Raw genomic sequence first — 84,998 nt, 5'->3', positions numbered from 1 at the left:
AAAGTGATGACCGACAATCCGACGAGGAAAAACCCGCCACCACAAAAAGTTGAGTATTAAATGCTTACACAGACCCCTCCGGGCCTGCCGGCACCAACACACAACCAAAAAATCAAAAGATACAAAAGTATCAAAATAAGTACTTGGCACACTATTGAGTTCTCAAACAACACACGCACACTCGACTCCGGTTAACAGCAGGTTAACCCTCGTTGAGCGACTCGGTTGACTGTAGTTGATCTTGACATGGAAGTCAAAATCCAGTCCGTCTAGCTGCTGAGCAGGTAACTTTTTGGTTACACTGTCGCGCTGACCTGGATTAATATACGCACGTTGAAATTGTTTAACAAATCGCCAGGTCAACTGGGATTTTTAGTGATAACACGCAAGTGGACCATCCGGACCATCGATAACTGTCACCGGTGTTTCGAAGATGCTGGATAACAGGTCATCTTGCATGATGTCCGTCGGAGTACCGAATTCCACCACGTGGCCATCTTTCGTGCAGCAAATGTAATCGGCGTATTTTGCAGCGAAGTTGATGTCGTGCAGGACTACCACCACTGTCTTGCCAAACTGCTGCGCGGCGTTTCGCAGGTGGCGCATCATCTGTACTGAATGCGCCATGTCGAGGTTGTTCAGTGGTTCGTCGAGAAGCACGTACTGCGTTTCCTGCGCCAAGACCATCGCTACGTAGGCACGCTGACGCTGCCCACCGGAGAGCTGGTCGAGGTAGCGCGCTTCTAACTCAGTGAGTCCGAGAAAGTCGATATAGCGCGAAATGATTTGTTCATCCTCGCGCGTCAGGCGTCCATTAGAATGTGGAAAGCGGCCAAAACCAACCAGCTGCCGAACTGTGAGGCGCGTAATGAAGTGGTTTTCCTGCCGCAAGATGGAGACAATTTTGGCCAAATCCTTAGATTTTGTAGCGGCCACATCGTAAGAGCCAATCTCGATGGCACCGTCGTCAATGTCGAGCAGCCGCCCAATCATGGTGAGCAGCGTAGATTTGCCTGCGCCGTTTGGTCCCACCAGCGCCGTCACTCCCCCGGCGGGTATCTTAAGGGACACTGGACCAATGGTTACCGAGTCCGAATATTGTTTGCGGACATCTACCAGCTCAATCACAGTCGACCCTTTCGAAGCAAGACAAAGAGGAAAACGGAACCACCGACGAGCTCGATAATGATCGAGACCACGCCCTGGGCGTAGAAGATGTGGTTCATGATGAAATACGCGGACGTTAGTACAAGGAACCCGGCCGCGATGGACATCGGCAACACCGCACGGTGGTCATAGGTTTCTGCTAGCTGATAAGCCAAAGTGGCCACGAGAAACCCGAGGAAAGTCATCGGCCCGACCAATGCAGTAGATACCGAAATCAAGATCGACACCATGCACAGAAAATAGATGCTGGCGTGCCTATGGTGGATACCCAGATTCTGGGCCAGCGCAGGCCCCAGCGCCACCACGTTGAGTGTCTTCGCCCGCACACAAATAGCCACCGTAGCAATCGCTACCAGGCCGATGGCAAGTGGCAGATATTCGGTCTTCGCATTGTTCACCGAGCCGAACATACGCGCTGTTAGTACATCAAACTCACTCGGACTCAGTAAGCGACGCATGAACGCTGACAGGGATCCCAGGCCACCACCGATGATGATGCCCACGAGGAGCATCACTTGAATGTTGGCGAAGCGCCCAGTAAGCAGCCAACCGTAGAGTGCCATACTCAGCGCCATCATCAATAGGACCTGCAGAATGAACTGGCTAGTACCCGAGAATGCAACGAGGCCGGCAACTCCGAAGAAGAAGACAACGCCGGTTTGAATGACCATGTACAACGCTTCAAACCCCATGATCGACGGGGTAACGATGCGGTTATTCGTCACCGTCTGAAACGTCACAGTGGCAATAGCCTGTGCCACCGCCACAATGGCCATCACCACGATGGCGACGGCGCGACGCTCTGCGATCAGCCAAAACCCGGGTGAACCGACCGGCATCGGGTTCTTCCAGGCCAACAGTCCAAAGGCGAAGAGCGCGCACAGCACGATCATGCCGACGAGGATGGTCCAATAACGCTTGCGCAGTTTGGACGTCGCAAAGCTGCCGGAGGTGCGGTCCGTGGAGAACCCCAGGTAACTAGATTCCGACACCGGCTTTTCGACGGCGACGGCAATCGGCGGGGTACGACGAGTTTTGAAAAGTAGCGGAAGGTTAGCCATGACGCTGCTGCCTAATAATCAAAGTAATAAAGACGACGGCTCCGAGCACGCCGAGGACGAGGGAAACCGGGACTTCAAAAGGCGCGATGACGGTGCGCCCTACGAGGTCACAGACCGTTACGATGCCAATTCCGAGTACACACACCCACGGCAAGTTGGAGCGGAGGTCATCGCCGCGGAACATCGACACCACGTTCGGCACGATGAGTCCAACAAAGGGCAGATTGCCGACGACAACGGTGACCACTCCAGTTGCCACCGATACCAAAGCTGTACCGATCAAAATCATGCGGTCGTAGTCAAGACCCACATTCTTGGCGATATCCTCGCCAAGTCCCGCAACCGTGAGCCGATCCGCGAAGTAAAACACCAACGCAACGACGACCGCGACTATCCAGAGCACTTCATATTGTCCCCGCAGCACGGCAGTGAATGACCCCGCAAACCAGGTGCCCAAGCTCTGCAGCAGATCTAATTCCAGCGCAATGAAGGTGGAAACTGAACTGACTACCGCCCCCAGCATGATGCCCACGATGGGAACGATCAGGGAAGATCGCAAAGTGACCCGTCGCAGGAAGGCGAAGAACACCATAGTTCCAACGAACGCGAAGACGATAGCGCAGGTCATTCGACCCAGCAGGCTCGATTCGGGAAGAAATACCATAGAAAAGACGAGTCCAAGACCGGCCCATTCGGTGGTTCCGGTAGTGGTGGGCTCCACGAAACGATTCTGCGTGAGCAGCTGCATGACCAACCCGCTCATCGCCATTGCGGCGCCCGCCAGAATCAACGCCAGGGTACGTGGGATTCGGGTGATCGCAAAGATCTCACCACCGTTTTCTCCCCCAAAGATGTCATAGGCCCCCACCAATAAGGAAAGAAACAGCAATAGCAGCACGCCGAGGATGCCGAGCAGCAATGGCCACTCCAGCAGCCGCCCACGAGTGGTCATCTCTCTGGTTGCTGTCACAGGACTGTCCTTTCCTTAAAGTAGCGTCTTATCCCTTGAACGCCTTGGCGAGGGAGTTGAAGATCTCGATGTGGGTTTGAATGCCGTCATTGGTGTAGGTGTCGGCTGGCAAGAAGATGACCTTGCCGTTCTTCACCGCGTCCACGTTTTGCAGCACCTGATTCTCCTTCAGTACTGTTTCTGCTGGCTTGAAGTCGGGGCGCTGTGACTCTGACGTGCCGGCATCGCGGTCAAGTACGACGATCCAGTCTGGGTTTGACTGCGCAATTGCTTCTACAGAAACTTCATCTCCCTTGTGATTTCCGGAGCTGTTTTCGATCTCAAGAGCTGGAGTCCATCCGAATAGGTCAAACATCGGGCCAACAGTGCGCCCCTTGCTTGGTGCGATGTAGCCGAAGTTGCCACCGGAAACGTTCACCGCCATGACCTTGTCTCCTGGCTTGTAGGAATCCTTGACCGCCTTGACCGAGGCATCGAGGTCATCGTTCAGCTTCTTCGCTTCAGTTTCCTTGGCAAAGATCTTGCCCAACTCGGTAGTTTCGCGCTTCAGCTCTTCATCGATTGGTTTGTCAGGGCGGACGTTAAAGTTGAGGTACTTGGCGTCTGGGGCAAGCTTCTTCATCTCTTCTTCATGGTCGTTGAAGCGCTGACCTCCCAGGATGACGTCAGGCTGCGCAGCGACGAGGTTCTCCAGGTTCGGTTCGCGGTGAGAGCCGAGGTCGAGCGCCCTATCGTCGGTACGGTACGAAAGAGTCGTTGGAACGATTCCCTTTGACACTGCTTTGAGCTCTACGCCCCAATCCTGCAGCGTTTCAAAGGAGCGATTGACCACGGAAACTACTGACTTTGGTGGCGAAGGCACTTCCTGCGTGCCGTAGTTATCCGTAATGGCGACGGTCTTAGCAGACGCTTGGTCTTGGTCGGAGGAGGTGGCGGACCCACAGGCGGTCAGTGCCATTGCTGCAGCGGAAACGACGGCTGCTACACGAAAACGGGAAGACAACATTACTTCCTTCAACGAGATCACGGAGCGAAAGCTAGTCGCCCCTGGGAAACGGTAATTAGCTTAGCCTAAGCTGCAATTAGGTTAGCATTGCCTCGTCATGGGCAGGAAACCCGGTTGTGGACTTTTCCACAATGTTTCTATCTCCAGGGTACAAAAGGTGCCGCAAGGTGCGGTTTCTTGCCCAATTTCGCCCCAATTCCACCCGGCCACTTACAGTCACAGCCAATCAAAATCACCCCCAGGCTAGCCACTTGCAGCTTCCAGCGGGTTGCCACCAGATCGCTCCCACCAGCCCAGCTGAAAAGTGCACCTCCCGAAACGCTTCAGCCCCAAGGACATGCCTAAAACGAAGTAGAGGGCGCTTCGGATCTTGCCCGAAACACCCTCTACTTTGCGATCAGCTGCGCAAATACTACTTGCGGAAGAACTCCGCTGCAGACTCGAACAACTTCATGTCATACTCGCCCGGCACGTTCTTATACGTCGAGGCGGAGATGCGCTCAGCATGACCCATCTTGCCCAAAACTCGACCGTCCTCGGACATGATGCCCTCGAGCGCAAACAGCGCGCCGTTCGGGTTGACCGAGATGTCCATTAACGGTTCCCCGGCAGCATCGACATACTGCGTAATGGCAGCAGCCTTGAGACGCTTCCACTCGGACTCCCCGGCAGTGATGCGCCCCTCGCCGTGCGAAATTGGCACGTTGAAGACATCGCCCACATTGACCTTTGACAACCACGGAGAGTCGTTGTTGACCACGCGTACGCGAGAAATGCGCGACTGGTGGCGGCCGATGGTATTGAAGGTCAGGGTCGGAGTCTCGGCACCCGGTTCGGCGATAGCACCAAAAGGTACGAGCCCCAGCTTAATCAGGGCCTGGAAGCCGTTGCAGATGCCGAGGATGAGGCCACCACGGTCGTCGAGAAGCCCCTGCACGCCCGCAGTAAGCGCTGGGTTGCGCAGGAAGGAGGTCATGAACTTGGCAGAACCGTCCGGCTCATCACCACCAGAGAAACCGCCTGGTAGGAACAGCATCTGGGAGCGATCCAGCGCCGCAGCCATACGCTCAACAGACTCGGCAATATCCTCCGGGGTACGGTTGCGCACGACGAGGATCTCTGAGTCGATGCCCGCGCGACGTAGTGCCCGCGCGGAGTCGTATTCACAGTTGGTACCTGGGAATACGGGGATCAGAGCCGTTGGCTTAGCTCCCCCGAAGGTTGCGGTAGAGGCAGGCTTGTCGACGGCACTGGCGCCCGCTAGTTCGGTGGTACCAGTTTGCTCCACAGCGGTCGGATAAACCGGCTCGAGTGTCCCTAAGTAAGCAGCCACAGCGTCTTCGAAAGAGACGGTGGTACCGCGGAAAGTGAATCCACCGGTCGTGGTCTTACCGAGAACCTCGCCTGCAGTCGGCTCAACGCCGTCTGCCCATTCAAGGACGAAGGCGCCGTAGGCATAGTCGTAGAGTGGCGCATCCTCCGTGAAGGAGAAGCCGATAGCCTCGCCTAGCCCCATCTTGAGCACAGACTCGGCGGGACCGCCGAAGCCTGGTGTGTAAGCGGAAAGGACCTTGCCGGAGCGGAGGAGATCGTTAACCGTGCGGTAGTTAGCCAGGAGGGACTCGGGCGTCGGCAAGCCTGCCAAAGCTACGTCCGCTACTGAAGCAAGCTCAGGCGACAGCAGCGTTACGGTGTGGCCTGCATCCTTGAAGTGGTTCGGCACAACGTTGCGGGCGTCGTCATGGCTGACGGCAATGGAGATGACCGTCGGCGGAACGTGTAGTTCCTCGAAGGTACCGGACATGGAATCCTTGCCGCCGATTGCGGCCACACCTAGACCGAGCTGGGCCTTGATGGTGCCGAGCAGCGCGGCGGCGGGCTTACCCCAGGCTGCGGAAGAATCCATGCGCTCGAAGTATTCCTGGAAGGAAAGGTAGGTCTCGTCGATAGAAGCGCCCGTCGCGATCAGCTTGGACACGGACTCAACAACTGCGAGGTAAGCGCCGTGATATGGGCTGGCCTCGGTCAGATAAGGGTTGTAGCCCCAAGACATGACGGAGCAGTTAGTAGTCTCCCCCAACGCTGGCAAGGTGTTGGCCATCGCCTGGATCGGAGTTGCCTGACGGCTGCCACCGAAAGGCATGAGTACTGTACCCGCACCAACGGTGGAGTCGAATCGCTCAGAAAGCCCTTGCTTGGAGGCGATATTCAGATCAGATGCCATGTCAAGGAAGGACTCTGCGAAGTCATTCTTGGTAGCCCATTCGCGGCCAGCCGCACGCCAATCGGCAGCAGGCGCAATCTCAGCGCTTACATGCTTATCGGCACCGTTGGTGTTGAGGAAGTCACGGGAAAGGTCAACGATGGTGTTGCCACGCCAGTTCATGCGCATGCGGCCAGAATCGGTGACCTCAGCGACGATAACTGCGGTGAGGTTTTCCTCGTTGGCCAGCTCGATGAGCTTTTCTGCGTCCTTAGCCTCAACCACGATGGCCATGCGCTCCTGTGACTCGGACAGCGCCAGCTCAGTGCCATCGAGCCCCTCGTACTTCTTCGGCACAGCGTCGAGGTTGATCTCGAGGGAATCAGCGAGTTCGCCAACAGCAACCGCTACACCGCCAGCACCGAAGTCGTTGCATCGTTTGATCAGCTTGGTGAATTCCGGATTACGGTAAAGGCGCTGCAACTTGCGCTCTTCTGGGGCATTACCCTTTTGTACTTCTGCGCCTGCGGTGGCCAAAGATTCAACGGTGAGTGATTTTGATGATCCAGTCGCTCCACCGATGCCATCGCGCCCGGTGGCTCCGCCGACCAGCACAACAATGTCACCAGCGGCGGGTACCTCGCGACGCACGTTGGCTGCAGGTACACCGGCGACCACGGCGCCCATTTCCAGGTGCTTGGCTACATAACCTGGATGGTAGAGCTCGTCGACAAGCCCCGTTGCCAAGCCGATTTGATTGCCGTAAGAGGAGTTACCTGAAGCAGCCACCCGCGCGATAGTTTTCTGTGGCAGCTTGCCAGCGCGGGTAGAAGTTTCAAGCGGATCGCCAGAGCCAGAAATGCGCATCGCGCCGTAGACATAGCCGCGGCCAGAAAGCGGATCTCGAATCGCGCCACCGATACACGTTGCTGCGCCACCAAAAGGCTCGATCTCGGTCGGGTGGTTATGAGTCTCGTTCTTGAACAGCAACAGCCACGGCTCTTCTTTGCCGTCGACGGTGATGTTGACGTGGACGGTGCAGGCGTTGATTTCTTCGGAGACATCCAAAGCGTCGAGCTTACCCGTGGCACGCAGCACCTTTGCTGCGATCGTGCCCATGTCCATCAGAGTGACTGGCTTAGTGCGACCGATGGACTCACGTGCGGCCAAGTAGTCCTGGTAGGCGGCTTCAGCAGCCGGCTCGTTGAACGTGATGTTGTCCAATACCGTCTCGAACGTGGTGTGACGGCAGTGATCCGACCAGTAGGTGTCGATGACTTTGAGTTCAGTGATGGTCGGATCGCGATCCTCGGAAGCGAAATAGTTGCGGATGAGAGTCGCATCGTCAGCGTCCATTGCGAGGCCGTGGTCAGCAACGAAGGCAGGCAGGGCGTCGTCGGAAAGCGCGGTGAACCCGGTGAGCTTCTCGACGTCCGCAGGCTTGTCGACGGTCATCGAAAGCGTCTCCGGCAGCTCCAGATTCGCTTCTCGCGCTTCGACTGGATTGATGAGGTCAGTGCGCATTTTTTCGGGGATCGTCCCCTCCACCACGTAAAGCACCGCGGTACGGACCTGCGGGCGCTGCTTTTCAAAGAGGAACTGGATGCACTGCGCCGCGGAATCAGCACGCTGGTCAAACTGGCCTGGAAGTGGCTCAACTGCCAAGATCTGGCCGGTAACCCCGGCCTCCTCGAGCGTTGCATAGGCGTTGTCTACTTGAGGTTCGGAAAGTACGAGCTTGACGGCCTTTTCAAACTCCTCGTTCGTCGTACCTTCGACATCATAACGATTGAGCATGCGCACTTTGACGCCGTACTCCTTCGAGAGGGCCGCAGCATGCCCACCCTCGCGATTTTCCACGTACACACGCTGAACCATCGTGCCTCCAGTTTTTCCTTAGCTCCACTTGGACAGTAGTCTCCACCAGCGTATTGCTCGCCGGTGCCCGACACCAATTCTAGAGTGTAAGAGTTCCGTTCCAAGCAGCCACTCGCTTCAGAAATCCCGTCCTGCCGTTGCACACTAGGAGACCTGCGAATATTGACAGCCGCCCGGCAATCGACGCACTTGTGCCGGCCTAACAGGTACTCCCGAGGGCGCTTAAAATGAAAACCCCCTTCAACCGTTGCGGTCAAAGGGGGTCATCGTGGAGCTGCCGAGAATTGAACTCGGGTCCTACGTCACCTCGCCAGGGCTTCTCCGTGCGCAGTTCGCGCAACATCTCTACTCGGCTCTCCGGCTCGGTCGAACACGTCCGGATGATGAGCCCAGTTAGCAGTAAAAGTCCCCATCCGCCCTGCCAACGCAGCGGACGAGCAAGTCCCTTAATCGGTGCCGGCTACCAGGTCAGGGACAGCCCTGGGCCGACAGACACGCTAGTCGCTTAGGCAGCGAGAGCGTAGTCGCGCTGAGTATTCTCGGCGCTTATCATTTTGCTACGACGCTTACGGTGGTCTCTAGCCTGCACCGGCACGCTTCCCCTGGCTCAATATACGCAGTCGAAACCAAAATCAGCCCCGCGTGCGCCCTCACCGGCGGGTTATGCATTCTCCGGGAGGATGATTCACTATAGCGCTTTCATTGGCTGTATGTCTAGCCCCAAAACAAGCGACAGCAACGCTAAGAACTCAGAGGTTGCACCACCCGCACGTGGCTCGGCCGTCACACCACCAACTCGCCACGCTTGCGCGCATCCAAGGCAGTGCTCAACACGATGACAACCCAAACCAGGTAGCAACACAATCCGAGGGAAATGAAGCCAATACCTAGCTTTTGTGAAAGATCAATAGCTTGCTCTTTCGGAAGCGCATCGAACAGCCGGTGCGCTACGGCAGAGTCGGGGGCATCACCAAAATCAGGAAGAATCGACATCCCCACGGTGGCGGTGATGGCACCCGACCACCAAGAAGGACCGAGCCAACGACTTTCCCGCTGTTCCTCCGGTATGAGGGCGGAAAACAGCAATAGCACCACATAAAACACGGCTGTAACAAATGCGCCAGCTAGGAGAAACAGGATGAACATCCAGCCAACCACGCCCCCGGCAACTCGCCCCACAACCACGACGAAGGGAACGAGGAAGATGGCAAGGCCGTTGGCCCAGAGGAAATAAGAGCGGGTCATGCAGCCGACCTTAGCGCACGCTTGACACTGCAGGCGCTTAAAAGCGACTACACGTTGATCCCCTTGATACGGCGCCCGAGCTCGCGGGTTACCTCACGCTCTTCAGTGCGCCGTTTAATGGACTGACGCTTGTCATAGTCTTGCTTGCCTTGAGCGAGGCCGAGTTCGACCTTCAATTTGCCGTCTTTGAAATATAAGGAAAGCGGCACCAGGGTCTTATTTCCATCGCGCACCTTGCCCATGAGGGAATCAATTTCCCGCCGGTGCAGCAACAATTTTCGGTTTCTACGCGGCGAGTGATTGGTCCAGGACCCCATCGAGTACTCCGGAATGTACAGGGCCCGCAGCCATACTTCTCCGTTGTCGATGGTGGCGAAGGCGTCGACAAGCGATGCTTTGCCCTCGCGCAGCGACTTCACCTCGGTGCCAACGAGCTGAATACCAGCTTCAAAGGTCTCGAGGATCGCATAGTCGTGCCGGGCCTTGCGGTTCGTCGCGATGACCGGGTTAGTTTTCGCCTTCTTCTTTTTCGCCATAACGAATAAGAGCCTACCGTCAGCGGTAGGCTCTTGGACAATTTATTTGCGGACGTACATTCGCAGCGTAGCCCACGCGGTGATTGCCGCGAAGAGCAAACCGATCACTGCAACTACTGGAATCACAACCCAAATGTCAGAGGTAGTCACTGGGGCGATCAGCTGCGCCTCGTACAAGCCCCTCAGAGCGCGGTCGAGGACGAATTCCTTGCCCAACAATAGGCCAACAACAGAGGCGCAAGCGCCTAGGAAGGTGGCAAATACCGCCTCCAACACGAATGGAGCCTGGGTGAACCAGCGGGATGCACCCACCATGCGCATGATCTGAATCTCTTCCCGACGACTGTATGCCGCGATTTGCACCATGTTGGCAATCAAGAAGATGGCCGCGATAGCTTGAATGGCCGCCAGCAAGAAGGTGGCGTTACGGATTGCGTTGAGGTTCTCTGTGGCTCCACGCAGATCATCTACTTGGTCAAGGACTCCATCCACCTGTGGCAGCTCTCGTACCGCGTCGATTGCTTGATTCTCCAGTGGATCCTTGAGTCGCACATGTAGTGCTGCAGGCAGAGCATCCGCGGAGGTCTCCTGGACAAGTACTGGATCGGTCTCCTCAAAGAGCTTCACAAACCGCTCGTAGGACTGTTCCCTATTGCGGAAGGTGACTGATTCGACTTCATCGTCGGCTTCGAGCTTGTCTTTAATCTCTTTGCACTCTTTGCTGGAGCAGTCTTTGTCACCTGCGGAGGTTTTCTCGTCCAGCTGAACGATGACTTCCACGCGGTCCAGGTAGATTTCCTTTGTGCGCTCTGTCATGCCCGTAACCAAGAAGCCGGTGGCCAGCAGCGCAAGGGAGATCGCGGTGGTGATGACCAGCGCGATGGTCATCGTGAAGTTGCGGCCGAGGCCTTGCATGGCCTCGCGGAATACTAGTCCAAGTCGCATGTTCTTAACGTCCCTCTCCGTAGACACCGTGGGCTTCATCGCGAACTAATTTGCCCATGTGCAGTTCGATCACACGACGGCGCATGTTGTTCACTGCTTGTGCGTTGTGTGTAGACATAATCACAGTGGTTCCCAACTTGTTGATCCGGTTGAGTAACACCATGATGTCCTGGGAGGTATCAGGGTCGAGGTTGCCGGTCGGCTCATCAGCAAGCAACACTAGCGGGCGATTGACAAAGGCGCGGGCGATAGCAACGCGTTGTTGCTCGCCTCCCGACAACTCGCTTGGCATGCGGTTGGCTTTAGCATCCAGCCCCACCATTTCGAGGGTTTCCATCACAGATTTCTCGATGGTCCGTTTCGGACGCCCGATTACCTCGAGGGCAAACGCCACGTTGTCATAAACGTTCTTTTTCTGCAGCAAACGGAAATCTTGGAATACGTAACCGATGTGCTGGCGTAGCTTATTGATTTGTCCGCCGCGCAGCTTATTGACGTGGAAGTCCGAAACATAAACGTCGCCTGAGGTCGGGGCTTCCTCCTTCAGCATCAGCTGCAAAAAGGTCGACTTTCCTGACCCGGAAGGTCCGATCAGGAAGACGAATTCCCCCTTCTCAATTTCCAGCGAGACATTATCCAGCGCCGGCCGAGTCGAGGTCTTGTAGGACTTTGTCACACGGTCGAATTTAATCACGACAGTAACAGTAGTTGACTTTAATCCCGTTGGAAACTTCTGTGAGGGTTTTCGCAGCTTTTCGACGGCCATTCTTACGCTCCCCGGCGCGCAGGCACCCCAGTATGGCTGGCATTGCCGAATTTCTCATCCCGGAAGGTCGAAAACTGCTCTCAAATTTCCAGTGGAAGTGGGAAATTCGACGCAAACCCCAGCCCGGAGCTATTCCGTTTCAGATTGCTGTGCCATCCTCCAGCGGATTCCCGCCTCCAGGAAGCCGTCAATGTCACCATCAAGCACCTTCGATGGGTCATTGACCTCAAAGTTCATCCGCAGGTCCTTGACCATTTGGTACGGATGCAGCACGTAAGAACGCATCTGGTTACCCCAGGAAGCGTTGCCGCCTGCGCCAAGCGCATCCATTTCAGCCCGCTCCTCCTGGCGCTTACGCTCCAGCAGCTTGGCTTGCAGCACACGCATGGCGGAGGCCTTGTTCTGAATCTGAGATTTCTCGTTCTGGCAGGTAACTACAATGCCCGTCGGAATGTGGGTGAGTCGCACCGCGGAATCTGTGGTGTTAACTGACTGCCCGCCAGGGCCGGAGGAGCGGTAAACGTCCACACGCACTTCAGAATCCGGGATGTCAATAGAGTCGGTTTGCTCCACTACCGGGAGGACTTCTACCTCAGCAAAGGAGGTTTGGCGGCGCCCCTGGTTATCAAAGGGCGAGATTCGCACCAGTCGGTGTGCGCCCTGCTCAACGGACAGCGTGCCGTACATGTACTCGCCATGCACCACGAATGTCGCAGACTTGATGCCAGCTTCTTCCGCGTAAGAGATGTCATAGACATCTACCTTGTGATCGTTCTTCTCCGCCCACCGGACGTACATCCGCATGAGCATCTCCGCCCAGTCCGCCGCATCAACGCCACCAGCACCGGAACGAATACTGATCACGGCCTCACGGGAATCATATTCGCCCGAGAGCATTGTCTTTACTTCCAGGGAATCGATTTCAGCGCGGAGTGCGGCGATCTCGTCGTCGACAAGCTCAATGCTCTCCCCTTCGGCTTCCGTGAGCTCGTACATGACGGGAACATCTTCCAGACGCTGCCGCAAAGACTGCACCTTGCGCAGTGATGCCTGCACGGCCGAAAGCTCGGAAGTCACCTGCTGCGCATTGTCGGGGTCATCCCACAGTGAAGGATCAGATGCTTTCTGCTCGAGCTCGCGCACGCGATCGACCATCTCTGCCGGATCCATGACCTTTTCAATACTGGTGAGGGTGGAATCCAAGCTGGCAAGTTCTGTAGCAATCTCCGGGCGCATAGTCCACCACTTTACTGCAGGCGATCCGAACGTCGAGAACGGGCCAACCGCCGCTCAGAGAGGTTTAACATCAACACGGAAAGTATGAGCACCACCACTGCCGCCAGACAGCCCGCTGACATGATTACCGTCAACAGTGCTCCCATCCCCTCATCCCCGGGCCCCTCTTCCCAAATACCGTAAACACTAAGGAAGCTCATGGCCTCGGACCACCACAAAATCACCAGTTCGGAGTGGCGGGGCTTCAACAAGCAACCTCCAATAGCGAAAGCTGACAGCCCGAGGATCCACGGCATGTTGTATTCCCAGTTTCCCCATTGGCCAATTTCAGCGAAGGCAATCGCTAGTCCAGCCGCAACAGCTCCCAGCGCCAGGCTTGCCAGGACAAGGAGAATGTTCCGCCATGCACTGGGACGTGGCTCTTCCAAGGCCTGCAGAACTGCCACCAATCCGGCGATCACCAAGGACACCAAAAGCCCAAGTCCTAACATCCGGCACCTCCTGTCTTCTTTCCACCACAATTGCCAGGCAAACTCACTGCACGTTTGGCAGCACTTGCCTCGAGCACTGCAAGTGCTCCGAGCAGCAATACAACACCTGTTGCCCCACAGATGAACATCACGATCCCTACCCCGGATTGACCGGTCTCATCCCAATGGAATAACCATATCGATTCTGCGCAAATGAAACCGCAGAAAGTGAACCAAAAGGCCAGTGCAACACCGGAATAGCGGTGCTTAGCATTACGGGCAAGGAACACAAAGAACACCATGCTCAATAGCGGCGATAACAAAGATGACACGTTGCCGCGGAATCCGAATACATTCGGCAGCAATCCGATGAGGACGCTAATCACGCCCAGTATTAAACCGAGGAAGATCAAAATAAAAGAACCTAGCGGCTTCGGGCTCGGAGCGGCCTTGGCATCGAGCCATCGCAGCAGCACGATAGCGACGGACACCACGAGTGCCGATGGCCAACCGACGTAGCCCACGAACTGCAAAGCTGACCACGCTTGATCCAAATCCATAACATCACCTTTTCAAACGCCCAGTTTTCCCCATTGTGCACCAAGAACAGGCAGAATAGGAGCCATGACTGTTCCCCCTACGCCTTCCACACCTCAAAACCTCAACGACATGATCGATGCCCTGACCAAGACTTTCGTCATCGCGCACGATCAAGACACTGACGAACACCTCGCGCAAGCATTAGTCTTCAATGCCGGCCGCCTTGCTTGGCGGATGCGCGAAACTGGTGTGTCCTCCGAGCAAAAAACCAACTTCTCTGATGTCGTCACTGAGGCGGACAAGGCCGCGGAACGATTCGTAGCCGGTGCATTGGAGGCGTTGCGCCCCGAAGACGGCATTCTTGGCGAAGAAGGAGCCGCCCGCGAGACAAAGTCCGGCCGCACCTGGGTAATTGATCCCGTTGACGGCACGTTTAATTTCGTCTCGGGCTCTGACTACTGGTGCTCGGCACTCGCCCTGGTCACTGGCGATCCAGAAGACCCCGAGAAGCTGCATTTCGGTGCAGTTCACCGCCCTGCGATGGGATACACCTGGTTTGGAGGCCCGGAAATTCCGACAAGCAGGGACGGCAAAGACGTCGATAAGCTCGCCGACCGCCCGCTGCATCAAGCCGCTTTGGGCACCTATCTACACCCCAACTACCTGCAACAGGATGCGGTACGCGACGCATGGCTCAACGTTGCCCAGCGCGCTGCGAGCCTGCGCATGCTTGGCGCCGGCTCAGTAGATCTTGGCGGCGTTTCAGATGGCACCCTGCATCTTTGGATGCAGCACTCCGTGAAGTCTTGGGATTGGCTCCCCGGACGGGCTTTAGTCGAGGGCGCTGGTGGGAAAGCGCTGAAAGTCGAAGGCGGGGGCGTCACCTGGTGCCTAGCTGGAAATCCAGAATCCGTGAGCGAAGCACTCGCACTGTTCTAAGCTGGAAACATGTATGTAGAAGATCTCGCTCTTGCCATCGAGCTGGCTGACATCGCCGATCGCATCACCCTCGACCGCTTCGAGGCCTCCGATCTACGAGTCGATTCCAAGCCAGATCTCACCCCGGTGTCCGACGCCGATCTCGCAGTCGAAGAGGCACTGCGCGAGCGGCTGGCGGCAGACCGTCCCGCAGACAGCATTATCGGTGAGGAATTCGGCGGCGACGCAACCTTCGCAGGGCGACAGTGGGTTATCGATCCAATCGACGGCACTAAGAACTTCGTCCGTGGTGTTCCCGTCTACGCCACACTCATCGCGCTGCTTGTCGACGGCCGTCCAGTCGTCGGCGTCGTCTCCGCCCCCGCATTGTGCCGGCGGTGGTGGGCTTCAGAAGGTTCTGGCGCTTGGAAAACCTTCAACGGCGGCTCGCCGAAGAAGCTATCCGTATCTGGTGTGAATTCGCTGGCTGATGCCTCGGTCTCCTTCTCTTCCCTAGCGGGGTGGCGCGATCGAGAACTGCGCGAACAATTTGTTTCCTTAAGTGATGACACCTGGCGCCTCCGCGGATTCGGCGATTTCTTCTCCTATTGCCTCGTTGCAGAAGGTGCAGTGGACATTGCCGCCGAACCAGAGGTGAGCCTGTGGGATCTAGCTCCGCTGGCAGTACTCGTCACCGAGGCGGGTGGCCGCTTTACTTCACTCTCGGGAGCCGAAGGCCCACACGGTGGAGATGCTGTCGCAACAAACGGACGCCTACACGATGAAGTACTCCGGCGCCTTTCCTGATTAACGCGCGAAAATGGCCGCCAGCCCTGTCTACCAGGTTGGCGGCCATCAGCTACTGCGCTAAGCGAGCTGGAATCCAGCGCCTACCCCGCCTTGGGCATCCAGGTCTGCCAGGATGGCATCGATCGAAGACGAAACAGTTGGCATGTGCAGCGGCCCTTGCCATGGCGTTGAACAGGTGCCCGCAGGAACTACGGGGTTACCACCCGAGATAACTCCGATGAGGCGATCCCCCATAAACATTGGGGCTCCGGAGTCGCCCTGCATGGCGCACACCTGCGCGTTGTAGGCATCCCACGCGATACCGCAGGTGTATCCGGTAGCAACGCCCTTCTTGCACAGCTGCTGGCCGAGCGCCGCCTGGCCGCCGACGGCGTTGATGGTGACGCCAGAGTAGGAGCGAGTCAGCTCTGCTCTGTCGTTGAACTGGACGAGGGCATAGTCCAGCTCTGGAGAAACCTGCACGATGTTGCCGGCCGCGCCTACTTGTGGCGCATCGGCGGAGAATACTTCGTCCCCTGGATTTCCACAGTGTCCTGCGGTGATACCGACCTTATTTCCGTGTTGGTCATAGCCCGCAACAGCTAAGGTGCACATCTTGTTTGAGCCAACAAAAATGGGAGTGGACGGACCAAATAGTGCCTTACCTGTTGCTTGAACGTCGCGGGATTCACCTGGAATGTCCGGGGCGTTGAACCAGCTGCCTGGTACGCGGTGTAATACCGGGCCGAGGTGTTGAGCCATAATTTGAGCTTCGGGGTCGTTGCGCCAATGATAGTTAGGGCCATCGACAAGCCCCTCGAAGGTGGCTGGCGCAGGTTCTACGGCCGCCGCCGGTTGCGCTCCGAGCACTAACGTCAGCGCCGCCGCTGAACTACCTAGAAATGTGCGGACACGACGGGAGAAGTGCATAAGACTCACTGTGCTTTCAATCGACAACAGGTGCACGGTTCACAATACAGAAAATGTTAAAGAAGTGACACATGTGGTTTCGGGGCTTTTTCATTACCACGCCATAGTGGCATGCCACTGTCGACACCGCGGCTTCTCACCCCCGAACGTGCAAAGGCCGCCGAGGATCCCTGAAGTTCCTCGGCAGCCTACTTTAAACGCTTACTCGATCTCCACCAATGCTTGACCACCCTGCACGGGGTCGCCCGGGGAGACGTGAATTTGGGTCACAGTACCCGCGTTCGGAGCAGTAATCTCAGTTTCCATCTTCATGGCCTCGAGCACGAGCAGTACTTGGCCAGCTTCAATGGCCTCGCCTTCCTCGACAAGAACCTTGAAGACCGAACCAGCCAACGGAGCAACAACGGCATTGAGCGAGGTGCCCGACACCTTTGCATTTGATGGCTCAAGATTCTTTGCGGCGCTACCAAACACAATCGAGCCCAGCTGACGCTGTTCTTCCTCTACCTCGACATCGACACTGTAGGCGATACCGTTTACGGTCACTTTGAGTTTCATGATTTTCCTTTAAACACCTATCAGAAGTGCGGTTTACGAGTCTGGACAGCCTGACGGCCCTGCGCAGCCCACGTCCGGTGTCGGGAGAACTTGACTGCCTTAACCCGACCTCGGTTACCCAGGTAGGCAGACACCGCAGCACTGATGGCCATCAGGACATCTTCTGGGATCTCCACATCGGAACGCAGCTTGAGCTCTGCAAGTTCTGATTCCATGGAATCGAGGCGCGCAGTGAGTTTTTCTACAAGCTCCTGCAGCTCTTTGTTTGAAAGTTCGCTCATTGGATTCATCCCCTATGTTGGCCCAAGGCCGTGCTTCTTGGCGGGTCGGAAGACTCGCTTGTTTGCGAGCACTTCCAGCGCCATCGCGATCTCAGAACGAGTGTCAGCTGGGTCAATGATGTCATCCACGAGGCCGCGAGAGGCAGCCATAAACGGTGTGGAGAACGTATCTTTGTAGAGCTGTATCAGTTCTTCGCGCTTTGCATCTGAGTCCTCAGCAGCCTCAATTTCCTTGCGGAAGACTACATTGACGGCTCCATCGGCGCCCATCACTGCGATCTCAGCAGTCGGCCATGCGAAAACTCGATCGGCCCCAAGATCCTTCGAGCACATCGCCAAGTGCGCGCCACCATAGGACTTACGCATGACCACGGTGATCTTTGGAACGGTGGCAGAAGAGTATGCGTACAGCATCTTCGCGCCGTGGCGAATGATTCCGCCATGTTCTTGGGCCACACCTGGCATGAACCCAGGGACGTCGACAAACGTGACGAGCGGAATGTTGAAGGCGTTGCAGAAGCGAATGAACTTCGAGGCCTTGTCGGAGGAATCGATGTCCAATACACCCGACATGACGTTCGGCTGATTGGCGACGATACCCACGGTGCGTCCGACAACGCGACCGAAACCAACAACAATGTTCGGCGCGAAACCAGCTTGCGACTCAAGGAAATCACCACGGTCAACAATGCGTGTGATCACCTCGCGTACGTCATAGCCTTTCTTGCCTTCCACTGGGACGATGCCACGCAAGGTCTCATCTGGTTCAACGAGCAGGTCGGGATCGACCACTGGTGGCTCTTCAGTGTTGTTCTGTGGCAGGAAGCTGAGCAGCTTCTGCGCAATCAGAATTGCCTGCTCATCATTGTCAGCAATGAAGTCAATATTTCCGGCCTTAGCCATGTGGGCATCAGGGCCGCCCAGCTGCTCGGCGGTAACTACCTCACCGGTAACGGATTTGATAACGCCCGGGCCGGTGATGAACATGTTGGCGTTGCGGGTCTGAATGATGAAGTCCGTCAAAGCTGGCGAATAAGCAGCACCGCCTGCACAAGGGCCAGCAATAATAGACACCTGAGGCACAAGGCCGGAGAGTAGGACGTTCTGGTAAAACACCTTGCCGTAGCCAGAGAGAGAATCAATACCCTCCTGGACGCGCGCTCCGCCGGAATCATTGATGAATACGAACGGAGTACCCGTTGTCGCGGAGGCTTCCATCATGGCAGCGACTTTGTTGGACTGAGTTTCACCAGCCGAGCCGCCCATCACCGTGAAGTCCTGGGAGGCGACGTGGACAGGCCGTCCGAACACGGCGCCTACGCCAGTGACGACGCCATCAGCCGGGGCCTCGGCCTTGTCCATGCCGAATTCGGTGGTGCGGTGCTTGGCAAACATTCCGGTTTCCCGGAAGGTGTCCTCATCAATGAGCAAGTTGATGCGCTCGCGGGCAGTCAGCTTGCCCCGCTCATGTTGCTTTTCTAGTTTAGATTCGCCGCCACCGAGGGCGACAATTTTCCGGGCCTCTTCGAGTTTGTCGAGGCGCTCCTGCATGGAAGGTTCTTGAATAGTCATTTAGGTTTTTCCTTCTTACGCTGGCTCGACCTTGACGGTCTGGCTGCGGCCACCCACGGTGACCTTGTACTGGATCGGCTCACGGACGGCATTTGCTTCGCCCGAGGCCTGTGCCTTTTCCTTTTCGATCTGCTCAGCCGTCTTGCCAACATTCTTTGGCCCGTCTGGGCGCGACTTGAAGAATCCTGGCGCGACCCCTGGGAACAGCGCGTTAGTCAAGACATCCTCGTCGGTGCCATCAAAGCCCTCGAGCGCAGCCGCCTCAGCGGAAAGCTTGTCCCATTCCGGAGCCAGCAGATCTGCTGGCCGGACGGTGATTGCCTCCTTCTTGGTCTGCTCCTGAGCATGCTTGATGAGCTCAGGGTTGCGCTCGCCGATGCACTCGCCGTAGTAGCCGAGCATCAGGTCAGCGAACTCTGCAGTCATGACCTTGTAGCGACCCATGAGGACGTTAAACACGGCCTGAGTACCCACAATTTGCGAGGACGGAGTTACCAGCGGTGGGTAGCCAGCATCCTTGCGGACGATCGGAACCTCGCGCATCACTTCGTCGATACGATCGCCTGCTCCCTGAGCACGCAGCTGAGACTCCATGTTGGAGAGCATTCCGCCCGGGATCTGAGAGAGGAAGATGTTCGTATCCACCAAAGTCTTAGACTCGAACTCCTTGTACTTAGGGCGAATGCCCTTGAAGTGGTCACGAATCTTGATCAGGCGATCCATGTCTAGGCCCGTGTCATACTCGGTGCCCTCGAGCATTTCTACGAAGGATTCGGTCGGATTGTGGCCAGGCCCCAGGGACATCGATGAAATTGCAGTATCGACGACGTCAGCCCCCGCCTCAATGGCTTTCATCAGGGTCACCAGCGTGACACCAGTGGTGGAGTGGCAGTGGACGTTGATCTGAGTATCTTCGCCATAAGTGTCCTTGATGCCCTTGACGATGTCGTAGGCAGGCTGTGGCTTGAGTAGCGCGGCCATATCTTTCAGGGCGATGGACTGCGCGCCCATGTCCAATAGGCGACCAGCCTGCTCGATGTATCCCTCCACAGTGTGTAAAGGAGAAACCGTGTAGCAAATGGTTCCCTGTGCGTGCTTGCCTACCTTTGTCACTGCGTTCATGGCACGTTCAAGATTGCGCGGGTCATTGAGGGCGTCGAAGACGCGGAAGACATCCATGCCGTTTTCGGCGGACTTCTCCACGAATTTATCTACGACCATGTCCTCGTAGTGGCGGTAGCCGAGCAGGTTCTGGCCACGCAGGAGCATCTGCAGGCGTGAATTGGGCATCAACTTCCGGAAGGTACGCAAGCGCTCCCACGGGTCTTCGTTCAAGAAGCGGATGCAGGAGTCGAAGGTCGCTCCGCCCCAGCACTCGACAGACCAAAAGCCTGCCTGATCAACTTCTTCGCAGATTCCAACCATGTCTTCCATGGCCATTCGAGTAGCCATGAGGCTCTGGTGGGCATCGCGTAGGGCAACTTCGGTGACACCAATTGTTTTTGGACTCATGAGTTCTAGGGTAGGCCAACTCAAAGTGGTGCGCAGAGGTCCGACCACTCCTGCACAGGTCAGAAGGGCTTTGTTGAGAGTTGTTACCAAGGTGAGCTGCCACTTTGTGACTTACCCTCATGGCGGGAGTCACAGTGACATTTACCATAATTGACTGGAATTGTGTGAAATTCCCCAATTGGATGTAGCTTTATGCCCGATCCTGTGGTTTTACGAGTTTGAGCAGCACCGGCCCACGCACTCCAGCAGCACCACTGCAGCCCGTGGATTGACCACAAGAACCACACCCCGAAGCAGAACAGGAAGAGAGGGTTTCTCGCACTAATCCCCCACTACGCTCTAGGTTCTCCATGACCAGCTCCACAGTTCCGGCGCCGAGTCCGCTTCGCCGAGAGATTTCCTCTCGGGAAGCACAACCGGCCAGAATCGCGTTTCGCACCAACTCAGTCGGGGTCACAAGAACACCTTGAGAATTTGGAATGCCAACACCGCCAGCGCCCACGAGCCGAACAACTGCACTGCAAAACCGAACAACGTCCACTTGGTACCAATTTCTCTACGCTGCGCAGCGATGGTGGCCACACACGGCGTATACGCCAACATAAAGATCATGAAAGCCCACACAGCAGCCAGGGGATGTCCACCGGAAGACTGTTCAAAGTCGGCTCGGATCTGCTGCGACAGCTCGCTCTCTGCTTGCTCCGCTGGAGCAGCATCGGTGACATCTTCAACCGAGTAGACCTGCGACCAAGTGGAAATGACAGCTTCTTTGGCAACGAACCCAGTGATCAGCGGACCCGTAAGGCTCCACGAGCCGAAGCCAGCAGGCTGGAACACTGGAGCGACTACTTCGGAAACGACTCCATATGCGGAATCCTGCGGTGGTACGTCCTCGCCCAGTGTGTGTCCACCCCGCACGGGGATAGCCATCATGAGCCAAACGATGATCACAGTGGTGACGATAATGCCGCCAGCAGTCTGCAAGAAGCCCTTGAGCCGGAGCCAAGTCACCGAGCTGGCCATACGAACAGTAGGAAGCTGATACGTGGGCAGATCAATGACAAGCGGCTCGCTTGGCATCGCCCGCCACAGCGTAGCCCGCAGCGCCAAGCCGGTGAGAACGATCAACCCGATGGAGAGCAAATACATACTGAAGACCGCGGTGCCAGCGTGCTCTGGGAAAAAGACCGTAGCCAGCATGAGGAACACGATCAACCGCGCTGAACAGGAGGTAAACGGAATGAGGAGTGCAGTCAGGATGCGATGCCGCGGGCTGCCCAATACACGTGTTGCGGAAATCGCCGGCACGTTACAACCAAAACCAACGACGATCGGGATGAACGCCTTACCTGGCAAACCGATTGAGCGCATGACCCGATCGGTGACAACCGCCGCACGAGCCATGTATCCGGAATCCTCCAGCACTGCCAAGCACAAGAACATGAGCGCGAGCAACGGGGCGAAGGTGAGGACCATACCGACGCCGCCAATAAGGCCGTCGATAAGCAGGCCTACCAGCAACGGATTATCCCAGCCCATTGCCGTTAGTGCATTTTCAACCATCCCGCCAAACCAGCCGGTGATCAAAGTCTCCAGGCCGCTCTGCAACGGCGCTGCGACCACGGTTGTGATCTTAAAGACCACCCACATCACACCCAAGAAGAGAATTGGGCCGAAGAATGGGTGCAGTGCAAATTGGTCGATACGCTGCGTCAAGGTGTCCCGGGGGTCCCCCTCCACCACGGCTGCCTTCACCGCGGCGTCGAGATCAGCAAAACGCTTATCGACGTCAGCAACCTTTCGGATCCGCAACTTCGGCCGTCCCAGCTGCGCTAACACCACGCTTTCCAGTTCTTTCAAACCCGTGAACTTGCGACCGTTGACGGCCACGGCAGGAATGCCTGTGGCTTCACCCAATTTGTCCACATCAACTTGGATGCCCTGAGCTTCAGCGACATCCAACTTGGTAACAGCAAGAACGACGCGATAAGGGTGCTCGGAGATCTGCATCGCAAGGTTGAGTCCACGCGCTGGTGCGGTGGCATCAACTAACACCACTGCCAAGTCGGGCTGTTCCGATTCAGGCCGCTCAATGAGCATCTCGCGGGTTAGTTCCTCGTCGGGGCTCAGCGGATCAAGTGAATAGGTGCCAGGAAAATCGATGAGATCGAGCGGCTGGCTATTTTCCGCTTTCCATACGCCACGACTCACCTCGACAGTGGTGCCAGGCCAGTTGCCGGTCTTGACCTTTGCGCCCGTCAAGGCATTGAAGACAGTGGACTTTCCCGAGTTGGGAGCACCTACTAGCGCGACGATCGGCGACCCCTTTGGGGCGACAACAGTGGCAGCGGCCGAATGGCAACTCGGTGCACTTGCAATGGCGTTCACAGCTGAACGTCCAGTTGACGAAGGGTCTCTCGATCAAAAGCGTAGCGAGCGGTGCCCACCGTCACGATACGTCCGCCACCAGATACTCGTTGGCCAAGCTTTACCCTCCCGCCTGGACGTATGCCCAATTCACGCAAACGCATTGCGAGGGGCGGGTTGTCAGCTGTCGCTCGTTCAAGACAACAATCCGGCAGGCTTGCCAAGCAACCAATAGGTGCTTGGTCTGCGGAAATACAATCTTTACGAACACAGGTGGTGTCAGCAGAACGCTTGAACATATTTTTGCCTTTGCAACTGAAACTGCAGGCAGGCCCCTTAGGTCCGCCTACCCAAATCTTGGTAAGCCTTACCTTAACATCTTTGGGACGAGTTGTTCAATTGGCTATAGACACTTACAAGCTATCCTTATTTGTAGCTCTGACGTGCAATAGGCGTTCAAAAATAGGCCTCGAGAAGCCCCCTAAAGCTACTGGGATCAGCCAGCTCAGGATTGAGCTTCCGTCCACCGTTTCAGGTCCACCAAGTATTGCAGTGTCGCCTCTGCCTCCCACCTCTCCGGAGTTGAATCCGTGGCCAGATCGTCGATATGGTGCTGTTGCAAAGTTGAGCATCTCCTTGTGGCCGCAGCCGGAGGAAGTGGTTTCTTCAAAACCAATCGAAAAGCTTGCACGCTCACCCAAAACCCAAAACGACACTTAAGCGACAAAATCGACTCGCTAAAGCGACATCTAAAGCGACATTTCGAGATTCGAGTGAGAAAAACAAAACTCCCTACCAACATTTCTGCTGGTAGGGAGTTTATCTAGTAGCGGGGGCAGGATTCGAACCTACGACCTCTGGGTTATGAGCCCAGCGAGCTACCGAGCTGCTCCACCCCGCGACGGGCGTAAATCATTTCTGATTTCACCTCACCGTAACTTGATGTTTAACATCATGTCTCGGCGACAGGTGATTACTATACATACCCCCGCCACAATTGACCAATCCGCTGGTCACAGGCCTAACCGCGCGCCCATGCCCCGATCGGCCCCGGTACCACTGGAGGCAGATCACCAAGCAAAGCCGATAGGTTGCCGTCTTCCTCGACTGCTGAGGTCACTGTCTTCACTTTGCCACGCTTATTGTCCTGCTGTGGGGCGAACGGCATGCCGCCCATCGGCATCATCGATCGGCCCATTCCTCCCGCCATAGCCCCAGCTGCACCACTGCCACCAGCGGCAGGAGCAGTAGCAAATCCAGGGGCCGTCACAGAAGAACTCCCCTTGTTTCCTACCCGTCCTGCGGCACCTCCTAGTGGACCAGCACCAACCGGGGCGATACCGGCGCCAGCACCTCCAACTCCGCTACCTCCAGCGCCCGTGCCAACACCCGCAACCGTTGTCGAGGCCGCGCCGAGATCCGGGTTGAAATTGGCCCCCAGTCCTGCAGGTAGTCCTTGCCCCGCAGCGAGCTTGCCGACGCCACCAGTGCCAAACCCACCGGCCGCATGCTTGCCGACGCCACCAGCAATCCCAGGAACACCAAACTGTCCCACGGGACCCGCATGCCCTCCTCCGACTGGCATCGTGCCAACCCCACCGATGGGATCGACTCCCCCGAACGCGCTAGCTGCTTGAGTTCCAAATTCTCCAAGATTTCCGATACCACCCATACCCAGCTCACCCAACTGATCCAGCTGCTGCATATTTTCAGAAATCTGCCCGAAACTACCTGGCCCAATATCCTTTGGAGAATTCACCAACTCTTGCATCTGCGCAGTTCCGGCGTTGATTTTCGCGACGGGACCGGGGCGCCCATTGCCGTCGATAAGTCCCATTGCAGCTTGGACCTCACCGCCGCCCGCACCGCCCTGCTCCAGCTTCATCAAATTGCGAATCTGAGGCATTGCACTTTCAATTGCAGCTGGGAAAGTGCCGCCCATAAACTCCTGCAAGAACGCCTGTTCGGCCGCCTCACGTTCGACAGGATCCTGAATGAACGCAATTGCCAGTTCCGCCATCGAAACATGCATAGCGCTGGCCTCCGCCACCTGCCCCATGTAATTCACGGATGTTGACATTAGACCGGCATTTGTGGAAAATACGTCTGCTGCATCCGCCACTTGAAGAGCCTTCTCCACAGCCGAATTGATGCTGTCAGCTTTGTTGATCTCAGCGATGTCCCAGGCAGTGGTACGAATACTCTCCGCCAACACCGACGCATTCCGGGCCATACTTGACCACGATTCTGCCGAGGCAGCAACCGCTCCCGAATCCGTTCCCGCAAACGCAGCGCTCAACTCCGACAAACTAGCCGGGATCGAAACCGCAGGATGCGGAAAATCGAAGTCCTCGAAGATTTGGTCCGGTCGAGCGGGAAACAGCGTCGACTCCGCACCAACATTTCCGCCCTCATCCGCAATTTGCATGGCGCGCTCCGCCAAATCATCTTGGCTGGTTAGCGACTTTTCCGTGGCCCGCAGACCATCACGCAACCAGGCGACCTGATCTGCATACTTCTGCAAAGTCTGCACAGCCGAACCAACACCACCCTGCACTACAAAGCCATGAGCTGCGCCCATCTGATCGAGGCCAGATACATCGGAATAGGCGGCGGACAGGCCACCTTGATTGCCTGCCTTGTAGATTCCTCGGGCATCACTTGCCAAAGTATCTACGTCATCAACTTGGCGACTCAGCATCTCGGAATCTATCTGAATGTGTGCCATTATTTAACCTTTGCTCTACTTCTGGGTAAATGAACTGAAGATAGGCCAACGACTGATCACACACTTCTGAACTGCTCAGTTTCTTATCTAGGTCTGTAACAGTTACTTCCAACTGGCCTCCAGAAGATTGCGCTACTGAAGAACAATCGTGAATTTGGTCTTCTGCTTCTCGATACTGGTAAACACCAGGCATATTGGCGTTTACCGTGCCTCGTATGACATGCATTTTCCTTTGGATAGTGTCAAAGTCAATAGCATTCATAATCACGGAAACCGACCCAAAAAATCCAGCATCAGGAGCTGTTTGAAAAGTACAAATCTTGTAATCAGCCCCAGGCTCGTTCCCAAATCGCGATCTTTTCCCCAACCCGGCTTCCTTAAATACTTCGTCGGGCAGCTCAGTGCACGGGTCGAAGAGTTTAAAGTTCGGGTCTTTTGGGTCGAAGGTTGCTGGTGTTTGGACGTCGATAGTTGCGGTGTCTGCGCCGCCTGTTTCAGGCTCCCCTGTTGATGAAGACGCAGTGTCCGCAGTTGTTGTGGCGCAACTGGCGAGTGTGAAGCATGTGATTGCGATGGCAGTTGAGAGCTTCTGCTTTGAACGCGCGCGAAGTCGGCGCATGATCCCCCCTAGGAAAATTTGGCTTGTGTCAGGCGTCACTTAGTTCGCATTCTAAATGCAGATGCCCTCATTGTCTTTAGACTGCTGAAGCACCCCAAAAGGTTGCATTGTTTTCAAAATTTTCTCGGCACGAATAGTTCACTTGGACAAAGACGACACAGCACATGGAAAACCCCCGCCGAAGACCGGACCATAATGGTCGAAGGTCTATTGCGGGGGATCTACCGGAACTAGGAGTTACTGCTGTAGTTTTTGGACTTCAGCAACTGCCTTATCCAGCTCGTCAAGGGCCTTGCCGTATTCCTCGTGCGACTTGTCCTTCGCAGCGTTGAGGTTATCGAGTGCCTTGCGGAGGTTCTCCGTTGCTGCAGCGGTATCTGCTGGGGCAGGTGCCGGAGCATTCCCCTCGGCAGGCGCTGGGGCTTCACCTTCGGCTGGCTTCGGATCCTTTGCTTCAAGGTCTTTGGCCTCAGAAAGGTCGCTGGCAGCCCGTGGGTCAATACCTACCTGAGACAGCGCCTCGGCAATCGTCGGGGCATAGCCAACCTTGCCGTCATAGGACACCAGCACTCGCAACAGCTTAGGGAATGCAGACTCTTGGTCCTTGCGCTGCGAATACACCGGCTCAACGTAAAGGATCTTGCCGTTGCCAACTGGAAGCGTCAAGAGGTTGCCGTTGGTAAGCGTGTTGGTTCGCTCCCACAAGGCGCGGTCGCGAGCAATCTGGTCGGAGGACATCATGGTGTCCTGAGCCTGCTTCGGCCCCTGGGTCTGCGTATTCGTTGGCAAGACGCGCACCGTGATCTTGCCGTAACTGTCCGGATTGGAAGACACAGACATGTGCGCCGCCAAGAACTCACGATTCAGCCCTGGGAATGGGGTGATGAGTTGGAAAGACGGCTTACCTGTTTGCGGGTCCGCGGCAATTACGTAGTACGGAGGCTGCTTGAGGTCCTTGCGGTCATCAGGAGCGGTCGGGTCAGAAGGGACGGACCAGAAAGCATCATTGGTGAAGAAGACGCCAGGGTCATCCACGTGGTACTTGGCGATGAGTTCTCGCTGCACCTTGAACATATCCTCTGGGTACCGAAGGTGCTCCATGAGCTCTGGAGAGATCGCGGACTTTGGCTTCACGGTGTTCGGGAAAACGCCCTTCCAGGCTTTAAGCACTGGGTCCTCGGTGTCGAATTCATAAAGCTCCACGGTGCCGTCGTAGGCATCCACGGTAGCCTTAACTGAATTTCGCAGATACGCAGCCTTTTCATCCTGCAACGCTGGTGTCCCATCAGGATTCAAAGCGTCCTTAGTGAGCTGACCAAGCGAAGTGCGCTGGGAGTAAGGCAAGTTCTTCAAGGTGGTGTAGCCATCCACGACCCACTTGATACGGCCGTCGACAACTGTGGGGTACGTGGCGGAGTCAACCTTGAGCCACGGCGCCACCTTTTCCACACGGGTGCGGGGGTCGCGCTCGAAAATAATCTTGGAGTTGTCCCCAATGCGTTCGGACAACACTAGGTTCATTTCTTGGTATCGCAGTGCGAACATGGCGCGGTTGAACATATTGGACACGTCCACCCCGCCTTTGCCGTCGTAGGTGAAGTTGACGCCGTCGGCATCGTATTCCACCGGGTTGCCGGCGGTGCCAACAATGGCGTAATCCATGCTCTGGTGAACATCAGAGATCACTGGACCGTAATAGGTGCGCGGCTGCTCCACCTTGATGCCCATGTCGTTCTTGGCCTCGCGTTGCTGTGCCTGCAAATCAGAGACAGAGTAAAGCGGATAGCCACCACGAGTGGATCCGACATCACGGGCCACTTCATCAACCTGGTTCGCGGGTGCGCCAATAAAACCGTTGCCGTGGGTGTACACGGTATGCCGGTTCAACCAGTCTTTCTGGTTGCCTGAAAGTGCATTCGGGTCAAGCTCTCGAACTGCTACTACGTAGTCGCGCAGCTCACCATCTACCTTGTAGCGGTCAATCGCGAGGGTGTCTGGGAAGCCATAGAAGTTTTTCAGCTGCTGCTGCTGGGTGAACGTGTCAGAGAGCACTTCCGGGTCGAGCAGTCGGATGTTGGACACGGTGGCTTCATCGTCTGCTACCGACTCAGTGTTGCCGCCTTCAACGCCCCAGTTCTCTTGGTAGGTGACCTTGTCATCGGTGAGCCCGTAGGCGTAGCGGGTGGCCTCGATATTGCGGCTGATGGATTCCGATTCCTTTTGGGCACGGTTCGGTCCGACGGAGAATTGCTCCATCATGAGAGGCCATGCGACACCAATCACTATCGACGACAGCAGCATCAACACTGCTGCAAGGACCGGAATGCGCAGGTCCTTGAGAAATACTGCAGAGAAGAACGCCACAGCTACCACAGCTGCGATGATCATCAGGAGGATCTTCGCGGGCAGATAAGCGTGAAGGTCAGTATAGGAACCGCCGGTAAAAGTTCCGTGTTCGTTACCAAGCAGGTCATAGCGATCCAGCCAATAGCCCGCTACTTTCACCAGCATCCACAGGCCGGCAGTGATCGCTAGTTGAGTGCGAGCAGCGTGGGAGACATAGCTCTTCTGCCCCGGCCCACCTGCACGAATACTGCCCAATAGGTAGTGTCCCACCAAGGCGATGAAGAAGCTGATCACAAGCAGGATCGACCATGTGTCCGCGATGATCCGCAGCACGGGAAGGACGAAGGCATAAAAGCCGTAATCCATGCCGAATTCGGGGTCCTTGATGCCAAAGGATTCCCGGTTGAGGAACAGCGAAACCGAACGCCATGCCCCCTGACCCGCGATGCCTGCCAACAGGCCAATGATGAGTGGCAGACCGATCAGGACCTTCTTTAAGGAATCTTCAACCATCTTCCGGTAGCCGTGAATCGGACTGTCCAGATCAAAAGCATCCAACGTGTCTGGGCGGTTTCGAAATGCTAAGAAACCAGCCGTCCACACGAATAACGCCGCAAAAATGAAGAAAATAAAAAACAGCACAACGCGTGTTATTAATACGGTGCTAAAGACCCCTCGATAGTTCACCTCCTGGAACCACATCCAGTCAGTAAGGTACGTAACCACAGCTGGGGCTGCCATGATCAGCACTGTCAGGAGGGCCAAAGCAATGCTGAGTCTCCGGACCGATCGTCTCGCTGGAGGTTGTAGGCTGGTCGCCAATTCCAACTCCTTCTTCCGTTGCAGGTATTCTCCTATACTCTACGGATTTTAAGATGGAATGGAATTCCTCCACTCCCCCACCGCGAAGGCAGCTCATGTACCCAGATGCAGCACTGAACAAGGCCATGCTCGAGGCAGTTGAATTCATCCACGCCGAAGGCTGGGATGCTAACCCCACTTTGTTTGCCCTCGTCCCCGTCGAAAAGCTCGGCTTGCCGGAGGAGGAAGGACCGCTCGCGCTCGTGGTACAAGATGACCTTCCCGGTGCTGTAGAAGATGTGCTCCCCACCATCGTGTGGCCGGAAGAGGTTGAGGGGGTGATCTTGGCCCAAGAAATCAAATTCAGTGATGCTGGCGCCCCGGCGCGTCCAGCACGGCTGTATTCTGGCGTGCTTCGCGGAGAACAAGAACTCACGCTGCTGCAACTGCGCCCCACCGAAGCAGAGCTCGCGGAACCGTTTGCAGAGGACAAGATCGACCTCAGAGGTGGCCCAGACGTAGCGCCAGGTGTGATCGAAGCGCTACGCTACACACTGGACGCTACGTCTGAAGACTACTAATAGGGAAAGTTTGGTTACCGTGCTTGGTCGTAAAGAGCTGGGGCAGCTAACAGCGCATCGTCGCGCGCTCGGAACATTAGGGCTGCTCGTACCGTTGGCGTTGGCCGGCGCGACCGCCTGCGGCAAAGACGAACCCGCCCCTAATCCGGAGACAACGCAACAGGCACCTACCGAGCTCCCGCGCACGAGCACGCCAGCCAGCACCTCAGCTGCCACGTCCACTGCCACGAATGCGGCAACGACGAGTCCAAGTGAAAAGCCGGAAGTATCCTCTGTTGCCAAAGAAGCTTCCAGCGTCCGAAAGGTCGCCGAAATGTACGGATCGCTGGCTCCCGAAGAGTTCTTCAAGATGTTCGAAAACTGCGCACCTAACGGTATTCCAGATTCCAGTGCCTGCACCGGCCCGGACGTTGGACAGTTCCAGTTTTTCAAGGGTGACGCGAAAGCCGCTTCCACCACTCAGCTGCTCACCGAGTTGCGGAGCTCCCGCGTAGTCGAGGACTCTGGGGATCGCATTGTTGGCTGGTCAACCCTGGGCACCACCGCAGTTATCACGGTGGTGGACAACAAGAAGGGGCTGACCATGCAGCAGATGGTCTCTTCCGACAAACAGGATCCGTTGAAAAGAATCTACGAATTAGGCTTGGCAACCCCGGCCGAGACTTCGACGCCTACGCCCACTGCCGAAAACCTCTAATTCGAGCAGGTAGTTACTTCTCCTCCGGAGTTGTATGCCTCAAGCTGTCGGATTGCGTCATCAATCGTCGCAACTTTCAGGACAGTTAAGCCCTCAGCCTGCGACCGCATTGCCTCAGCACAATTGTCCTGCGGGGCTAAGAACACCTCCGCACCAGCCTCTTTCGCGGCGCGGACTTTGTGCTGGATTCCGCCGATGGGGCCGACTTTGCCGGCGGCGTCAATCGTTCCAGTACCTGCGATGAACTTGCCGCCAGTGAGTTCGCCCGGACTGAGCTTATCGACGACAGCAAGCGAAAACATCAGGCCTGCGCTGGGCCCGCCAATATCCTCGAGGTTGTACTCAACCTTGGTGTCATCTGCTGGAACAGAACCCATGGTGATGCCCAGGAAACCAGTCCCTGTGTGCGGGTTCTCCCCCAACTCGATTTCCTTAGTGCCGCCGTCGACAAGCGTGACGCTTACTTTCTCGCCCGGTTTTTTAGCAGACACTAAGCCTCGCAGCTGATCTGGGGAGTGAATTGCGATGCCGTCGATGGCAGCGATGCGTTCGCCTGCGGCCAAGTGGTCTTTGGCGGGCCCATCTGGTGTGACCTCTTTGATTTCTACTACCGTTGGGCGTCCAAGATAGTTGAAGGCGGCGAGCGTCGCGGAGGATTCAGAATCGACGAAGGCCAGCTGGTTTTGCTGGTTGATCTCTTCTTCGGTCATGTCCTGAGGGAAAACTGACTCGATGGGGACAATGGTGTCCTCGCTGAACAGCCATCGGGCTACTGCCTGGCTCAGCGTCATTTGCGTTCTTACGGAAACCGTCGTCATGTTGAGATTGCCGGTAGTTTTATCCACCTCGGCACCAGCGATGTTGACGATCTGTTTTCCGTCGTAATCTGCGAGCGTATTGTATGTGGGCCCTGGACCTTCTGCCGCATATGGCACCGTCAGCGGAATATCCGTAAACGGCACTGTGGGTGCGGAGATGAGATAGGTAAACGCCAGCACAGGGATGGCGCCCCAAATTACGGTCTTGGATCGACGATTCACGCCTTGCAACCTTACCTGCTTCTGGGCTGTTCGCTAACAGCGTCCCGCGGAGAGGGTTTTTTCTCCCAGCTACTGCGGTAGTTTGGTGATTATGAGCGACAATAACAACTTCTTTTTCGGCTTTAACGGCGGCAATTCTGGTGACTCCGGTGGCAACTTCGGAGACTTTTTTAACCAACTTGGACAGATGTTTAGCGGTGGCTTTAACTCGCAGTCTGACGAGCCGGTCAATTATGAATTAGCGCAACGCATAGCTAAGCAGCAGATCGGCAAGGTCGCGGCGGTGAGCCAAAGCGATCTCACAGCCGTACGTGAATCCGTGCGACTGGCGGATATGTGGCTCGACGATGCTACGGTCCTCCCAACTGCGGAAGGCACGGTTACCGCGTGGAATGCCGAGCAGTGGCTGGAGGCCACTTTGCCAACTTGGAAGCGTTTTGTGTCGCCCGTGGCAGCTCGGATGAATGAAGCACAGCTCGAGCAGCTTCCAGAAGAGGCCCGGCAAATGGTGGGCCCGATGCTCCAGATGATGAATTCAATGTCTGGCATGAACTTTGGCATGCAACTCGGGCATGCTTTAGGTGACCTGGCTAAACAAGCTCTCACGGGTTCTGATTTCGGTCTCCCCGTGGTGCCGAGCGGCACGCTTGCGGTTCTACCACTGCAGCTCACCGCAATGGCTAAGGATCTGGAAGTCCCGTCACAGGAAGTGATGGTTTATGTCTGTGCCCGCGAGGCCGCCCGCCAGCGCCTGTTTAAGCATGTGCCGTGGCTGGTGGAGCGCCTGGTTTCCTCAGTTGAGGAATACGCAGCGGGTTTGGTGATAGATACCTCCCACATCGAGGAAGCAATGCGGGAACTGAACCTGGAATCCGGGGATCCTTCCCAGATTCAGGATGCAATGCAGCGTCTACAGAACCTTGACCTTTCGCCTCGCATTACTTCCCGAAATAGCGGCGCCACCAGCCGACTTGAGACGATGCTGGCGTTGGTTGAAGGCTGGGTGGAGCTGGTTGTCACCGAGGCTATGGGCGATCGGGTGCCGAGCACTCGCGCTATGAATGAGGCTTGGCGACGCCGCCGCGCAACCGGAGGCTCCGCCGAGAAGGCCTTCGCCAAGGTGGTAGGCATCGAGTTTTCCGCACCTAAGGTTGCCGAAGCCATGGAGTTGTGGCGACGCGTAGGGATCGCAGTGGGAACTCAGCGCCGCGATGCGATCTGGGATCACCCCGATTTCCTCCCAGTCGCCGAGGATCTAGAAAACTCCGCCGGTTTTATCGACGCCTTGCTTGATGAAGACGAAAACGGCGAGTTCGATCCAATCGCCGAGATCAACGCACTAGAAGAAATGCTGCGGAACCAGTCCAAGCAGGAGGACTCTGACGATGCTGACGGAGAAGGGTCAGATAAATAGCTAGATCTGCCGCGCGAGCGCCTCAAGGTAGCCTTTGGCGCGCTCCGCATGGCGGGCTTTGTCTGCCCACTGCCAAAATTCAGCCGAGTGCCCCGTGCGGATGAACGTGTGCACAAGCTCGTGCACTAGCACCGCATCCAGTACATACGCAGGAACATCTTGTAAGCGGTGCGAAACTCGAATCTCCCCTGTCGCTGCGGTGCACGAAGCCCAGCGACTGTTTTGGTTGGTCACCCAGCGGATCTTGGTGAATCTTGCCTGACCATTCAGGATCTCCTCATTGAGGTGGTGTGCCCGTGTCTCCAGCTCGGAATCTGTCATTGCTGCCGCGGCAAGTTGCAGCTTGTTTTGCAGCTTTGCCACCAGTTGCGCTACTTCATTCTTCTCCTGCTGTGGTGGCATCCCGGCGGGTACTCGCACGACGATCTTGTCACCGACGAGCTTCGCGCTGATCGTGCGTTTACGTTTCGGGGAACGTATTACCTCCACCTCATGTGCCATAACGGGCTATTGTATGGCACATGGGGGGAATGCTAAAGCTATCTTGTGCTGCTCGGATCGTGATTCGCCCCGGGCCGGCACTACAGTTTGGGGTCGACGCGACGAGGTCTGGGATCATTGATTCGATTGCACCGCAACATATCGGGGCCGTGGTGAAGACGCTCAATGCCACTCGAGCACCAGTGAGTAGGGATGAACTACAGACGAGGTTGGTGTCCAGCGGGCTGGATGCTACCGCTGCGAGTTCGCTTATTGCGGACTTACTCGCTTTCGGAATCCTTTTGCGCTGCAGCACGGTCGAGCCTCGGGTCGGTGTTCTTGGTCGTGGTGCGCTGGCCTCAGAAATATCAGAGCTGTTGGCACGCAGCGGTTGTACAGTCCGACGTCCGCTCAGAGGCGAGACGGATACCCGCTTCTTGCGAATGTTGCCTCCAGAGGTGCCGCTAGTGGCTGCGGATAAACTAGCGCATTCGCGGGCGTTGGCGCCGGCGGTTCGCAACGGTCACCGGGAGTTCTTTTTGCCTGTTGCGCTTGTCGACGGCATTGGCCTCGTCGGCCCCGTCGCTTCCCATGATTCGGGCCCTTGTCCGCTGTGCGTTGATTTGCATCGAGTTGCAGTAGACCCTTACTGGACACAGCTGCTCACCCAGCTGTCGGTATCTGCGGCAGCACCGTCGCTGGTACTGGTTGCAGCCACCGCGGCACAAGCTGTCGCGCTGGTATTGCAGCACTTAGGACTGCATGCACCTGCCGTCGGCAGTCCGGTAGCGCCACTTGCTCCCGGCCGAACGTTGCAAGTAGATCCGTACCGGACGCACCGAGAGTTCTTTTTGCGCAGTCATGCTGGGTGCCCGTTATGCTTCGAGACGCAGCACCTCAAGCAAGGATTCGCCGAAATTCGCGACCTTGACCGGGCCAATTCCTGAAATGTCTAACAGTTCTTCCTCCGTCTGTGGCTGGGCTTCGGCGATCGCCATCAGGGTGGCATCAGTAAAGACGATATATGCCGGTACCTGTAGCTCTTTCGCGATGTCCAACCGCCACGCACGAAGCTTCTCAAAAAGTCCCTCATCTGCATCGCTCGGGCAGTCTTCGCAGCGACCGAGAACCTTAGCCTGTGGTGTGCTGAGTGGTGTGCCGCAAACGCGGCACCGCTTAGGACGGACGCTGCGGGGCGGGACATCTACGGCTTCGGCGACGATTCCGTCTAGGAACCGGCTTCGTTTACGCGATTGCCGACCGCCTTCCTGTCGCGCCAACGCCCAGGAGCAGTTCAAATGCTCCCGCGCGCGCGTAATCCCGACATAAAACAGCCTGCGTTCTTCTTCGATTTCTGCGTCCCCAGCCTTGATCGCAAAAGAAATCGGCAGCGTGTTTTCCACCAAGCCAACCAGGAATACAGCATCCCATTCCAGTCCCTTCGCCGCGTGGAGAGAGGCTAGCGTAACCCCATCTACCTGCGGTGGAGCTTTGGCTTCCGCGCGGTTCTTCAGCTGAATGAGGATAGCCTGGAGATCGCTATCAGGGGTGGCTGTTCCGAGCTCCTCGATCAGTTCTACGAGCGCAGTGAGCATTTGCCAGCGTTCCCGAGCCTGTGCGCCTTCCGGCTCAGTGGGAGTGAGTCCCAAAGGAGCTAGCGCTGCACGGGCTAGCACAGCCACCCGTGGCCCGATAGCTTCTTCTGGCAGGTCGTCTCGCTGCGCGTTACGAACCAAAGTGGAGATAGCCTGCTTGATCTCTGCGCGCTGGAAGAAGCCATCTCCGCCGCGGACTTGGAATACAATCCCGGCATCTGCCAGTGCGGTTTCAAATACTGCCGACTGCGCATTTATTCGATAGAGCACTGCGATCTCTCGCGCTGGGGTCCCGGCCGCGATGAGCTCCTTGATGCGCTTAGCAACCGCGCGGGCCTCGGCGGTTTCATCTGGATAGGACTTAAATGTCGGCTCGGGGCCGCCCGGACGCATGCCCACGAGCTCGAGCCGTGTCCCCGCTACCCGCCCTTTAGCTTGCCCAATAACTGTGTTGGCTAGTCGCGTTACTTCCGGAGTGGATCGGTAGTCACGCTGCAAGCGCGCCACTGTGGCGTGCGGATACGTCCGCGAAAAGTCCAGCAAGTAGTTCGGAGTTGCCCCGGTAAACGAGTAAATGGTCTGGTTAGCATCACCGACCACGGTGAGATCGTCTCGGTCTCCCAACCAAGCCTGCAGTACCCTTTGTTGGAGCGGGGTCACGTCCTGATACTCATCCACCACGAAGCTGCGGTATTGTGCGCGGAATTCTTCCGCTACCGCCGGCGAATTCTCGATGGCCCCCGCGGTGTGCAGCAGCAGGTCATCAAAGTCCAGCAGCATGCCATTTTCAGTGGCTTTGGCCGCTTCATAGCGCCGATAGACTTCCGCCACTTGTTCCGCGGCGACCGGCGGGGTGCGATGGTGCTGTGGCGCAAGTTCCGCATACTGAGCTGGCGTGATCAAACTGGCCTTCGCCCACTCGATCTCGCCGAGAATATCGCGAACTTGGTCCGTGCTGGATTCGAGCCCCACCGAGCGCACTGCCCGCCCAACCAGTGGAAACTTATTGTCGATCAAAGTCCAACGCAGGGAGCCTGCCACTTGTGGCCAGAAGTATTGCAGTTGCTTCCGCGCTGCTGCGTGAAAGGTGCGCGCTTGGACTGCCCCAATTCCCATCAACGCCAAGCGGTGCCTCATTTCAGTGGCCGCACGGCTGGTAAATGTCACCGCAAGCACCCGATTTTGGCTAACAAAACCTTGGTCGATTAGGTGCGCTATGCGATAGGTAATTGTGCGAGTTTTACCGGTACCTGCACCAGCCAGAATGCACACCGGCCCCCGCGGTGCTGTGGCAGCAGCGCGTTGATCTTCATCGAGCTTGCTCAAATCAATCATGCTTGTTCCTTCTGTGCGCTGATCCAGTTGTCAATAAGCGTTCGGGCGATGGAACCGGGTGGTGAAATCGGCAAGGCGTCAAGATCCTGCAATCCAGCCCACCGCGATTCCGCTAGTTCTTCATCTGGGTCTTGAATCGGTGCTTCGTCTTCCGTGAAGGCATGAAAACCTACCATCAATGACCCGGTCATCGGCCACGATTGTGAACTCAGATATGTCGGTGTTTCTACCCTCCGACCGGTTTCTTCCAGTACCTCACGGGCGAACGCCGCCTCTAGGGTTTCCCCTGGAGAAACATACCCGGCGATCAGGGAAAAGTAGGCGGGTCGCAGCCGGTTTCGCCCGAGTAGAATCTGGTTTCTTCCGCGCAGCTCCACTATGCCAATCACGGCGGGATCGATGCGCGGAAACACCATGCTTCCCTCAGGAGTCGTCGCATGCGTTTCATGCTGATGTAGTGGCCCACCTGTGCGGGGATCGAAGTGGAAGTCCTCACGATGCCGCAGCAGGGCGACGGCGCGCATTACGCGGGCATCGTCAGTGAGGTCGCGTATCGACGCCACTCGAGCATCATGCTGGTCGCGCAGGGCTTCTAGTTCTTCTTCACTGACTCGAACAGCGTGGTGTGGCCAGTCAAGGTTGCTGGAGAGATGCGCGAGGGCGGCTGCTGGCAGCCAGAGCGCGGAACCATTGTCGTCGACAAGCGTGCGATAGCGTGGCGTGACAATCAAGGAGGACACGAACTGTCAGGCCGCCTTAGAATACTCGTCGGACGTAGAGCAGGCGGTCGCCTGGCTCCACGATTTCAGCTTCTGGGGCATCGATGCGGTACAGCTCGCCAGAGCGCACCACACCGAGAACGATGTCTGCTAGGTGACGAGGATTGGCACCAACTTCGTCCTCCCCCACCAGGCGCTCGGCGATGGAGAATCCTTCGTCTGGGGAGAGCAAGTCCTCCATCATTTCCACCACTGAAGGGGTCACGGTGGCTAGCCCGAGGAGGCGGCCGGCTGTCTCAGAGGAAATCACCACGGAATCCGCACCGGACTGCCGCAGGAGGTGCATATTTTCTGACTCTCGCACACTCGCGACAATCATGGCGCTCGGTGCGATCTCACGCACGGACAAGGTGACCAGAACAGCGGTGTCGTCCAGGTTTGGTGCAACTACCACGGCTTTGGCCCTAGTAACACCTGCAAGTTTCAGCACATCAGACTTGGTGGCCGAACCTTGAACGGTGGCTAGGCCCTGGTTGGAGGCAAGTTCGAGCGCATGCAGATCATTGTCGATTACCACGATCTGACTAGCCGGGGTGCCGTCAGCGAGCAAGGCTGCGACGGCGGAGCGACCCTTGGTGCCGAATCCGATGACTACAGTGTGATTGCGCAAGCGCTTCCTCCAGCGTTGAATTTGCAAGGCCCGTCGAGATTCCTCGGTGAGCACGGACAAGGTCGTGCCGACCAAGAGGATCAGGAAGGCGATCCGAAGTGGGGTGATAATGATGATATTGATGAGACGAGCGTGCTGCGTCACCGGCGTAATGTCACCGTATCCCGTGGTGGACATTGATACCGCTGAGTAATACACGGCATCGATGAACGTCAGATGCTCTGTATAGCCACCTTCATCAAAGTACGCGAGTAGCGCAACAAGAGTCATGAGCAATGTGGCGTAGACGAACCGACGGATGATCAACGCCCACGGACTGGCATAACTACCGCCCGGAATCCGGACAATGTTAGTCAGGGCGTGATCCGGAAGATCGTTGAGTTCCATGTCACCGCGGAACTGTTCTCCGATCCGTTTTCGCATCCCTTGCTCCCGCCTTCTCATCTTCGTTGGTGACGTGCTCAGCTCATCGGCTGCAATAGCTGCGCCAATTCACTAGCGTCAGGTAGTCTACCTGGCTCATAAGAAAATCCTGCCCCTACGTAGTAAAAGGCTGCGCGAATTTCCGATGGGTCCACTTGCCTACCGAGTCGCATAGAAAGCAGTTCGGCCCACGCAAGGCGGTACACAGCAAGCTGGATACTGGCCGAACGTAGTTCCGCCCCAGCGGGAGGCTTGCCGGTCTTCCAGTCAACGACCATCCAGCCAGAATCTTCTTCTTCGCCTTCGTGAAAAATCGCGTCCATCCGTCCCCGCACTACGTGAGCACCGATACTGACTTCAAATGGTTGCTCAACATATGCTGGTGTCCGGTCGGCCCATTCGGAGGCAAGGAACGCCTCTTTGAGTTTGATTACAGCTGCGTCGCTGACTAGCTCCTCGCCCATCCCCGGCAACTGTTCCTCATCCAGGAGTGAAGTAGCGCCGAAGCGCTGCTCGAGCCATTCGTGGAATGCCGTGCCTCGCTTGGCAAAGGAATTTGGTTTGAATGGAACTGGACGGATGCTGCGACGTGCAAAAAACTCAGGGTTCGCGGAAAGCGCCACCATGTCGGTTGCCGTCAATTCCGCAAGTACGGGGACCTCGATGCATGTAGCGCTGAGTCTGTCTTGCTCTTGGATGAGCGCCGTGACATCGGTTTCCCATTGTTTACTAAGCTCACTGTCTGCGCTGCGATCCGGCAGCCCGGTTTCGATTGCGGCCCTGACGCGGGCAGCGCCATCGGCCACTGCTTGTCGACGCCCGCCGAGCGCATCCACCGGGAAGATCCCGGATTCGGGAGCTACTGCCTCTTGGGATTCACTGAAGTCTTCCTCCCAATAGTCGACGGATTCTGGCAGTGCTTCCTTAATGTTGAGCAGATGCTGATAGGGGGCATTTTGGTTGTATTCCTTACTTGCCCAGTTATAGGACGCAGACACATAGAGGTTCTGCTGACTGCGTGTGATCGCCACATAGAACAGCCGCGTCGCTTCGGCTTCTTCGTTGCGCCGAAATTCTGCTTTGTGCTCAGCGATAGCCTGATCGAGTTCCTTGATTTCTTCGATACCTGCAATGTCTAATACTGGTGCACCGGAAAGGTCATCGGCTGCGCGGGCATCGCCACGCAGTGTGGATGGGATCTTGGTGATGTCGCCCAGCCATGTCTTCACGGAATATCCTTTAGCGGTTTCGTCGACATAGGTGCGATTATCAGCGTGGACTACGGCAACGTGCTGCCACTCCAAGCCCTTTGACTTGTGAACGGTAAGCAACTGCACGCGCTCGGATCTCACGCTGACTTCCCCAGGTTCCAAGCCATCTTCCTCTGCCACTGCCAGATCAAAATAGTCTAGGAGTCCTCGCAGTGTTGCTCCTGGGGTGCTTTCAAACGCGGCTACTTCTGCGGCAAAGGCATCTAGGTGAACAGTTCCGATCGCACCATCTGCCTGTGGGTCTTGTCTGGCAAGTACTTCTGTCCGGACCCCCATGACTGTTTCGATGTCGGAAAAGAGATCACTGAGCCCACGGCTGATGCTGTGTGTACGCAGGTGCCGGAGCGCTGCCGCCAGTTCTCGGAGCCGTTGGTATCCCGAGTCGGAGTACTTTTCGGATTCCCCGAGGTCCGCAATGGCGTCGGTCAGCCCGACCGATACGGCGGGATCGGGACTTTCGGCATTTGCAACGATCCATTTAAGTTTGGCCAGCGGGTCGTGGGGTTCCTCGCCAGCATTGTCCTTGGTTCGTCCCCCTAGATTCCTGGCACGCTTGTGCAGCGCGATCAGATCGTTGGAGCCGAGCTGCATCGCCGGTCCGGCAAGGATACGCAGCGCTGCTTCATTGTCTTGGGGATTGATTAGCATCTTGGCGATGCAGATGAGATCTTGCACTTCCGGAACTGTCAGCAGACCAGAGAGTCCCACCACTTCAACTGGGACTTCCCGCTCTCGGAGAGCTGCAACCATGGGGGCAATATGCTTCTTCTTCCGCACGAGCACCGCACCAGTGAACTCATCAGTACGCGGCCCGTGAAATGCCTCGGCCAGATTGTTTGCTACCCAATCAACCTCTTGCCGCGCGTTAGCAAACCATGCAAGCTTCACTTGGCCCTCACCACGAGCAGCTAGAGCTGCAAGAGGCTGGACGGGGCGCTTACTTCCGTGGGCTTTGAAAGCAGCATCGGCAACCACATTGGCTGCTGTGAGCACTTTCGATGGGTTTCGGAACGATAGCGTCAATTCTGCTTTAGGGGCCTCTCCGGACACTGCGCCTTCCGGAGTAACCTGCGGAAAATCATCGACAAACCGTGCAAGGTTCGCTGCAGTAGCCCCACGCCAACCATAAATGGATTGCATGGGATCTCCCACGGCATTGACGGTTAAGCTCGGATCGTGCCCTCCGAACAAGCTTCGCAGCAGAACACGTTGGGCGTGGGAAGTGTCTTGGTATTCATCCAGCATGACCACACCAAATTTCGCGCGTTCGCGCTGTCCTACCTCAGGATGCAGGGAGGCCACTCGAGCAGCCAAGGACATCTGCTCGCCGAAGGTGATCACGTTCCGCGCGGCAAGCTCCTGCTTCAAGATCTGAACGAGTGGCAGGAACTGCAGCCTCCGCGACTGCGGGTCTAAGAACTTACTGCGTGCTGCAGTGCGTTTTGCTGGTTTACCTTTGGCATCAACCGCGTCGTCGAACGCGCTTAGAAAGGCGTTCGACTCTTCTACGATATCTGTGAGAGTCACCATGTGATTATCGATTTCCGCAGTTAGATCAAGCAGATTCTTGGTGACATTTCTTAGCTGATTCGTCTCGCTAAGTTCCCCGCGGTAATTGCTTACAACTTCTCGTGCGATGCTAAAGAGCTCGGTGTTAGTGATCAATCGTGCCGAGGGCTCGACGGGGAGCAAAAGACCGTACTCTCCTACGATGCGACCTGCGTAGGAGTCATAAGTAGAAACCGTGGGGTTGATGTTTTCGAGCAGTTTGAGCAACTGCAGCGTCGGGTCAACGTCACGGGCCTGCGGGGACATAGCAAAAGAAGTCAGCCGGTCTCGAATGCGTTTGCGCAGTTCTTGGGCTGCCTTACGGGTGAATGTCAATCCCAGTACCCGTTCCGGTTCTACGAAGCCGTTAGCAACGAGCCACACCACGCGATTCGCCATTGTTTCGGTCTTACCTGCTCCAGCGCCGGCGACGACGAGCATCGGCCCAGGTGCCGCCCCAATGACCTCTTCTTGTTGTGGAGTCGGAGGGAACTTCTGTTGTTGAGCGATAGCTAGGTCCGCAGGAGAAATTCGGGAGTTAAACATTAGTCAGGGCCTGTCCTTCCGCCCTAGCGGGGCACATCGACTTCAGTGTGCAAAGATCGCAATGCTTATTTTGAGTGGCCAAGAATTCGGGCCCGATCAGTGACACAACGACATCAGGCAACAAACGCGCAAATTCCGCTAACTGTTCTGCGCTCTTGGGGTCTTGCATCATCTCCTTCACTTTCACAGTGGGAGAAGCAGGATAAACCAGCAGCCCGCCACCAAGCCGACTCGGGTCTGGCTGCTGTCCAGAGGTTGTCACTTGCCCCTCATTCCAAGAACCACAGGCTAGGGCGAGTTGATATGCAAATAGTTGCGGGTGAGTTTTGACCTCTTCCCCGGATACCGACGTCTTGCCAGTTTTAAGATCCACTACCAGGAATTCCTCGGCAGAGTTTCGTTCAAGCCGATCCATACGGCCCGCGATATGCACCGGAGTTCCGTCATCCAGCTGCGCTACCGGCACGTTTACTGTCACTTCTGCCCCGAGGAGCGAGCGTCCCTCCACCCAATCCAGTGTGCGGGTTACTACTCGGTGCCAATCTGCGGTTTCGGCATCTTGCTTCCAGCTGGGAAACTCAGTGTTAGCGGCATAGGCTTCGTCGAGAATTTGTTCTATCTCAGTGCGACTAACTCCACAGGCAGCGGCTTCTGCGCCTGCATGCAGGAGTATGCCTTTGAAGAGGTAAATCGGACTGTCATCGTCCTCCCCGTAGCTACTCAAGGCCGCGCGAAGCGGACACAGCAGTGCGGTCTCGATTTTCGAGGGAGATATTCGCACGTGGTCTTGAATTTTCAGCACAGTCTCGGTTTCTGATGGCGCTGCCAATCCCCACCAGTGATCGGGATGCGCACCATACAGCCCAGCCTTTGCTAGCCTTGCCAGCTGGCGGGCGGCCTCTGCTTTGAGCCCCGCAGCTGCATCCGCAGATTCAAGCACGCGACGAAGTTCCGCAATGACGCTGCTGCGAGAGAGCACCCGCGGAAATGCAGAGGTATCTTTCGTCGCCGTGGCATCTCCGGGAACTAATTCAGGTGCACCATCGAATCCGACCTGTACATCGAGCTCTTCCCCAAGTTCTTCAAGAAAGCGCGATGGCTCATCGACTTCATCTGAATCGGGGGAAATCACGGCGGTTACCAGCAATTGCGCGGTAGCACGCGAACACGCCATCCGGAACAATCGACGTTCTTCGGAAACTTTCTCAGCGGTGCGAGAGGTAATCAGGTTGGGGTCGATGCCACGGTCATGCAGCTCAATGAGGTCCTCTTGTCCAAAGAGAGACCCTGTTTCTGCAAGTGCCGGCCACGATCCTTCTTGCACGTTAGCGACCACTACGATTGGCCAGTTCCGGCCGATCGTGGCGTGAGCCGTCAACAATGCCACTGCCTCAGGTGCAAAGCCGCGGCGATCACGCGCACCGGTGGGAAGCTCTTGCTCGGCGATATGAGACACAAATCTGTTCAATGAGGCGGCTGGAGTTCGCTCAACGAAGTCACCTGCGGCGTCGAAAAGCGCCATCACAGCATTGAGGTCGAGATCAGCCTGGCTGCCTGCTGCGCCGCCTCTCAGAGAAGCATTCATGAGCCGATCCGATAGCTCGGTGGCATCCCATACTTCCCAAAGTACTAGTTCTACCGAAGCGCCCTGCTTGGTGGCTGCGATACCTGCCGTCAGGACGCGGTGCAGCCGGTCGAAGATCTCTTGCTCTCTATCTGTCAGAAATGAGCGGAATTCCTCGGGCATCGGCTCGGAGGTAGTCAGCGCCGCTCGCAGCACGTCACTAGCGCGACGGATTCCGCCCCGCTTCATTTCCGCCTGACGTAGCCCGCGCAAGAGGCGCCGTAATGTAACTGAGTCCGCACCGCCGATGGGTCCGAGCACTAGCTCCTCCAGCTCAGACTGGGTGAGTTCATCAGAAACCGCCTTGAGCGCGAGCAACAGGCTGGAGACAAGACGTTGCTCCGCCAAGACCACATCGGTGGGCTGCAATGTAACGGGGACGCCAGCTGCCAACAATGCTCTACGCAAACCAGCCACAGCGCCGCTCGTTCGCACGACAACCGCCATATCGCGCCACGGCACGCCGTCTATAAGGTGAGCTCGTCGCAGTCGGTTCGCGATTACAGCAAGCTCAGTCGCAGGGGTCTCGGCGTAACGAATGCTCGTAGTCGGCACATAGAATCGGCGTGAAAGACGGATCTCGTGATCAATCTCCCACTGCTGTAATGATGCGGGTGAAGCTCCTCGAAAATGAAAGACGGCATGCTCAGGATTTCCTGCTAAGAGTGAGAACCGAGCAGAGGCACTGAATTTCTCCACTAGTTTCGCTGACTCTGGATCTAAGTTTTGAGCATCGTCAACGATGATGCTCTCTATCCGACTTTGCTGCTCCAGCAGAAACTCTTGATCTGCCTCCAGATGCGCTAGCGCCGCTGCAACCAGCTCCGATGCGTTATAGAGTTGGGCTCCGGAGAGCTGAGTAAGCTGCTCATACTCCTGGAGGAAAGCTCCTGCCGCTACCCACATCGGCCGGTTGTGGATGGCACCAAGGCTCTGTAGATCAGAGGGACCGAGTCCGCGTTCTTGAGCTCGAAGCAGGAAATCACGCAACTGGCGCGCAAAACCGACCATCAAAAGGGCGTCCCGCACATTTTCTGGCCAATAACTCTCCGCCTGCTCAGCTTGGATTTGGAGAAGCTCCTGAATAAGGACATCCTGCTGAGCGCCGGTTATAAGGCGTGGGCTTCGCCCTAATGCCGCATCTTCTTGCCCTTCCGCAGTGCCAAGCCGTGCGCTCCGCACCAATGCGAAAGCAAAGGAGTGCACAGACCGCACCAGTGGCGCTTCGGAGGCATACCCGATTCGTGGTAGTTCTAGCGCTAATTCGCGACGTAGGATTGCGCCGGATTCCTTAGAAGTAGCCAGTACTAAGATCCGCGCTGGATCAACACCAGCTTTAATTCGCGCCAGCACCGTATCAATCACCAATGACGTCACGCCGGAGCCAGCGGTGCCGGTGACCCGCCACCGACCGGGTTTTTCAGTTTGTGCAGCCGTGAGCAATCCTCGCGCCGGTTCTGACCATGTCCGCGACGCTGCAGTCGCCTCTGGCGCAGGGACCAGCTTTACTTCCAGCTTTTCCGGTGGTGCGAACCGGGCGGAAGGCACGAAATCTGTCATGCCACCATTGTGGCAGAGCAGTCGGACATCACTGCGGTTACCCACCACAACACCCAGAACATGTGTGCTAAATATGGATGAGGGTTTCCGCCACCCTACCTAAGCGCACCGCCATTACTTTCTGGTCTTCCTCTTGGAGTACCGAAACAAAAATGCGATATAACAAGGCACGCAGGAGCAACGCGGTGAAATCAGGCACGTGCGAAAAGCGGTGCACGACGGCATCGTCCACGGCGTCGAAAAGCAGCCCATCTACTACCGTGAGCGCGGCGGTATATCCGTGAGGACGCACAGTAGCCACGATGTCCGTCACTAATGGCGACTGAGTCCCCGACAGCAAAGTTGTACTGAGCATGTCAGCATGCCCAACCTGCATAGGAGCCGCAGTGTGCGGAATCAATGGCCCAATGCGAGCGGCGAGCAATAGTGCGGCCTGCAACTCAGCACTTGCGGCTGCGGCCGTATCAAGTCCGATCGAAAGCACCTCTGCTGGATCATCGGACCAGGCAGCATGATCAGCAACGCGGTAGATCTCGTGTGGGGCCCACTTCTTGGTAATCGGTACCGTCACAAAATCTGGTGCAGGCAGCTGCGCCAATGCATCTGCAAGCCGCAACGCGGCGGTGGCAGTCTCGTCAACACGCCCAGATGCCAATTCGCCCGCCCCGAAACTCGATGCCTTCCAGCCGGAAACAATGTACCGACCGTCCGTGGAGCGAACGGGACGAGCCACCCGCAAGCCTTCTACATGCAGATTTTCGCGAACTTTAGCTGACCAAGCGGCGTTGTCCGGATCCAAAACTGGGCTGAGCACCACATGCCCAACTTTGAAGCCATAGTCCCAGGCATATCCCATCGGCACCGCGTCGCCGGATTCAGCATGGAATGCCGCCCGGACATGATCTGGTAATGAATTCTTCGTCATTGGGCCGAACACCTTTCACACAAAATTCGTTGAGTGCACTCAGGACCGAGGGAACGGCCAGGGGTTGAAACCGCAGGAAACTTGATCGTCGCGATACACCTCATGTGGGTCAATCCGGTGCAGTTCGGAGTTATTCAGACTCAGGGTTTGCTGCATCATTATCGGGGCAAGCTCGCCCGTTGCTGGGCATACCGCATGCTCCGCGTAACCCAGCGCGTGGCCGACTTCATGGTTGATCAAATATTGCCGATAGCTACCGATATCACCTTGAGCGGTCACCGCCCCGCGCACCCAGCGTGATTCGTTGAGCAGCACCCGTTCCCCGACCGGCATGTAGCAGCTCGTTTCCATCTTCAGATCGTCGCCACAAACCGCATGAGTGGTACCAACAGAGGTGAGTTGAATTCGGAGCGTCGGATTTTGATCAGGAGCCACGTGCTGGAAGGAAAATGCGGGATCAGCGGTCCATCCTTTTGGATTGGCAAGGGTGGCATCAATCATTGCGGCTACGGCTGCATCCCCACCGTACGCAGCAGTATTGACGCCGTTCTCAATTTCCACCACATAGGTGATGGGGTGCTCTTTCCCCTCGCCTACTTTCGGCCCCGGAGAACCTACTACCCGGAAAGTATCCTCTCCAGTTTCCGTAAAAGGCCCTCCATCTGGCAACTGACCAGTTGCTAATGAAATCGGATCCGCGTCAGCCGGAATCGGCCCCGCACCTCGGGACTGCGGAGCAGGCTCGCTAGCCGCTATTTCGTGGTGAATCGGCTCGGCAGGCTCGTGGACAATATCGACCAAGATCCAAATGGTGATTACCAAGAGCACTGGGATGGCATAGGCCCGCCAACCGTATTCACGCGCGAATCTGACCAGCGACGATTCCGAATTCTGCATCATTAACTGCGACTTGATTTAGCCGATGAAGCCGACCTGGCGCACGGTAGCGGTGCCGAGTTCTACGTAGGCAATTCGGTTATTGCGGATTAGGTACTTGCGACCACGGTCATCCGCGAGCTCCAGCATGCCCGAATCCTGATCCATAGCGGCCGCGACGGCTGCTTGGATCTCTTCCTGAGATGCCTCGGTAGAAAAGGTGAGCTCGCGCGGGCTATCTGCAAAACCGATTTTGATATCCATTGAGTGTCCTTAAATTTTGTTCGCGGTGTACTTCAGCGGAAGAACGTTTTCAGTCTAGGGGGCACACCCTGCGGGGTGCGAGTTCGCCTTATCTTATCCCGTTTCGCTCCCTTAGTTTCCCAGCGGAATGCTCCGCGGTGTCGCTTCTAGGCCAGAGCCGACTAGGATCAACAACGTGTCTGCACAAAACCAAAAATCTAGTCCAACCTTTGCCGAGCTCGGCGTTGCCGTTGAGATTTGCCAGGCCTTAGCCGAGCAGGGCATCACCCACACGTTTGCCATCCAAGAGTTGACCCTCCCGATTGCGCTCGAGGGATCCGATATTATCGGCCAGGCTCGCACCGGCATGGGTAAAACCCTGGGATTCGGCGTGCCGTTGTTGGACCGAGTTTTTGACGCTGCAGATATCGCTGAGCTTGATGGCACTCCGCGCGCACTCGTTGTCGCCCCCACTCGCGAATTGGCAATACAGGTGAGCGAGGATCTGGAGCGTGCCGCCAAGTACACGCCCATCCGCGTCTTGACGGTCTACGGTGGTCGTCCTTATGAAGAACAGATCAGCGCCCTGCGCGCGGGTGTCGACGTCATCGTAGGCACCCCTGGTCGCCTCATCGACCTCCACCAGCAGCAGGCACTCGTGCTCGATCAGGTGGCGATCCTAGTGCTTGATGAGGCCGATGAAATGCTTGACCTCGGTTTCCTGCCGGCGATAGAAAAGCTCCTCAAGGCTCTCACACACAAGCATCAAACAATGCTGTTTTCTGCCACTATGCCAGGGCCGATTATCACCTTGGCCCGAAGTTTCCTGCACAAGCCGATACAGATCCGTGCTGAGAACGATAGCGAGCAACAAACGCACGCCAGCACGAAACAGGTAATGATTCAGGCGCACCGAATGGACAAGGTCGCGATCCTAGTGCGGGCCTTGCAAGCCAAGGGTCGGGGGCGCACGATCATTTTCACCCGCACCAAGCGGAGCGCCGCTGAGGTTGCTAATGATCTCGCGCAGGCAGGTTTCACCGTAGCGGCGGTACACGGCGATCTGGGCCAAGTAGCGCGAGAAAAGTCTCTGCAGGCGTTTCGCGACGGTGTCGTTGAAATCCTCGTCGCCACGGATGTGGCCGCCCGTGGTATCGACGTCGACGATGTCACACACGTGATTAACTACCAGACCCCTGATGATCCGATGACCTACGTACACCGTATCGGGCGAACCGGCCGTGCTGGGCATACCGGAACTGCTATCACGCTGGTGGGTTACGATGAATTGGCTAAATGGCAATTAATCGATACCGAACTAGGACTGGGAACTCCGGAGCCACCGCAGTTGTTCTCCACGTCCCCCGAACTCTACGAGGTTTTGGATGTCCCCCAAGATGCCCAAGCTTCCTTAGGGGAGCCGAAACGAGTGTTCGGCGGGTTCAGTGCGACACAGAAGCTGCGCGGCGGCCGGGATAGAGCTCCACGCCGCTCCTCCGCGGAGCGGGTAGCTGACCCTCGACCACGTCGAAAGGCACGCAAAAGGTGACAGCGCAACCTCACGTTAAGCAACCGAAGAATGCCCCGCTGCAGCGCAGCAAAAAGGACCTCATCGCTACTGCCGCCATTAGTGTCGCTGCCGCCCTTGGAGTCGGAACCGTTTGGGCAACGGCACCGATTACTAAGTCTGAGCTCACTCCCGCTACGCAAACAGTATCCGCGAATGAAGCTCTCAGCGCGCCGCCTGAAAAGCTACATGAGGTCTGGCGGGCGGATAGCCCCGCGATTCCGGCACTGCGGCGCCCGCTTGTGATCGAGGGGCTAACCATCACTGCCACGGGTGGCACCTTGACTGCCCGCAATTCGGCAGATGGCGCGGAGGTGTGGCGTTATGAGCGCGATGTGGAGTTATGCTCCCTCAGCGCTGGTTTCAGCAGTATCGTTGCTACCTACCGCAACAGTGCAGGTTGCGGTGACGTGACCCAGATCAACGCGAAGACTGGTACCTACCGAGCCACTCGCAGCGCACCGAATTCAACAGCTGTCGTCCCCATTTCCTCCAATGACCGTGTCGGGGTGGTCTCCCCAGAACACGTTGAGCTATGGCGAAGCGACCTAGTGCGCACGGTGGAGTACGGCGACAAGGAAGCGAAGCAAGAACCTGGCATGCAACCGCATGAGGATTGCACAATTTCATCAGCCATGACCCGCAAGGAATTGCTCGCAGTGATGGAAACCTGCCCGGATCAGCCAAATAACTCAATGTTGCGTTTCCAGGCAACCACTCCAGAGGACTCCCGTAAGCCAAAGATCAAGGCTGATGTCGCGGTACCCGGCACTGATGCGCAACTCATCGGTATCGGCCAAACGCTGGCAGCGGTCTACATTCCCAGCAGTCCGCCACACCTGATTGCATATGACGAGTCTGGCAAAGAAAAGGCTCGCCACGAAGTGCAAGAAAGTCCGTTGGTGACGCAGCACCTGCAGAGCAACACTGGGGAAGCCTTCGCTCCGGAAACCGCGGACTTGCCGCATCACATGACCTGGTTCGATGGTGAACGGATTTACCTGCTGAATCCCTCAACACTGGCAATACAAAAGGTTTTTGCGGGCGCCCTCGGCACCGGAGCCGCAGTCGGTGATCGCATCATCTTCCCGGTTCCCAATGGTATTGCCGTCGGCAACTGGGAGAATGGCGCCATTGAACGCACTATCCCGGTGGATCGCGGCGATTATTCCGGCCCAGTGTCTATTGCGGTTTCCGGGAAAACTGTCGTCGAGAAGCGTGGCGATACCCTCGTGGGATTGAGCGTTTAACGGTGGTTGGCGCTGGCCCAGGCCAGTGACGCGGAATTGAACAGCAAAAGCATCCCGGCAACTGCAGAGACAGCCGTCACGCCCGCAAATGCTGGCTGGCCCGCAGTCCACATGTAGTACGCGGCTACCAGCAAAAACAGCTCCAACATCGCTACTGGGCCGCGTCCCCACCGGCGCCCCTTGTTCATACTGATGGCACCGGCAATCACCGCACCGAAAATAATAATGAAGTAGATGGCGGTGCCGTAACCGATCATGCTGGCACGCGCAGCTGTGTCAGTCACCACGCCCGCGCCACGTTCTCCGATGAGTTCCCGGTAGATCAACAAACCCGCGTAAGACAATCCAATCAAGGACTGCACGATCGCCAAATAACCAGCGTATTTTACGGGAGCGGGGACGCGAGATTCGGTGTTATTCACACGGATATCCTAGCGTGCATTACCACCCTAGGTAGGACACCCCATTAGACTTGCCTCTCATGCGTTGCCTCATGCTGTCCAACCCCAACTCCACCAGCATTAATGAACAGGTGCTGCGGCAAGCCATTACGCCGCTTCGAAAGGTAGCCGAGCTGCATTCGGTCCATACTCTGCACCGCGGACATGCTGCGGAGCTCACGCGCGGTGTGACGCGCGCCGATTTTGACGTGGTTGTTGCCGTTGGCGGAGACGGCACAGTCAACGAAGTTCTCAAAGGTTTGCTGGGCAACGATCCCACCGCTCGTCCCTCGGCAGAGTCGCTTCCTCGGCTCGCCATCATTCCCACAGGTTCTGCGAATGTGTTCGCCCGCGCGTTGGGCTTTCCCAATGCACCGGGCGCTGCTGCTGAAATGCTGGCTGAAATGCTTACTCCGCTGACGTCTCGACGCCTGCCAGTAGGACTCGTGAACAACCATTGGTTCTGCGTCAATGCTGGATTTGGACTGGATGCCGAGGTAATCAACCAGATGGATCGGATTCGCAGCTATGGAATTCCCGCGACGCCCTGGCACTATTCCTTGGTGGCTTTCTCCGCCTGGAGGCGGCTGCATCGCACTCCGCCCCACATTCATTTTGAAGCACTCACTCGCGATGGAGACACGGTGGCGGGCGACGTGCCGATAGTGATTGTGTCGAACACTAACCCGTGGACTTACGCCGGGCCGGTACCTGTGGTCACCAATCCAGAACACCGTTTAGAAGATGGCTGTTCTTTGTACGCTCTGGAAGACATTTCCGGAGTGGGCGGGTTTATCGCTGTTATGAATGCAATGGGCATTCCTGTGAATTCGCTTACCCGGGATCGGGTGGATTTCCGAGAAACCCGAGTTGACGATGCAACTAAAGTCACGCTCACCTCTAAGCTGCCACTAAAATGGCAGGTAGATGGAGAATATGCTGGAAAAGCTACGGAACTCAAGATCCAGACAGTGCCGAACGCGATCGATGTAATTTGCCAGCTATAGCCCCATATTGAGTGAACTTGATCACAATTTGACCCTTAACTCTAGCCAAGAAAGCACTGTCATGTCATGATTCATCGGTAACAAAAACGACGGGTTGAATAACCAGAGTCGAAATCCTTGAGTACAACAGGTTACGTCTTGGTGAACGAGCGCCCCTCAGCGCCAGCTAGCCCCCTAGCCGTCACCACCACCGAAACCACTACCCAACCACCAATAGCTGGGTTCCCTCAGTCACACTGAGAAACCGGCCTTTGTTTTGGTGCGCGCGGTAGACGTTGCAACCAAGGAAACGCACCGTAAGAACTTATCTGTTAGGAGATTTACCATGGATTGGCGCCACGAAGCAGTCTGCCGCGATGAAGACCCAGAGCTCTTCTTCCCTGTCGGAAATTCCGGCCCAGCTCTCGCCCAAATCGCTGCAGCAAAGGTTGTATGCAACCGTTGCCCAGTAACCTCACAGTGCTTGGCATGGGCACTGGAGTCCGGCCAGGACGCCGGCGTATGGGGCGGTATGAGCGAAGACGAGCGTCGCGCGCTGCGTCGCCGTAAGAACCGCGGTCGCGGCCGTACCCGCGCAACCGTCTAATTAACCATTCCCGGGCGCACTCGATTAAAGTGAGTGAGTCTAGTTACTTTTTCACTAACCAAGGAGGCAGCCATGAGCAAGCGTGGCCGCAAGCGCAAGGATCGTCGTAAGGGCAAGGCAAACCACGGCCGTCGCCCTAACGCATAACGGTCTTTAGTTCTTACATAGCGTCAAAGCACCTACAGGTATTCTTGTAGGTGCTTTTCGCTACTTCAAGCGCCCTTTTAACAAGGAGACAACTATTAGCGGAATGATCCCCGCTGCTGTACTCGAATGGAAATGGAGATGCGCTGACGCAGAGTTATCGGCGCAGATGCCGCACAGGAACGACGCAGCAACTCCCGTATCTCCTCTTCTACTCCCAGGCGTTCAAAACAGTGCGGACAAGACGCGATCGCGGCACGCAGCTCCTCTTGGGCGGATTGCGTGCAATCGCCGTCGAGAAGCTCAGCTAGCCGCGCATAGGTATCCGAGCAGTTGCAATCGCATCCTCGATGTTCGTTGCTCATGGCTTCTTTCCCTCTACTGCTTTAGATCCGATTCCGTAACTCAGTGCTACTTCCATCAACGCTTCTCGGAGTTGTTTTCTTCCCCGATGTAGGCGAGACATCACCGTGCCGATAGGGATGTTCAGGATCTCCGCAACCTCCTTATAGGGAAGCCCTTCCACATCGGCGTAATACACCACCATGCGATACTCATCAGTCAAGGCGTTCATGGCCTCAGCAATGTCCGTATCCGGGAGTGATTTAAGCGCCTGTACCTCGGCCGAATCCAGACCAGCAGACTGGTGAGAGGATGTGGAGTACAGCTGGTAGTCAGTGATCTCCTCGGTCGGCAACTGCGAGGGCTCTCGTTGTGCCTTGCGGTAGGAGTTTATGTAGGTGTTGGTCATGATCCGGTACAACCACGCCTTGAGGTTCGTGCCCTGTTTGAAACCTTCGAAGGCCTTAAACGCCTTGATGTAGGTTTCCTGCACTAGATCCTCCGCATCGGCGGGGTTGCGGGTGAGCCGTAGCGCGCCGCCGTACAGTTGGTCAAGGAGTGGAAGTGCTTCCTCCTCAAACCGCGTGACGAGCGTGGAGTCATAAGCGACCATTGAGATAGCGGCCTTTCTTCGCGGTGGAGCCTTCCCTGTTACACAAGTCTAAACGCATTCGGTGACGCAAAGGAGTCCGCATGGCACGAAAGAAGTCCGCCAGCACTGCAGCAATCGCAAAATTGAGCGATGCAGGACTGCCCTATACCGTCCACAGCTTTGAAACGCACTCGCAACATTTTGGGGCGGAAGCAGCGGAGTATCTCCAACAGGAGCTCCACATAACACCAGATCGAGTATTCAAGACCTTGCTGGTAGATCTCACCGCAGGCAAGGGCACCCGGCGCGCACTGGGCGTCTGTTGCCTGCCCGTCACAGCTTCCCTCAGTTTGAAGAAGGCCGCAAAAGCACATGGTGTTTCCAAAGTGACGATGGCTGACCCAAAGCTCGCCGAACGCAGTAGTGGCTACGTAGTTGGTGGCATCTCCCCCATTGCCCAAAAGACGGCGCTGCCTACAGTCGTGGATGCCAGCGCCGAGCTTCACGAAACCGTTTTTGTTTCCGGTGGCAAGCGCGGCCTCGATGTGGAACTCACCGCCGCCACGCTTATCGACGCCACGAACGCCCAACTCGCAGATCTGTTAGCCGATTAGTTCTGGGTAGTCATTTCGCACGTTCCCTACTGCCGGATCGGCTTCGGTCACTTCAAACCCGTTGAGCAACTCGGTTGAGCTGGGGTGCAGCAGCTCGCCACTACCCGCTAGCCAGGGCATTATTTCGGCGTTGCTTAAGAAGCGGGGTAGCCGGTGATGCAGCCAACTGAGCGGTTCAACCGCTGCGGTGGTGATCATGGTGGTTGATAGGCGGTTTTGTCCGCTGGCCCACAACCCAGCGGCCCAGAGCATGTCGCCTGTCGCCGGCCGCACAAAGTGCGGGCGTTTTTCATGCCATTCGTAGTAGCCGTCGAGAGGCAGGATGCACCGCCCCGACGCATACGCATCCCGGAAAGAGGGTTTCTGCGCAACGGTTTCCGCCCGGGCATTAAACAGGGGCGGCCCAGAATCATCCTTCTTCCAGCGCGGGATAAGTCCCCACCGGGCAGGTTCCAAGAGAATCTCACTCCTGTCCGCAGCGAGGCGAACCAGTGGAATCACCTGAGTTGGCGCGATGTTATAGCGCGGGCCCGGCGTCCCCTGTGGAGCCCGAACTGCCAGCCCGGGCTCCTGGACGGCACGAGCAACGGCATCGAGTAACGACTCACCTGTGGTGAAGAGAACAAAGCGTCCACACATACCCCCTATTATGGAGGACATGAACACTCCTGGTGGGACGCAGTGGAAAGCGCCGGTTGCAGCTGGCCCGATCAGTTGGAACCTTGCCGTTCCTGGGTCAAAATCGATGACAAATCGAGCGCTGATTCTCGCTGCCCTAGCGGATTACCCATCCACCATCCGCGGCGCGTTGATTAGCCGTGACACGGAACTGATGATGGCGGCCTTGGCCGAGCTCGGTGCAAAGATCACCCGCACTGCGCCTGGACATGGCTCCGCTACTACCACTATCCGCGTAGAACCCGGACAATTCCGGGGCGGCCACATCGCTTGTGGCCTGGCAGGCACCGTGATGCGGTTTGTCCCCCCAGTTTCCGCGTTGTCGGCGGGCACGGTGTTTTTTGACGGCGATCCGCAGGCTCGCATGCGACCGATGAACACAATTCTTGATGCTCTACGCGCCCTCGGAGTGGAAGTTTCCGGCAATAGCCTGCCGTTCGCCGTCGAGGGTACGGGCGGGGTCCGCGGTGGAGTGGTCGAGCTGGATGCCAGCGCCTCTTCGCAATTCATCTCGGGTCTACTGCTGGTCGGTGCACGCTTTGAGGAGGGCCTCACAGTCCGCCACGTCGGCGGCAAGCTGCCGAGTATGCCCCACATCGAAATGACGGTGGACATGCTGCGGCTCGCTGGCGTAGCCGTCAGCACTGAGGTTCCGAACGAGTGGCACATTGCGCCGACATCGATCAACGGCCGAACCTGGGTCATCGAACCGGATCTGTCTAACGCAACTCCCTTCTTGGCCGCCGCTGCCGTGACCGGTGGCACCGTGAAGGTGCAGGACTGGCCAGCCGCCACGAATCAAGCTGGGGATGCCATCCGGGACATCCTGCAGGACATGGGATGCGCCACGGATTTCATCGCAGCCGGTGACACTATGAGTTTGCAGGTCAGCGGACCTCCACCAGGTCAACTCACGGGTATCAACATCGACCTTTCTGACATCGGGGAACTCACCCCCACGGTAGCTGCACTGGCGACGTTAGCCAGCACCCCAAGTCGCCTCGAAGGGATAGCTCATCTGCGTGGGCACGAAACGAACCGCCTGGCTGCCCTTGCCGCCGAGATCAATGCCCTCGGTGGCCACTGCACGGAGTTTGCCGACGGTCTCATCATTGAGCCCCGGCCGCTGCGTGCTGGCTTGTGGCACTCCTACGCTGATCACCGCATGGCAACCGCCGGAGCGATTGTGGGACTAGTAACCCCAGGTGTGATCGTGCAAAACATTGAAACTACCGCCAAGACCCTTCCGGGTTTCGAGCTGATGTGGCAGGCCATGGTCAATGGGTAATCGCCGGTATTTCGATGAATCGGATGTCCGAGTGCGCCCTGGCAGAAAGGGGTCGCGCCCCCGCACCAAAGATCGACCAGCGCATGAGGACGCGAAGCAAGGCATGGTGGTGTCCAAAGATCGCGGACGCTGGGGAGTGGTGATCGATGGTGAGGCATCCCCTGTCGTGTGCATGCGGGCAAAGGATCTAGGCCGAACGAACATCGTCGTCGGCGACCGAGTTGGAGTGGTCGGGGATACCTCGGGGCAACCGGGCAGTCTCGCTCGAATCATCAAACTCGAAGAACGCAGCAGTGTGTTGCGCCGTACCGCTGATGACACAGATCCTTATGAGCGGATCGTGGTGGGTAACGCAGATCAGCTTTTGATTGTCACAGCAGTTGCCGATCCACCGCCTCGGGCTGGTTTCGTCGAGCGTGCATTGGTCGCAGCATTTGTCGGCCGGCTCACCCCTGTGTTGTGCCTGACCAAAACTGATCTTGCTGACCCCGCAGAGTTCGCTGCTGAGTTTGCGGATCTCGAGGTGCCTGTGGTCATCGCAGGAGTAACAGACAACCTAAGCGGTGTGAGAGAGATCGTCGGTGGCAAAGTCACAGCCCTCATCGGGCATTCCGGTGTCGGCAAATCCACTTTGGTAAATCGACTTGTACCCGATGCAGATCGCGCCACAGGAGCGGTCTCCGGTGTCGGCAAGGGCCGACACACGTCAACGCAGTCAGTGGCACTGCGTTTACCAGAGGGCGGTTGGATCATCGATACTCCAGGTATCCGCTCTTTCGGCCTTGCCCATGTGGACGCGGAATCCGTAATCGGAGTATTTGAGGACCTTGCCCAGGCAGTGGAGCAGTGCCCACGCGGTTGTACCCATATGGGTCCCCCAGCTGATCCGGAGTGCGCATTAGATAGCTTGTCGGGAGCATCACAGCGTCGCGCACATGCGGTGCGAAAACTACTGCAAGCCTTGCGTTCAAACGACGACTGGGATCTGGGGATAGTGAAAGACTAATGCCGATGGATAGGGTGCCACTCGAGCACACGTCGATCAGCCGACTATCGCTGTTCGCCGTGCTCAGCGGCTTGGTTACGGGGCTTGCAGTCGCAGCCCTCAACTGGTCGGTTATCCTCGTCGAACGCGCAGTCTTTGGCACCGACCATCTTGTGTCGCCGGATCCCACCGCAGTGGTGTCGCCGAAAAGACTCGCGCTTACCTTAATAGGCCTGGGTTGCGTACTTTCTTGGGCGCGATACCTCATGGATCGCTATAGCGAGCCGGTCTCCGTACCCGCCGCAATGTATGGCAAAAGAATGCCCTTGTTGGCGACTATTTGTTCCGCTTTTATCCAGGTGATGTCTGTGGCAGCGGGTGCCTCAGTGGGGCGCGAGAACGCGCCCCGAATCATAGGCGGACTATCTGCGTCCCGCCTCGCGGTATGGAGCAAATTGGATCACGATGCGCGACGGCTACTCATCGGAGCTGCCGCAGGCGCTGGGCTCGGAGCGACCTTCCACCTCCCACTAGCAGGCGCAATTTTTGCGCTCGAGCTATTGCTCATGGAAATGTCTGCACAGGCCGTGATCACCGTCATGCTGACCTCTGCCACCGCTGCAGCCGTGACCGGTGTCTTTGTTACCCCACACCCCGTGTACCACAGTGTGCCGGTGCAGGAATCCGCCGCGACCCTGGCGGTTGCAGCCATAGTGGGATTAGTGGCGGGGCTCCTTGGTCATTGGTTTGGCAAGGCGGCCCGCCTGGCGGTACAGCATCGTGCCAGCGGAACTGCGCTGTTGTGGCAAATGCCCTTGGGCTTCGTCTTGCTCGCTGTCGTTTCCTATTTTGTGCCTGGAGTTAGTGCCAACGCGCGTTTCACCACAGATACCGTGTTGAGTGGAGACAACATCGCCCTCGGGCTACTCCTCGTGGGGGTACTGCGAGTAGGCGCTATTCTCTTGAGCTTCCGCATCGGCGTTATCGGTGGCACGCTCACACCGGCCTTCGGGCTTGGGGCAATCACCGGAGCGCTGATTGGAATTGCGCTGCAGCCACTGCTGCCCGGAGTCCCGATCGGGGCTTTCGCGCTGCTTGGTGCAGCAGCTTTTCTTTCCACCGCCATGGCTGCCCCCATGTTTGGTCTCATCGCCGCCATTGAGTTCACCGATATGGCAGCCCAAGGCTACCTACCGGTATTCGTGTCCGTTGTCGCTGCGGCACTGGCGGTACGAGTATGGGGCCGGCTTCGTCATGACGAGCAACGCCTGGCCCCATTTACTTCTGCGCTATTCGCCGGCAAGCGGCGTCGTTAAGCGCTATCGCTTTAGGCGGTCACGATTGCGCGTTTGGTAGGGCGCATGAGGGCGAACTTCACTGCCTCCATCGCCGTCGGACGGGCCTGCTTCAGCAACTTCAGACCGGGGAACAATCCGCGGCGCTCCCCCTGCTCATTCTTACCAACGTGCAGATGCTGCTCGATATCGGGAGTAAAAGCAGCTTCCGAGCGTACTTCCGGGGCATTCTCCGGCTTCGCTGCCAGCATCGAGTTCGGCAGCGTGAGCTTGAGCAAAGTGCGCTGCACCTTACCAAACTGAACTGGGAAGGAATCCGTGTTATAGGGCAGGTCAAACTCGCGGGCAATCGCTTCAACCTGCTTACCGACGGCTGCGAGACGATTCGATGGCATATTCGGGTAGAGGTGGTGCTCAATCTGGTAGTTCAGGTTGCCGGACATGATCGTCAGGATCTTGCCACCGCGGAAGTTCGCGGAACCGAGCATCTGACGCAAGTACCACTCACCCTTGGTCTCGTTCTCCCACTGCGCCTTAGTGAAGGTTTCGGTCTCATCTGGGAAGTGCCCACAGAAGATCACGGCATAGGACCACCAGTTGCGGACCAAGTTGGCGAGCATGTTCGCCTTCGCAGTGTGCAGGAAGTTTGGCCCGGTAAGCGCAGGGTACAGTACGTAATCCTTGATCACCTGATTGCGGACTTTGCCCACAGTCTCCCAGAACTTTGGTTTGGTTTCTTCCCAGGTCTGACGGCCAGAGAAGTAACGGCCGAGCTCGACGTCGTAGAACGCGATGGCCCACTGGAACAGCGACGCCAAGATTGCGTTCGTCACCGGCTGGAAAGCATGCATCGGGGTCCACTTGCGGTCACGGGTTACCCGGAGGACGCCGTATCCAACATCGTGATCCATACCCAAGATATTGGTGTAGGTGTGGTGCACGTGGTTATGGGTATGCGCCCACTGGGCACTCGGGCAGTTCATGTCCCACTCCCAGGTAGCGGAGTGAATTACTGGATCGTTCATCCAGTCCCACTGACCGTGAATCACGTTGTGGCCAATTTCCATGTTTTCCAGGATCTTGGCCAGGCTGAGCAGGCTGGCTCCTGCCCAGAAGAACGGCTTCTTATGGGAAAGCAACAGCAGCGCTCGGCCAGTAAGTTCGGTTCCGCGCTGAAACTTGATCAGGTTCTTGATGTACTTGACATCATCCTCGCCGAGGCTATCCTCGACTTCCTTCTTGATAGCGTCGAAACGGCGCCCGATCTCCTCGATGTCCTCATCGGTGAGATGGGAGTATGCCTGAATATTGGTAATTGCCATTGGTTTCGTTCCTTAAACGTCTAGAGTGAGGTCGCCGTGCGCGACGCAGACACAGGTGCGGATTCGGGAACCAGCTTCATGGACTTCCCCGGTATGTAGGTTATGGGCGTTGCCGTCGCTGATCTGGCGGACACAGGTGTGGCAAATGCCCATTCGGCAGCCGTAAGGCAGCTGGATGTCAATCGATTCGGCAGCTTCCAGGATGGTGGTGGCACCGTCGGCAACAACGCTGCCACGGGACCCGTAGGTGATCTCGCCGCCTACGGCATCTGAGGTGCGATCCAGGGTGAAACGTTCGGTACGCAGTGCGTAGTGCTTATCGACGCCCCCCTCCCACCACTGCTCAAGGGCGCTGAGCATCTCAGCCGGGCCACACGCAAATGCAGCGCGCTCAGCGAAGTCTGGGACGATGTTCTCAATATCAGCCGGGGTGACACGCCCAGCCTCAGAGGTGAGCTGCAGGTGCAGGCTCAGACCTGGAATCTGCTCCAGCTCTTCCAGGAATAGCGCGTCGTCGCGGGTACGCGCAGAATAGATCAATACCGCATCATGCCCAGGAGAAGTCTCGCCGAGGGTACGCAGCATCGATACGATCGGGGTAATTCCGGTACCTGCAGCCAGAAAAAGCAGCTTTTCCGGAAGTGGCTCTGGAAGGTAGAAATCGCCTGCTGGCTGTGCAAGGCGAATATTCAGACCTGGTTGGGCTGTCTCCACCAGATGCTCGGAGAGTTTGCCACCTTGGTGCGCCTTCACAGTCACGCTGAACGTCTCGCCTTTGCCAGCGACGTTCGTGAGCGAGTAACTACGCCAGATATAGCGTCCGGCAACTTGCACGCCAATGCCGATGAACTGTCCCGGTTTGAAGTCGACTGGAACGCCCCAGCCTGGGGTCACATCCAGACTGATGGTGTCATTCCCGTGTCTGGTGACGCTGCGGATCTGCCCACGGAGCTCGCGGGTACTCCACAATGGATTGAGCAAGCCAGTGTAGTCATCTGGTAACAGCGGCGTGGTCCATGCTTTGAGCGCTGACCGAACTCCGGCCAATGCATCTGAAGTCTTTTTTGCCACTCGGGAACTCGTTTCTTCTGCCATTAGTTTAGGTACGCTTGCGTAGCTTACGTGAGCGTAGGTTAGCCGTGCAACAGCACGGCCGATATAGCTAAGAAAAAATCTTGGCCCGCAGAGCGCGTGCCAAGATGAGTATTCAGAGGTTGGAACTAGAGCAAATCAACAAGAAACGGCAGCTCTACGGTGTCGTACCACGCCATGAAGTTGTCGTCTGCATCACCAACAGTGAGCTCTGCGTCTTCATCCCCCAAATCGGCTGCATCAATTGCCGAAATTGCTGCAGCGGTGGCGGCCTCTGAGCCCTCAACATCGACGTGCAGCGCTGCAACATCCTCAAAGTCAATGAGTGCAGGAGAAATCTTCACTACCGCTTCCCCAGCCTCCGGTGCGAAGCTAAGGCGAGAATCATCCAAATCAACGGTCACCACTACTCGGCGGTGCGAAAACTTCTCTTCTGCGCCGGTAGCCAGCAGTCGCAGTGAAGCTCGCGCAGCCTCAATGAATGCGAAATGCGCAAATTCCTCCTCATCGCCCTCTTCGAAGAATTCAACCAACGCCGGCGTCACTGCAAAACCCCAACCAGAGCGCGCCGGAAAAGCATTGTTTTCCTTAAGCTCACGCAGAATTGAAAAAGTCGCCGGAATATAAACTCGCATTGGATTTAAAACTCCCCTTCAAGGCCAAAAAGCCCGGTGATCTCAACAACAGCACGATCGAACTGCTGGTAGAAGACCCCGACCAGACCGCTTTCCACTGCGGCGCGGACATTGAGAATCGAGTCATCTACCAGCACACAATCACGCATTGGCAAATCGATGGCTGCAGCAGCCTGCGCAAATGCCTCCTCAGTTGGCTTTTCCGCACCGATCTCACCAGAAAGTAGCACCGCATCCACGTATCCCCGAACCTGCCATTCGCGGATTGGCTCCGCTCCGACACCGCCCGGATCATTAGAAAGAATCGCCGTCGCTACGCCGTCCTGTTTGGCCGCGGCAAGCAGATTACGCCACCGGCGCTGCTCTTCCTCGGTTCCGTCTAGAACACCGACGTAATCCACGATCAATCCACGCACGCTACACTCCTGTTTCTCGTTTTGTTCTGGGGAACTTTGCTCGACGCTTCTGCACAGCTCATGGCACACTAATAGGGCGAGCTATCCAACGCAGCCGAACGTCGCCCCTCATTCTTCCACAGCTTTGCACTGGCGGCTGGCGCGAAGTTCCCTCAAGCCCACCCAAGTTTCGAAGGAACCTGCTTTGCTACGCGTTATTCCAGGCCTGAGCCACCTAAAATTGCTCGATCCTACTGTATCTCAGCCACCGCCTCGTTCTGTTTCGGCGCCATGCCCTGATAAGTCCCAAAAGGCACTCACACAGGTAGCACTCGAAGTCGCATACGGCATCCGTCCACCTGCGATGCTGCACCGCAACAGGTTCGATCCGCAAGTCCGCATCCATATCGCCGCGTTCCACAAAACATCTACCTTGCGCGGCCCAGTGCACCTGTTGCGAGTTGAGGCTCACGCGGCACCACTGCCGCATGCGACCGATGAATTGGCAGTCCAGATTCTGGCAGCCACGGACCTCATCGGCACGTGCCGTGTTGCAAAAACCACGCAGGCGTTTGCCGCCCGGCTCGAACTACCGGAGGGCAAACGCCAGTGGGTGATGCGGAGCCTGAGGCTAACGTGACCTAGGCCTCTTCAGGACCAGAGGTACGCAGTTGCTCCGGACGAGGGCCGCGCTGACCGCCTAGATCTTCTGCGTCAAGCTTGCCATCATGGTTCACATCCACAGTGCCGGCAGCTTGCGCCTGGGGCACGAACTGCTTACGGATGAGGAAGAGCTGGCGAACGGTTTCCTCTTTAATGCCATCCTTCATGGCATTAAACATGTCGCCGCCTTCGCGCTGGTACTCGACCAATGGGTCACGCTGAGCCATTGCGCGCAGACCGATACCTTCCTTGAGGTAATCCATCTCGTAGAGATGCTCGCGCCACTTCGTGTCCACAACGTTCAAGATGGCGACGCGCTCGATGCTGCGCATCTGGTCTTCGCCACCGATTGCAGCGACCTTTTCTTCCATGTCCTGGTACAGCATGCGCGCGTCCTTGAGGATCGCGGCTTCCAGATCTTTAGCGGTGAGCTCGCCGGCAGCTCCGTACTCGGTGCCGTCGACAAGCGACTTCCAGCTCATTGAAGGGCCATACAGGCTCTCCAACGCGTTCCACAACGTGTCTAGATCCCAGTCTTCGACGTAACCATTCGCGGTAGCGGCTGCAACATAATCCGAAATGGTGTCCACGATCATGGCCTGGATCTGCTTAGAGACATCTGCCCCTTCCAGCACCTGGCGTCGCTCAGCGTAAATGACCTTGCGCTGCTCATTCATCACTTCGTCATACTTCAAGACGTTCTTGCGCATCTCAAAGTTCTGCGCCTCAACCTGCGTCTGTGCATTCTTGACGGCGTTGGAAACCATCTTGGAGTCAATCGGCTGGTTATCAGGGATATCCAGCCGGTTCATCGTGTTTTCCAGCATTGGTCCCACGAAGCGCAGCATCAAGTCATCGCGCATAGAAAGGTAGAAACGCGTTGCACCAGGGTCGCCCTGACGACCTGAACGACCACGCAGCTGGTTATCAATACGGCGGGAATCATGACGCTCCGTACCGAGCACATACAGGCCACCGGCCTCACGTACTTTCTCCGCGAGTTCGGCAGAGCGCTTCTTCACACGTACGATCTCTTCATCCCAAGCGGCTTCGTACTCCTCCGGCTTCTCCACTGGGTCGAGGCCACGCTCGCGCAAATAGATATCCGCCAAGATGTCCGGGTTGCCACCGAGCACGATGTCAGTACCACGACCAGCCATGTTGGTAGCCACGGTTACCGCGCTTGGCAAACCTGCCTGCGCGACGATCTCTGCTTCCTTCTCATGATGCTTAGCATTCAGAACGTTGTGTTTAATGCCCTGGCGCTGCAACAAAGCGGAGAGGTACTCGGAACGCTCGACGGAAGCAGTGCCGACGAGCACCGGCTGCCCCTTCTCAACGCGCTCGGCAATGTCATCTACAACCGCAGTGAATTTAGCTTCCTGGGTTTTGTAAATCAGGTCAGTGAGGTCTTCGCGCTGATTCGGGCGGTTGGTCGGGATTGGCATGACATCGAGCTTGTAAATCTGGTGCAGCTCGGATGCTTCGGTCTCCGCGGTACCGGTCATACCGGCTAGCTTGTCGTACAGGCGGAAGTAGTTCTGCAGGGTGACCGTAGCGAGGGTCTGGTTCTCGCTCTTGATCTCAACCTGCTCCTTTGCTTCAATCGCTTGGTGCATGCCTTCGTTGTAGCGGCGTCCATCCAGCACACGACCAGTGAACTCGTCCACGATCATGACGTCACCGTTTCGAACGATGTAATCCTTGTCGCGAGTGAACAGCTCCTTCGCCTTAATCGCATTGGTCAAGTAGCTAACCAGCTGGGAGTACTCCGGGGCGTACAGATTGCTGATGCCGAGCTGGTCCTCAACATAAGCAACACCGTCTTCCTTCACACCGACGGTGCGCTTGCGTTCATCAACTTCATAGTGGATATCACGCTGCATCCGAGGGACAATCGACGCGAAGGCCGTGTACCACTCGGAAGAGCCGTCCGCCGGACCGGAAATGATGAGCGGAGTACGTGCTTCGTCAATAAGGATGGAGTCAACTTCGTCGACAATGGCGTAGTGGTGCCCACGCTGTACGAGGTCGTTGAGAGAATGCGCCATGTTGTCGCGCAGGTAATCAAAGCCCAACTCATTGTTGGTGCCGTAAGTAATGTCCGCGTTATAAGCAGTGCGACGCTGCTCAGGCGTCATGTTGGACAAAATCACATCGGTCTTCAGCCCGAGGAAGCGGTGTACACGGCCCATCCACTCCGCGTCGCGTTTGGCCAGGTAGTCATTCACGGTGACCACGTGCACGCCCTTACCTTCAAGCGCGTTGAGGTAGGCCGGCAACACACAGGTCAAAGTCTTACCCTCACCTGTGCGCATCTCGGCAACGTTGCCAAAGTGAAGCGCTGCACCACCCATCACCTGCACTCGGTAATGCTTCTGGCCGAGCACGCGCCAGGACGCTTCGCGAGCAGTAGCAAAGGCCTCGAGGAGAAGGTCATCGCTCTTCTCGCCTTTTTCAATCCGCTCCTTGAACTCCGCAGTCTTTGCCTTGAGCTGCTCATCGGAGAGAGCGGCATACTCATCCTCAAGGGAGATGACTTGGTCAGCTATAGCCTGAAGACGCTTGATTGCGCGGCCTTCACCAACACGGAGAATCTTGGACAATCCAAACACGGGCAGCGGTCCTTACAGATTAAATTGGGGACGTTAATAACAAATCTTCGCCCATTCTACGCATAACGACAACGCGACAAAGCTTCGCATCAGCAGAGCGCCCCCGAAAGCTTTCGCATCTCGGGGGCGCTACGGACAGGCAAACTGCAAATTACTTAGCTTCGCCGTCTTCAACTAGTTCGATCAAGCCATAGTCAAACGCGTGACGACGGTACACCACGGATGGCCGACCGGTTTCCTCGTTGAGGAACAGGTAGAAATCATGACCGACCAGCTCCATCTCCGAAAGCGCATCATCCACGCTCACTGGAGTTGCAGAGTGCTGCTTGGTGCGCACGATGTGTCCCGGGGTGACATCCTGCACCTTATCTGCGTATGGATCCACATCGAACTCGCTGGCGGCTTCCTGGGCCTTCTTGGCTTCGGCAGCCATTTCAGCAGCGAGTTCACCAGTGCCGAGAGGGGCGCGATGGCCGGAGCGGCTGATGCTGCGACGAGCCTTCACCTTGCGCAGGGAGCGCTCCATCTTGCCCAGTGCAGTTTCGAGGGCAGCATAGAAGCTGTCTTCTTTTGCTTCTGCGCGGGCGATGTGCCCCTTGCCGGTCGCAGTGATCTGAATACGATCAGACTGCGCTTCACGGCGAGGGTTCGGCTCGTGCTGCAGTTCAACGTGGAAGAACGTCAGTGTCGGATCAAGTCGCTCGATCTTTGCGAGCTTAGACTTGACGCGTTCCGCGAAGTGATCGGGCACCTCGACGTTGCGGCCGGTGATATTGACCTGTGCGCGCAGGACGTCGTTGTTCTCAGCAGGTGTAGTCACTTTGCTTTACCTCCCGGTATCTGCCACCGCACAATGTGAGCGGGATTACTCACAACGTCCACGGTGACGCTTATCTTGCTACACCTCAAATTTTACATCTGGTCATAACCAATTTGCCACGACTTCTCCCCTTGGTTACCCCACTTCAGGCGCCGCAAATTGCGAGCACGCCTGCGACCTGTACGTTCGCAGCAAAGAGAACCGCTGCGGTCGCCGCAATAGTGGCACCTGTGGTCACAACGTCATCGACGATCACTACGGGCCCGGTCGGAATTGTCGTCAACACTACGTTGCCAGCAAGGTTTTTCCGGCGAGCGGCCGAATCCAATCCAACGGAGTCTCGCACCTGTGCGCTATGGCGTACGCAACAACTCACCGCTGCATCCGTCCCGCGACATACTGCGGTCACTGGGTCACCACCGCGCTTGCGTGCCGACGTCCGCTTCGTCGGAGCCGGAACAAGCCTGAGCTCACTCAACTCCGGAATCTCACCTCTCGCCGCCAAATACAGCAAGGCCGCGTTGACAACCGAACCTAACAAGGGTGGCACATCTCTGCGCCCGCGCTCTTTCATGGCGAGAATCAACTCGCGGTGCACGCCAGCGTAGGGAGACAGCACCCAAACTGGGACATGCGGATCTACGGGAGTGAACAGCCGCTGCGGAGTGTTGGCTAGTTGGCGTCGACACGCACTGCACAGGGACTGCCCTGGTTCACCGCATCCAGCGCAATGCTTAGGAAGCAGCAGCTCCATCATTTTGCTACAACAGGCGCTGCTCGTTGACCTTGTAGCGCAGGAACCTCGCGCCAGAATGCCGCACCTGTGGTGTTGATCGGCAATTGCAATACTGCTCGCGAATCAGTGATGTACAGCGTTGAGGAACTGGCAGAGATCGCCACCACCGGGGCCGTGACGTTGCCGGCGGGCAACGGAGTCAAGGCCGAACCATCTGCCTGGATCTGCCAAACCGGAGTTTCCGCAGTAGAGGTTCCCACCAGCAGCGAACCATCGACCTTCCAGTCCACCGTCAGCGCCGTCCCAGCTATCGACGGCGCAATTTCCTGAACATGAGACAGCTTACGGTGTCCAGGGCTAGGTCGCTCCACCGTTGCCAGATACACCCTGCCGTTAGCAATGAACGCGCAACGCACTCCACTGGGGGACAACCTGAGTACAGAAATCAGGCCATTGTCACTGTCCAATTCCGAGGTATCAACCTCGGTGTGCGAGAGGTCACCACTGGTCGTCGAACGTGCAACGCGCGCCACCCTACGACCATCGATGACGGTCCAGACAGCACCGCCACCGATTTCAAACGTGGGGTGCGAAAGCGTGGTGGCTTCAAGGCCGGGGCGTCCTTCCTGGCCGATCTGCCCGATCAACAAGGTGGACTTCTTCTGCTCGCCCTCGCCAACGGCTTGCACCGCCGCCACTAACCCGGAGGCCGCTTCAAAATCTGCGGACTCGAAATCTTGGCTTTCTCCGAATTTTCCTGGAACTGGAGTGGCTTTATCGTTTTCCACCTTCAGCATCCGGCCGTCGGAAAGCGCATACAGCGACGAGGCAGCACCAGCGGAAGCGCCTGGGTTAAATTCTGCGACTTGGTCGACCATGAGGGATTCCGCACCCTCAATAATCGGGGTGTTATCAATGTCGATCTTGTAGGGGCCGGGCACTCCTGCCTTAGCTAGGGTCCAAATCACCTGTGCAGCAAAACGATAGCGACCCTCCTGCCCTACATCACCAAATCCGGAAAATGAATACACACCGGAGTTCACTCCAGAGAAGGTAGCTCCCGGCGGCACATAGGTTTTGACCCCCGGTTTCAGCGACTCTTGAGGCCCTTCCACCAGCAGCGACAATAGCGCGGTGTCAATCGAGGTATTACCGCTGTACACCCAGCGGCGGTCTACCACTAGGCTGCGATCTGTTGGATCGAGAAAATACAGGGCATAAGGCTGGAAAGTGTTCCGCATTTCAGTGTGCTCAAGCACGACACCAGGCGGCAAGTTATCGATGCGCCACTGGCCTTCTTCTTTAGCAAGTTCAATGGTGGATTCGTACATGCCGTTCTCGGGCTGATAAACACCACCGACACCAATCGAACCGACTACAGGTCCACGAACACTGAACATCATCCGGTCATTAGTAGCCCCCGGCATGGAATTGAGATCGATTCGATCCAAGACAAGCGTTCCTGCTTGGGAATCCCAGGATTTCGCCGCAGCCGCGGTCAAATACTGGCGAGCGGCTTGGTGACGCTGCGTAGGTTTGACGGCCTGGGCGAAAAAGTCACGCAGCAGCAGGTCAGCCGCCTGATTCGGATAAGGGCCCGCCACCTCATTGGTTCCCGTGACGGATTCAAAAGAGCGAAGCGCCTGGGGTGAAGAGTCGCTGGGGATAGTGGTGCAGGCGGAGAACACGAGGCCGGCACCAGCAACGACGGCAACTACTGCAGTGGACTTAGCGTTCATCAGTCACCACCCCGCTAGTTTCAACTGCTTTCGGTTCTGGTTCAGACTCGACTGCACTGTTCGGATGCTGCAGCGAGATCGGGCCCGTATTGTATCGCTCCTTGGCCACGAGCGGAAGCGTGAGGAGGAACCGCGAGCCAATACCTACTTCGCCAGAAGCCTCTAACTTACCGCCATGCAGGCGAGCGTCCTCGGCGGCGATGGCAAGCCCCAAACCTGTGCCCCCGGAATGCCTCTTGCGGGATGGATCCGCACGCCAAAATCGATTGAACACCAGCTCTTCTTGCCCAGGCTTGAGCCCCACTCCGTGGTCGGTGACCGCGATGGCCACTGCCTCTTCGTTGACCCGCATCAGCACATCCACGGGCTTGCCTTCGCTGTGATCGATCGCGTTGGCAAGTAGATTGCGGAGAATTCTCTCAATACGACGCGAATCGATCACAACTTGGACAGGCTCGTCTGGCTCGTCGAAGTTAACCGGAACATTCAACTGCTGAGACAAGTGCTCCACCTGCTGCCATGCGGCCTTCAGTGCGCCACGGATATCTACCTTTTCTTGAGAAAGGTCTGCAACGCCAGCGTCGTGGCGAGAAATTTCCAGCAGATCCGCGAGCAACGCCTCAAAGCGATCCAATTCTCGGACCATGAGTTCGGAGGCACGCTTTGAATAGGCATCCATGGAGTCGGCGTTATCTGCGATCATGTCAGCAGCCATCCGCACCGTAGTCAACGGTGTGCGCAGTTCGTGTGAAACATCAGAGGTGAACTGACGCTGCAGATTGCCGTATTCCTCGAGTTGATCGATCTGCTTAGACAATGACTCCGCCATCGAGTTGAAGCTCAAAGCCAAGCGCGCCATTTCATCTTCACCATCCACTACCATCCGTTCCCGGCGGTGCCCTGCCGCAAAGCGTTGGGCGATACGACTGGCGGAAAGCACGGGGGCGGTTACCTGCTGAGTGAGGAGCCACGAAATTGCGACGATCAAGACCAACAACACCACACCAGCGGCTGAGAACAAGCCTTTAATCAAGGCCAGAGTGGCTTCTTCGCTTGATAGTGGCATCACCAGGTACACCTGGAGTCCGATGATGTCCGTATCCGTCGGGGAGCCGATGACCAGAGCTTTGTAGAGATTCCCCTCGTAGTTGTTCAGAGTGGCAAATTGATAGGAAACCTGCCCCTGCGAAACAAAATAGCGCAGGCGCCCAGGTATCTCGAATCCCTCTGGTGAGGTTGTCAGCGTGCCATCTGGGTTCTCAACAATCAGCACCGGTTCAAAGATGGCGCTAGAGCCGGCTGGCTCGGAGCTGCTGAGGTTGGTGAGCGATGACCGTGCGGAGTTCAAGCGCGCTTGCAGGGAATTCGACGTGTCCGAGGACGCTATTTGCTTCTCGACGGCCGTCCGCGATCGCTCAATTTCTCCGTCGGCTGTCTCCAGCTTCGAATCGATCAGTCGCTGCGCGACGATGCTGATCAACGTCAATCCGAGGATGAGCACGACCAGCGTCGTGGAGACCAAAATCGAACCGATGACGCGAACCTGGAGGGAGGTGCGCCAGCGATCGGCAAGCTGCTCCCAGGCACGACGAAGTGAACTCATGAGCGAAGGAGTGTGTCTTAGTCGTTTTGACCGGTTTTATAACCGACGCCACGGACAGTGAGAACGATCTGCGGGTTTTCCGGATCCTTTTCAATCTTCGCGCGAAGTCGCTGTACGTGAACATTCACAAGGCGGGTATCAGACGCGTGCCGGTACCCCCACACCTTTTCCAGTAGTTCCTCTCGGGTGAAAACCTGGCGTGGCCTGCGTGCCATTTCCAACAGAAGATCAAACTCGAGAGGGGTGAGCTGAATCTCTTCATCGCCACGGCGCACCAAATGGCCGGGCACGTCGATGGTGAGGTCGCCGATCTCCAACAATTCGCTAGGCTCTTCGTCGGTGCGACGCAGACGCGCCCGAATGCGAGCAACCAGTTCCTTAGGTTTAAACGGCTTGTTTACGTAGTCGTCAGCACCAGACTCAAGCCCCAATACAACATCGACCGTGTCAGTTTTCGCCGTAAGCATGACCACAGGAACCATCGACTCTTGTCGAATCGCGCGGCAAATGTCCACGCCGTTCATCCCTGGCAGCATCAGGTCGAGCAATACTAGGTCCGGCTGTTCACGCTGGAACGTTGCCACCGCTTCTGCCCCGTCCATCACGGCAACGGTGTCAAAACCTTCAGCCTGTAGGACAATCGACAGCATCTCTGAAATCGCTGGATCGTCATCGACGACGAGAATTTTGGCATTAGTCATGATTTCCTATGGTTCCTTTGTAAAATCCGCGTGGGAGTATTGATAAGGATCAATCATAGATTCTTTTTAGCTTCGATGCGGCTAACAATCCGTTCCGCGATTCCTGTGACTGACTCTTCTGGTTGTGCAACGATCCACTCCCCAGCCCAGCTTTCCGAGGCAAGCCACTGGTATGCCGCACTGGTACGGGACTGCAGATCGCCATCAGATTCATAGATGTCCTTGGCCCGTGTCGCGTCCGCCGCCGCACGAAGCTCAGCTCGTTCCGACGCAACCGCCACCGGGGTAGCCAACAGAATTTGCAGATCCGGCTTCGGCAGGCCGAGCGTGTCGAATTCCAAGTCTGCGATCCAGGTTGCCATCGATTGCTCCCGAGTGCGCGCGACAGAATACGCAGCGTTCGAGGCAACGTAGCGGTCTAGCAGCAACACCTTCTTATCAGATGCGGCGGCCCGCAGCTTATCGACGACCCCGGCGCGATCTAGCGCAAACAGCGTGGCCATCGCGTAGGCGCTATTTGTCAGGTCCCCCATTTCACCGCGGAGTGCACGCGCAGCTAACTGGGCATGGATCGATTCCTCATATCGCGGGAATGCAAGCTGCTCGGCGTCGATACGCGCGGTAAGCGCCCGCGCTAGCGTGTTCTTGCCTGCGCCGTCAATGCCTTCAATACAAATGATCACGGCTAGTTCAGCGCCTCGAGGTAGACCTCAAGGTCTTCCTCGGTGTCTGCCTCCTCAAGAATGGCTGCGGACCGCTCCCTGAGGAGCTCCGACCCGGAACCAGCGAGTTCACGAACGAATGGATAGTTTTCTGCGATCTCGCCAGCGCTAAAGGGCGCTCCGGCCCAGATCGCGGCGATGGTTGCTGCAAGAAGTCCGTTGGCGACTTCTTCTTCGTTGACAGCCTTGTTGCTGGCTACCAGTGCGACTGCGTCATCTATGGCTTCGACAATATCTTCTGAATCGAGCGTGGCAATCTCATCGAGGAAATCGACATTGCTTTCATTAGCGAAGATTGCGATATCCCAGGCTCCCATTTTTCTCCTGACTACAAGGGTCGCGACGAATTGCGCGATCAGCGGGGTGAGTGTCCAACTTAGGGTCACTACTAGATTTACTTTGCTCGGGCACTAATTTCCACTACAGCAGTTTCAGAACGATCTTGCCCCATCGATAGCAGATCAGCAGCGAAGTTTCTGAATATTTTTCATGCGCAAGGGTTTCCCCGAAACACGTCACATGCTAGGGTCAGCGTTGTTATTAAGTTGTTACTTGCAGTTGGGTTGTAACAATTTCGAGATGAACAGCGATAACACAGGTGAATTCAAAAATTGAATCGCTGTTATCGCAACTTGAGGAGCGCCGTCAGTGAACACACATACCCGCGGGTTTGTAGTCTTCGTTGCCATGGGCTGCGTCGCTGCTGGCGCTACCGGGTGGGGAGTGTGGCGTGCCACCGCCCCTGATGATGCGTTCGCTGCTAACGAAACCACGACTTCTCGCACTGCGTCTCCCGTAACGATTGTCACAACGGCCGTACCTACCCCCCAGCCCACGGAGACTACCCCCGGATCGGCGGATGCTTCCGAACGGCACAAGATGCCTCAGCAGCAAGCCAAGGTTTCACAATCCGATCCATATTTGGCACCCAATGCATACATCCCAGATTCACAGACCCCTGTGACTCCGCCAACCCGTGTCTACGCGCCAAACTCGCTGCAGCCAACTCCAACTGGCGACCATGCTGCCACCTCACCTTCGACGACGGCGACTGATCCAACTCCGTCCCAGCCGACCGATAACCCAAACAACCCTACTGAGCCACCGGTTACCACCTCACCCACTGAGCCTACGAATCCGCCAACCGAGCCTACGGATACTTCGGTTCCAACTGAGCCGACACCAGAACAGTCCACTGAGGTGACGCCGGAGCCAACTCCTACCGACGCACCTACGGGAACCGCTCCGGCCCCATCTGAGGAAACGCCAACGACATCGGTAGAAGAGCCCTCCCCCATAGATCCTGCTGAGCCTGGCAGCACTCCAGAGCCTTCCGCGACACCGACAACCCCTACCCCAACGCCAACCGCTGGAGCAGCAAGGTTGTCCCCTTTTGAGGCTTTGAACTTCTAACCTCATACCCGAAAAGGCGGCTGAGTAGCACTATCCACTCAGCCGCCTTTTAGTTCTTTTGCGCAACTACACCGTAGCAACAAACACTTCGGCCCCGGCACCGGACAGCTCGATGCTCGGGTCGCTGGCAGGAACCCAGGCAGCTTGGCCGGCCGGAATACTCAACTCGGTGGCGCCACACACGCAATGTGCCTCGCCCGCAGTAACTAGCACAATCATCGGGCCATCATGGCTCAGCGTCATAGCTTCCTCGACGTCAATGCGGGAAAGCTTGAACTCGTCAATTGGAATCGGATACGTGGTAACAGCATCTGCGCGCTGTGCCGCAACTCGGGGATCGCTCAAAGACTCAAAATCGAGCACCCGCACTAACTCGGGAACATCCACATGCTTGGAAGTGAGACCACCACGGAGAACATTGTCGGAATTCGCCATGATTTCCACGCCTAGCCCCTTGACATAAGCATGGAGTTGGCCCGCGTCTAGATAGACCCCTTCACCCGGGCGTAGCGAGAACTTGTTGAGCAAGAGCGCTCCAAGAACACCCACATCGTATGGGTATCGGTTATGCAACGCCACCACATTTGTCAGCGCTTCGCGCATCCACTCGGGCAGCTCTGGATCTCCCAAGGCGAGGGCGGCGCAAGTGACGATGTCGTCGATAAGCTTGGTGCGGTTGGCGCCAGGAATAGTTATCCACGTAGTAAATAGGACTCGCAAATCAGCAGATTCTGCAGCAGGCGACCCCTCCAGCATGGACACGTAGCGACTCACTTCGGAGCTGCCGAGGCGCTCGAATAGCGCCATTGTGTCAGCCAGGGGCCGGAAACCCGCCATAGCTTCAAAATCAGTCAGCGCAACAATCAGCTCGGGCTTGTGGTTATCGTCTTTATAGTTGCGATTGTCAGCAGTTGGGTCGATGCCGCACTCGTTTTCGCGCGCGAAACCCTCCTGAGCCTGTTCGCGGGAAGGGTGCGCCTGCAGCGACAGCGGTTCTCCGGCAGCCAAGATCTTCAACAGGAAGGGCAATCCCTCCCCGAATTTCTCACACACCCGCGCACCCAGGTTCGACTCTGGGTCAGCGGCAATAACATCGATGAGTTCAGTCTCTCCCACAGTCGCTGATCCGCCGGGGTGGGCACCGAACCACAGTTCCGCTTCTGGACGCTCGGATGGCACCGCCTCTCCCCGCAGGTTCGCCATATATTCGCGAGATCCCCATGGGTAGTGCCGGATCTTCCCCGTCAGCAATTCCATCTACGGCTCCTTATAAGACTGCAGCTGCTAGTCCTCGAACTATGAGACGTAGCATATTCTCGAGAGAACACGATCCGTCTCCACTACTTTGGGCGCTGGCAAACGGCAACGTTGTGTCGGGTTGCGCCCAGACAACGATTCTCAAGGGTAGCACTGGTTCGGTGGTCGGCTCGAACGGGTCATAGAAAACGTCCGGGGCAGCTGATTGCAATTCTGGTAACGCTACTGCCAACTCTGCAGCTTCCAGCACTCCGCTGACCATGGCTTTTCCTGTCCACAACACTGCCATCAAATTCGCAATGGCACGACCAACCCCGTCATTACCTGTGTGTATGACGCGAGAGTGCGCCGCAAACGCCTTCAATGCTCGGGCCTCGTTGACTAGTTCATCTCGTTCTGGAGCTACCGCTAGCAGTTCCGCATCGACACCGTCGGCTGCAAGCTCCAACTGCTCAAGGACGATTTGATCGGCACGTGTTAGGGAAGCTACTACGGCATACATTGCAGCAATGACGCTTGCCGGCGAGCCCCCTATCCCATTAGGCGGACCGCCAACGAGAGTGACCTGGGCAGGGGCCTCGGCACGCAATGGCCCCTCGGAAGGAGCTATCAAAAGGCTCGGGCATCCCCGTTGGGCGGCCGCATGCAAGCTGATTTCCTGCGACGCACTGCCTTTTGAGGAGGCCACCAAGACCGCATCCAATGGACCTGCGAAGCGCGGAAGTTCGGATACCACGCTGATCGGCAATGGCAGTGGCTCCAGTAGGGCAATGGCACATTCCGCTGCTGCGCGGCTCAGGTCATCTGCCACCACAACGACGAGGCTGCGCGGGCGCAATTCGCGAATCTCTGTGCACCAACCATCACGCAGTAGGTTTGCGGCACCGCGCACATAGGCGCCCTCGTGGGCGACATCAAAGAAACGGACGGCGTCGCGATCATACATGGCTTAAGTTCCTTATGCCCTAATCACAGCTAGGATTTCGGCGCTGAGGTTATCCACTTCCGTGCGAGTAGGCGCCTCCACGTTCAGGCGCAGCAACGGCTCCGTGTTCGAGGCACGCACATTGAACCAGGCGTTAGTGTCTTTCAGCTCAACAGTTACACCGTCGAGTTCATCAATGCTCTCGATTCGATCCGCAAAGTGGTCGAGTACAGCCTGGGTGCGCTCACCCTGTGCTGCTTTAGAGGCAAGTTGGGAGTTGATCTCACCAGAGGCTTCATAGCGGTTGTATTTGGCCATCATCTCCGATAGAGGCTGGTCCTGGGAGCCGAGGGCCGCCAGCACATGCATCGCTGCAAGCATGCCAGAATCGGCATTAAAGAACTCGGTGAAGTAATAGTGCGCCGAGTGCTCGCCGCCGAAGACTGCGCCTTCATCTGCCATGGTTTTCTTGATGAACGAGTGCCCCACCCGCGTGCGCACGGCAACGCCGCCGTTTTCAGCAATGATTTCGGGGACCGACTTCGAGGTGATCAGGTTATGGATGATTGTGGCACCAGGATTCTGGCCGAGGTAGCGTTCCGCAACGATTGCGCAGATCGCAGAAGGGCTTACCGGCTGGCCGTTTTCGTCGACAACAAAGCACCGGTCAGCATCCCCATCGAAGGCCAGACCAATGTCTGCACGGGTTTCTAGCACGAATTTCTGCAAGTCAACGAGGTTCTTTGGATCGAGCGGATTGGCTTCATGATTGGGAAAGTCCCCATCTAACTCGAAATAGAGTGGCTCAATTTCCAAAGGCAGGCCACCTAGGACCGCGGGCACGGTGTGTCCGCCCATGCCATTGGCGGCATCCACAGCAACCTTCAGGGGGCGGATGCTAGAAAGATCCACCAAATCACGCAAGTACTCCCCGTAGCCAGCTAAGACATCCTCCGCACGTTGCGTACCCGCCTCGCCCACGTAACCTGGCACGCCCGTCACCAGATCGTCAATGATGGTGCGGAGACCGGAGTCTTGACCGACGGGACGCGCTCCAGATCGGCACAGCTTAATGCCGTTGTAGGCAGCAGGATTGTGAGAGGCGGTGAACATTGCACCTGGGCAGTTCATGACGCCTGAAGCGTAATAGAGCTGATCCGTAGAGTTCAGCCCCAACATGACTACGTCTACTCCCTGCTCTGTGACGCCGTCAGCAAATGCTTGGGCAAGGCCGGGCGATGAAGCGCGCATGTCGTGACCGATTGCTACCTGTGGGGCAGATTCTTCTCGCATGAGGCGACCGAACGCTGCACCAACGTCGTGAATAAAGTCGGTATCAATGCCGTCCCCTACGATGCCACGGACATCATATGCTTTGATGACGGCTTCGACAGCTTCACGAGAACGGGGTGCAGAGTTGCGCATAAATGCTCCTTTTAGACGAACACGCGTCAGGAGCTTTGAGCCTGGCGCGCACTACTTCCCCACAAGTCTAGATCAATCTTCGTCATCAACTACGTACAGATGCGCGCGACGACGTCCCTTGTCGGCTTCTTTTCGGGTATACCGATGGATCGGATGGTTTTGATCTGCTTCTTCTACTACCAGCCCGGAAGACTGCCTACCAGCTTCGCGGACGGCCTCTGCTAGAGCCGTGAGGTCATCGTCATCTTCGGCATCATTAATGCCGGATACGCGCAGCATTTCCCAGCCCAGCGGGGCTGTTATCTTCGCCGCATGCTCCTCGCACAGATCCCAGCTGTGGGGTTCTGCAGCAGGTGCCAGCGGGCCGATGACCGCGGTAGATTCTGCGTAAGCGTACGTCAACGTGGCGACGGCAGGTTTACCACATCCAGGACGGCTACAACGACGAAAATTACTCACGCGACAAAGTCTAGACCTTTAGTTCACACTTTGGGTAGTACTGAGACGGCGTGGCTTCCGCCCGGACGGAAACTAGCCCCTAAAGTTGCAGCTATGGACGTTAGGACTGCCCGGAATAGGCACGGTCGCGGAGTACGTGGGTCGGTACTCCCCCAGGCCGCTCCGCGCTACCGCACGCGACCTCAGCTTTTCGACGCAGCTGTCCTCGAAGCCTACGCGCCGATCGCAAACGCCTATCCCGAAGAGTTGGCAAACCTGGATATCGCTGTGGACACTGTGCCACGTATGCGATTGAGCGCCGATATGACGGTGCTGCCTGATGAAATAGTTGCCGATGGACCAGTGCCATTGGGGCGGGTAATTCCCGCTGGCATCGATAGGCGCGGCACGCCAACCCGACCAAGGATTGTGCTGTTTCGTCAGCCTATTGAGCACAGGTGCGCAAATAACGAAGAGCGCGGCGAGATCCTCCGTATGGTTCTCACTGCGCTGGTTGCCAATCATCTCAACATCGATCCGATTGAGATAGATCCTGGCTTTAGCTGGTAATTAACCGATCTGTTTCTTCAGGCGACGGCGCTCACGCTCCGACAGCCCACCCCAGATGCCGAATCGTTCATCGTGCTCAAGGGCAAACTCTAGGCATTCATCTCGGACGCCACATGCCTGACAGATTCGCTTTGCCTCGCGGGTCGAGCCACCTTTTTCAGGGAAGAAAGCTTCCGGGTCGGTTTGCGCACAGAGCGCTTGATCTTGCCACTCCTGCTCGACCGCACCAAAGAGGGCATCGAAGGATAGGTCAGACCCAGTGTCTAGCCCAGACCCCATTCCGCGGGAAGTTGCGTCATTCGCCACAAACTCCATCGACGCGCCTCCTTCTTCCGTTGGTATTTTTGCAACTTTTCGATACAGACCGTGTTGACTGTTCGCCACATGCCGTTCGACTTACACAAATGTGATTACACACCGATCACTAGATATCGTCAACCCAGCTTGGCGATAATTTCCAAATGTTCAGCATTTTCCCAAGAAGAAAACCCCACCAGTCACACGATTAACATCGTGCACGAGTGGGGGGATAAGTGTGGGGGTACTACATATAGTGTTTCATACACCCATGAACGACAAGCGTCGACGCCTTACGGCGTGTCGCGAGACAAATGCTTGACTTCTGTCCCGCAACACCAATTAGGCATCTGAAGAAAAACGCACTCCGTTGTCGGGAATCTCAACGCCCGGCCATACGCGCATTCCGCCTTTGAGCTCACAACGAGCTCCGATCTTCGCGCCATTGCCGATGACGCAATCGGAAATACGCGCGTTAGCCCCGATATGGACGCCAGAACCGATGATGGAATTCTCGATCACAGCACCCGGTTCAATAGTCACACCGTCAAACACCACAGTGGCGTCGAGACGCGCTCCTGCGCCGATCTCAGACCCGCGACCGATAACTGTGCCGCCGAGCAGCCAAGCACCGTCATTGACACCCGCTGTCTCATCGACGAGGCTCTCGCCCGTGCGTCCGTCCAAAATCGGCGACGGCGCGATTCCGCGCACGATATCGGAGGAACCGCGCACGAAATCATCCGGTGTGCCCATGTCACGCCAATAGGACTGATCCACATAGCCATAAACCCGACGTCCATCCTCAAGTAAACGTGGGAAAGTCTCTCGCTCAACAGACACTGGCCGGCCAGCAGGAATGGTTTCAATGAGCTCGCGCCTGAAAACATAGATCCCTGCATTGATCTGATTAGTTGGGGGATCTTCCGTCTTCTCCAAGAATTCAGAAACCCGCCCCTCAGCATCGGTAGGCACGCAGCCAAAAGCACGTGGATCAGCCACCCGAACCAAGTGCATGGTCAGATCCGCATTCTTAGTCTCATGGGTTTCCAGCACCTTAGTCAGGTCAGTGCCGCCGAGAACATCACCGTTAAATACCATCACGGTCTCATGACGCAGTTTGTCGTAGACGTTTCGGATACCGCCACCAGTACCTAGGGCCTGTTCCTCCACCACATACTCAATCTCCAGCCCCATTTCGGAACCGTCCCCGAAGTATTCTTCAAACACTTCGGCTTTGTAAGAGGTCCCCATTACCACGTGGGTGATGCCGGCAGCCTTGATCCGAGCAAGCAGGTGGGTCAGAAAGGGCACACCAGCCGTCGGCAGCATCGGCTTCGGGGTAGACAGCGTCAACGGTCGCAACCGGGTGCCTTTGCCGCCAACGAGGATAACTGCGTCAGTTTCTTTTGCCAGAGTTTCAATCGACATGAGGTTTCTCAATCCTTTTGTTCTGATTTACGAGACTGCGCAACAGCTACCGCAACTTCACTGCGCACCTTAAGACCGATCCACAGAACCGCACGGATCGGAGCCTGCCACCAATGCGGATGGCGATCAGCCTGGAATTTATACGCACTGCGATGGTGCGCGGGAAGCATCAGCTCGGGGTGGGAGCCAGCCACGTGCCCTTTGCTGTGTTGAATCTGTGCTGCGGGGCAGAACACATTGTCCCAGCCAGCCTTCCCAAGACGATCTCCTAGGTCAACATCTTCCATGTACATGAAATACCCGTCATCAAAACCGCCAATCGCATCGAATGCTTCCCAGCGCACAAGCAAACAGGAACCAGAAAGCCAACCAGCCGCACGCTCCTGAGACATATCCGCATCATTGAGGTACGCCTGCGACCAAGGGTTCGAAGGCCAGACAGCCGAGAAAAGCGCATGTCCAATACCGTTAGCCAAGGTGGGAACCGCACGCGCCGAAGGATACGCAGAGCCATCAGCTTCACGAATATAAGGGCCTACCGCCCCAGCCTTCGGCCAACGACGTGCGCAATTGAGCATCTCATCAATTGAATCCGCATCGAACACCACGTCGGGGTTCGAAATTACAAAAAACTCCGAGTTGATCTCCCCAGCATCGCGGCGTTCACGCAACTGCCGGGCAGCTAAGTTGATCGCCCCACCGTAGCCAAGGTTTCCGCCGGTAGACAGGTACTCCACATGATCATAAGCTTCCGCCGCAGCTTCAGGTGCTCCGTCCACGGAACCGTTATCTGCCATCACAACTAGGCAGGGGTCACTCGATGCCGCAGGCACTGAATCCAGGAAAGACTTGAGGTACTTTCCTGGCGAGTACGTCACGGTAATGATCGCAATTGGGGCATTCACAATTTTCACAGTGTAATCGACACCGAGTTCCGCAGTGCTGTCCGCCACTCCGGCAATGGCGTCAATTCAGCGGCTCGCCAGCTCTCAGTGGACAGCACCGACCACTCCGGTCTCCGGGCGGGGCGCGGGAACTGCGCTGTAGTACATGGCTGAACCAAAGTTGGCTTTGCACCGGCAAGCGCGTACACCTCCCGCGCAAGCTCAAACCAGGAAGCCTGGCCAGCGCCAACTCCATGCAGCACGCCTTCAACTTCGCGTTCTGCGATCTGCCACAGCCCCTCAGCCAAGTCGAGCGCACAGGTAGGGCTGCCCATCTGATCGGCGACCACGTTGGCAGGTTGAGCAGCACGCGCCAAAGCTAACATTGTGGACACAAAGTCTTTGTGTGGCTGCAGATCTCCGGTAAACAGCCACGCGGTTCGAACAATCGTGGCCGAAGGCAGCGCTGCCAACACAGCCTGTTCTCCTGCAAGTTTGGTACGACCGTATACCGTGTCTGGGTTCTTCGGGTCATTGACATGCAGCGGGCGCTGTAAGCAGCCGGCACCAAATACGTAGTCAGTGCTCACATGAATGAACCGAGCATTAAGCCGATCAGCAACTCGAGCGAGCTCGCCAGGTGCGAGGGCATTAACTGCATGCGCGGTCGCTTCATCCGACTCCGCAGCATCAACATTGGTATACGCAGCGGTGTTGATGATCACATCCGAACCTGCGAGCTTATCGACGTCAATCTCCGTAACATCAAAATAAGGCCTGCTCAGCGCAGTAACCTCCACCCCGGCAGGGGCCGTGCTCACAAGTGCCTGCCCCAATTGGCCGTTGCCTCCAACTACTGCTACGCGCATTGCCTTAGACTCCTTAGCCGACTAACCTTTACGCTCTAAATTACTCATCAATTATTGGGGAGCTCCACGTGCCCGAAAAACGTCGCCACGCGCGGGATATTCAGCCTGCCCCGATCCCACAACCACGCTTCCGTCAAACGGGCCCGAAATCACTCCGAATGATGCTTGCGGCATTGTCAGCTCTTGTGCTGATCGTATCTGGTGTGGGCTATTCACTTGTGGGAAACATCGGAAACGACATCGCCTCTGCTGGCGGATTGTCCCTCGGGGGCGGCGGCAAAGGCGTAAAGAACGCGAAGGACGGCGCTACCGATATTCTGCTGGTCGGTTCTGATTCGCGCACCGACGCGCAAGGCAATCCCTTGTCTGATAGCGAAATCGGCATGCTGCGCGCTGGCGATGAGGAGAATGACAATACGGACACCATCATGGTTATTCGTGTACCAAATGACGGCTCCTCGGCCACTGCCATCTCAATCCCACGCGATACCTATATCAAAGACAGTGAGCTGGGAAACACTAAGATCAACGGCGTTTATCGGGGGCACAAGTCTGCTAAGCGCGAGGAGCTCATGGCTGCCGGCATGACCGACGAGAGCAAGCTTGAGTCCCAGTCCACCGATGCAGGCCGTAAGGCCCTCATCGATACCGTTGCTAAGCTCTCCGGAATCACAGTGGACCACTACGCGGAGATCGGACTCCTCGGATTTGTGCTCTTTACCGACGCAGTCGGTGGCGTAGAAGTCTGCCTCAATGAGGACACACAGGATGAATACTCTGGAGCGAACTTCCACAAGGGAGTGCAAACCCTCCAGGGGCCAGACGCGTTGTCCTTTGTCCGCCAACGTCATGGTCTCCCCCGCGGTGACTTGGACCGTATCGTTCGCCAACAGGCATTCATGGCTTCTCTGGTTAGCCAAGCACTGGAAACCGGCACCCTCACCAACCCCGGCAAGCTGCAAGGGCTATCCCAAGCCGTGCGTCGTTCGGTTGTCATCGACGAAGACTGGGACGTCATGAGCTTTGCTACCCAGCTTCAGAATCTCGCTGGCGGAAATGTCCGCTTTGAGACTATTCCGGTGACGTCAATCGACGGCGTAGGCGATTACGGAGAGTCCGTGGTCACTATTAATCCCGAAGAAGTACACGCCTTCTTCAATACCCTGTTAGGTTCCGGGGCCACCGCTACCCCAACCCCCACTTCCACACCGAAGAACGAAGCGGCAAAGGCCGAACTACACGTTCTCAACGCAACTACAACTGAAGGGTTTGCGTCCCAGGTCGCCAGCGCAATGAAGAACGCAGGATATCAAGTCATTGACGTCGGCAATGCGCCTGCAGGCATGTACAGCCAAACCCAGGTAGTAGCAGCTTCTGCCTCTTCCCCAGCAGCGCAGGCCCTTGCAGCTGAACTCGGTGGCGTGCCTGTCGCCGAATCGCCATCGCTGGATCAAAACAGCCTCGTCTTGGTAGTTTCCGATGACTACTCGGGGCCACGCAGCAATGAGACTCTGACTCCGGCCGAGTCTGAAGGCGAATCTGTGGGACAGCCAGGCGCGGACTTTGGCGAAGATGTTGAGGTTGCACCTAGCATCGATGCAGGTGGCAACGGACCACGCTGCGTTAACTAGTCACCTTCCCGCAACGTTCACTTAGAAAACTCTCTAATGTGGGGCATATGGAACTTCTTCGCACAGCCATGGAAGCTGATCCGGCTGCCCCGCGTCTGACGATTTACAACGAGACAACCGGAACGCGCCTCGACTTTTCAGCGCTCACCTTGGATAACTGGGCAGCAAAAGTAGGCAATATGCTGCTTGAAGAATTTGATCTTGAGCCAGGCGACACCATTGCGATTGACCTGGCCCCCTCCTGGCAAGCAACGGCAATTTCACTCGGTGCTCTCGCTGCGGGCATGTCCGTTCATTTTGGTTCAGACACCGCAGATGTCCTATTTACCAGCCTCGGTTACGAACGGGATGATCGTCACCCAGATGTGGCAATTGTCACTAATGACCCTTTCGGTCGTGGCGTCGCCGAAATTGGTGCCGAGCTTCCGGAAGGCTGTGTAGATTTCGGCCCCACAGTTCGCTTCTACGGAGACCAGTTCTACGAGCCAACCGCGCCGCTGGCAGACCTACTCAACATCGATGTCTCCCAGGTGAAACAGGGTGAAAGACTACTGTCCACCGGTTGGCACAATTGGGATGAGTTTGTTCGCCACGTGTTAGTCCCCATCGCTACTGGTGGCAGTGCAGTAGTGGTTTCTGGACCAACTGCCACTGAGCGACTCGAAAAAATTGCACAGGCTGAACGTATTACCGAACGCGTTGCACCCTGATACTTTTTAAAGACATGGCTTCCGTTTCGTTTTCCGATGTCACGATTAGATACCCTGGCGCTGCTTCCCCCACCGTCAGTGGCCTCGACCTAGAAATCAAGGACGGCGAGTTCCTTGTACTGGTCGGCCCTTCAGGATGTGGCAAATCGACAGTGCTGCGTTCGCTCGCCGGCCTCGAGCCGATCGAATCTGGAGCGATCTTCATCGGAGACAAAGACGTAAGCAATTTGGAGCCCGCCGACCGCGACATCGCGATGGTGTTCCAAAATTACGCCTTGTACCCGCATATGTCTGTAGCTGACAACATGGGGTTCTCCCTCAAGCTTTCTAAAATGCCCAAGGATCAGATTCGCGCCAAAGTTGAAGAGGCTGCTGAGATCCTTGGACTCACCCCATATTTGGATCGCAAACCGAAGGACCTCTCCGGAGGGCAGCGCCAGCGCGTAGCGATGGGTCGTGCGATTGTCCGCAGTCCACAGGTCTTTTTGATGGACGAGCCGCTGTCCAACTTGGATGCTAAATTGCGGGTCCAAACCCGCACGGAGCTCGCTGCGCTGCAGCGTCGTTTGAAAACCACAACCGTGTACGTCACGCATGACCAAGTAGAGGCCATGACTATGGGCGACCGCGTTGCTGTCCTCAAGGACGGCCTGTTGCAGCAGGTAGCCCCACCTCGGGAGCTCTACGATCATCCGGCCAACGAGTTTGTCGCAGGTTTCATCGGTTCACCGTCGATGAATTTCTTGCCTCATAGCCACCCCAAGCATGGCGCAGTAACTTTGGGAATCCGTCCCGAGCACGTTCGCCCACACAACGAACCTGTATCCGGCTCCATTAGGGCCGTAGTAGACATCGTGGAGGAACTTGGAAGCGAGTCCTATGTCTACGCGCACCTTGCGGAGAATCCCGAGATTACGATCGTCAGCCGCCAACTTCCTGGTAGCTCTCCCGCTCCGGGAACAACTGTCTACCCTGCTTTCGATCTCGAGCACGCACACTTTTTCTCCAAAGAGACTGGACAGCGGCTGGATTAACGCTAGATTTGATATACATCCCTAACTGGAAAGGTTATAGCCTCATGAAGTTCACTCGTCGAACTGCAGGAATTCTTGCAGCAACCGGTATGGCGGCTGCACTCGTCACTGGTTGTTCCTCAGATTCGGGCAAGGACGGTGCCGCTGGCTCCTCCGAGTCCAACACCTCCCGTGGCCCAATCACGTTTGCAATGGGCAAGAACGATACTGACAAGATCAAGCCGGTCATTGAGAAATGGAATGCCGAGCATCCAGACGAGAAGGTTGAGCTTAAGGAGCTAGCCGGCGAAGCCGATGCCCAGCGCGACACCCTCGTCCAGTCCCTGCAGGCCAAGAACTCTGACTACGATGTCATGGCCTTGGACGTCATTTGGACCGCAGACTTCGCCGCTAATCAGTGGCTCGCACCTCTCGAAGGCGACCTGAAGGTAGATACCTCCAAGCTGCTGGAATCTACCGTCGATTCCGCAACCTACAACAAGAAGCTCTACGCCGTTCCACAGAACACTAATGGTCAGCTGTTGTTCCGCAACACCGAGCTGGCACCAGAAGCACCAAAGAACTTCGACGATCTGAAGAACTCCTGTAAGCAGGTTAAGGAGGCGGACTGCCTCACCCTGCAGCTCAAGCAGTACGAGGGCCTCACTGTGAACACCGTAGGGTTCATGGAGGGTTGGGGCGGCCAGGTCTTGAATGAATCTGGCGCAGCGAGCGTGGACAGTGCAGAGGCGAAGGCCGGCCTCCAGGCGCTTGTCGACGCCTATGGTGACGGCACCATCGCAAAGTCTTCCATCTCCGCTACTGAGGAGGAAACCAACCTTGCCTTCACCGAGGGCAAGACTGCGTACGCCGTGAACTGGCCTTACATGTACTCGAACTCTGAAGAGGCAGCTGTCAAGGACAAGTTTGAGGTTCAGCCACTTGTAGCTAAGGATGGTGTCGGCGTCTCTACTTTGGGCGGTTATAACAACGGAATTAACATCAATTCCAAGCACAAGGCCACCGCACGTGACTTCATTGAGTTCGTTATCAACGAGGAAAACCAGAAGTCCTTCGCCGATAACTCCTTCCCACCAGTGCTCGCTTCCATCTACGATGACGCAGCCTTGGTTGAGAAGTACCCTTACCTGCCAGCACTGAAGGAATCTCTGGAGAACGCTTCACCTCGTCCAGTCTCGCCCTTCTACCCAGCGATCTCTAAGGCTATCCAGGACAATTCCTACGCCGCACTTACCGCTGGTAAGAGCGTTGATGATGCAACCCGTGACATGAAGGCTGCCATCGAGAACGCT

General features: G+C 56.7%; 79 protein-coding genes, 1 tRNA gene and 1 other RNA gene (1 of these 81 only partly in view). 22 read left to right on the top strand and 59 right to left on the bottom strand.

Features of this window, described 5'->3' with window-relative positions; translation table 11 throughout:
• Positions 1-372: 372 nt before the first annotated feature.
• The 13 genes from WG936_RS07365 to WG936_RS07305 form a co-directional block, all read right to left on the bottom strand.
• Complete coding sequence (locus WG936_RS07365; protein WP_339572508.1) at positions 373-1,128, bottom strand: iron ABC transporter ATP-binding protein; 756 nt, start codon at positions 1,126-1,128, stop codon at positions 373-375.
• Positions 1,125-2,228 (bottom strand): iron chelate uptake ABC transporter family permease subunit, encoded by a 1,104-nt coding sequence (locus WG936_RS07360; RefSeq protein WP_339572507.1) that lies wholly within the window; start codon positions 2,226-2,228, stop codon positions 1,125-1,127. Before WG936_RS07360 ends, WG936_RS07365 begins: the two co-directional genes overlap by 4 nt.
• On the bottom strand, positions 2,221-3,180 hold the full coding sequence (locus WG936_RS07355; RefSeq protein ID WP_339565525.1) for an ABC transporter permease: 960 nt from the start codon (positions 3,178-3,180) through the stop codon (positions 2,221-2,223). The genes WG936_RS07360 and WG936_RS07355 overlap by 8 nt, the downstream gene beginning before the upstream one ends.
• 46 nt (positions 3,181-3,226) lie before the next feature.
• Positions 3,227-4,204, bottom strand: a complete 978-nt coding sequence (locus WG936_RS07350; RefSeq protein ID WP_339565524.1) for a siderophore ABC transporter substrate-binding protein — start codon at positions 4,202-4,204, stop codon at positions 3,227-3,229.
• A 412-nt stretch (positions 4,205-4,616) separates the two neighbouring features.
• Positions 4,617-8,285, bottom strand: coding sequence for a phosphoribosylformylglycinamidine synthase (locus WG936_RS07345; RefSeq protein WP_339572506.1), 3,669 nt, complete (start codon positions 8,283-8,285; stop codon positions 4,617-4,619).
• 266 nt (positions 8,286-8,551) lie between these two features.
• Positions 8,552-8,925, bottom strand: a transfer-messenger RNA (tmRNA) gene (gene ssrA / locus WG936_RS07340).
• A 143-nt stretch (positions 8,926-9,068) separates the two neighbouring features.
• Positions 9,069-9,530, bottom strand: coding sequence for a hypothetical protein (locus WG936_RS07335; RefSeq protein WP_339565519.1), 462 nt, complete (start codon positions 9,528-9,530; stop codon positions 9,069-9,071).
• Between the two features lie 47 nt (positions 9,531-9,577).
• Positions 9,578-10,066, bottom strand: coding sequence for an SsrA-binding protein SmpB (gene smpB, locus WG936_RS07330; protein ID WP_339565518.1), 489 nt, complete (start codon positions 10,064-10,066; stop codon positions 9,578-9,580).
• A gap of 42 nt (positions 10,067-10,108) precedes the next feature.
• Positions 10,109-11,011 carry a permease-like cell division protein FtsX gene (ftsX, locus tag WG936_RS07325; protein ID WP_339565517.1) on the bottom strand — a complete coding sequence of 301 codons (903 nt, stop codon included), beginning with the start codon at positions 11,009-11,011 and terminating at the stop codon, positions 10,109-10,111.
• A 4-nt stretch (positions 11,012-11,015) separates the two neighbouring features.
• Complete coding sequence (gene ftsE / locus WG936_RS07320; RefSeq protein ID WP_339565516.1) at positions 11,016-11,705, bottom strand: cell division ATP-binding protein FtsE; 690 nt, start codon at positions 11,703-11,705, stop codon at positions 11,016-11,018.
• Between the two features lie 201 nt (positions 11,706-11,906).
• Positions 11,907-13,013 carry a peptide chain release factor 2 gene (gene prfB, locus WG936_RS07315; protein ID WP_339565515.1) on the bottom strand — a complete coding sequence of 369 codons (1,107 nt, stop codon included), beginning with the start codon at positions 13,011-13,013 and terminating at the stop codon, positions 11,907-11,909.
• An 11-nt stretch (positions 13,014-13,024) separates the two neighbouring features.
• The gene (locus WG936_RS07310) at positions 13,025-13,504 is read right to left on the bottom strand and encodes a hypothetical protein (protein WP_339565514.1); all 480 of its coding nucleotides are present in this window, start codon (positions 13,502-13,504) and stop codon (positions 13,025-13,027) included.
• The gene (locus tag WG936_RS07305) at positions 13,498-14,043 is read right to left on the bottom strand and encodes a hypothetical protein (RefSeq protein ID WP_339572505.1); all 546 of its coding nucleotides are present in this window, start codon (positions 14,041-14,043) and stop codon (positions 13,498-13,500) included. The genes WG936_RS07310 and WG936_RS07305 overlap by 7 nt, the downstream gene beginning before the upstream one ends.
• Before the next feature lie 64 nt (positions 14,044-14,107).
• On the opposite strand from WG936_RS07305, the gene WG936_RS07300 reads away from it, so the two are divergent.
• Both WG936_RS07300 and hisN read left to right on the top strand, forming a co-directional pair.
• Positions 14,108-14,962 (top strand): inositol monophosphatase family protein, encoded by an 855-nt coding sequence (locus WG936_RS07300; protein ID WP_339572504.1) that lies wholly within the window; start codon positions 14,108-14,110, stop codon positions 14,960-14,962.
• A gap of 9 nt (positions 14,963-14,971) precedes the next feature.
• On the top strand, positions 14,972-15,748 hold the full coding sequence (gene hisN / locus WG936_RS07295) for a histidinol-phosphatase (protein WP_339565511.1): 777 nt from the start codon (positions 14,972-14,974) through the stop codon (positions 15,746-15,748).
• Positions 15,749-15,808: 60 nt separating this feature from the next.
• Here hisN and WG936_RS07290 read toward each other — a convergent pair whose 3' ends face one another.
• From WG936_RS07290 to WG936_RS07235, 12 genes are all read right to left on the bottom strand, one after another.
• Positions 15,809-16,660, bottom strand: coding sequence for a S1 family peptidase (locus WG936_RS07290; protein ID WP_339565510.1), 852 nt, complete (start codon positions 16,658-16,660; stop codon positions 15,809-15,811).
• A gap of 201 nt (positions 16,661-16,861) precedes the next feature.
• Positions 16,862-17,218 carry a biotin/lipoyl-containing protein gene (locus WG936_RS07285; RefSeq protein ID WP_339565509.1) on the bottom strand — a complete coding sequence of 119 codons (357 nt, stop codon included), beginning with the start codon at positions 17,216-17,218 and terminating at the stop codon, positions 16,862-16,864.
• Between the two features lie 20 nt (positions 17,219-17,238).
• Entirely contained in the window at positions 17,239-17,499 is a 261-nt protein-coding gene (locus tag WG936_RS07280) for a hypothetical protein (RefSeq protein ID WP_339565508.1), read from the bottom strand.
• Positions 17,500-17,511: 12 nt separating this feature from the next.
• The gene (locus WG936_RS07275) at positions 17,512-19,071 is read right to left on the bottom strand and encodes an acyl-CoA carboxylase subunit beta (RefSeq protein ID WP_339572503.1); all 1,560 of its coding nucleotides are present in this window, start codon (positions 19,069-19,071) and stop codon (positions 17,512-17,514) included.
• A 15-nt stretch (positions 19,072-19,086) separates the two neighbouring features.
• Positions 19,087-20,583 carry a methylmalonyl-CoA carboxytransferase subunit 5S gene (locus WG936_RS07270; protein WP_339572502.1) on the bottom strand — a complete coding sequence of 499 codons (1,497 nt, stop codon included), beginning with the start codon at positions 20,581-20,583 and terminating at the stop codon, positions 19,087-19,089.
• A gap of 190 nt (positions 20,584-20,773) precedes the next feature.
• Positions 20,774-21,040, bottom strand: a complete 267-nt coding sequence (locus tag WG936_RS07265; RefSeq protein WP_339565505.1) for a FeoC-like transcriptional regulator — start codon at positions 21,038-21,040, stop codon at positions 20,774-20,776.
• Positions 21,037-22,971: a ferrous iron transport protein B gene (feoB, locus tag WG936_RS07260; RefSeq protein WP_339572501.1), complete on the bottom strand. Its 1,935-nt coding sequence runs from the start codon at positions 22,969-22,971 to the stop codon at positions 21,037-21,039. The genes WG936_RS07265 and feoB overlap by 4 nt, the downstream gene beginning before the upstream one ends.
• Entirely contained in the window at positions 22,968-23,114 is a 147-nt protein-coding gene (locus tag WG936_RS07255) for a FeoA domain-containing protein (RefSeq protein ID WP_339565523.1), read from the bottom strand. Before WG936_RS07255 ends, feoB begins: the two co-directional genes overlap by 4 nt.
• Before the next feature lie 663 nt (positions 23,115-23,777).
• Positions 23,778-23,851, bottom strand: a tRNA-Met gene (locus tag WG936_RS07250).
• A 120-nt stretch (positions 23,852-23,971) separates the two neighbouring features.
• Complete coding sequence (locus tag WG936_RS07245) at positions 23,972-25,678, bottom strand: hypothetical protein (RefSeq protein WP_339572500.1); 1,707 nt, start codon at positions 25,676-25,678, stop codon at positions 23,972-23,974.
• Entirely contained in the window at positions 25,632-26,297 is a 666-nt protein-coding gene (locus tag WG936_RS07240; protein ID WP_339564724.1) for a DUF3558 domain-containing protein, read from the bottom strand. Before WG936_RS07240 ends, WG936_RS07245 begins: the two co-directional genes overlap by 47 nt.
• A gap of 237 nt (positions 26,298-26,534) precedes the next feature.
• Positions 26,535-29,465, bottom strand: a complete 2,931-nt coding sequence (locus WG936_RS07235; protein ID WP_339564723.1) for a UPF0182 family protein — start codon at positions 29,463-29,465, stop codon at positions 26,535-26,537.
• Positions 29,466-29,560: 95 nt separating this feature from the next.
• On the opposite strand from WG936_RS07235, the gene WG936_RS07230 reads away from it, so the two are divergent.
• Both WG936_RS07230 and WG936_RS07225 read left to right on the top strand, forming a co-directional pair.
• Entirely contained in the window at positions 29,561-30,025 is a 465-nt protein-coding gene (locus WG936_RS07230; protein ID WP_339564722.1) for a PPA1309 family protein, read from the top strand.
• A 19-nt stretch (positions 30,026-30,044) separates the two neighbouring features.
• Positions 30,045-30,722 (top strand): hypothetical protein, encoded by a 678-nt coding sequence (locus tag WG936_RS07225; protein ID WP_339564721.1) that lies wholly within the window; start codon positions 30,045-30,047, stop codon positions 30,720-30,722.
• On the opposite strand, the gene WG936_RS07220 is transcribed toward WG936_RS07225, so the two are convergent.
• The gene (locus WG936_RS07220) at positions 30,719-31,762 is read right to left on the bottom strand and encodes a YlbL family protein (RefSeq protein WP_339564720.1); all 1,044 of its coding nucleotides are present in this window, start codon (positions 31,760-31,762) and stop codon (positions 30,719-30,721) included. The two genes, WG936_RS07225 and WG936_RS07220, sit on opposite strands and share 4 nt — an antisense overlap.
• Before the next feature lie 91 nt (positions 31,763-31,853).
• Here WG936_RS07220 and WG936_RS07215 point away from each other — a divergent pair, with 91 nt between their 5' ends.
• Entirely contained in the window at positions 31,854-33,176 is a 1,323-nt protein-coding gene (locus WG936_RS07215) for a zinc-dependent metalloprotease (protein WP_339572499.1), read from the top strand.
• Here WG936_RS07215 and WG936_RS07210 read toward each other — a convergent pair whose 3' ends face one another.
• The gene (locus WG936_RS07210; RefSeq protein ID WP_339564718.1) at positions 33,177-33,677 is read right to left on the bottom strand and encodes a M48 metallopeptidase family protein; all 501 of its coding nucleotides are present in this window, start codon (positions 33,675-33,677) and stop codon (positions 33,177-33,179) included. It abuts the gene before it with no gap.
• Positions 33,678-33,697: 20 nt separating this feature from the next.
• Here WG936_RS07210 and WG936_RS07205 point away from each other — a divergent pair, with 20 nt between their 5' ends.
• Complete coding sequence (locus tag WG936_RS07205; protein ID WP_339572498.1) at positions 33,698-34,603, top strand: hypothetical protein; 906 nt, start codon at positions 33,698-33,700, stop codon at positions 34,601-34,603.
• Here WG936_RS07205 and WG936_RS07200 read toward each other — a convergent pair.
• From WG936_RS07200 to WG936_RS07165, 8 genes are all read right to left on the bottom strand, one after another.
• Positions 34,532-36,586 carry an ATP-dependent DNA helicase UvrD2 gene (locus tag WG936_RS07200; RefSeq protein ID WP_339572497.1) on the bottom strand — a complete coding sequence of 685 codons (2,055 nt, stop codon included), beginning with the start codon at positions 36,584-36,586 and terminating at the stop codon, positions 34,532-34,534. The two genes, WG936_RS07205 and WG936_RS07200, sit on opposite strands and share 72 nt — an antisense overlap.
• Positions 36,583-37,326, bottom strand: coding sequence for an NAD(+) diphosphatase (locus WG936_RS07195; protein WP_339572496.1), 744 nt, complete (start codon positions 37,324-37,326; stop codon positions 36,583-36,585). Before WG936_RS07195 ends, WG936_RS07200 begins: the two co-directional genes overlap by 4 nt.
• 16 nt (positions 37,327-37,342) lie before the next feature.
• Entirely contained in the window at positions 37,343-38,398 is a 1,056-nt protein-coding gene (locus WG936_RS07190; RefSeq protein WP_339564714.1) for a potassium channel family protein, read from the bottom strand.
• Between the two features lie 38 nt (positions 38,399-38,436).
• The gene (locus tag WG936_RS07185) at positions 38,437-41,763 is read right to left on the bottom strand and encodes a UvrD-helicase domain-containing protein (RefSeq protein WP_339572495.1); all 3,327 of its coding nucleotides are present in this window, start codon (positions 41,761-41,763) and stop codon (positions 38,437-38,439) included.
• Positions 41,756-44,947 carry an ATP-dependent DNA helicase gene (locus WG936_RS07180; protein ID WP_339564712.1) on the bottom strand — a complete coding sequence of 1,064 codons (3,192 nt, stop codon included), beginning with the start codon at positions 44,945-44,947 and terminating at the stop codon, positions 41,756-41,758. The genes WG936_RS07185 and WG936_RS07180 overlap by 8 nt, the downstream gene beginning before the upstream one ends.
• Positions 44,948-45,014: 67 nt before the next feature.
• The gene (locus WG936_RS07175) at positions 45,015-45,872 is read right to left on the bottom strand and encodes a TIGR02569 family protein (RefSeq protein ID WP_339564711.1); all 858 of its coding nucleotides are present in this window, start codon (positions 45,870-45,872) and stop codon (positions 45,015-45,017) included.
• 39 nt (positions 45,873-45,911) lie between these two features.
• Complete coding sequence (locus WG936_RS07170; protein ID WP_339564737.1) at positions 45,912-46,769, bottom strand: DUF3152 domain-containing protein; 858 nt, start codon at positions 46,767-46,769, stop codon at positions 45,912-45,914.
• Between the two features lie 18 nt (positions 46,770-46,787).
• Complete coding sequence (locus tag WG936_RS07165; RefSeq protein WP_339564710.1) at positions 46,788-47,012, bottom strand: DUF3107 domain-containing protein; 225 nt, start codon at positions 47,010-47,012, stop codon at positions 46,788-46,790.
• Positions 47,013-47,187: 175 nt separating this feature from the next.
• Here WG936_RS07165 and WG936_RS07160 point away from each other — a divergent pair, with 175 nt between their 5' ends.
• Positions 47,188-48,540: a DEAD/DEAH box helicase gene (locus WG936_RS07160; RefSeq protein ID WP_339564709.1), complete on the top strand. Its 1,353-nt coding sequence runs from the start codon at positions 47,188-47,190 to the stop codon at positions 48,538-48,540.
• Entirely contained in the window at positions 48,537-49,808 is a 1,272-nt protein-coding gene (locus WG936_RS07155) for an Rv3212 family protein (protein WP_339564708.1), read from the top strand. Before WG936_RS07160 ends, WG936_RS07155 begins: the two co-directional genes overlap by 4 nt.
• On the opposite strand, the gene WG936_RS07150 is transcribed toward WG936_RS07155, so the two are convergent.
• Positions 49,805-50,230, bottom strand: coding sequence for a hypothetical protein (locus WG936_RS07150; RefSeq protein ID WP_339564707.1), 426 nt, complete (start codon positions 50,228-50,230; stop codon positions 49,805-49,807). The genes WG936_RS07155 and WG936_RS07150 overlap by 4 nt on opposite strands.
• Positions 50,231-50,289: 59 nt before the next feature.
• Between WG936_RS07150 and WG936_RS07145 the strand changes: the two genes are divergently transcribed.
• The 3 genes from WG936_RS07145 (at position 50,290) to WG936_RS12265 (ending at position 51,988) form a co-directional block, all read left to right on the top strand.
• Positions 50,290-51,255, top strand: coding sequence for a diacylglycerol/lipid kinase family protein (locus tag WG936_RS07145; protein WP_339564706.1), 966 nt, complete (start codon positions 50,290-50,292; stop codon positions 51,253-51,255).
• A gap of 325 nt (positions 51,256-51,580) precedes the next feature.
• Entirely contained in the window at positions 51,581-51,841 is a 261-nt protein-coding gene (locus tag WG936_RS07140) for a WhiB family transcriptional regulator (protein ID WP_339564705.1), read from the top strand.
• Positions 51,842-51,913: 72 nt separating this feature from the next.
• A complete protein-coding gene (locus tag WG936_RS12265; RefSeq protein ID WP_377739391.1) occupies positions 51,914-51,988 on the top strand; it encodes a 50S ribosomal protein bL37 in 75 nt (24 codons plus the stop codon).
• Positions 51,989-52,083: 95 nt separating this feature from the next.
• Here the strand turns inward: WG936_RS12265 and rsrA are convergent, their stop codons facing one another.
• Together rsrA and WG936_RS07130 are read right to left on the bottom strand one after the other, a co-directional pair.
• A complete protein-coding gene (rsrA, locus tag WG936_RS07135; RefSeq protein WP_339564704.1) occupies positions 52,084-52,350 on the bottom strand; it encodes a mycothiol system anti-sigma-R factor in 267 nt (88 codons plus the stop codon).
• Entirely contained in the window at positions 52,347-52,940 is a 594-nt protein-coding gene (locus WG936_RS07130) for a sigma-70 family RNA polymerase sigma factor (protein WP_339564703.1), read from the bottom strand. The genes rsrA and WG936_RS07130 overlap by 4 nt, the downstream gene beginning before the upstream one ends.
• 80 nt (positions 52,941-53,020) lie before the next feature.
• On the opposite strand from WG936_RS07130, the gene WG936_RS07125 reads away from it, so the two are divergent.
• Positions 53,021-53,533 (top strand): aminoacyl-tRNA deacylase, encoded by a 513-nt coding sequence (locus tag WG936_RS07125; protein WP_339564702.1) that lies wholly within the window; start codon positions 53,021-53,023, stop codon positions 53,531-53,533.
• Here WG936_RS07125 and WG936_RS07120 read toward each other — a convergent pair.
• Positions 53,522-54,172 (bottom strand): SOS response-associated peptidase, encoded by a 651-nt coding sequence (locus tag WG936_RS07120; RefSeq protein ID WP_339572512.1) that lies wholly within the window; start codon positions 54,170-54,172, stop codon positions 53,522-53,524. The two genes, WG936_RS07125 and WG936_RS07120, sit on opposite strands and share 12 nt — an antisense overlap.
• Before the next feature lie 19 nt (positions 54,173-54,191).
• Between WG936_RS07120 and aroA the strand changes: the two genes are divergently transcribed.
• Genes aroA through WG936_RS07105 form a run of 3 tightly spaced genes read left to right on the top strand, consistent with a single transcriptional unit; the run spans position 54,192 to position 57,800 of the window.
• Positions 54,192-55,499, top strand: a complete 1,308-nt coding sequence (gene aroA / locus WG936_RS07115) for a 3-phosphoshikimate 1-carboxyvinyltransferase (RefSeq protein WP_339572494.1) — start codon at positions 54,192-54,194, stop codon at positions 55,497-55,499.
• A complete protein-coding gene (rsgA, locus tag WG936_RS07110) occupies positions 55,492-56,505 on the top strand; it encodes a ribosome small subunit-dependent GTPase A (protein ID WP_339572493.1) in 1,014 nt (337 codons plus the stop codon). Before aroA ends, rsgA begins: the two co-directional genes overlap by 8 nt.
• Positions 56,506-56,510: 5 nt before the next feature.
• Positions 56,511-57,800, top strand: a complete 1,290-nt coding sequence (locus tag WG936_RS07105; RefSeq protein ID WP_339572492.1) for a chloride channel protein — start codon at positions 56,511-56,513, stop codon at positions 57,798-57,800.
• A gap of 11 nt (positions 57,801-57,811) precedes the next feature.
• On the opposite strand, the gene WG936_RS07100 is transcribed toward WG936_RS07105, so the two are convergent.
• The 4 genes from WG936_RS07100 to WG936_RS07085 all read right to left on the bottom strand — a co-directional run bounded on the left by WG936_RS07100 (position 57,812) and on the right by WG936_RS07085 (position 61,244).
• Positions 57,812-59,101 carry a fatty acid desaturase family protein gene (locus WG936_RS07100; protein WP_339572491.1) on the bottom strand — a complete coding sequence of 430 codons (1,290 nt, stop codon included), beginning with the start codon at positions 59,099-59,101 and terminating at the stop codon, positions 57,812-57,814.
• A gap of 12 nt (positions 59,102-59,113) precedes the next feature.
• The gene (locus WG936_RS07095) at positions 59,114-60,172 is read right to left on the bottom strand and encodes a ferredoxin reductase (protein WP_339572490.1); all 1,059 of its coding nucleotides are present in this window, start codon (positions 60,170-60,172) and stop codon (positions 59,114-59,116) included.
• A 149-nt stretch (positions 60,173-60,321) separates the two neighbouring features.
• Positions 60,322-60,828, bottom strand: coding sequence for a DUF6912 family protein (locus WG936_RS07090; RefSeq protein ID WP_339572489.1), 507 nt, complete (start codon positions 60,826-60,828; stop codon positions 60,322-60,324).
• 5 nt (positions 60,829-60,833) lie between these two features.
• A complete protein-coding gene (locus tag WG936_RS07085; protein ID WP_339564694.1) occupies positions 60,834-61,244 on the bottom strand; it encodes an HAD-IA family hydrolase in 411 nt (136 codons plus the stop codon).
• Between the two features lie 184 nt (positions 61,245-61,428).
• Here WG936_RS07085 and WG936_RS07080 point away from each other — a divergent pair, with 184 nt between their 5' ends.
• On the top strand, positions 61,429-61,863 hold the full coding sequence (locus tag WG936_RS07080; protein ID WP_339564693.1) for a hypothetical protein: 435 nt from the start codon (positions 61,429-61,431) through the stop codon (positions 61,861-61,863).
• A gap of 1 nt (position 61,864) precedes the next feature.
• Here WG936_RS07080 and secA read toward each other — a convergent pair whose 3' ends face one another.
• The 8 genes from secA to WG936_RS07040 form a co-directional block, all read right to left on the bottom strand.
• Positions 61,865-64,501, bottom strand: coding sequence for a preprotein translocase subunit SecA (gene secA / locus WG936_RS07075; protein ID WP_339564692.1), 2,637 nt, complete (start codon positions 64,499-64,501; stop codon positions 61,865-61,867).
• Positions 64,502-64,652: 151 nt separating this feature from the next.
• Entirely contained in the window at positions 64,653-65,321 is a 669-nt protein-coding gene (hpf, locus tag WG936_RS07070) for a ribosome hibernation-promoting factor, HPF/YfiA family (protein WP_339564691.1), read from the bottom strand.
• A gap of 145 nt (positions 65,322-65,466) precedes the next feature.
• Complete coding sequence (locus tag WG936_RS07065) at positions 65,467-66,075, bottom strand: ComF family protein (RefSeq protein WP_339564736.1); 609 nt, start codon at positions 66,073-66,075, stop codon at positions 65,467-65,469.
• A complete protein-coding gene (gene lpqB, locus WG936_RS07060) occupies positions 66,075-67,796 on the bottom strand; it encodes an MtrAB system accessory lipoprotein LpqB (RefSeq protein ID WP_339572488.1) in 1,722 nt (573 codons plus the stop codon). Before lpqB ends, WG936_RS07065 begins: the two co-directional genes overlap by 1 nt.
• Positions 67,786-69,399 carry an MtrAB system histidine kinase MtrB gene (mtrB, locus tag WG936_RS07055; protein ID WP_339572487.1) on the bottom strand — a complete coding sequence of 538 codons (1,614 nt, stop codon included), beginning with the start codon at positions 69,397-69,399 and terminating at the stop codon, positions 67,786-67,788. The genes lpqB and mtrB overlap by 11 nt, the downstream gene beginning before the upstream one ends.
• Before the next feature lie 17 nt (positions 69,400-69,416).
• On the bottom strand, positions 69,417-70,100 hold the full coding sequence (mtrA, locus tag WG936_RS07050; RefSeq protein WP_339564688.1) for an MtrAB system response regulator MtrA: 684 nt from the start codon (positions 70,098-70,100) through the stop codon (positions 69,417-69,419).
• Between the two features lie 53 nt (positions 70,101-70,153).
• Positions 70,154-70,783, bottom strand: coding sequence for a dTMP kinase (locus WG936_RS07045; RefSeq protein ID WP_339572486.1), 630 nt, complete (start codon positions 70,781-70,783; stop codon positions 70,154-70,156).
• Positions 70,784-70,785: 2 nt separating this feature from the next.
• Positions 70,786-71,139, bottom strand: coding sequence for a DUF4259 domain-containing protein (locus WG936_RS07040; protein WP_339564735.1), 354 nt, complete (start codon positions 71,137-71,139; stop codon positions 70,786-70,788).
• A gap of 331 nt (positions 71,140-71,470) precedes the next feature.
• Here WG936_RS07040 and WG936_RS07035 point away from each other — a divergent pair, with 331 nt between their 5' ends.
• Complete coding sequence (locus WG936_RS07035; RefSeq protein WP_339572485.1) at positions 71,471-72,235, top strand: hypothetical protein; 765 nt, start codon at positions 71,471-71,473, stop codon at positions 72,233-72,235.
• A gap of 66 nt (positions 72,236-72,301) precedes the next feature.
• Here WG936_RS07035 and manA read toward each other — a convergent pair whose 3' ends face one another.
• From manA to WG936_RS07015, 4 genes are all read right to left on the bottom strand, one after another.
• Positions 72,302-73,492, bottom strand: a complete 1,191-nt coding sequence (manA, locus tag WG936_RS07030) for a mannose-6-phosphate isomerase, class I (protein WP_339572484.1) — start codon at positions 73,490-73,492, stop codon at positions 72,302-72,304.
• Positions 73,493-73,502: 10 nt separating this feature from the next.
• Positions 73,503-74,438, bottom strand: coding sequence for a hypothetical protein (locus WG936_RS07025; RefSeq protein WP_339564684.1), 936 nt, complete (start codon positions 74,436-74,438; stop codon positions 73,503-73,505).
• Between the two features lie 12 nt (positions 74,439-74,450).
• A complete protein-coding gene (locus WG936_RS07020) occupies positions 74,451-75,842 on the bottom strand; it encodes a phosphomannomutase/phosphoglucomutase (RefSeq protein ID WP_339564683.1) in 1,392 nt (463 codons plus the stop codon).
• A 72-nt stretch (positions 75,843-75,914) separates the two neighbouring features.
• Positions 75,915-76,301: a DUF3499 domain-containing protein gene (locus WG936_RS07015; protein WP_339564682.1), complete on the bottom strand. Its 387-nt coding sequence runs from the start codon at positions 76,299-76,301 to the stop codon at positions 75,915-75,917.
• A 93-nt stretch (positions 76,302-76,394) separates the two neighbouring features.
• Here WG936_RS07015 and WG936_RS07010 point away from each other — a divergent pair, with 93 nt between their 5' ends.
• A complete protein-coding gene (locus WG936_RS07010) occupies positions 76,395-76,850 on the top strand; it encodes a metallopeptidase family protein (RefSeq protein WP_339564681.1) in 456 nt (151 codons plus the stop codon).
• Here WG936_RS07010 and WG936_RS07005 read toward each other — a convergent pair whose 3' ends face one another.
• From WG936_RS07005 to rfbD, 4 genes are all read right to left on the bottom strand, one after another.
• Positions 76,851-77,129 carry a WhiB family transcriptional regulator gene (locus tag WG936_RS07005; protein WP_445227798.1) on the bottom strand — a complete coding sequence of 93 codons (279 nt, stop codon included), beginning with the start codon at positions 77,127-77,129 and terminating at the stop codon, positions 76,851-76,853.
• A 360-nt stretch (positions 77,130-77,489) separates the two neighbouring features.
• Positions 77,490-78,578, bottom strand: coding sequence for an NDP-sugar synthase (locus WG936_RS07000; RefSeq protein WP_339564679.1), 1,089 nt, complete (start codon positions 78,576-78,578; stop codon positions 77,490-77,492).
• A gap of 8 nt (positions 78,579-78,586) precedes the next feature.
• Positions 78,587-79,531: a glycosyltransferase family 2 protein gene (locus WG936_RS06995; RefSeq protein WP_445227794.1), complete on the bottom strand. Its 945-nt coding sequence runs from the start codon at positions 79,529-79,531 to the stop codon at positions 78,587-78,589.
• A complete protein-coding gene (gene rfbD / locus WG936_RS06990; protein WP_339572483.1) occupies positions 79,489-80,331 on the bottom strand; it encodes a dTDP-4-dehydrorhamnose reductase in 843 nt (280 codons plus the stop codon). Before rfbD ends, WG936_RS06995 begins: the two co-directional genes overlap by 43 nt.
• Positions 80,332-80,399: 68 nt before the next feature.
• On the opposite strand from rfbD, the gene WG936_RS06985 reads away from it, so the two are divergent.
• The 4 genes in view from WG936_RS06985 to WG936_RS06970 are tightly spaced (at most 47 nt apart) and all read left to right on the top strand, a layout consistent with a single transcriptional unit that may run on beyond the window.
• The gene (locus tag WG936_RS06985; RefSeq protein ID WP_445227793.1) at positions 80,400-81,962 is read left to right on the top strand and encodes an LCP family protein; all 1,563 of its coding nucleotides are present in this window, start codon (positions 80,400-80,402) and stop codon (positions 81,960-81,962) included.
• Between the two features lie 47 nt (positions 81,963-82,009).
• Complete coding sequence (locus WG936_RS06980) at positions 82,010-82,672, top strand: TIGR03089 family protein (protein WP_339572482.1); 663 nt, start codon at positions 82,010-82,012, stop codon at positions 82,670-82,672.
• A 14-nt stretch (positions 82,673-82,686) separates the two neighbouring features.
• Complete coding sequence (locus WG936_RS06975) at positions 82,687-83,706, top strand: ABC transporter ATP-binding protein (RefSeq protein ID WP_339564675.1); 1,020 nt, start codon at positions 82,687-82,689, stop codon at positions 83,704-83,706.
• 44 nt (positions 83,707-83,750) lie between these two features.
• Positions 83,751-84,998: the 5' portion of an ABC transporter substrate-binding protein gene (locus WG936_RS06970; protein ID WP_339564674.1), read on the top strand. It continues 9 nt past the right edge of the window; 1,248 of the gene's 1,257 nt are visible here — the first part of the coding sequence; its start codon is at positions 83,751-83,753; its stop codon lies off the right edge, out of view.

The organism is Corynebacterium sp. H127, assembly GCF_037482665.1.
Classification (GTDB): Bacteria; Actinomycetota; Actinomycetes; order Mycobacteriales; family Mycobacteriaceae; genus Corynebacterium.
Note: the sequence above shows the minus strand (reverse complement) of the source record. Positions and strands in the feature narration are given on the sequence as shown.

Excerpts from the sequence above, each read along its gene's own strand:
- WG936_RS07170 (WP_339564737.1), bottom strand. The coding sequence starts at position 46,769 with ATGCAGAATTCGGAATCGTCGCTGGTCAGATTCGCGCGTGAATACGGT.
- rsrA (WP_339564704.1), bottom strand. The coding sequence starts at position 52,350 with ATGAGCAACGAACATCGAGGATGCGATTGCAACTGCTCGGATACCTAT.
- WG936_RS07090 (WP_339572489.1), bottom strand. The coding sequence starts at position 60,828 with ATGCGAGTTTATATTCCGGCGACTTTTTCAATTCTGCGTGAGCTTAAG.
- WG936_RS07105 (WP_339572492.1), top strand. The coding sequence starts at position 56,511 with ATGGATAGGGTGCCACTCGAGCACACGTCGATCAGCCGACTATCGCTG.
- WG936_RS07300 (WP_339572504.1), top strand. The coding sequence starts at position 14,108 with ATGACTGTTCCCCCTACGCCTTCCACACCTCAAAACCTCAACGACATG.
- WG936_RS07305 (WP_339572505.1), bottom strand. The coding sequence starts at position 14,043 with ATGGATTTGGATCAAGCGTGGTCAGCTTTGCAGTTCGTGGGCTACGTC.
- WG936_RS07275 (WP_339572503.1), bottom strand. The coding sequence starts at position 19,071 with ATGACTATTCAAGAACCTTCCATGCAGGAGCGCCTCGACAAACTCGAA.
- WG936_RS07100 (WP_339572491.1), bottom strand. The coding sequence starts at position 59,101 with ATGGCAATTACCAATATTCAGGCATACTCCCATCTCACCGATGAGGAC.
- WG936_RS07345 (WP_339572506.1), bottom strand. The coding sequence starts at position 8,285 with ATGGTTCAGCGTGTGTACGTGGAAAATCGCGAGGGTGGGCATGCTGCG.
- mtrA (WP_339564688.1), bottom strand. The coding sequence starts at position 70,100 with ATGACTAATGCCAAAATTCTCGTCGTCGATGACGATCCAGCGATTTCA.
- rsgA (WP_339572493.1), top strand. The coding sequence starts at position 55,492 with ATGGGTAATCGCCGGTATTTCGATGAATCGGATGTCCGAGTGCGCCCT.
- WG936_RS07255 (WP_339565523.1), bottom strand. The coding sequence starts at position 23,114 with ATGCGTTTGCGTGAATTGGGCATACGTCCAGGCGGGAGGGTAAAGCTT.
- WG936_RS07215 (WP_339572499.1), top strand. The coding sequence starts at position 31,854 with ATGAGCGACAATAACAACTTCTTTTTCGGCTTTAACGGCGGCAATTCT.
- WG936_RS07290 (WP_339565510.1), bottom strand. The coding sequence starts at position 16,660 with ATGCACTTCTCCCGTCGTGTCCGCACATTTCTAGGTAGTTCAGCGGCG.
- WG936_RS07180 (WP_339564712.1), bottom strand. The coding sequence starts at position 44,947 with ATGACAGATTTCGTGCCTTCCGCCCGGTTCGCACCACCGGAAAAGCTG.
- WG936_RS06980 (WP_339572482.1), top strand. The coding sequence starts at position 82,010 with ATGGAACTTCTTCGCACAGCCATGGAAGCTGATCCGGCTGCCCCGCGT.
- WG936_RS07165 (WP_339564710.1), bottom strand. The coding sequence starts at position 47,012 with ATGGATATCAAAATCGGTTTTGCAGATAGCCCGCGCGAGCTCACCTTT.
- WG936_RS07350 (WP_339565524.1), bottom strand. The coding sequence starts at position 4,204 with ATGTTGTCTTCCCGTTTTCGTGTAGCAGCCGTCGTTTCCGCTGCAGCA.
- smpB (WP_339565518.1), bottom strand. The coding sequence starts at position 10,066 with ATGGCGAAAAAGAAGAAGGCGAAAACTAACCCGGTCATCGCGACGAAC.
- WG936_RS07200 (WP_339572497.1), bottom strand. The coding sequence starts at position 36,586 with ATGATTGATTTGAGCAAGCTCGATGAAGATCAACGCGCTGCTGCCACA.
- WG936_RS07000 (WP_339564679.1), bottom strand. The coding sequence starts at position 78,578 with ATGTCGATTGAAACTCTGGCAAAAGAAACTGACGCAGTTATCCTCGTT.
- WG936_RS07065 (WP_339564736.1), bottom strand. The coding sequence starts at position 66,075 with ATGGAGCTGCTGCTTCCTAAGCATTGCGCTGGATGCGGTGAACCAGGG.
- WG936_RS07245 (WP_339572500.1), bottom strand. The coding sequence starts at position 25,678 with ATGGCACACATTCAGATAGATTCCGAGATGCTGAGTCGCCAAGTTGAT.
- manA (WP_339572484.1), bottom strand. The coding sequence starts at position 73,492 with ATGGAATTGCTGACGGGGAAGATCCGGCACTACCCATGGGGATCTCGC.
- WG936_RS07040 (WP_339564735.1), bottom strand. The coding sequence starts at position 71,139 with ATGGGAGCCTGGGATATCGCAATCTTCGCTAATGAAAGCAATGTCGAT.
- WG936_RS07280 (WP_339565508.1), bottom strand. The coding sequence starts at position 17,499 with ATGAGCGAACTTTCAAACAAAGAGCTGCAGGAGCTTGTAGAAAAACTC.
- WG936_RS07210 (WP_339564718.1), bottom strand. The coding sequence starts at position 33,677 with ATGGCACATGAGGTGGAGGTAATACGTTCCCCGAAACGTAAACGCACG.
- lpqB (WP_339572488.1), bottom strand. The coding sequence starts at position 67,796 with ATGAACGCTAAGTCCACTGCAGTAGTTGCCGTCGTTGCTGGTGCCGGC.
- WG936_RS07335 (WP_339565519.1), bottom strand. The coding sequence starts at position 9,530 with ATGACCCGCTCTTATTTCCTCTGGGCCAACGGCCTTGCCATCTTCCTC.
- WG936_RS07310 (WP_339565514.1), bottom strand. The coding sequence starts at position 13,504 with ATGTTAGGACTTGGGCTTTTGGTGTCCTTGGTGATCGCCGGATTGGTG.
- WG936_RS07120 (WP_339572512.1), bottom strand. The coding sequence starts at position 54,172 with ATGTGTGGACGCTTTGTTCTCTTCACCACAGGTGAGTCGTTACTCGAT.
- WG936_RS07190 (WP_339564714.1), bottom strand. The coding sequence starts at position 38,398 with ATGCGAAAACGGATCGGAGAACAGTTCCGCGGTGACATGGAACTCAAC.
- mtrB (WP_339572487.1), bottom strand. The coding sequence starts at position 69,399 with ATGAGTTCACTTCGTCGTGCCTGGGAGCAGCTTGCCGATCGCTGGCGC.
- WG936_RS07205 (WP_339572498.1), top strand. The coding sequence starts at position 33,698 with ATGGGGGGAATGCTAAAGCTATCTTGTGCTGCTCGGATCGTGATTCGC.
- aroA (WP_339572494.1), top strand. The coding sequence starts at position 54,192 with ATGAACACTCCTGGTGGGACGCAGTGGAAAGCGCCGGTTGCAGCTGGC.
- WG936_RS07010 (WP_339564681.1), top strand. The coding sequence starts at position 76,395 with ATGGACGTTAGGACTGCCCGGAATAGGCACGGTCGCGGAGTACGTGGG.
- WG936_RS07185 (WP_339572495.1), bottom strand. The coding sequence starts at position 41,763 with ATGTTTAACTCCCGAATTTCTCCTGCGGACCTAGCTATCGCTCAACAA.
- WG936_RS07175 (WP_339564711.1), bottom strand. The coding sequence starts at position 45,872 with ATGACGAAGAATTCATTACCAGATCATGTCCGGGCGGCATTCCATGCT.
- WG936_RS07125 (WP_339564702.1), top strand. The coding sequence starts at position 53,021 with ATGGCACGAAAGAAGTCCGCCAGCACTGCAGCAATCGCAAAATTGAGC.
- WG936_RS07240 (WP_339564724.1), bottom strand. The coding sequence starts at position 26,297 with ATGCGCCGACTTCGCGCGCGTTCAAAGCAGAAGCTCTCAACTGCCATC.
- WG936_RS07005 (WP_445227798.1), bottom strand. The coding sequence starts at position 77,129 with ATGGGGTCTGGGCTAGACACTGGGTCTGACCTATCCTTCGATGCCCTC.
- rfbD (WP_339572483.1), bottom strand. The coding sequence starts at position 80,331 with ATGCGCGTAGCAGTAGTTGGAGGCAACGGCCAATTGGGGCAGGCACTT.
- ftsX (WP_339565517.1), bottom strand. The coding sequence starts at position 11,011 with ATGCGACTTGGACTAGTATTCCGCGAGGCCATGCAAGGCCTCGGCCGC.
- WG936_RS07020 (WP_339564683.1), bottom strand. The coding sequence starts at position 75,842 with ATGCGCAACTCTGCACCCCGTTCTCGTGAAGCTGTCGAAGCCGTCATC.
- WG936_RS07270 (WP_339572502.1), bottom strand. The coding sequence starts at position 20,583 with ATGAGTCCAAAAACAATTGGTGTCACCGAAGTTGCCCTACGCGATGCC.
- WG936_RS07145 (WP_339564706.1), top strand. The coding sequence starts at position 50,290 with ATGCGTTGCCTCATGCTGTCCAACCCCAACTCCACCAGCATTAATGAA.
- hisN (WP_339565511.1), top strand. The coding sequence starts at position 14,972 with ATGTATGTAGAAGATCTCGCTCTTGCCATCGAGCTGGCTGACATCGCC.
- WG936_RS07130 (WP_339564703.1), bottom strand. The coding sequence starts at position 52,940 with ATGGTCGCTTATGACTCCACGCTCGTCACGCGGTTTGAGGAGGAAGCA.
- WG936_RS07230 (WP_339564722.1), top strand. The coding sequence starts at position 29,561 with ATGTACCCAGATGCAGCACTGAACAAGGCCATGCTCGAGGCAGTTGAA.
- WG936_RS07285 (WP_339565509.1), bottom strand. The coding sequence starts at position 17,218 with ATGAAACTCAAAGTGACCGTAAACGGTATCGCCTACAGTGTCGATGTC.
- WG936_RS07025 (WP_339564684.1), bottom strand. The coding sequence starts at position 74,438 with ATGTATGATCGCGACGCCGTCCGTTTCTTTGATGTCGCCCACGAGGGC.
- WG936_RS06975 (WP_339564675.1), top strand. The coding sequence starts at position 82,687 with ATGGCTTCCGTTTCGTTTTCCGATGTCACGATTAGATACCCTGGCGCT.
- prfB (WP_339565515.1), bottom strand. The coding sequence starts at position 13,013 with ATGCGCCCGGAGATTGCTACAGAACTTGCCAGCTTGGATTCCACCCTC.
- WG936_RS07360 (WP_339572507.1), bottom strand. The coding sequence starts at position 2,228 with ATGGCTAACCTTCCGCTACTTTTCAAAACTCGTCGTACCCCGCCGATT.
- WG936_RS07140 (WP_339564705.1), top strand. The coding sequence starts at position 51,581 with ATGGATTGGCGCCACGAAGCAGTCTGCCGCGATGAAGACCCAGAGCTC.
- WG936_RS07355 (WP_339565525.1), bottom strand. The coding sequence starts at position 3,180 with ATGACCACTCGTGGGCGGCTGCTGGAGTGGCCATTGCTGCTCGGCATC.